This window comes from Halalkalirubrum salinum, from assembly GCF_005543295.1.
Lineage (GTDB): Archaea > Halobacteriota > Halobacteria > Halobacteriales > Haloferacaceae > Halalkalirubrum > Halalkalirubrum salinum.
The window spans coordinates 1-82,507 of sequence record NZ_SRSG01000002.1 but is presented as its reverse complement, the minus strand read 5'-3'; the positions used below and the strand labels follow the sequence as shown (position 1 = coordinate 82,507).

77 protein-coding genes, 1 tRNA gene and 1 pseudogene are annotated in these 82,507 nt (G+C 56.3%); 38 read left to right on the top strand and 41 right to left on the bottom strand.

Annotated elements, in window-relative coordinates; all coding sequences use genetic code 11:
* Positions 1-91: 91 nt before the first annotated feature.
* Together E5K03_RS17460 and E5K03_RS17345 are read left to right on the top strand one after the other, a co-directional pair.
* Positions 92-214, top strand: a pseudogene (locus tag E5K03_RS17460) (HAD family hydrolase); the annotation flags it as partial.
* Between the two features lie 99 nt (positions 215-313).
* Entirely contained in the window at positions 314-484 is a 171-nt protein-coding gene (locus tag E5K03_RS17345; protein ID WP_205742925.1) for a hypothetical protein, read from the top strand.
* 240 nt (positions 485-724) lie between these two features.
* Here the strand turns inward: E5K03_RS17345 and E5K03_RS00400 are convergent, their stop codons facing one another.
* The 4 genes from E5K03_RS00400 to E5K03_RS00385 form a co-directional block, all read right to left on the bottom strand.
* Entirely contained in the window at positions 725-1,453 is a 729-nt protein-coding gene (locus E5K03_RS00400; RefSeq protein ID WP_138004409.1) for a bacteriorhodopsin, read from the bottom strand.
* A complete protein-coding gene (locus tag E5K03_RS00395) occupies positions 1,453-3,138 on the bottom strand; it encodes a methyl-accepting chemotaxis protein (RefSeq protein ID WP_138004408.1) in 1,686 nt (561 codons plus the stop codon). Before E5K03_RS00395 ends, E5K03_RS00400 begins: the two co-directional genes overlap by 1 nt.
* Before the next feature lie 75 nt (positions 3,139-3,213).
* Positions 3,214-3,975 (bottom strand): Nif3-like dinuclear metal center hexameric protein, encoded by a 762-nt coding sequence (locus E5K03_RS00390; RefSeq protein WP_138004407.1) that lies wholly within the window; start codon positions 3,973-3,975, stop codon positions 3,214-3,216.
* Between the two features lie 68 nt (positions 3,976-4,043).
* The gene (locus E5K03_RS00385; RefSeq protein WP_137196423.1) at positions 4,044-4,415 is read right to left on the bottom strand and encodes a 30S ribosomal protein S8e; all 372 of its coding nucleotides are present in this window, start codon (positions 4,413-4,415) and stop codon (positions 4,044-4,046) included.
* A gap of 136 nt (positions 4,416-4,551) precedes the next feature.
* Between E5K03_RS00385 and E5K03_RS00380 the strand changes: the two genes are divergently transcribed.
* Both E5K03_RS00380 and E5K03_RS00375 read left to right on the top strand, forming a co-directional pair.
* Positions 4,552-5,004, top strand: a complete 453-nt coding sequence (locus E5K03_RS00380; RefSeq protein WP_138004406.1) for a DUF2240 family protein — start codon at positions 4,552-4,554, stop codon at positions 5,002-5,004.
* Between the two features lie 7 nt (positions 5,005-5,011).
* Positions 5,012-5,407, top strand: a complete 396-nt coding sequence (locus tag E5K03_RS00375) for a hypothetical protein (protein WP_138004405.1) — start codon at positions 5,012-5,014, stop codon at positions 5,405-5,407.
* On the opposite strand, the gene E5K03_RS00370 is transcribed toward E5K03_RS00375, so the two are convergent.
* Positions 5,390-6,055, bottom strand: a complete 666-nt coding sequence (locus tag E5K03_RS00370; protein ID WP_138004404.1) for an HAD family hydrolase — start codon at positions 6,053-6,055, stop codon at positions 5,390-5,392. The two genes, E5K03_RS00375 and E5K03_RS00370, sit on opposite strands and share 18 nt — an antisense overlap.
* Before the next feature lie 82 nt (positions 6,056-6,137).
* Here E5K03_RS00370 and E5K03_RS00365 point away from each other — a divergent pair, with 82 nt between their 5' ends.
* Entirely contained in the window at positions 6,138-7,391 is a 1,254-nt protein-coding gene (locus E5K03_RS00365; protein WP_138004403.1) for a DNA double-strand break repair nuclease NurA, read from the top strand.
* A gap of 33 nt (positions 7,392-7,424) precedes the next feature.
* Here E5K03_RS00365 and E5K03_RS00360 read toward each other — a convergent pair whose 3' ends face one another.
* On the bottom strand, positions 7,425-7,760 hold the full coding sequence (locus E5K03_RS00360) for a DUF7113 family protein (RefSeq protein WP_138004402.1): 336 nt from the start codon (positions 7,758-7,760) through the stop codon (positions 7,425-7,427).
* A gap of 146 nt (positions 7,761-7,906) precedes the next feature.
* Between E5K03_RS00360 and E5K03_RS00355 the strand changes: the two genes are divergently transcribed.
* Positions 7,907-9,730 (top strand): ATP-binding protein, encoded by a 1,824-nt coding sequence (locus E5K03_RS00355; protein ID WP_138004401.1) that lies wholly within the window; start codon positions 7,907-7,909, stop codon positions 9,728-9,730.
* 17 nt (positions 9,731-9,747) lie between these two features.
* Here E5K03_RS00355 and E5K03_RS00350 read toward each other — a convergent pair whose 3' ends face one another.
* Positions 9,748-11,022, bottom strand: a complete 1,275-nt coding sequence (locus E5K03_RS00350; RefSeq protein WP_138004400.1) for a KaiC domain-containing protein — start codon at positions 11,020-11,022, stop codon at positions 9,748-9,750.
* A 224-nt stretch (positions 11,023-11,246) separates the two neighbouring features.
* Here E5K03_RS00350 and E5K03_RS00345 point away from each other — a divergent pair.
* The 3 genes from E5K03_RS00345 to E5K03_RS00335 all read left to right on the top strand — a co-directional run bounded on the left by E5K03_RS00345 (position 11,247) and on the right by E5K03_RS00335 (position 13,015).
* A tRNA-Glu gene (locus E5K03_RS00345) sits at positions 11,247-11,355 on the top strand.
* Between the two features lie 528 nt (positions 11,356-11,883).
* On the top strand, positions 11,884-12,792 hold the full coding sequence (locus E5K03_RS00340; protein ID WP_138004399.1) for a sugar phosphate isomerase/epimerase family protein: 909 nt from the start codon (positions 11,884-11,886) through the stop codon (positions 12,790-12,792).
* A 4-nt stretch (positions 12,793-12,796) separates the two neighbouring features.
* Positions 12,797-13,015 (top strand): hypothetical protein, encoded by a 219-nt coding sequence (locus E5K03_RS00335; RefSeq protein ID WP_138004398.1) that lies wholly within the window; start codon positions 12,797-12,799, stop codon positions 13,013-13,015.
* Between the two features lie 179 nt (positions 13,016-13,194).
* Here the strand turns inward: E5K03_RS00335 and E5K03_RS00330 are convergent, their stop codons facing one another.
* On the bottom strand, positions 13,195-14,358 hold the full coding sequence (locus tag E5K03_RS00330) for a glycosyltransferase (RefSeq protein ID WP_138004397.1): 1,164 nt from the start codon (positions 14,356-14,358) through the stop codon (positions 13,195-13,197).
* 234 nt (positions 14,359-14,592) lie between these two features.
* Here E5K03_RS00330 and E5K03_RS00325 point away from each other — a divergent pair, with 234 nt between their 5' ends.
* From E5K03_RS00325 to E5K03_RS00290, 9 genes are all read left to right on the top strand, one after another.
* The gene (locus tag E5K03_RS00325) at positions 14,593-16,095 is read left to right on the top strand and encodes a lipopolysaccharide biosynthesis protein (protein WP_138004396.1); all 1,503 of its coding nucleotides are present in this window, start codon (positions 14,593-14,595) and stop codon (positions 16,093-16,095) included.
* 109 nt (positions 16,096-16,204) lie between these two features.
* Positions 16,205-17,401 carry an FG-GAP repeat domain-containing protein gene (locus E5K03_RS00320; protein ID WP_138004395.1) on the top strand — a complete coding sequence of 399 codons (1,197 nt, stop codon included), beginning with the start codon at positions 16,205-16,207 and terminating at the stop codon, positions 17,399-17,401.
* Positions 17,402-17,424: 23 nt separating this feature from the next.
* Entirely contained in the window at positions 17,425-18,387 is a 963-nt protein-coding gene (locus tag E5K03_RS00315) for a glycosyltransferase family 2 protein (protein ID WP_138004394.1), read from the top strand.
* 159 nt (positions 18,388-18,546) lie between these two features.
* Positions 18,547-19,836: a glycosyltransferase family 4 protein gene (locus E5K03_RS00310; protein WP_138004393.1), complete on the top strand. Its 1,290-nt coding sequence runs from the start codon at positions 18,547-18,549 to the stop codon at positions 19,834-19,836.
* Entirely contained in the window at positions 19,833-21,254 is a 1,422-nt protein-coding gene (locus E5K03_RS00305) for a sulfatase (protein WP_171006555.1), read from the top strand. Before E5K03_RS00310 ends, E5K03_RS00305 begins: the two co-directional genes overlap by 4 nt.
* A complete protein-coding gene (locus E5K03_RS00300) occupies positions 21,241-23,295 on the top strand; it encodes an alginate lyase family protein (RefSeq protein WP_138004391.1) in 2,055 nt (684 codons plus the stop codon). Before E5K03_RS00305 ends, E5K03_RS00300 begins: the two co-directional genes overlap by 14 nt.
* Before the next feature lie 134 nt (positions 23,296-23,429).
* The gene (locus E5K03_RS00295) at positions 23,430-24,434 is read left to right on the top strand and encodes a DUF1616 domain-containing protein (protein ID WP_138004390.1); all 1,005 of its coding nucleotides are present in this window, start codon (positions 23,430-23,432) and stop codon (positions 24,432-24,434) included.
* 2 nt (positions 24,435-24,436) lie between these two features.
* Entirely contained in the window at positions 24,437-24,577 is a 141-nt protein-coding gene (locus E5K03_RS17035; RefSeq protein ID WP_171006554.1) for a hypothetical protein, read from the top strand.
* Entirely contained in the window at positions 24,570-24,794 is a 225-nt protein-coding gene (locus tag E5K03_RS00290) for a hypothetical protein (RefSeq protein ID WP_138004389.1), read from the top strand. Before E5K03_RS17035 ends, E5K03_RS00290 begins: the two co-directional genes overlap by 8 nt.
* 93 nt (positions 24,795-24,887) lie before the next feature.
* Here E5K03_RS00290 and E5K03_RS00285 read toward each other — a convergent pair whose 3' ends face one another.
* Positions 24,888-25,148, bottom strand: coding sequence for a hypothetical protein (locus tag E5K03_RS00285; RefSeq protein ID WP_138004388.1), 261 nt, complete (start codon positions 25,146-25,148; stop codon positions 24,888-24,890).
* A gap of 178 nt (positions 25,149-25,326) precedes the next feature.
* Here E5K03_RS00285 and E5K03_RS00280 point away from each other — a divergent pair, with 178 nt between their 5' ends.
* From E5K03_RS00280 to E5K03_RS00255, 6 genes are all read left to right on the top strand, one after another.
* The gene (locus tag E5K03_RS00280) at positions 25,327-27,219 is read left to right on the top strand and encodes a hypothetical protein (protein ID WP_138004387.1); all 1,893 of its coding nucleotides are present in this window, start codon (positions 25,327-25,329) and stop codon (positions 27,217-27,219) included.
* Positions 27,216-28,976: an asparagine synthase-related protein gene (locus E5K03_RS00275; RefSeq protein ID WP_171006553.1), complete on the top strand. Its 1,761-nt coding sequence runs from the start codon at positions 27,216-27,218 to the stop codon at positions 28,974-28,976. The genes E5K03_RS00280 and E5K03_RS00275 overlap by 4 nt, the downstream gene beginning before the upstream one ends.
* A 263-nt stretch (positions 28,977-29,239) precedes the next feature.
* Positions 29,240-30,394 carry a prenyltransferase/squalene oxidase repeat-containing protein gene (locus tag E5K03_RS00270; RefSeq protein WP_138004385.1) on the top strand — a complete coding sequence of 385 codons (1,155 nt, stop codon included), beginning with the start codon at positions 29,240-29,242 and terminating at the stop codon, positions 30,392-30,394.
* A 252-nt stretch (positions 30,395-30,646) separates the two neighbouring features.
* Positions 30,647-32,767, top strand: coding sequence for a hypothetical protein (locus E5K03_RS00265; RefSeq protein ID WP_138004384.1), 2,121 nt, complete (start codon positions 30,647-30,649; stop codon positions 32,765-32,767).
* Between the two features lie 7 nt (positions 32,768-32,774).
* Complete coding sequence (locus tag E5K03_RS00260; RefSeq protein ID WP_138004383.1) at positions 32,775-33,335, top strand: hypothetical protein; 561 nt, start codon at positions 32,775-32,777, stop codon at positions 33,333-33,335.
* A gap of 6 nt (positions 33,336-33,341) precedes the next feature.
* A complete protein-coding gene (locus E5K03_RS00255) occupies positions 33,342-34,583 on the top strand; it encodes a glycosyl hydrolase family 28-related protein (protein WP_138004382.1) in 1,242 nt (413 codons plus the stop codon).
* A gap of 68 nt (positions 34,584-34,651) precedes the next feature.
* On the opposite strand, the gene E5K03_RS00250 is transcribed toward E5K03_RS00255, so the two are convergent.
* Positions 34,652-35,638 carry a hypothetical protein gene (locus E5K03_RS00250; protein ID WP_138004381.1) on the bottom strand — a complete coding sequence of 329 codons (987 nt, stop codon included), beginning with the start codon at positions 35,636-35,638 and terminating at the stop codon, positions 34,652-34,654.
* Between the two features lie 483 nt (positions 35,639-36,121).
* Here E5K03_RS00250 and E5K03_RS00245 point away from each other — a divergent pair, with 483 nt between their 5' ends.
* Positions 36,122-37,438 (top strand): glycosyl hydrolase family 28-related protein, encoded by a 1,317-nt coding sequence (locus E5K03_RS00245; protein ID WP_171006552.1) that lies wholly within the window; start codon positions 36,122-36,124, stop codon positions 37,436-37,438.
* Between the two features lie 86 nt (positions 37,439-37,524).
* On the opposite strand, the gene E5K03_RS00240 is transcribed toward E5K03_RS00245, so the two are convergent.
* The 7 genes from E5K03_RS00240 to E5K03_RS00210 form a co-directional block, all read right to left on the bottom strand.
* Complete coding sequence (locus tag E5K03_RS00240) at positions 37,525-38,628, bottom strand: glycosyltransferase family 4 protein (RefSeq protein ID WP_171006551.1); 1,104 nt, start codon at positions 38,626-38,628, stop codon at positions 37,525-37,527.
* A 37-nt stretch (positions 38,629-38,665) separates the two neighbouring features.
* A complete protein-coding gene (locus E5K03_RS00235) occupies positions 38,666-39,856 on the bottom strand; it encodes a glycosyltransferase (RefSeq protein WP_138004378.1) in 1,191 nt (396 codons plus the stop codon).
* Between the two features lie 51 nt (positions 39,857-39,907).
* Positions 39,908-40,393 (bottom strand): hypothetical protein, encoded by a 486-nt coding sequence (locus E5K03_RS00230; RefSeq protein ID WP_138004377.1) that lies wholly within the window; start codon positions 40,391-40,393, stop codon positions 39,908-39,910.
* Between the two features lie 85 nt (positions 40,394-40,478).
* Entirely contained in the window at positions 40,479-41,639 is a 1,161-nt protein-coding gene (locus E5K03_RS00225) for a Gfo/Idh/MocA family protein (RefSeq protein WP_138004376.1), read from the bottom strand.
* A 40-nt stretch (positions 41,640-41,679) separates the two neighbouring features.
* On the bottom strand, positions 41,680-42,213 hold the full coding sequence (locus E5K03_RS00220) for a DUF7344 domain-containing protein (protein WP_138004375.1): 534 nt from the start codon (positions 42,211-42,213) through the stop codon (positions 41,680-41,682).
* Positions 42,214-42,390: 177 nt separating this feature from the next.
* Positions 42,391-43,395, bottom strand: coding sequence for a glycosyltransferase family 2 protein (locus E5K03_RS00215; RefSeq protein ID WP_138004374.1), 1,005 nt, complete (start codon positions 43,393-43,395; stop codon positions 42,391-42,393).
* Positions 43,395-45,191, bottom strand: coding sequence for an ABC transporter ATP-binding protein (locus E5K03_RS00210; protein ID WP_138004373.1), 1,797 nt, complete (start codon positions 45,189-45,191; stop codon positions 43,395-43,397). The genes E5K03_RS00215 and E5K03_RS00210 overlap by 1 nt, the downstream gene beginning before the upstream one ends.
* Before the next feature lie 441 nt (positions 45,192-45,632).
* On the opposite strand from E5K03_RS00210, the gene E5K03_RS00205 reads away from it, so the two are divergent.
* Positions 45,633-46,823 (top strand): glycosyltransferase family 4 protein, encoded by a 1,191-nt coding sequence (locus E5K03_RS00205; RefSeq protein ID WP_138004372.1) that lies wholly within the window; start codon positions 45,633-45,635, stop codon positions 46,821-46,823.
* 208 nt (positions 46,824-47,031) lie between these two features.
* On the opposite strand, the gene E5K03_RS00200 is transcribed toward E5K03_RS00205, so the two are convergent.
* Both E5K03_RS00200 and E5K03_RS00195 read right to left on the bottom strand, forming a co-directional pair.
* Positions 47,032-48,429, bottom strand: a complete 1,398-nt coding sequence (locus E5K03_RS00200; protein ID WP_138004371.1) for a serine hydrolase — start codon at positions 48,427-48,429, stop codon at positions 47,032-47,034.
* Positions 48,430-48,915: 486 nt separating this feature from the next.
* Positions 48,916-49,872 carry a glycosyltransferase family 2 protein gene (locus E5K03_RS00195; RefSeq protein ID WP_138004370.1) on the bottom strand — a complete coding sequence of 319 codons (957 nt, stop codon included), beginning with the start codon at positions 49,870-49,872 and terminating at the stop codon, positions 48,916-48,918.
* Positions 49,873-50,095: 223 nt separating this feature from the next.
* Here E5K03_RS00195 and E5K03_RS00190 point away from each other — a divergent pair, with 223 nt between their 5' ends.
* Positions 50,096-50,428, top strand: a complete 333-nt coding sequence (locus tag E5K03_RS00190; RefSeq protein WP_138004369.1) for a HalOD1 output domain-containing protein — start codon at positions 50,096-50,098, stop codon at positions 50,426-50,428.
* 189 nt (positions 50,429-50,617) lie between these two features.
* Here E5K03_RS00190 and E5K03_RS00185 read toward each other — a convergent pair whose 3' ends face one another.
* Positions 50,618-50,896 carry a PadR family transcriptional regulator gene (locus tag E5K03_RS00185; RefSeq protein WP_171006550.1) on the bottom strand — a complete coding sequence of 93 codons (279 nt, stop codon included), beginning with the start codon at positions 50,894-50,896 and terminating at the stop codon, positions 50,618-50,620.
* Positions 50,897-51,063: 167 nt separating this feature from the next.
* Here E5K03_RS00185 and E5K03_RS00180 point away from each other — a divergent pair, with 167 nt between their 5' ends.
* The gene (locus E5K03_RS00180; RefSeq protein WP_138004367.1) at positions 51,064-51,966 is read left to right on the top strand and encodes an NAD-dependent epimerase/dehydratase family protein; all 903 of its coding nucleotides are present in this window, start codon (positions 51,064-51,066) and stop codon (positions 51,964-51,966) included.
* A 57-nt stretch (positions 51,967-52,023) separates the two neighbouring features.
* Here E5K03_RS00180 and E5K03_RS00175 read toward each other — a convergent pair whose 3' ends face one another.
* The 3 genes from E5K03_RS00175 to wecB form a co-directional block, all read right to left on the bottom strand.
* Entirely contained in the window at positions 52,024-52,602 is a 579-nt protein-coding gene (locus E5K03_RS00175; protein ID WP_138004366.1) for a DUF7344 domain-containing protein, read from the bottom strand.
* 147 nt (positions 52,603-52,749) lie between these two features.
* Positions 52,750-54,006, bottom strand: a complete 1,257-nt coding sequence (locus E5K03_RS00170; protein ID WP_138004365.1) for a nucleotide sugar dehydrogenase — start codon at positions 54,004-54,006, stop codon at positions 52,750-52,752.
* Positions 54,003-55,100: a non-hydrolyzing UDP-N-acetylglucosamine 2-epimerase gene (gene wecB, locus E5K03_RS00165; protein WP_138004364.1), complete on the bottom strand. Its 1,098-nt coding sequence runs from the start codon at positions 55,098-55,100 to the stop codon at positions 54,003-54,005. Before wecB ends, E5K03_RS00170 begins: the two co-directional genes overlap by 4 nt.
* A 296-nt stretch (positions 55,101-55,396) precedes the next feature.
* Between wecB and E5K03_RS00160 the strand changes: the two genes are divergently transcribed.
* Positions 55,397-56,263: a glycosyltransferase family 2 protein gene (locus tag E5K03_RS00160; protein WP_171006549.1), complete on the top strand. Its 867-nt coding sequence runs from the start codon at positions 55,397-55,399 to the stop codon at positions 56,261-56,263.
* A 52-nt stretch (positions 56,264-56,315) separates the two neighbouring features.
* Positions 56,316-56,717, top strand: coding sequence for a HalOD1 output domain-containing protein (locus tag E5K03_RS00155; protein WP_138004362.1), 402 nt, complete (start codon positions 56,316-56,318; stop codon positions 56,715-56,717).
* Positions 56,718-56,782: 65 nt separating this feature from the next.
* On the opposite strand, the gene E5K03_RS00150 is transcribed toward E5K03_RS00155, so the two are convergent.
* The gene (locus tag E5K03_RS00150) at positions 56,783-57,289 is read right to left on the bottom strand and encodes a DUF7344 domain-containing protein (protein WP_138004361.1); all 507 of its coding nucleotides are present in this window, start codon (positions 57,287-57,289) and stop codon (positions 56,783-56,785) included.
* Between the two features lie 333 nt (positions 57,290-57,622).
* Here E5K03_RS00150 and glmS point away from each other — a divergent pair, with 333 nt between their 5' ends.
* The 3 genes from glmS (at position 57,623) to E5K03_RS00140 (ending at position 61,009) form a co-directional block, all read left to right on the top strand.
* Positions 57,623-59,425, top strand: a complete 1,803-nt coding sequence (glmS, locus tag E5K03_RS00145) for a glutamine--fructose-6-phosphate transaminase (isomerizing) (protein ID WP_138004360.1) — start codon at positions 57,623-57,625, stop codon at positions 59,423-59,425.
* 103 nt (positions 59,426-59,528) lie between these two features.
* Positions 59,529-59,702, top strand: a complete 174-nt coding sequence (locus tag E5K03_RS17030) for a DUF7511 domain-containing protein (RefSeq protein WP_171006548.1) — start codon at positions 59,529-59,531, stop codon at positions 59,700-59,702.
* A gap of 71 nt (positions 59,703-59,773) precedes the next feature.
* Complete coding sequence (locus tag E5K03_RS00140) at positions 59,774-61,009, top strand: alpha-D-ribose 1-methylphosphonate 5-triphosphate diphosphatase (protein ID WP_138004359.1); 1,236 nt, start codon at positions 59,774-59,776, stop codon at positions 61,007-61,009.
* Between the two features lie 23 nt (positions 61,010-61,032).
* Here E5K03_RS00140 and E5K03_RS00135 read toward each other — a convergent pair whose 3' ends face one another.
* From E5K03_RS00135 to E5K03_RS00115, 5 genes are all read right to left on the bottom strand, one after another.
* Entirely contained in the window at positions 61,033-62,493 is a 1,461-nt protein-coding gene (locus E5K03_RS00135) for a DASH family cryptochrome (RefSeq protein ID WP_138004358.1), read from the bottom strand.
* Between the two features lie 73 nt (positions 62,494-62,566).
* Complete coding sequence (locus E5K03_RS00130) at positions 62,567-63,781, bottom strand: ABC transporter ATP-binding protein (RefSeq protein WP_138004357.1); 1,215 nt, start codon at positions 63,779-63,781, stop codon at positions 62,567-62,569.
* 27 nt (positions 63,782-63,808) lie between these two features.
* The gene (locus tag E5K03_RS00125) at positions 63,809-64,708 is read right to left on the bottom strand and encodes a carbohydrate ABC transporter permease (protein WP_138004356.1); all 900 of its coding nucleotides are present in this window, start codon (positions 64,706-64,708) and stop codon (positions 63,809-63,811) included.
* Positions 64,709-64,711: 3 nt separating this feature from the next.
* On the bottom strand, positions 64,712-65,602 hold the full coding sequence (locus E5K03_RS00120; RefSeq protein ID WP_138004355.1) for a carbohydrate ABC transporter permease: 891 nt from the start codon (positions 65,600-65,602) through the stop codon (positions 64,712-64,714).
* Between the two features lie 26 nt (positions 65,603-65,628).
* Positions 65,629-67,065 (bottom strand): extracellular solute-binding protein, encoded by a 1,437-nt coding sequence (locus E5K03_RS00115; RefSeq protein WP_138004354.1) that lies wholly within the window; start codon positions 67,063-67,065, stop codon positions 65,629-65,631.
* Positions 67,066-67,427: 362 nt separating this feature from the next.
* Here E5K03_RS00115 and E5K03_RS00110 point away from each other — a divergent pair, with 362 nt between their 5' ends.
* Genes E5K03_RS00110 through E5K03_RS00100 form a run of 3 tightly spaced genes read left to right on the top strand, consistent with a single transcriptional unit; the run spans position 67,428 to position 70,611 of the window.
* On the top strand, positions 67,428-68,414 hold the full coding sequence (locus tag E5K03_RS00110; protein ID WP_138004353.1) for a metallophosphoesterase family protein: 987 nt from the start codon (positions 67,428-67,430) through the stop codon (positions 68,412-68,414).
* Positions 68,411-69,658: an alkaline phosphatase family protein gene (locus tag E5K03_RS00105; RefSeq protein WP_138004352.1), complete on the top strand. Its 1,248-nt coding sequence runs from the start codon at positions 68,411-68,413 to the stop codon at positions 69,656-69,658. The genes E5K03_RS00110 and E5K03_RS00105 overlap by 4 nt, the downstream gene beginning before the upstream one ends.
* A complete protein-coding gene (locus E5K03_RS00100) occupies positions 69,655-70,611 on the top strand; it encodes an inositol monophosphatase family protein (protein WP_205742924.1) in 957 nt (318 codons plus the stop codon). Before E5K03_RS00105 ends, E5K03_RS00100 begins: the two co-directional genes overlap by 4 nt.
* Positions 70,612-70,656: 45 nt before the next feature.
* Here E5K03_RS00100 and E5K03_RS00095 read toward each other — a convergent pair whose 3' ends face one another.
* From E5K03_RS00095 to E5K03_RS00085, 3 genes are all read right to left on the bottom strand, one after another.
* Positions 70,657-71,673 carry a PhoU domain-containing protein gene (locus E5K03_RS00095; RefSeq protein WP_138004351.1) on the bottom strand — a complete coding sequence of 339 codons (1,017 nt, stop codon included), beginning with the start codon at positions 71,671-71,673 and terminating at the stop codon, positions 70,657-70,659.
* Between the two features lie 121 nt (positions 71,674-71,794).
* The gene (locus tag E5K03_RS00090) at positions 71,795-72,658 is read right to left on the bottom strand and encodes a ZIP family metal transporter (RefSeq protein ID WP_138004350.1); all 864 of its coding nucleotides are present in this window, start codon (positions 72,656-72,658) and stop codon (positions 71,795-71,797) included.
* Between the two features lie 47 nt (positions 72,659-72,705).
* Complete coding sequence (locus tag E5K03_RS00085) at positions 72,706-73,077, bottom strand: hypothetical protein (RefSeq protein WP_138004349.1); 372 nt, start codon at positions 73,075-73,077, stop codon at positions 72,706-72,708.
* A gap of 158 nt (positions 73,078-73,235) precedes the next feature.
* Here E5K03_RS00085 and E5K03_RS00080 point away from each other — a divergent pair, with 158 nt between their 5' ends.
* Positions 73,236-73,652: a universal stress protein gene (locus tag E5K03_RS00080; RefSeq protein WP_138004348.1), complete on the top strand. Its 417-nt coding sequence runs from the start codon at positions 73,236-73,238 to the stop codon at positions 73,650-73,652.
* 90 nt (positions 73,653-73,742) lie between these two features.
* On the opposite strand, the gene E5K03_RS00075 is transcribed toward E5K03_RS00080, so the two are convergent.
* The 7 genes from E5K03_RS00075 to E5K03_RS00045 all read right to left on the bottom strand — a co-directional run bounded on the left by E5K03_RS00075 (position 73,743) and on the right by E5K03_RS00045 (position 79,428).
* On the bottom strand, positions 73,743-74,213 hold the full coding sequence (locus tag E5K03_RS00075) for a DUF3179 domain-containing (seleno)protein (RefSeq protein WP_138004347.1): 471 nt from the start codon (positions 74,211-74,213) through the stop codon (positions 73,743-73,745).
* Between the two features lie 26 nt (positions 74,214-74,239).
* A complete protein-coding gene (locus E5K03_RS00070) occupies positions 74,240-74,566 on the bottom strand; it encodes a hypothetical protein (protein WP_205742923.1) in 327 nt (108 codons plus the stop codon).
* An 82-nt stretch (positions 74,567-74,648) separates the two neighbouring features.
* A complete protein-coding gene (locus E5K03_RS00065) occupies positions 74,649-75,665 on the bottom strand; it encodes an NAD-dependent epimerase/dehydratase family protein (protein WP_138004346.1) in 1,017 nt (338 codons plus the stop codon).
* A gap of 131 nt (positions 75,666-75,796) precedes the next feature.
* Positions 75,797-76,531 (bottom strand): universal stress protein, encoded by a 735-nt coding sequence (locus tag E5K03_RS00060; RefSeq protein ID WP_138004345.1) that lies wholly within the window; start codon positions 76,529-76,531, stop codon positions 75,797-75,799.
* A complete protein-coding gene (locus tag E5K03_RS00055) occupies positions 76,524-77,948 on the bottom strand; it encodes an APC family permease (RefSeq protein WP_138004344.1) in 1,425 nt (474 codons plus the stop codon). The genes E5K03_RS00060 and E5K03_RS00055 overlap by 8 nt, the downstream gene beginning before the upstream one ends.
* Positions 77,949-78,107: 159 nt before the next feature.
* On the bottom strand, positions 78,108-78,818 hold the full coding sequence (locus E5K03_RS00050; RefSeq protein ID WP_240729901.1) for an SCO family protein: 711 nt from the start codon (positions 78,816-78,818) through the stop codon (positions 78,108-78,110).
* A gap of 106 nt (positions 78,819-78,924) precedes the next feature.
* Positions 78,925-79,428, bottom strand: coding sequence for a halocyanin (locus E5K03_RS00045; RefSeq protein ID WP_138004343.1), 504 nt, complete (start codon positions 79,426-79,428; stop codon positions 78,925-78,927).
* Positions 79,429-79,668: 240 nt separating this feature from the next.
* On the opposite strand from E5K03_RS00045, the gene E5K03_RS00040 reads away from it, so the two are divergent.
* On the top strand, positions 79,669-80,934 hold the full coding sequence (locus E5K03_RS00040; protein ID WP_138004342.1) for an RNA-guided endonuclease InsQ/TnpB family protein: 1,266 nt from the start codon (positions 79,669-79,671) through the stop codon (positions 80,932-80,934).
* A gap of 51 nt (positions 80,935-80,985) precedes the next feature.
* Here the strand turns inward: E5K03_RS00040 and E5K03_RS00035 are convergent, their stop codons facing one another.
* Together E5K03_RS00035 and E5K03_RS00030 are read right to left on the bottom strand one after the other, a co-directional pair.
* Positions 80,986-81,636 carry a cytochrome c biogenesis CcdA family protein gene (locus E5K03_RS00035; protein WP_138004341.1) on the bottom strand — a complete coding sequence of 217 codons (651 nt, stop codon included), beginning with the start codon at positions 81,634-81,636 and terminating at the stop codon, positions 80,986-80,988.
* Between the two features lie 3 nt (positions 81,637-81,639).
* Positions 81,640-82,173, bottom strand: coding sequence for a TlpA family protein disulfide reductase (locus E5K03_RS00030; protein WP_138004340.1), 534 nt, complete (start codon positions 82,171-82,173; stop codon positions 81,640-81,642).
* Between the last annotated feature and the right edge of the window lie 334 nt (positions 82,174-82,507).

Genomic DNA, 82,507 nt, shown 5'->3' with positions numbered 1-82,507 from the left:
TCCGTTATTTCTTTAGCAGAACGCGGTATTCCTGATTGAGTTCTGAGAGGAGTCTCTGTGTAGCTTCCACGATCACACTTCATTTGGATAGATCGGCGCAGCGTGGAACGCTGGCCTCGATGGCATCCACATTGAGCGCCACGGTCCTAACAGGCGGGGGCGATGTGTCCTCGGTGATTATCGGCTCGAATCGTTTGATGAACTCTCGCTGTGAGACGCAGGACGCACATCACTATGTGAGACGCAGGACGCACATCACTAGCTGGACGCTGAGTAGCCATCTTTCTTCTCTGTGCTCATCGAATCAGGAGCGATGACTGAGGACTTTGCGATCGTCGATCTTGCGGACGTCGAACAGCAACCGTTCCCGGAATCTGGACTGGCCCACGGAAAACTCACCCAGCGGCTGGGTTGTACTGAACACCGGATAAACGCCATAAGGCTCGCGCCTGGCGAAGCGACAGCACCCCATTCACACGACTGATAAAAAGAGGACTACGTCGCCCTCGATGGCGGCCACGTACAGATCGGGGATTCGGTACACAATGTCGCTCCCGGCGGGCTTGTCCGCATCAGTCCTGATTCGATCCGGAGCATTCGAAACGAGAGCACAGACACACCACAAACCTGGCTCCTGTTTGGAGCGCCACCAGTCGGGACCGTCGAGGATTTTGGCGAGTACACGATTCCAGACGAGTGACGGAGTTCTCCGATAGACGTCCCGCTAGTCCGCGCCGATCGCCGACTCGACGCCATCTGTACCCGCGGTGAGTTCGACCGTTGTGAGATCGTCGAGTGCCGCACGGCCGTTGACCGCGATCGCGACGAACGCGGCTTTCGTGATGAAATCCAGGTAGACGATCGTCATCATCTCCGTGTTGAGCGTCAGCCAGCCGAGCCCGGCGGGTGAGAACACCCACACCACCGGGTACAGCGCCCACAGCACGACGGTGATATTCCGCAACTTAAAAAACTGTGCGTAGACGCGATCGGATGCGAACGACGACTGCTTCGGGAGCCAATAGACGAGTAGGTACGCGATCGCCACGAACGCGACACCGCCGAGGGCAAACAGTCCCCACGAGAGCAGGCCAGTTGTGAAGATCGCGGCTGCGCCCGCAGCGATAACGAGCACGTCCAGGCCGATAAGCACCGCGTAGGTTTGGGACCCCGATTTGCACAACATCGCGAGATACAACAACAAAAGCGGCGTCGTCAACAGCCAATCGACGTACCGCGCGATGTAGAATGTCGTCTCTCCGGGTGCGTCGATCACCCCGATGCCAAGCGACATGACGGCGTACGCGACTGCTGCAATCCCCGTAATTGCTGCCAAAATCACGTAGTAGAGTCGATTGCCTCTGTCAGTAATTGCGTACCACACCGGCGGCACGGTCCCGAGTACAAGTCCGATTGTCCCGAGCACAGTCCAGGTTTCTACTGCGGGCGCCATCAGTTCTCACCTCCGAATTCGAAGCCACTCGTGGGCTCTCTTGGATCTACTGCACCTGTGGCGTCTATTTGTCCATCGGCCCCGCCGTCAGTTGCGGCCATTGACTCGGTTGTCACCGCCTCGACTGCGGTTTCTACCTCATCGACGCCGACGTCTGTCTGATCGGTCTCGAACCGATCGAGTGCGTCCTGGAGCTTGTCGGCCTGCGTGGACAGTTGTGTCGCGGCGGTTTCGACGTTTTCGAGGGTTTTCATCTGCGCTTGCGTTGTTTCTGTGACCCCGTCGGCCGCCTCGGAGGTCTGCTCAGAGATAGATGCAACCTCCTCGACCATCTGAACGACTGTCGTTGCCGACTGTGCTTGGTCTTCTGTGGTCTGGTTGATTTCTTGGATGCTGCCGTCGATCTCGTCGACGTAGTCGATCACGTCGTTCAGTTCGTCGATCGCGCCTTCGACCGTCTCAACGCCGGTTGAGATCCGCTCGGAGGTATCTTCCATGCCGTCGACTGCCTGTTCGGTCTTCGTTTGGATCTGGCTGATCCGGCCCTCAATCTCGCCGGCAGCGTTTTTGGTCTCTTCGGCGAGCGATTTGACCTCTTCGGCAACGACTGCAAAACCAGAGCCCTCCGCGCCGGCACGGGCAGCCTCAATTGAGGCGTTGAGTGCGAGCAGGTTGGTCTGTTCGGCGATCTCAGTGATTACGTCGACAATTTCACCAATCTCGGCCACCTCGTCGTCGAGCGACTGGATGTCGTCCATTGTCTCGGCGGTTTGGGTTTCGACTGCGTCCATCTGCTGAACAGCCTCCTCTGCAGCCTCCTGTCCTTCGGTCCCTGCCTCGTTGGCGCGTTGAGTCGTTCCAGCGACAGTTTCGACGGTCGCGGCGACTTCCTCGGCGCTTGCGGAGAGAGTGCTCATCTCATCGGAGACACCGCGAAGGTTCTCGGTCTGTTTGAACGCTCCGTCAGAGATTTCAGAGACTGATTCTGCTACTGCGGACCCCGCATTTTGGAGTTCCTCGGCTCGATCGTCGACACCATCTGTGGCCTCGCCCACGTGACCGGCGAACTGCTTGACATCACCAACGGCTGCCTCAATTTGATCGAGCATCTCGTTGAATGATCGGCCGACGTTTGCCATCGCCTCAGTATTGGTGTCGACGTCGACACGCCGAGTGAGGTCTCCGTCTGCAACGGCCTGCATTACTGCCTCGTAGGATTTGGCGGTCGATTCGAGTTGTTGGGCACGTGACTCCATCTCATCACGTGCGGCTTCGGCGTCTGCCTCCGATTGTTCGGCTGCCTCGATCTGTTCGGCCAGTGAGAACTGCATTTCGTTGAATGATCGAACCAAATTGCCAAGTTCGTCGCGTCGATCGGTCTCCAACTCGACGTCGAGGTCGCCAGCAGCCATTCGATCGGCCTTCTCGGACAACTGTCGCAAAGAAACGATCGTATTGCTTCCGACGGTGACTCCCAACAACGCGAGACTGATGACGGACACAAGAATCAATCCAAGAATACTCGAGACGATTCCGGTATCGGTTTCGCCGAGTTCCGTAAGCACTTGTGTATACACCATCGCCCCTGATCCAACGAGTAGCGCAATAACCCCAAGCAGCGAAAGCGAGAGCTTTGCCGCATAACTCTCCCGAATCCGCCCTGTCACACCTGCCTCTGTTGTCATCTACATTTAGTATGGAGAGATAGATTATAAATCCCCGATTCAATATATCAATACTGATATTTACGGTGTGCGTGGTCAGATACCGGTCGGATGGCTAACGTACGTCGACTCGATTCCCCACTCAGTTGTTAGCTCCGCGATCGCTCGGACACCGAAGGTCTCTGTCGCGTAATGACCCGCAAGTACCACAGAAATGCCCGCTTCTCGCGCGGCATGATACACCTGTTGTTTTCCTTCGCCAGTAATGAGTACGTCAACCCCACAGGCGATCGCTTCCCCCAGCCAGTCGGTCCCACTACCGGTGACGATCGCAATATCTGAGACGATTTCAGGCCCGAAATCGAGGACCTGGATTGCCTGTTCGCGTTCGAATTCAGCTAGCCTGTCGACGACCGTATCGAGTTCGATTGCGGGTGACGCTCGCCCCCGTTGGCCGATGTGTTCGCCCCCGAGTTCGCCAAACGGCTCACACTCAGTCAGCCCGAGTGCGTCGGCGACCCCTGCCGCGTTCCCGAGGGTTTGATGCCCATCAAGCGGCAGGTGAGTGACGTATAAGGCGACATCGTTGCGAATGAGTCGTTCAATGAGGCGGTACTCGCGGCCGGTGACGCGCTCGAATCCGCCCCACGAGAGGCCGTGGTGGACGACGAGCACGTCCGCGTCGCGGTCGATCGCCTCGTCGATCGTCGCCTCGGCGGCGTCGACCGATACCGAAACGCGATCGACTGTCGCGTGGTCGGGGCCGACCTGGAGGCCGTTCGCACTGGCGTCGATCTCGGCGTACGCGTCGGTTTTAAGCTCCTCGTCGAGCCGATCGACGAACTCGCGTAAGTCCATGGGTAGGGTAAGCGCCGCGAGCGGTATGTAGGTTGCTTCTCACCGTCAAAAACGAGTTACTGGATTCGTTATTCGAGTTTGACCGCGTTGACCTGGCCGGTCTGGCCGGGTCGGGAGGTAACGCGGGCGAGCCCTTCGGATGTTTCGATGATCGCACCCTTCGTGATGATGTTTCGGCGGGCGTAGTTGACGTTCGAGGGGTTCTCTTCGACACCGTCGATTTCGGCCTCGACAGTGCTGTCGCCGTCGGAGACGTTCGCAACGTTCGTCGAGAGCGCGCGGAACTTGGGCTCGGTGCCGCGGGAGTCGATCACCTGCATGCGGGGTTCACCGACAGTCGTCTCAGATGGTTCGCGACCGAGTTGGGAGCGTTTCTTTTTCGCGAACGGCTTGAGTCGGCCACCGGTCCGCTTTCGCGTCGAGCGTCCTTGATCTTTCATACCGCATAGAACAGCCAGGAGCTACTTGAATCGCTCGAAACGCGTCAGTGCGTTCGCCTGCCCGCGAGCAAGAAATCTCGAACCCGAACCGATCGAAGCCACAACGGTTAGGTATCGTTCGATCCCTGTAGAACGCATGAGCCTCGAGGTCGCTGTTGCCGTCCCGTTTCGACAGAAAGGAACACGACAACTCGGGGAGGGCCAGATCGTCGTCGCGCTATCGCTCGATCGTGACTGGTTCTCGCCCGATCAGGCCAAGCGACTCGTCGACATCGCGCTCGCGCGCGGGCTACTTGAAGAGATCGAGGGTGGGGAGTTTCGGCCGACATTCGACCCCGATGAGACCCGCATTCCCGAAGATTTTGCTCCTGACGAATCTATCCTCCGCGAGCAGTCGACATTCGAGCAGGCGCTCGATCGGCTCGTTTCTGCGGGAATGGACAAACAGGCGGCGGTCGCCGAAGCGAACAAACGACAAAAAGCGCTGGGCGTGACGATCGAAACCGCTGCCGTCCTCGTCGCTCGCGAACGGGGTATCGATGTCGACGCGGTCGCAGAGACAGTTGCTGCCGAACTGGAACAAGCGTGATCACCCAATGATACCTGATCGACTCGATGACGGGACACGAATCGCACAGGTTTTGGCCTCAGAGCTTACCGGCGATCGCGACGATCTCGCTCAGCTCTCTGTGACTGATGCCGACCCAGATGTCGAACCGACGCCAGACGGCGCGCTCGCGTATCGCGTTGTTCACGACGCAGGAGACACAAAAACGACGATCGCCGAAGTCTTTGTCCAGCCCGATCGCGTGCGCGTTGAATTCGTCGTTGCGGTCGACGATGCGGCGCAGGCGGCCGACGCGGCTGGTCTCCGTGTCCGTCCCAAGGCAGTTCGGCCGCCACGAACGCTCGTATTTGTCGAAAATGGCGCGCAAGTAAAATGGATCCTTCCGACGTTCGAAACGGTTGCCGGGTTAGTCGATCGACGCTAACAGCCCTGGCAGCTCCAGTGCAAGCCGATCGCGATCGATGTACGCGTCCGCCCGCGGATCTCGATCCGGCCCGTCTTCGAAGCGGACCTGCACGGCAAACAGTCCTGCCTCGGTCGCTCCCTCGATGTCATCAAGCGGTGTGTCACCGACGTATACCGTTTCGTTTGCGTTCGTTCCAAGTGCCGACAAAAGCGCCTCGAACGCGGCCGAGTCGGGCTTTCCAGCCGGCAACTCTCCGGTGACGAGCGCGGCGTGAAACAGCTCTGTCCACCCGAGATGTTCGAGTTTTGCGCGCTGTGCATCGATCGGCCCGTTCGTCAACAATCCAACGCGGTAGTCCGTTTTGAGTTCTTCAATGAGGGCTGCGGATCCGCCGACAGGGGATAGTGATTTGGTGACAACTTGCCGGTACGCGTCAGCGAGCGATTTTGCGTCGGCCTGTGATTCTTCGTACTGCGTGAGGAGGTCCGCGAAGATCGGCTCTCTGGTCTGCTGTGTGAGATTCTTCCGGTGAGCGTCGAGATACTCTTCACGCGTGATTGGTGGCCCCCCCGCCAACGCCACCGCCTCTCCCAAGAGTGTCGTTCGGTCGCGGCTGGGGACCGCGAGCGTCTCGTCGAGGTCGAATGCGACCCCTCGTATAGCCATTGGAGTTCTGTATGTACTCGAAGGCTTTTAGCGTGCCGGGATGACCGCCCTGTTTTTGTTGATCCAGGACGGTAGATCGGCTGTGACGCTCGATCCGATCCACGTCGATACGATCGCCCGGCTGGCGGGTGAAATTGCCGACGAGACCGACGACACCGATCAGGACGATCTCGCGCTTACGGCGTGGTCTGAATGGCTCGATCCGCTCGTCGTCAGCGGCACGCGAGTCATCGAACCACTTGAGCCGCAGGCCTTGCGGCGGGTTCCGATCGACGACATCGCCCTGGCTGAGCGTCCCTACGAGATAACGCACGGGCTCGACTCGGGGACGATCAACCCGACAACGTTTCGAAACGGACTCGTCCTCGACGTGGCCCACGCTGCCATGGCTTCGGACCCATCTGATTTGTCACTGCACCGAAAACGCAGCGTAATTGCGACCGTCCACAGCGGCGACGTGACTGGGAGCTACGATCGCGAGTGGGTCCACTACGATGAGGGAAACAGCCGTCGCCGCGTCTGGCGGGTGCCGAGTCTCGATCGCTTCGCTGAGGCGATCGTTCACGCGCTGTCTCTGTATCTCGCAGAGAGCGAACACGCCCTCGAACACGCCGACTGCGTCGAGGAGCTGCTCGTGTTAGACGGACCGTTGTATCCAAAAGAGCTGCTTTCGTGGGAGGATCACGACGCCGAACTCGGCGCGATCGCCCGCGAAACCAAACCGAAACAGGTCCTCGAAAACTATCTCGAACTCGTCGAGCGATTTGTCGAAACCGACCGAACGCTCGTCGGCTTCGTGAAGAATCCAAGCGCCCGGACGATCGTCAGCGGGCTCTCACGGTCAGGCAAGCAGGTCCCGTGGGGTAACGACACGGCGTTTTTCACTCGGCTCCTTGAACAGCGGCCACAGAATCCCGCGTCGGCGCACGATCGACTGACCGACGAACTCACATTCACCACGTGGCTGTGTTCTCGGGGCGGACCCGATCGGGCAGTGTCCGAACACGGCGACGCACTGGGCTGTGCGCGCTCACTCGACCCGGCCGCCTACACGGTCACGTTCTTCGTGATCTACGATCCCCGATCGGACCTGCTCTACAAAATCGAAGCGCCCGCCGCGCTCACGCAGTCCGCAGAGACCCGCGAGGCGATCACACGCCAGGCGCTTGCGGAAGTTGCTGCGAACGACGGGCCACCGATTGCCGTCAAAAAGGCCGATGAACTCGCACGGATCAGTGCCGGCGCGAAGGCCTCTCTGCGTAGTCGGTTTGAGGACGTCCTCAAAAGTGGGCGTCTTGGGAACTACAACGATCGGCGGTGGACAGACGGCGAGTAGAGATGTGGGGATTTCGGTTGTTGACCGCCCCGGTCAGGCCGGGCTGGCCGATTGCACTTCGAACGTTACCTCGGCAGGATCGACGCCGATTCGGGCAAACTGTGTCCGGATATGATCCTTTGCGGCGTCGATCGCCTGTGCTTTCGTCTCAAACCCTCGCGGCATCGGTGATTCGAACGCGACGCGAATCTGTTCGCCGTCGACAATAATCGGCGAGCCGCCGCTTTCGACCTGATAAAACGAGTCACAAACCCATACGTACGGCGCATCGTCGTCCGGTGCGCCCTTGTACGTCGGCGGCTCCTCGCCGCGCTCGAATACCGTCCCGGTAAGGTTCGTTCCCCCACCCTCTCCGCTGACTAACAACATACCACGTGTACGTCGTGGACGCGGTTATTGATTGTCGTCACCTACTGTCAGGTGCGTCTCCGATCGGCCGGAACCACCATCCGGGGCTGCCTCCAGCGGCCGCGATCTGGGGAAACTGGTAAACCCGTGCCGACAGATGCTATCGTATGACGCTTGAGGATTTCACCGAGTTTGGCTCTGCAGATCAATCCGAGGCCGACAGAGCCGACGGAGCTGGCGGTGACTCGGCCGGTAATGCGATCGGCAATACTGAGACTGACGATCGCTTCGAGTCCTACGACGCAGAACCGATCGGCATGGACTCGGGGATCGGTGCACTGTCGGTTACACACGGGCTTCGGGTCGCAGAAGACGGCGAGGAGACGGCGCTGCGGGCGTTCGTGACGGTCGGCAACCGCGATGCGGTCCGGATCGGCAAATACCTCCTTATTCCATACCCCGACAACGAGACGCTCTTTTGTCGAATCACGTCGCTGGAATACGCCCAGGAGTATCACGCCGATGACGCGACGGAGATCCACGCCCGCCGCGCCATGCGTCGCGACGACTTCGAAGAGCGCGACTACAAGTTCATGGCCGAACTGGAGCCGATCGCGGTGCTGTACGACGACGGCGGCGAACTCAAACGCCGGATGACCGATCGGGTCCCCAAACCCGGCGCGATCGTTCGGCAGGCCCGCGACAGCGCACAGATCAAGACCGGCTTGAAGATCCCCGAGGACGGAATCTTCCTCGGGCACCTCTCTGTTGGCGGCGAGAAGGTCCGGACCGCCGCAGAGCCGCCGACGATCGACTACCGGCTCAAAAACGACTACGACTCAGGGGATCCGCTCGTATTCAGGCACACACTCATCGCCGGCGGCACCGGCTCGGGGAAGACACACGCCTCGAAGAACGTCCTCCGGCAGTATCTTGACGATGACTGTCGGTATCCGATGGCCGACGGTCGGACGGTCCCGCCGGCGGTCGTGTTGTTCGACCCACAGGACGAGTACGCCCAGATGCACGACGACAACCCTGAACTGGACGCTGAGTTTGCTCGCCGGCTCGATCGAGAGGGGGTCGCCTACGGCGGCCACGCGGACACGATCGCACTCGTGCCGAAAGAAGCCGGCGTGACCTACGGCGGGGCTGGCCACGGCGCGGCCCAAAAGGAGTTCACGATCCCGTTTTCGATGGTGGACGACCAGCCGTGGCTCGTCGCCGGAAGCGGGCTCAACGACAACCAATATCCCGCGTTACGGGACCTGCTCAAACGCTTTTTCCGAGAGTACGGCACTGGCGGTACCTACCAGCAGTTCCTGACGTTCCTCGACGACCCGGGGCTCAAAGAAGAACTCGACGAGTCCGGGCGGGTCCACGAGGCTACCTTCGACGCGGTCAAGCGGCGGGTCCGATCGATTCCCGGCGGGATCTTCGATCAGTCAGCGACCCCGATCACCGAACTCGATCGCGAACTCGTCCGCCCCGGCGGGCTCTCTGTGATCCCGACGTACCATCTCAGTACGACCCGCGCGAAGGAGCTGTTCGTGCTCGCGGTCTCGTCGTATCTCATCGACGACAAGCTTTCGAACTCGCCGTCGAGCGATCGGATCAAAGAGACACCGGTCGTTCTCGGCATGGACGAGGCGCACAACTTCCTCGCAGACGCTGACACCGTTCAGGCCCGAAAAGTCGTCTCGAAGTTCACCGAAGCCGCAAAGCAGGGCCGAAAGGAACGGCTCGGCCTCTTTTTGATTACCCAAGATCCCCAGGACATCGCGGAACCGGTGTTCAAACAGTTGAATACCAAACTCGTGTTGAATCTGGGCGACGAGGATGCGATAAAGAGCGTGAATATTCCGACGACGCTCCAACAGAAAGTGCCGTACATGGAGAAGGGACAGATGGTCATCTACTCACCCGATAACTCCGAACCAGTCGAACTCATGGGACTATCGCGGTGTCTCACAAAACACGGGCGAACGTAACAACACGGAGCGCGACGTCAAAAGATGCTTGCCTGCCGGTAGACGCTGATCCCGGTGTCAGTAATTTCGTAGGGTTTTGTCTCCCGAGAGTGATTTGCGTTCCGGATCTTCTGGATCTCAACGGCCAGCCGCGTCTCCTGGTTTGACTGGCGGACGTACTGCAACACAAACACTGCGTCTGTGAGATACTCAACGATCCCGTGTCTGGACGCGTAGGCGTTGTCTTCGCTCGCCTCAGAGGTGAGCATCGTCGTAATGCCCGCCCGTTTGAGCGACCGCGTAAAGTCGAACACTTCACTCCGGCGCTTTGCGGGATGATCGTACATCATTTCGAGAAGTGATACCGAATCTAAGACGAGCCGATCGGCTTCGAAATCATCAATCAAGCGTGTGATATCTCCGCTCAGACTCGACAGACTGTTTGCCAGTTCGATTGGGTCCAAAGACACAATTGCAAGCAGCTCTTTGGACTCATATTCTCGGAATGGCCAGCCCATTTCTTCGGCGGTGGAAAAAATCGCATCACTGCTTTGTTCGAGTGTAATAAACACCGCCCGCTCGCCCTGTTCGAGCCCGTGGTTAAGAAACTGCAACCCGAATGTTGTCTTCCCTGTCCCGGCGCTACCGATCACCACCATCAGCGATCGGTTTGGAACGCCGCCAAGAATCATCTGATCGAGTCCCTCAATACCAAGTTCGATTCGATCGATTGATGATTCGAACTCTTCTTTGTTGAACGCCTCTGGATCGGCAGCAACAGCCTCTGAACCCGATTCACCACTGAATCCCGTGGTAAAGTCCGCAAAACCAAATTCATCGCCCCCGCCCCCACTGTCATCAATATCGAACCCCCCGAATGAATCGTCGGCAGTATCCGATCCCGTCATAGTGGGCTGGTTTTGTTGATTCCTCGGAGAGACCCCAAATGGATCGGTCTCGTCCGGCGTTTGTGTTGATTCGTCCGCACCAGACGATTCGGTGGGTACTGTCCGCTCAGGCCTGTCGTTCGAAGTTTCTCTCTGGGGTGTGATTGCTGTCTCGGTCTCTTCGATTACCGCCGTCTCCTCATCCTCGCTAGCTATTACTTCTATATCATCTATGTTCTCGGAGTTATTCCTTCTCGAGGTATCTTCACCCGCAGTGCCGTCTTTATCAACTGTCTCGCCTTTTTTTGTGGTGTCGTCGTTATCTGTGCGGTTGGTTTTATCAGCAGTGTCGTCCCCAGTGTCAGGTCCGTCGCTGTCTCCCTCAAGTTCACGGAGGGCCTGTTCAAACCAATCGTCGTCACTCATCGATAATCACCCGATTGCCCTTGATTTGACGATCAGCCCGTGCCCCGACGCGAGGATCCATATTTGAGCATCGGAACCGACCGATATGAATGTTGGTACTAATACATACTGCGAGCGTATCCCCGCGACTGCAGGCGTACGAAGTGATCGATTGTGCGAGCCAATATATATCTCGTGAGTGAATTCGATGGTGTTAAATTAGTGGGTCAGGTAGCGTAGAATGCGCTCGGTTGGTGTAGTCCGGCCAATCATATTGGCCTTTCGTCCGGATCGACACGCAAGTGTCACCCGGGAAGACAGCCGATGACCGGGGTTCAAATCCCCGACCGAGCATTTTCACCTCACGTTCACCAATAAGCCGCAGGTTCGCCTTCGCAGGAGACACATTGTGCTCCACCAGTCGTTCGTTATCAGGTAAAAAGGTGCCCGTCGCCCGATACAGCAGCTGTCAAAGGGGGGTAGGAGCGCACTGTTCTTGGGCGATCGGGTATCTCAACCGAAGGCGTGTCGTGGCTTTGTTATCCTCCGATTATTCCACACCTACAATGTTCGTAATTATCTTCTGCCTCTATCCAAGAACTAAAATAGCGTTTGCAATTATTTTCTCACTTCGATTCAGAACTACTGGCTCACGCACTCTCAGACTGCATTTCGAGGTGCTTCTTGCAACGCGTTGCAAACGGTACTATATTGGGTCAAACACTTTTCGACCGAATCTCGTATTTGCTGCCGAAAGTTGTGCACGCGCTTATACGTTACATAGAATAATGACCCATATACGGGTATGCGATTACGGGCAGCAGCTTCCTACCAATTTAACTACTAATTTACTACGCTTCGTGATCTCTTTTGACTGAGGTGATGAACACAACGCTGCGATCGTCCGATTCGGTAGGTACACCCGGACGGGGGCTACAGTTACATACACTCCGTGATAGTCCTGACTCACTTCCGGAAATAATTCACCAGGTCGCTGACGTGGGGTATGACGGCGTCGAATTCGCCGGGCGATTTCTCCAGGCTGATCCTCATGCGGTTCGATCAGTACTGACCGAACACAATATCGAACCAATCGCCGCACACGTTGATTTACACCATCTCGAGTCAAACGCCGAGGCGATTGTCGACCGCTGTCTGGCTGCAGGCTGTTCGCGAGTGATCGTCCCGCATGTGGGAAACGGTTACTTCCGGACAACTGATCGGGCTGCATCGACCGCGAAGCGACTTAATGAGGTTGCCGATCGCCTCGCCGTCGACGGCATCGAATTTGGGTTACACACGACGAGAGGGATGTTCTTGCCCGTACTCGATCGGTTTGGACTCGGCGTGCCCTCTCGAATTCCGTTGCCGATGAACGGGTGGAGCTTTATTGCCGACGCTATCGGAACCGCCACACGGATCGACGAGTTTGCTATCCAGACCCACACTGGATTTGGGACACTTCTGACGGAGATGACTGATCAAATCGAATTTGAGGTCGACATTGGGTGGGTCGCTGCCGCTGGCTTCGATCCGGGTACTGTGTTTGATCTGCTCGGCGATCGGCTCTTTTCGATCCACATCGCTGACGTTGCGCTCACACGTCGATTTCCCCCGGCGTTTCGGTCGGTTGCTCCGGGTGATGGAATTGTTGATCTCCCGGCAGCCCTCCGAGCTGCGAGACAGTCCGATGCGTCGTGGCTCGTGTTCGAAGACGACGATCCGACGGATCTCCAACTCTCTGTCGCCCGAGGGATCGACATACTTTCACAGGACAGCGATCGGTGGTGAAACAATGAGCGAGAGTCCAGAAATCGGCGAGCAGTACACGTATTCCGACGGAACAATTGAGATCGTTTTTGTCGTCGAAGACGGGAGAATCCTGACGGTCAGGGAATATCCTGAAAGAGAACTGTTCGACGCGGCGGTCGCCGATGCCAGACAGGAGGGAATAAACGAAGCGGTCGCGAACCTTCCCGACGTCAAGGAGTTCACGCAGGACGACGACGGCTAATACAATTTCACCGTTGGTTCGCTGAATGTTTCCGCAATTTTAAACCCTTCAAGCACTAATCAGCACCTGGCTCGGGGGAGCAACGCCAGTTTGTGTGCCAACAAATGTGCCAACTGTGAACCCGTGCCACTTTTTGACACAACTACTCCTTGAGCAGCAGCGACGTGGTCTCTCGCGTTTCACGGACCTGGGTTGGGGCCTTCCGTAGACGAAACTGATGAGTAGAGGCTCACGAGCCGATCGCCCGTCGACTCCCAGGTGTTCTCACGAGCCCGTTCGAGGTTCGAACGCCCGATTGCGTCCAGTGACGGTTCCGCACGAACCGCAGCAAGCGCATCTTTGAGCCCATCTGGGTCGTCGGGATCGTAGAGGACGCCGCCGTCAGCCGTAATCGTCGCTGGAAGACACCCAATCGACGGGGCGACGATCGGGCAGCCAAACGAGAGCCCAAGGTGCGCAGACCCAGAGTTGAGGATGGTCCGATACGGCAAGACGAGGACGTCAGCCGCGTTCATGTAGTACTGAATCCGATCCTCCGGGATAAACTCGAACACTGTTTGCACGTCATCGATCTCATCGGTGAGCCGTCGGAGTTCGAGTTCGAGCGCGTCGTCGGTCGGATTCCCAACGATCCAGAGGGTCGAATTCGGCGAATTGAGGGCTCCAAAGGCATGGAGTAGCTCTGTAACCCCTTTGTACGGCCGAATGAGTCCAAAAAAGAGGTACACGAAATCCTCCTCAGCGATCGCGAGTTCCGTCCGCGCGGCCGCTTTCGAGACCTCGTTTTCGTACGCCGAGACGAAGCTCCCGTCGGGCACGACGACGGCGTCATCTGCGTCGAACGCCCAGTACGTTGTCGTGAGCACGTTGGCAGCCCGATCGCACTTGACGATCAAGCGATCTGCGAGGACGAATGTCCACTCGTTGATAATCCGCTCGGTGCGCGGGAGCGATCGATCGTGGTGGTGTTTGTTGTGGACATGCTTGACAACGGCCGGCCCGAAAAGCGAGACCAGAAACAGGTCTACACAGAACATCGCGGCCCGCAGGATCGAAATCACGGCGTCGATCACGTCGATCCCAATGTCTGAGGTAGTGTAGAACTCGTAGAGCCAGTCGAGTTGCAGTACGTCTACGTCTGGGTTTGCGTACGCTGCTCGCGAGAGCGGGAAAAAGAACGGGTTGATCGGCGTCCGAATATCGACGCCCTGGTCCCGAAGCGCCCCGACGAGCAGCTGCATATATGGGTTTTCGGCGTTGCTGTGTCCGGACATGACGAGCACGGTAAGCTGTTCTTTAGGGCCGCCCCGGCGGTTCCGCTGCTGGGTGCGATCGACTGTCACAATCGCAGTGACGTCCCGGTGGTGGGTAAGTATGTACCGACAAATCAGCCGACGCCGCGATTACAGTCCGTGCGATCGCCGTCCAGTGCGTTACCCGTGACATAACAATGTGTTGTATTTCCCTGCATTTCGGTGATGTCGAACGTACGGTTTGTGCGTAAACGCCAAGTGGCCCTCTGGACCGATCGAATCCGTGAGGAGCTGTGGGATCGCGATCGATCTGGTGGTCAATAAATGAAAGATCGCATTACCAAACTCATTCAGGGTGTCGTTCCGACCGGTTCGGTGCTCCAGCGGACGGTCAAAAGTGGTATCTGGGTCTCGGCGACGAAGCTATCGAGCCGACTTATGCAGATCTTGATGCTCATCGTCCTCGCTCGGTTGTTGGCACCGAAAGATTTCGGTATTATGGGAATCGCGCTGTTGACGCTGAGCGGCCTCAATCGGTTCACCGAAATCGGGCTCAATGCGGCGCTTATCCAGCAGAAGGCTACGAACGTCGACGATTATCTCGATACGACCTGGTGTCTCGAAGCAGGTCGAGGAATCCTCATCGTTACCGGGTTGTTCGTCCTTGCACCATATATTGCCTCGTTCTTCGACGAGCCGACCGCAACGGTTCCAATACAGGTCATAGCCCTCTCAACACTGTTTTTCGGGTTTCGGAACCCTGCAGTCGTCTACTTCAAAAAGGATCTTGCGTTTCACAAGCAGTTTGTCTACGAGACCAGTGGTGGATTCATCCAGTTCATTGTCGGGGTATCCTACGCGCTCGTCTCACCAACCGTGTGGGCGCTCGTGTTCGCATCGGTTGCGACCTCAGCCAACAAGTTCGTTCTCTCGTACGTGATGCATGAGTACCGGCCATGGCCGTCATTTGATATTGAGAAGGCCAAGGAACTGATCCACTACGGCAAGTGGATCACGGGGTCGTCGATCGTCGGATTCCTGTATAGTGAGGGCGACGACGCGTTCGTCGGGTGGCTCCTTACGGCAACTGCGCTGGGATACTACCAGTACGCCTACCGCATCGCCGATACCCCTTCTTCGGAGGTGTCGGGTGTTATTTCGCAGATCACCTTTCCAGCCTACTCTCGATTGCAAGACGACATGGACGCGCTCCGGAGCGCGCTATTGGAGACGCTTCGGTTCACGTCGTTTGTCACCTTCCCGATGGCATTTGGAATCGCGCTCGTTGCACCGAGTTTCGTCCCTGCCGTACTCGGTCCCGACTGGACGCCGATGATCACTGCAATGCAGATTCTCGCGTTGTACGGGTTGTTACACTCGATCACGCGAAACTTCGGGGCGGTATGGAAAGCGCTTGGCCGCCCCGACTACGTGACAAAACTTGGTATGTTCCGTGTGCTCTGTATCGCAGCGCTTATTTGGCCAGCGACGGCTCGGTGGGGAATCGAAGGAACCGCGCTCGTTGTCGTCGGGGTCTACGTGTTCCCGATGTTGCCGATCGACGTGTACCTCGCGGCAAAAACTGTCGAGGGGCGTTCGATACAGATCTATCGCGAATACGCGTATCCCTTCGTCGCCGCGAGCGTGATGTTCGCGACCCTCTGGTACGCCCGGACCCTGGTGGAACTATCGCCGCTCGTCGAGTTCCTTGCTCTCGTCCCCGCCGGGGCGGCCATTTATATCGTGACTGCAGTCGTTCTGGAACGCCAGTTTGATTGGGGAATCGAACGTAATATTCGGATGGTTGTCAATGGTATTCGCGGGTGAATGTCACAGACGTCAACCCAATACGTGACCGGTCGACCGGTGTCAGTCGTCTGCAAACGCTGTTATTCACTCCGTACTTTTGTGCCGCATTGCCGTCTGCCCTACCAAGATGCATTTTAGTCACGAACTGATCGACGGCGCTCCACCGTGTGGGCGACTCTTTCTCTGTGAGCCCTGTGACCTAACCGAAAACGATCGACCTGACCTCATTGTGGGGGGGTTCGGCTCCGAAACGCTCCCGATCGTAAACAGATCTGGCCTTCCGATTGTCGGCCGATTCTTCAGACGACTCGAAAAGAACCTTTTTTGGTACGAAAACCCCGGATGGGAGCGGCACGTGATCTCCCCGCGATCGGACCTCAATATCCTCGGAGGAACCATGGCAGACGTTACGGATGACGGCCGACTGGGACTCATCGTGGGAGAGGCGATCGGCGGACACAACATCTACTGGTTCGAACAGCCAGCGGACCCACGGGAGCGGTGGTCCGAACGCGTGATCGCGAGCGATTTTGAGAAGTATCACGATCTCACGTTCGGCGATGTCGACAACGATGGCGACCCAGAGCTCGTCGGAACCTCTCAGCAAAGTGAGGTGCTGTTTTATTATGACGTTCCAGCGGACCCCTACGACGTGCCGTGGCCCGACGAGTGTCTGACTGTGATCGATCGTGACGTCTCACTCGAAGGCCTAGAGGTCGTCGACCTCGACGGAGACGGGAACAACGAGTTGATCGCCGGGACAAACATCTACCGACAAGCGCGCGATAAGGGCGGGACGATTGCGGCAGACGGGGGAAGCGTCGCCGCCGAGCGATGGATCCGCGAGCCGATCGCGACTGGCTGGGACTGGACACGAGTCGCAGTTGGCGATCTTGATGACGATGGCGAACTGGAGGTGGTTTTCGCGGAGGGAGACTCGCCGCTTCTCGGCGATCACATGGGTCGAGTCGCCTGGTTCGACCCCCCAGACTGGGAGCCACACGTGCTCCGCGACGATCTGTACTGTCCGCATACGCTCCAACTCGCTGATCTCGATGGGAACGGATACCTCGACATTTACGTGGCAGAGATGGGACTCGACACCAACGATGCGTCCGCAAAACATCTTGTATTCCGAAATACAGGCGGCGGCGAGTTCCTCGAGCACGTCGTCGAAACTGGCGTTCCGACTCATGAAGCGAAGATCGTTGACATCGATGGCGAGGGAACCTCCGCGGTTCTCGGAAAATCCTACGAGCCGAATGTTCACGTCGATGCGTGGTACATCGACCAAGATACCCCTACCACGAATGGAGGCGACTGATGACAAATAATAATGGATAACACATGACCGTGGGACCCGACCCAACAGCGAAATCACTGGACGATCAGCCGCTCGTGAGCGCGATCATTACCACGCACGATCGGCCAGCGTATCTCACGCAGGCTGCAAAGAGTGTCGCCGATCAGACGTACGACAACCTCGAACTCGTCGTTGTCGACGACTGTTCGAACGAACCGGCGCACGAAACGCTCTCGGATGTTGATCTTGCTGGCCTTGTGGATCACCGCATGGTTCGCCACCAGACGAACAAAGGAGCGAACGCGGCACGAAACACGGGTATTGCCGCTGCATCCGGTGTGTATCTCGCATTCCTCGATGACGACGATCGGTGGCTGTCGGACAAGATCGAAAAACAGGTTGCTGCACTCGAAGCGTCAGAATCGGCGGTCGCCTACACGGGCATTAGGGGCGTCCACGACGACGGGGTTGAGGTCCAGATCCCTCAAAAAATCCACGGTGACATCACCAAAGCGCTCCTGTGTCGAAACGTCGTCGGGACGATGTCGGTGATCATGGTTCGATCGTCTCTCGCCGAGGACGTTCAGTTTGACGAGGCGTTTCCAAGCTGGGCGGATCTGGAGTGGTATATCAGGCTTTCGCGACGAACGACGTTTGAGCGGATTCCAGCACCGCTCGTTGAATACGAGTTCACGTCACATAGCAGGCTGAGCGACGACTTCTCGAAGACGAAAGAGAGCTACGATCGGTTTGTCTCGCAGTTTGACTCGGTCGCAATGGAGTACGGATTGTTGTTCCGACGAAAGATGCGCGGTTGGGCCGCATTCCGGGCGGGACAGTCTGGATTTCAGGCCGGACAATACGGCGTTGCACGCCGCTTTTTCAGCTCGGCAGTTGCCTCCTATCCATTCGAGCCGAGGTTTGTAACCCATCTGTGTGTGTCCATGGGCGGACCCCGGGTCCATCATCTCGTGAGTGCGATCAGGCGACAGGTTGTTTCTGGCTGAGCGACCCGTTATTTGGTGTATAAGTAAGTGTCCGAGCCCAGAACGATCTGGCGACATGCATTCCGTTTACACCGCGATATCTGAATCATATTCACGGTTGCGTTACAGGCGCACTGCGATCGATCACCTCGATCGAACCGAGCCACGCGCTGACCGATCATGAGCGGCAATCGCGGCCACGTAGTGTTCATCTCACAGATGTATCCGCCAGAGAAGGGGGGTAACGCCTCGCGGATCCACGACACTGCGAGGAATCTACAAGAGCACGGCTGGAGCGTAACGGTCGTCACCCCGCCACCGAGCTATCCGCCTGGCGAATTTGCCCCGACCTGGCGGCGGACCGACACCGAGGTGAGGGATGGGGTCATTGTCCACCGCCTCTGGACGTGGCAGCCCCGCACAGAGAACCCCGGGATGGCCCGCAGGCTGCCATATTATTTGCTTTTTGGGATTCACGTGATGTGGTGGCTGCTGTGGAACGCTCGCCGACACGACGTCGTCGTAACCTCAACGCCGCCGATTTCGACGGGTGCACCAGGGTTGGTTGGCTCCATTCTCGGCGTCCCATGGATCGTTGACGTCCGCGACCTCTGGATCGACGCATCGATTTCGCTCGGGTACCTTCGCGCGGGGAGTCGGATCGAACGGCTCAGTCGGAGGTTCCAACAAAAAGTGCTCGAAACCGCCGATCGGATCTCGGTCACCACCCCCGCGACAGCGGCCACAATCCGCGACCGATATGGCGAATCACTCGGGGAGAAAACGCTCGTCCTCCCGAACGGGGTCGACACCGAGCAATTTCAACCGGCCCCCGAAAGCGACGGTGGAACGGCGGTCGTCGATGCGACAGATCCAGCTGACGGCTCGAAGGTGACTGCCACCGGTGAGCGACCTGTGATCGTGTATACAGGGAACCTCGGTGCTGCCCAGGATCTCGAGTCGTGTATTCGAGCGATGGCACACCTCTCGAGAGACGATGCGGTGCTTCGGCTTGTCGGTAGTGGCGATCTGGAGTCCCGACTGCGCGCGCTGACTGACGAGCTTGGCCTGGAAGATTGCGTCGAGTTCGCCGGTACTGTCGATCGTGCAGCGATTCCGCATATCCTCGCCACCGCAACGATCGGGATTGCACCGCTCGCGGACACCGAGGAGCTAGCGTATGCCATGCCCACAAAAGTATACGAATACCTCGCCTGTGGGCTGCCGACAGTGACCACCGGACGCGGAGAACTCAAAGAGTTCATCAAATCGTCAGGTGGCGGCATACACGTCGACAACGACCCAGTGGCAATCGCCCGAGCGTTCGACGACTTGTTGGCCGATGACGCACGTCGCGCACGGATGGGAACCGCCGGGCGACAGCACGTGGTTGAACAATACGATCGCTCCGCCATCGCCGGACAACTGGCTGCTGAATTAGTCGATATCTCGGGGGTGTCGAGCCAGTGAGCCGTCCGAACGTGCTCTACGTGACCATCGACTCGATTCGCGCTGATCACGTCGGTCACCTGGGGTACAATCGTGAGACGACCCCAGCGATCGACCAGTTGGCCAAACAAGGAACTGCGTGTACCCACGCGGTCGCAAACGGCATTCCAACCTTCTATTCGTTCAAATCTCTGTTGGGTGGGGTTCGATCGCTCGGCTGTTCGCACGACATCGGGATGCCAAAAGAGACGACGCCGATCGCCGAAGTCTTCCGCAACGCCGGCTACGAAACCGCGGGATTCAACGCGGGGAACCCCTGGCTCACCCGTGGGTATGGCTACAATCGTGGGTTCGAGACCTTCCGAGACTTTCTCACTGACAAGGTATCCGACGATGGAGCAGACGCTGGGTCAATGGTGATGGCTCTCGCTCGGCGGGCGCAGCCGATCGTCGAACGCAGTGAACTCCTAAAAGATACGGCGGGCTTTGCGGCCCGCGTCGCCTTCGCTGCAGCTGGACACACGCCGCTTGAGACCGCCGAGACCGTGACCGATGAGGCGATCGCGTGGCTTGAGCGCCGCACTAACGAACAGCCGTTCTTTCTGTGGATTCACTATATGGACCCACACTACCCGTGGGTACCGCGAAAGCGCGACATCGAGCCGTTCCGCGAGGAGCCGATCGGGACGTGGTCGATTGGCTCGTTGTGGCACACGGTGGCGTCGCTCAACCACGCCGAGGGGGACGCAGTCACCGTTTCGACACGAGACCACGAGCGGATCACCGACCTGTACGATGCGGAAGTCCGTCGGACTGATGAATCCATCTCGCGGCTGTTGAACGCGGCAGAAACGAATAGCGATCGCGCTGAAACCGCTATTGGGATCGTCGGCGATCACGGCACAGAGCTCGGCGACCACGGCGGATTCAGCCATGGGCCGCGGAAACTGTACGACGAGCTGTTACGCGTTCCGCTCGTCTTCGGCGGATCGACCGCCCCAACCCAACAGATCGATCGTGTAACCTCACTCGTCGACGTACCGCGATCGCTGCTTGCCCTCGCGGAAATCGATCCGCCACCGGTGTATGCGGGTCACTCTGTATTCGACAGTACGGGAGACGCTGCGAGCGCGGAGGTCGTCTACGACTATGAGCCTGCGTCGGGGTCGAATGCGGACAACGATTTGCTTCGAGCCCATGTCGATCCACCGTGGAAACTCATTGTCAACGACGAGCACGGCACGCGAGAGTTGTATCATCTTGCAGATGATCCAGCCGAATCGATTGATCTCGCTGGCGAGCAGCCGGTGGTCGCCGATCGACTGCATGCGGATCTCGATCGCGCCCGAGAGCGCCGAACCCGAAATACGCGAACGATCCACGAAAAACACCGCGTCACGACGAAAATAATGGAGCTGAAGCGCCGTGGCCGGATCTAACCGAGCGACCGACAGCGGCCCGCTCGGGGTCATTTCGCTGTACGCACAAACGATCGGTCGGATGCACACCCAACAACTCGTCGGAATCGCAGAACGGACGCTCCGTGAACGTGTGCTCACACACGTGCCGTTTGATTTTGATCGGCGGTACGAAGCGCGTGTACCCGGAGTACTGCATCCTGAGACCGAGCCATTCGAGTCGGACACTGAAACGCTCCAAGCGTCACTCGGGCCTAAAACCGTCAGCCTGCTCCGGGCTCGTACGATGGATGCTGCCGCAGGCACCCCACAGTTTTTGAATCGATCGCTCGACATCGATAACCACGGCTCGATCGACTGGAACGACGATCAGCTCGATGCGCTCCCGCGGCTGTGGCGGCTCAAACTGTGTGCGTTCGAGCCACTTGGGGAGGCCGCAATCAGCGTCGACCCTGAACACGATCAAATCAAATCTGTTCTATCGGCGTTCGACAACTGGATTCGAAGCTGGATACGCCATGCCGAGATCGCCAGTTCCCACTACCTCAGACGCGATTGGACGCCGTACGCGGTGTCGCTTCGCATCCAACACTGGCTTCGATACCTCACGTGGCGTCAGCAGATCGTTCGTAATTTTGGGCCACTATCCTGGCAGACCAGACGTGTTTCGCCAGGTATCTCGTCGACCATCCGAATCCCGACTCAAAATAGTCACCCATTGCCTTCTCAGTCGGTGGAGCCAGAAGATCGAGAGGGCCCGAGTGCCTTCGAGCGTGAGCTGGCGCGTGAAATATACAAAAACGCGTTATTTCTTCGAAATCACGTCGAGCAAGACGTTGGCGGCAACCACCTGGTTGAAAACGGCGTCGCACTCATTGCTGCAGGCGTTGCCTTCGACGGTGAACCGGATGCCCACGATTGGCTCGACACTGGTCAGTCGATTCTCAAAATGGTCTGCGAGCGGCAGTTCCTTGATGATGGCTGTCACTTCGAGCGGAGCCCGATGTACCACGTACTTGTTTTGACCCGGCTCATCACTGCCTGTAACCTCTGTTCGTTGGCTGGTGAGCCGATCGACGAAAAAATCTCGACCACAACCGCAGCGGGTGCCGCATACCTCCGCGCGCTCCGTCCGCCTGACGGACAGATTCCACTGCTAAACGACTCGGTATACGACGAAGCCATTCCACTTGATGCGTGCCTCCGGTACGCAGACCGCGTTGGGATCGCCCAACTAGATCCGCCCGACCTTTCGACAGTAGGCCCACGACCGCTTGGTACCGGGGGTGGATACCGGTGGATACGCACTGAACTCGGATCGATCTTGGTTGACTGTGGCCCCGTCGGTCCCCCACACCTTCCGGGCCACGCCCATAGCGACTGTCTTTCAATCCTGCTATGGATCGACGGACAGCCAATTGTGACCGATACCGGAACGTTCGATTACGAGGCCGGTCTCCGGCGGATGTACGCACGCGGTGTCCGAGGACATAACACCGTACAGGTTGGCGACGACGAACCGATCGACCTCGGCGGTCGATTCCTGATGGGCAGACAACCCAAACCAACTGCAGGGGCGATCGCAACGGCCAATACCACGCTTTTCGAAGGCCAGTACGACACAAACGGATACACACACCGCCGATCGATCGCTGGTGGAGACCGATGGTGGGTGCTTCGTGACGCCGTTGATAACCACGATGGTCAGTGTATCCGTAGTCGACTGCACCTGCACCCCTCAGTAGAGACGTGTATCCGCCCGGAAACGATCGAGTTATCGGTTGATGATGAGCCCCTGCTCACAATTACGCCGCTCGGCGAGACCACAGTCCACACAAGCCCCGGCGAGTACTTCCCACGTTTTGGAGTCGCGTACGATCGGACTGTGATCACCCTTGAGAATGCTGGCTCTCAAGACGAGCAGGTTGCGCTTGGGTGCCTTCTCTCTCCGCCGGATACTGCAACTTCTCGGTCAACACTGCTGGGAGTCGATGGAACCCAGTGTTGGTCTGATATCCTCCCACCTCTTGGTTCTGCGCTCGATATACACGGAGGCACGTAGCCAATACCATTTACACGGAGGCACGTAGCCAATACTATTCACACAGAGGCACGTAGCCAATATCATTCTTCTAGAACTGATGACTGACTTGTTAGTCGACGGCTACTTTTTTTTCTCCCAACGGACTCGAAGGTATGGAACACGACCCGGGAGCCATAGTCCCGATCGATCTCGTCTCGGTTGTCGCTCTCTGTGGCGTCGTGACGAGTCTTATTATACAACATACCGGACCGGCGGTAATCCGGATACCGCTTGGATTCATCTTTGTGCTTTTTGCCCCTGGATACGCCCTCGCGGCGGTGCTGTTCCCATATAATGGCAACCGGAGCAAGCACGGAGCGGTTTTGACCGAGCAGGAGGGAACATGGGGCCTGATCACATTCGTCGAACGGCTTGTCGTCTCTGTCGGGCTCAGCGTCGCTATCGTCCCACTGGCTGGATTGGTATTGGGGTACTCCCCGTGGGGTTACAATCCAACGGTACTTACCGTCACGATCGCCTCTCTAACGATTATCGCGGCGATCGCTGGCACAATCCGACGGTGGACGGTACCGTCAGATCAGCGATTTATTGTTCCAACTGTGTCAATCCCAACTCACTTTGCAGCATTTATTGGGAAGCCAGCGACATCCCGCGAAGAGACGCTGGTAGTGGTGATTATTTTGGGACTCGTGGTCTCGACTGCTGGGATCGGGTTCGCCGCAACCGTTCCAGGAAACGGTGAACGATTTACCGAGTTCCATATCCAGGCACAGGACGCTGATTCGGGTGCGATTGAGCCAGATGCGTACCCCAATGCGTGGGCGGTTGCTGAGCCGGTTGACGTGGTTGTCGGGCTGACGAATCAAGAAGGAGAGACTGTCGAGTATACCATTGTCGTTCAACAACAGCAACTGGGTCAAACAACCGACGGCTACGAGGTCACCGATCGAACTGAACTCGATCGCCTCGATGTGACTGTTGGCGCTGGCGAGACTTGGAGCGAACAGCTGGAGGTCATCCCCACCGAATCGTCCGATAACGCCCGGATCGCGTACTTACTGTACGTTGGCGAGCCACCGGATGAACCGACAGCCGAAACAGCCTACCGGACCGTCCATCTCTCGGCCGGTGGAGACACAGACGAGACTGGGACGTGACAGTGAGTCCATCTAACATGGCGCTGTACTTTGGCTGCCCGACTTTAGAACGACACGCCGACACAGCGATTGATGACTCAGATCACAATGCAGAGGCGATCGACACCAGACGACGAACGGATGTGACACACGCACATGACTGACAACACTCAAACAATAGAAATCGACATTCCGACCGAACTACAGACGAAACTCGAAGCGCGGATCGACGGTACTGATTTTGAGTCCGTCGAGGCATATCTCCAATTCATTCTTGAGGTGATCCTCGTAGCCGACGAAACCTCCGCTGAGCGCCAAACCGAGCAGACAAACACGAATGCAGACTTAGAAGCGAGACTTGAGGATCTGGGATATCTGTGACGTACAATCAAACGCGTGGCTGTTTCGATATCGAAAATGGGTGTACTGTGAGCCGATCAAGGTAACGCGGTTCGATAGACCGTATTCGTCGTCTTACAATACGGCAGTGATCTGACGGTAGAGAATATACCCAAATACGACAAATCCCGCTGCGGTGGTCATGCGTATATACTGCCACCAAGCCGGACGCTCTTCGACCGGTGCAAAAAGCTGTATCACAATGAGGAGTCCAATAAACGAGAGCACAAAATACGACTCGAATGAGAACGCTCGGAAAAACACCAATACGCCAAAGATCGCACTCATCCAGAGGATTAACGCCCCGAGAATATGGATTCGACAACTCAAAGCCATACCGGAACCTCCGCACGAAGAACGCGTAGTAATGCCATTACTACCATCGTATCCAAAACATTAGGTGGGTGATTACTTCCATACGGGACTGTCTCAGTCAGTAGTACTGTGGAGCATCCAACTGATGAATACTACCCGACATTGGGTACCGGCGGTTGTCGATGATGGCTGAGACACAATGAAAGACGCTACTCAACGAATCGTGCCAGCAATCTGTGCGCTACTTGGCGTGATCGCACTCGTAATTGTGATGGTAATACTTGTGGTGACGCCACCTGCACGAGGGTATGAGCCGTCAGTGTACAGTGCGTTCCCGCGATTCTTTTGGGTTCTGTTGATATTGACGCTGTTTTTTGGAGCCGCGACGATCATCACAAGCGCGTGGAATCTGCACCATAACCCCGACTTCGGTCGCTCCTCTGGCGTGAGGCGGTGGTCGACAGCGGGCAGCGAGATCCGCTGGTGGGTTTTTGGTGTTACATTGATGATTCTTGGGAATGCTGTCGTGGTACTGCTGCCTGTAATCCGTGGATATCCTGTATACGGTAGAGCGGACACGTTGACACACATTGGGTATGTAAAAAATATTGCGCTCACCGGATCGATCGAGGGAAACATCTATCCAAACACACACATCCTCATTTGGATATTTAGCAGTGTGACTGGGGTCGATCCACAGGTAATCATCAACTGGGTCTTCCCCGTTTTTGCCGTCGTGTATTTTGGTGGAACGTGCCTTTTGATGACCGCGTTCTTCGAGAATCGATCGGCCGTGTTGGTTGGGCTTGCAATTGCCTTGTTCCCCATCGCTGGAACCGCACATGTGACTATGGTTCCGTACATATTGAGCATCTTCTACGTCCCGTTCTTTTTGTACCTCTTTGTTACCGAGCGTCGAGCGCCCTCGCTGGCTATCCGGGCAGCGCTCGTAATCTCACTTATCGCATTAATAACGTACCATCCGCTGACTTCACTGTTTTTATTGGTCACATTTGGAATATATAAGGTCCTCAGGTGGGTCTGGACAGCAGATCATATTCACATCCAACCAACGTACGTTATTTCACTCGGGTTTGTCGTGTTTTCGGCGTGGTATACCCAGTTCGTCGGGATCATTCTTCGGTTCCAGTCGGTCCTCGAAACCATCGTGGGAAACGATCCGGGCGAAAATCAGCTGGACACGTACACTGATACCGTCTCTCGAACGTCACCGGGGACACAAGACCTCATTGAGGTAATTGTGTTCAACTACGGATCGGAGGTTGTGGTGTCTGGAGTTGTCGGACTATGCACACTTGTGCTCGTCTTGTTATGGTGGCAAAGACGAGATGAGATGAGGCCGCTCGTACTCTTATTTGTCGTCGTGTTTTGGGTGTTTACGCTCGGTTCGGTCCCGTTTTTAACAATGGACCTGATCATCGGCTGGGGAAGACTTGTCATTTTTGCACAAGTTTTCGGTATCGTTCTCGTTGCTGTATTCTGTTCGCTGTTGATGGGCAGTGATAATTCCTGGAATAAAAACAGCGTCGCGGTTGGCTCGGTGCTTGCGATCGTCCTGGTGCTCTCTGTTATTTCTGTTGGTACGGTATTCCACACGCCGGCAGGATCTGAAATGAGTCACCAAACGACAGAGATGGAAATCGACGGCAGTGAGTGGTTCTTCGAAAACCGCGAGGAAACCCGAGAGATTTCGGAGTTCGGGCTAACCCAGTATCGATTTCACGACCTCCACTACGGCGTCACGAACCGGAGCGGTGCTATCAGAAACGCCGGCTCGCCGCCGCCACCACGGTTCAACTACACCGAGCGATCGACCTTCGGGGCAAGTTACGAGGCTGATCGGTATTTGCTTTTGACCGAGCGAGGCCGAATTCTCTACCCCGTGAACTTCCCGAACTACGAGCAGTACTGGAATTTCAGGCCTGCAGACTTCGATCGAATCGAAACCGATCCAACGGTGATGAAAATGTACGATAACGGAGAATTCACCGCCTACCGAGTCAACGGTATCGCCGAGCCCGGAGCGCTCGAGACAGAACAACAGCGGAGTACATGGGAGCATACACAATGAGTGGACTAATTGGTGGACACATCACCGGACAAGCGCTACGAGTCGCACAGGAAACGATCGATTCCGACGACAGTCGCACAGAGCGGTTCGAGCACGGCACTAATGGCGTCGTTGTGACAAGCGATCCAGGCGATCCACGCAGCATGGCGACGTGGTCGGACGGCAACCGTAGCGGGGTGCTTTATGGCGTTGTCACGAATCTCGACGAACTTCGGATCGATCACCAAGCAATGTTTGAATCACTGTTCGATCGGCCCGTTGAGGTCGCCTCGCGGCTGCAGGGCTGTTTCCTCATCGCGTGTTTCTCTGCGGACCGAACACTCGTTATCACGGACAAACTCGGGACCCGGCCGTGTTATTATTCGCGGTCTGGACAGTTCCTGTTTGGTACAGCGGTGGCCCCGATCCTAACTGAAGATGTTACACCAGTGCTCGATTTACAGGCCGCCAGCGACATGCTTCTCATGGGTCATCTGTGGGGCGACAGAACACTTGTCGAGGGTATCCAGTCGATTCGACCCGCGACTGTCCTCGAAGTGACTAACGGTGAGCGATCGACGGCCCGGTACTGGAAACCACGGTACGACGAGGCCTCTCCGGGTTCTGCATATCTTGACGAACTTGCCGATCGGTACCTCCAGGCAACCGCGCGAATCGGTAAAACGCTGCCTGATCAAAACGGTATCTGGCTGTCAGGGGGGCTTGACAGCCGAACAACGGCGGCCGCGCTTTTGTCGGCAGACGGAAACGATTGGTCACTCGGAGCATATACGTACGATGCCAATCCGCCGACCAGCGATAACCCAAAACTCGCCGCAGCGGTTGCTGAAACGCTCAACATTGAGCTGAGTGAGGTGCCGCTTTCGGCGAGGACATTTGCGGATTGTTTCGGTCGCGTTATTGAATCGACCGATGGGATGATGCGGTGGAGTACGTCGGTAAATCTCTCACCGTCATATCATCTCGAACCAACACCTGGTGTGGTGATGGAGGGGATGCAGGGCGAGTTGATTGGCGACCACTTGCTTCGGCCGCATCTTCGCTCAGGCCGGTCGCCAATCGAGTCCCAGTATGCAAGCGAGGCTGGATCGAGCGCAGGGCTCGTCAGAGAGCTCCTCTCACCACGGGTAGACCCGTACGGATCATTCAGAACCGAACTGCACGAGAGCGACGAGCAAGGTGCCCGCAGACAAATCTTGGATATCCACTTTCAGAACTATTACACAAAACACACAGCGACAAGTAACCGGCTCATGCGTGACCGGTTTGGAACTCGGTTTCCGCACGTCGACGGCTCGTATCTGGAGTGGTGTGCACGACTACCACGGGCGTACCGAAAAGGAACCTTTCCGCTCACCGGTGAATCTGTCCCGTACGGAACCAGCCGGGCAAAACTTGAGTTGATTCGACGGATCGACCCCGAACTCTCGAAGATCACCTACGAACGGACAAAAATGAAGCCATCTTGGCCGTATCTTTTCCATGTTGCTGGATTTGTCGGCAACGTCGTGACCGGACGGCTGCGATCGAAAGCCACCTACGGGAGCGGGCAACTCGCAGACTTCTGGCTCCGCGATCGCGACTCGGAACTACACGACATCGTCAAAGGTCTCGTCGACGACGCCTGCTCACGAGCATTGTTCAATGCTGACGCTGTATCGGAGCTCTACTCTGCACATATGAATGGCGAAAACAATGTCTCGATGATATCACAGATCACGACGCTCGAACGGTGGATCGCTACCCATCTCGATTGATTTCGTCACGGCGGTGTCAATTAGTTCCAATAGATCCTCTGTGCGGTACGCTATAGTCCCAATATCCGCTGTGCTGTACGCTATTGTCGACGGCTGCGGGTGTTAGGCAGTAGATAGTAAATCCGGTATAGTGAGACAGTATTTCAGAACAGAATGTGGCGAAACACCTCACGTTGGACATTGAAATATCGCCGAATGTCTCGTTACCAAATCAGGAATAGCCGAAGACACCGTGGGGTGGGCTGGTGATGGCGGCGGGTCGTATGGTCGGATCAAAACCGTCGCTGTCGGTACGACTTCCAATCCTCGGCAAGGAGTTGTGGTCTGACATCCGTGGACGGGACAGTTTCATTCAGAGCGATCGGCAGCATCTCGATGCGGCGATTAGGTGGCTATATCGAAGCCAGAATGCGACCGGAACCGGTGGCTGTGCATCGAACTACAACCTCGTCCTCGGCTGGGGTGGCCCCTATCCCGAAACGACAGGCTACATCGCACCGACACTGTACGATTATGCCGACAGGTACGGCTCGATTGAGGCCCGCCGTCGCGCCGATCGGATGGCCGAATGGCTGTGTGAAACGCAGTTCGAGACGGGTGCGTTTCCGAAAGGAGATGCCCCGCAGAGCGAGCGCGAGCCCAGCGTGTTTAATACCGGACAGATCCTCTTCGGCCTCGCTAGGGCGTATGAAGTGACCGGCGAGCAGGCGTATCTCGATGCGGCCGAACAGGCGGGGGAGTGGCTGGTTTCGGTCCAACATCCAGACGGGTACTGGGATCGCTACGACTACAACGGCGTCGTCCACAGCTACAGCTCCAGGATCGCATGGGGACTCCTCGCGGCGAACGAACACGTTGGCTCGCCAACGGTTCGATCGACCGCCATGCGAAACCTTCGGTGGGTTGCAGATCAACAGCGCGAAGACGGCTGGTTCCGGCGTGCGGGGTTCGACCGAGGGGACGATCCGTTTTTGCATACGATCGCATACACGATCAGAGGGCTACTGGAAGGCGCTGTCATACTCGACGATGACGAACTCCTCGACGCTGCGATTCGTTCCGCAGCGGCCTTCGTCGACATCCAACAGCGGACCGGCATACTCACCGGTCGGTTCGACAGTTCCTTTCAGGGGTCGAACTTCTACTGTCTGACCGGTAACGCACAGATGGCGATCATATGGTACCGTCTATTTGACATAACTGGGGTACCGAGGTACCGAACCGAAGCCGATCGAACAGTACGGTTTCTGAAACACCGGCAGCCGCTCACGGGCCCCCCTGTGATACGTGGGGGACTCTCAGGCTCCGTACCGGTGTGGGGCCCATACATGTATCTACGATATCCCAACTGGGCCGCAAAATTCCTGGCAGATGCGCTTTTACACGCGGCGGAGGCGGACACTGCTGCATCGACGTAACTATGATTCGATACTCTCGACGAAACACGATCCCCTGCCCGGTGCAACTAACGCAATAATTCCTTATTAATCATAGTAAACATGGCGTTACCTTGTGCCTGTCTAGTGATTTTAGAACAAACCATTTTCTTTGCTAAGAATCTATGAATTTCATAAATTCAGTACAGTCATCAAAACAATAATAAATTCCATAACAAATAGTATCTGAAAATAGGAAGGTTTATGGGCGGTAATATCTGATTACCAGACGCGATGGCACGCAAACTGGCACGCAGATTGACGGCGAGAGCGACGGCTGACCCGCCTGACGACGACGGCGGTGACGACCAGCCGAAGCTCAGTAGGCGATCGTATCTCCTCCTAGCTGGAACGGCGGTGGCAACCGTTGCCGGGCAAACAGGAGATTCCGGAGTGGCGTCCGCGAAGACCGCGGACGCGACAACGGTCAATGCTCCCGACACGTACGGGTACGGTGGCGGATCGGTCCTTTCACAGCCGACCGCACCGGAGATTACTGCAATCAGACCGCTAGAGTCTGATTCGAGCAGAGATTCTACCAATAAGACGATTACAACTGCAGAAGAAATATCGCTTGATACGGCCGTTAATAGTACCTTACCAGCAGATACGTCTCGATGGTACGCCCTTTCGGTAACCGAAGGGCAGACCATACAGGTTGATTTCCAGCGTTCCGATCCCAGCGGTGTTACGGCGTTGGTTCTGTACGACGCAGATGGTGATTTCTGCTCGCTGCGGTACACAGCGACTGACGCGCCTGTACAGCTCCTTGACACAATTGAGACAAGTGAAACAGCATACCTGCAGATCGTTGATGTGCAAAACGGGGACGGCGACTACACATTCACAGCGTCGGTTGGTGAATCGACGCCGGACGCCGAAGAGAGCGACGAATTCACCGACTTCGAGGAAGCCGATACAGACGAATCTACCGAGCGAACGATCCGAATCGTTGCTGTGAGCGAAGAAAGCGCCAACTACGAGTTCACTGTCTCCGGTGAACTCGAAGCAGGCGAGCACTTCCCTGACGGCGACTGGGAAGCGATCGACGGCTCGACGGCGAACGGGTGGGTCTCGAACGACATGGACGTCAACTATGATGACTTCCGGTTCACCGGAGACATCGAAGCGTTCGGACTCCTCGAGGGGGACGCAGATGTCTTTGTCGACGACGAACCCTGGGATCCCGCGGAACTCGACGATTCATCTGCAGAGGCCGATGATTCGTCCGGTGACACAGATGGATCGACAGACGAACTCACCGAGCGGACGATTCGAATCGTTGCTGTGAGCGAAGAAAGCGCCAACTACGAGTTCGCTGTCTCTGGGGAACTCGAGGCGGGCGAACACTTCCCGGACGGAGATTGGGAAGCGATCGACGGCTCGACGGCGAACGGGTGGGTCTCAAATGACATGGACGTCAACTACGACGACTTCCTGTTCACCGGCGACATCGAAGCCTTTGAACTCCTCGAGGGGGAGGCGGACGTTTTCGTAGATGATGACCCCTGGGATCCCGCGGAACTCGACGATTCATCTGCAGAGACCGACGATTCGTCCGGTGACACAGATGGATCGACGAACGAACTCACCGAGCGGACGATCCGAATCGTCGCCGTGGGCGATAAAAGCGCCAATTACGAGTTTACCGTCTCCGGTGAACTCGAGGCGGGCGAACACTTCCCAGACGGAGATTGGGAAGCGATCGACGGCTCGACGGCGAACGGGTGGGTCTCAAATGACATGGACGTCAACTACGACGACTTCCTGTTCACCGGAGACATCGAAGCGTTCGAACTCCTCGAGGGGGACGCAGATGTCTTTGTCGACGACGAACCCTGGGAGTCGGTAGAATCCGACGACGGAGATACGGTAGAATCCGACGACGGAGATACGGTAGAATCCGACGACGGCGATACGGTAGAATCCGACGACGGCGATACGGTAGAATCCGACGGCGGCGACACGACAATAGACGCCGAGCTTCTTGAGCACCGCCTTATCATCATCGCGGTCGGTGAAGACAGCGCCCATTACAACTTTAGCGTGACAGACACGCTTCGGGGCGGCGATCAGTTCCCTGACGGCAACTGGGAATCCATCACAGGCAACACAGCCGACGGGTGGGTCTCGAACGATATGGACGTCAACTACGACAATTTCTACTATCGTGGAGAGATTGAGTCGTTCACAATTCTCGAGGGCGACGCGGAGCTGCGAGTCGACGGCGAATCCGTCGACATCGAATCCGACGGCTCGGTGGAGACGCCGACGCCGACGGATCCCGCAGAAATAGACGAGAACCTCGGCGCGCAGGGGTACGGCATGTACGAATACGGCGGCATTTCGAGCTAATAGAACAATGACAAACCACAGATACAACGTTCCGGAACAAGGCACTCTCGACTGGCACATCCCACTAAACGAAAACTTCGAGCGGCTTGATCGCGACGTCGAGTTTCGCGATCTCGATGCGAACAAATCCGACTACGAGCCGACCCTCGGTGCGAAGTTCCTCGCAACCGACTCAGGCGCGACGTACACGGGCGACGGCGACTCTTGGAACCTCGTCGGATACGTCACCCGCGCGGGTGGCGGTGACTTCGGTCACTACGTGACGTACGAAAGCGGTTTGAATGAAGAAATCAACCGGTTCATCCTCGACACCAACGAACAACTTGAGGTCGTGCGGCTGTCTCTCCCGGTGAAAGGAACGACAGCGGTCGACGACGATATTACACTCGAGGTATCGGCAGATGGTTCGACGATCGCTTCGGTTTCCGGAAACGAACTCAAAGCCGCGGCAACGAGCGATGGCGCCCCTTGGGTCGTGTCTGACTCGCCAGTCTCGGTGACCGTGACGAACCGCAAAGACGAATCCGTCAACGTTGTTCCCAAGGTGTGGGTCAACATTCGGCGGTGACGCACCATGGCTACACAAGATATCCGTGACTTCGGTGCGCGCGTTGACGGCCAATCCGACGACACCGACGCAGTAAATGCCGCGATCGACGCGGCAGCATCCGGTGACACAGTCTTGATACCTGCTGGTACGACACGGGTCGCCGCCAACAGCGGCTCGGCGGTGTCGATCGACGGCTCGATCGCAGATGATGTGGCTATTGCTGGGGTCGGCCCAGACACGCTCGTAGAGATGGGCGACGTCGACGATAGCCGAAACAGTCGGTGTATTGGAATCGATGCGAGCGGCGGAACGATCCGGGGCCTAGAGATACGTGACATGCGTATCTCGGGTAACAAGTCGGTGAACAGTAACAAGTCCTCGTTTGGCCTCGAAGTGTATCCACGAGGTGATGGACACGATATTTACATCCACGACGTTGCGGCCATCGACAGCTCTGGCAAGGGGTTTGCTATCGGCGGCGGCACAGTCCGACTTGAACGCATTACCGCAACTGGGAATACTCGACACGGTGTTGAGTTCCGAGCACCGAGTCGATCCTGGGGTGAGTGGGCAGTGCACGCGAGTGATGTTCTCGCAGAAAATAACGGCGGACTTGGGATCGACCACAACGGTGGCTCAGCGTTTATCGAACGGTTCTGGCTTGAAAACAACGGACAAGGCGGTGCGAAAGTACCGTGGAAAGTCAAAGAATCGTGGTGGAAAGACGGGACCTTCGTGAGAAATCGAACGATGGGATTCAGGTTCAACGGCGACTACAGCAACCAGCGGTACTCGCCGATGCGTATTCACCTGAACAACGTGCGCGCCCGAGAACACCCGTACGGAGGGTTCTGGCTCGCCGGTGACGTCGAATACGATATCGACGACCTCGTCTCTATCGAGAACAACCGCAACGACGAGCAGCACAGCAATATCGATGTGCGTCATAAGGCCAAGCTCAAGGCAGGGTCAATCTACGCTGCAGATGCAGGGTACGGTACCGGAATGTTCTTTGCATCTGACTCGCAATCGACCATTTCTCGGTACCAGCACGCAAATAACCCAGATGGACCAATAAGCGGCCCCGATCAGTCGAACGTCGATATCAAGACGATGGAATCGGGCCGTCCTCCGGCACAGTCACTTCCACAAAAAGACGAACTCGGTGCGTGGAGTAACAATACCAGCCCGAAGAGCTACAGTGCAACGCTATCGCTCGACGGTGGCGGTATACACACCGCAGGAGGGCTCATTCAGACGAGGTAGCAAAACCACTGTTGAGTCTGTATGCTCTCCTCAGCCGCCATCCACGGCGGGTGAGGAAGATCCTATAACTAAATATATCCAAGGTGTTTTAATTGGTCTTCTACTTCAATTTTCGACTTATCCTGCACTGCGATATCGACCTCGGGCTCGCTTTTTCGCTTGTCAGTTCCGGACGTGACCGCCCACGGCACTCTTTTTAATTTCGGGTGGACGACACCCTCTGGGTGACCGTATTGGCTCAACTCACCGAAGAGTTCGCCGTGATCGGCGGTAATAGCGACCTTTTTTGCGTCTACGTTTTCTAACAGCTGTTCGATCGAATCGAGCGCTAGGCGCAAGTTATCGAGATACAGTTCCCAGATCTCGGATTTGGTGGTATCTCCGCTTCGAATACTGTCCCATGGCTGATCCTCAATTGGGGACACTGGTCGCTTCTCAGGATATGCGGCGCCGATGTACGGTCGATGTGGCTGAAAGTAATGTATGATTTTTCGATTGAAATTAGTCTGTCTGCATGCGTGAATTGCATAATCGGTCACGGTTTCGGGATCGATCGTCTCGAAATATTCTTTATAGGGATGTCGATGTATCTGAATGATCCGACCAAAATTGTCCTCGTCAACGACATTCCACTCCGCGGCCATAATCGGAACGGGATATTTTCGAGGCGGGCGCTCGCCGTCTCTGAACGTCGCTGGCGTGTTTGGATTTGTCGAGATATAAAGCGTCTCTTCGATTTCTTCGAGATATTTTTTTGTGAACGTTTTGCACATCCATTCGTGTGAGGAACTACCAACCGACCAGATCGAACCGATCTCATCGAGAAACGCGTACTCGGGCGCGACTGCACGCAGGGCATCAACGCGACAGGCATCGAGGATAATGAGGACATCCCATTCTAAGGAGAAGACGTTGGTTCCGAGTGGGAATCTTGAGGTAAGGGTGAAAAATAGACCGTTGTGCGCGCCACGAATGAAATTTAATATCCCCGAATCGTATTCCGGATCGGAGTGGCCTGTTACTGTTCGTAACCATGCTCCGGGTTGTGATTTCATAGAACTAACTTACTGAATAGAAAGCATAGTTATTTTTTATATAAATCGTAATAGGGAGACGTATCTCATATCTTTTTATTAACGACCAATCAAGAGGCTCTGGTAGCTGTCACAAAATATCAAAGCTCTACTATTCGGTTTGAGCGCATCTGCACCGACAGTTCCTGAACAGCTGTGGCGTTCTTGTAAACGCTACTATTGTTGTCTGGAGTGGTTAGTAACAAAACCCTCTGTGTCCTAAATAGCTTAATAATAGTGATACACGTTCGCATAATTCGTCTCGATATTTCCTTATTTCGAGGTCTTGGATGTGACTAACAATATATCCAGGTATCGAATGTGCCTGTACGCGAATGAGCTCTATTCGAACATAATTTGCTCTTGCAACCAATGTTGGACAATACTAAACAAAACACAAATAGCCAAGCAGAGGGGAAGGATGGGGCTATTTCTCGGCGGAGAGCGCTGCAAATAGGACTTGCTATGACTGTAGGGCTCTCCGGATGTGGATCATACGATGGTGGCAACGGACAATCGCCGCAAGAGACTGAAAATGATCCGACAAAACAAGGGAATGCCGACGAAGACGCTGCCGACAAAGACGCGATTGATATCCGCGAGTATGGCGCTGCGGTTGACGGCCAGACCGACGACACAGTCGCGGTCGCTGAGGCGATCGAAGCGGCCGAGCCTGGAGAGACTGTGTTTTTTCCTGCGGGAACGACGGTTGTCTCCGCACGACACGGAATAGGGCCAGATCCTGAAGACGATTGGGGGCCCGCGGTATATCTCGATAGTTCGAATAGTGGTGTGACACTTCAAGGTGAGGGCCGAAACTCAAAAATACAGATGGCAGGTCAACACCCTGCAGATCATAATAGTTTCGTCATACAGATCGATTGTGAAACTGCGGTTGAGAACGTTGCGGTCCAAGATCTTACCATCGATGGAAACCGGTCTGAAAACCCATCATATACGATTATTGGAATCTCATGTTGGCCTGGCGGTTCCCACAGTGATGTGCTGATTGAAAATATATGGGCACAAGACTGTCCGGAGATCGGAATACAACTAAGGGCTGCTGGAACGCGGATCAACCACTGTACCGCGATGAACAACGGACGACACGGAATAAACCTGAGTAACAGATCGATTATCCAAGACCCGTCAGTAGAAGCGACAAACGTTTTGTCAATCAACAATGGTGGGTTGGGCATAAATCACAATGGCGGAGACGCCCTGCTGGATCGATTTTATTCGGCAGGGAACCACCAAGGAGGTATGAAGTTTTCATGGAATGCTGCCAACACGACAGTAACAAACGGATTTTTTGTCGCAAATCGGACCATGGGATTTCGCTATAACGGATCTGATCCACCAGATGAGACAATTCGTGTGAAATTGGATAACATTGTTGCAAAAAACAACGGGTATGCAGGATTCTGGCTCTCGGGTGATGCACGCTACGATGTTGGCTGTCTCGTCGCTGAAGGCAACAACATCTCTGGGGAACAGGAAGGCAACATCGAGGTCCTTGGACGGGCAGAAGTGTCTGCTGCCGACATTATTTCATCTAATGCAGCCAACGGGTACGGCTTCTATTACCGTAGCGAGAGGCAAACCTCGATCGAGCGATATTCGCACATAAACAATGCCCTCGGCGGATTCGATGGGAGCACGTTACACAACCTAGACATCAAAGAAGCACTCGAACAACGCGGGGCCGAACCAAACGTACCAGATATCTCTATGTTCGGTGCGGGTCGAGGTGCGGTACCAGACGGTCTTGACGGCATCTGAGAAGCTGACGATCGAGATTGCTGGTGGGAAGCGATACAAACGCTACTGTGGGCTGGTTCGTACGAGAGTTCCGTTGAGTCGACCGGTCAGACGAACCGCTCGAGCGCTGCTGCGGTCTGTTTGCTAACGACGAACGGATCGTTTTCTCGACGAACGCGTTCAGCGGCGTTTCGACCGAGACGCTCGCGTTGCTGTGAATCCGAAAGCAACGATTCGACCCGACTACGCAGCGCTCCTGGGACTGTTGGATCAATCAATAATCCGGTTTCTCCGTCCGTTATCTGCTCGCACATTCCGTACGCTTCGTTGGCGACGACTGCAAGCCCGGCTGCTTGTGCTTCGAGGACTGCATTCGGGTAGCCGTCACGATACGAGACGTATATAAATGCGTCCGCGAGGGCATATAGGTCACCAATCTGATCGACGAACCCAGGAGCATATATTCGATTTCTGACTGCCGGGTCGTTCACGCGTCGATCCAGAAACGAGAGTAGCTTATCTCGACGAAGACCGCTCCCAGCGATCACGTATGCGAGGTCTGGATTCTCTGAGAGCAACGGTAGTATCTCATCAATTACTGTTATCGTGCCACTGAGTTTGGCGTCGAACGAGAGGTTTGTCACGGTGAGAAGAACTGATTCTTCTCCGATATTGAATGCAGCTCGTGCCCGCGCTGCCGTGCCCGATTCGAAGGTCTTTTCGGTTGCAGGCACAGGAACGACAGCGATGCGATCGTGGCCGACGCCTGTTCTAGTGTTGACTGTGTGTCGTAATTCATTCGAAACAACAAGAAAACCGGCCGCACGCTTGTAGGTACACGCATTCAAATAGAGCCCTCCATGAGCTCGCAGTTGAGTCACGAAGTCACCACGTCGGCGTCCAGCGCTAATCCCATCTTCTTCGAGCCCACGCCAGTTATCCCCGACGATCCGTGGGACAATCGGGACCGAAAATCTCGCTGCAAGCAGAGCAACGAGGGCACCACTGAGTTCGTGACAGTCGAGCACAACAATATCCGGATCCTGAGTCTCGAACGCGTGACGGACGTCCTTTCTAATTGTTCGAATTCGCCTCCGAATCGAGGCACTGCTCAGCTCGATTATTGTTGTATCGAGGCCGACGAAGGAGCCACGGACCTCTGCGGGCCGGTGGCCGGTGACGACGAGAATCGAGAGTCCCGTTTCCGCCATCGGGGCTGTCCGGGCCGTCGATCTTGATCGGCTCTGACTACGTTCTATCATCGATCGCCTCCATGTGGATTGCCTGCACCCGATCGGCGTGATCGGCCCAGGTCCATCCCTCCGACTGAAGCCGATCGAACCCCCGACGGCCCATCCTTGCGAGTGCCTCGGGATCGGCGACCGTCGATTCGAGTGTCTCAACGAGCGCGCCCACATCTCCCGGTGGGACGAGCGCCCCGGTGATGCCATCGTTGACCTGTTCGGGGACGCCGCCAACTGCGGAGGCGAGGACCGCGGTTTTGCTCGCCATCGCCTCGTATATGACGGTCGGGCGGCCCTCCGCGTGGCTCGGCAACAACAACAGGTCTGCGGCGGCATACCACCGCTGAAGTGTCTCTGAGCTCACGCCCGTGTACAGGTGCTCGGCGGAATATGCGCTCGATTCCAGCGCTTCCTGTAGTTTCTCGCGTTGGGTACCGCCGTGGCCGATAAAGGCGAATTCGATGCTGTCGAACTCTGTCCGTCGAAGCAGTTCACAGATCTCAGGAATCCCCTTTCGATCGGTGAACTGACCGACGAAGAGCACGAGCGTTGTCCCCGGATCGATCCCAAGTGTTCGACGAATCTGTTTGCGCTCGTCGACGGGGAATGATTCTGGATCGGCACCGATCGGGACCGTCCGAACTTTCCGTGGATCAGTGAGTTGTTCAGCTTTTCGTTGCAGCGCGTCGCTGACGCAAAACACGCCGGTCGCGGCTTCCAGGGTTGATTTAATCTTCTTCGAGACTCCTGGTGGAAGGTCATCGAAGTCGTTCAACAGTTTGCCGTGAGAGACAACAAAAAGCGGCACGTCGTGACGCTGGGCGTACGGCAATAACCCGTAGCCGTCTGGATAGATATGGCATGCGTGGACCACTGCTGGGATCTCGAGTGTTCGCTCGATATATTGGGGGATACGTTTTGCATACGAGCGTCCGGATACCGCGTACAGTAGTCGCTTTGGAAGCAGATACCAAAATCGTGGATAATGCGCTGTGTACAGCCCCCACGACTTCGTTTTCGGGATTGAACGGTATTCTGCATACGGGCCGACTGGCGGCGCGTACGGCCGTGGAGAGACGACAGAGACGTTTGTGCCGGCCGCAGATAACGACCGGAGGCTACGGTAATTGAATAGCCCCCGATACGGATGAAGTGGATCGGGGTGGTTTATTGCACCTGCGATGATCGAGTACATTGGACTGGTGTGATCCGGACTCGACCGCGAATGTTGAAAAGTAGCCGCTCGCTACCGCTCGAGTGCGATCGCTGAGAGGCTTCGATGGGATATGCGGTTCTTTTCTGCATCCGTGAACGCAAGTGGTTTGTCGTGACGTGAGACTGAAACGGACGCTGTCCCGTCAACAGTCAAATCGGTTATGTCACCGTCCACCAGATAGCGGCGGTCGTCGTCGACGACGACACCTTCGGCGCTGCTTCCGGACACGTGTTGGGTCCCCATCGAATCAGTTGCTGCCACTGACTCGAGGGTCCCATCGACGGTAATCCGGAATTTCGAGAGGTCGCCGAAGCCCGTGATTGTCAACACGCGTGGGTGTAGATTGGTCGGGCGCTTCGCTGTTGAAACTACGCTGCCGGCCGTCACCGCGACGAGCGAACTAATCGCCGCCGAGACGAGTCGTAGACACGCTCGACGACCGAAATTCCGTGAACTATCGCTGTCAACGTCAGTTCGGTCGGTGTGAGCGCGATCGTGTGCCAGATCGTGTGCCATGCATACGTTAATCTGTTCATACTACCAATAAATATTACGTTTCTTACATATTCTCGGAGCGATGAGTGTTCGTTTCTTAGACAATTTACGCCTGCTCGGGTGTTCGGAGTGACGGCGTGCCTGCGAGCTCGCCGTCTTCGTACATCGATTCAAGGGGGTTGTCGTCGATCGAAAGCGGCAGATGGACTCGACCGCGCTGTCTGGACGATTCCCAACTGGCGAATACAAGCGCTGTCCCTCTGATCGCCGTCCGTCCTGAAATGAGCGGTTCGTCTCCGTTTATGAGGCACGTAACGAGATGTTCGATCGCACGCTCGTAGTGGGTTACTGGGTCGTCGAACGGATCTGGAATAAGGGGAATACGCTCTGAAGCAATATCTGCAATTCGTCGAATACGACCCTCATTCGGTCCGTATACGTTCTCACCACCGCTTCCAATTGCGCTCCACCCACCGTCTGTTCGCATCCGAAGCGGCGGTCCCTCAGTTGGTTGAATCTCAATCTCACCATCGGTCCCGACAAGCCGTAGATACGCATCGACGAGTGATCGGCCCTCCTCGGCCGTGGAGGCGAACCCGAGTGTCCCGTCATTGTAGCGCCACTGGGCGATCGCCCGTGTCTCGTTGAGTGCTCCGAACCACCGATTTTCACGCGCGCAGTCGATGCCAGCCAACACCCATTCGACGCGCTCGCCGTCGGTGAAGAAATCACACAGATCGAACAGGTGTGAGCCCGCATCAAAGAGGTTGACCTCTGACCACTCGAGACGTTGAAGCTCACCAATGTCACCTGCGTTGAGCCGCCGTTTGGCTTCTCGGACCGGCTCTGCGAACCGTCGTTGGTGATCAATTGTTAGCTGTACGGCTTCTTTTTCACAGACGTCGACCATTCGGCGGCAGTCTGCAGGGGTCGTCGCCATCGGTTTCTCACAGTGAACTGCCTGTACCGATGGTGCTCGTGCACAGTCGACGACGATTTTCGCGTGGACCGCTGGCGGGACACAGACGCTGACGATGTCGGGTTCAGCAGATTCGAGCATCGTTTCGTGGTCCTCGTAGACTCCTTCGACACCGTGGTGGTCGGCGAATGCCTCCGCGTTCTCCGGAACGATGTCCGCACACGCGACGAGCGAGCAGTGATTGAGCCGTTCGTATCCGCCGGCGTGTCGATACGCCATTGCGTATCCATCGCGATTTCGGGTCTCCGGATCAGCGCCAGTTCCAACAATCGCAACGTCGTATGTCATACGTGTCCCCACCGGGTATCGGAAAAAAAGTATATGCTCGCTAACGCTCTGACCGATACGAGAACTCTGACAGCACTGTTTTCATCATGAGCCGATATTGGTAGTAGTGGACGATCGACAGCCCAAGCAACGTACAGAGGAGTACAATAGTGAACGGAACAACCGGGACCGCAATGACGCCAAAGAGGTGTAACCCAAAGACGACGAACCCAAGCGCCGATACGGCCAGATAGAATCGGTCCCACCGGGTAGTCGGATGCGTAAACAGTCCCATCACGTGATCGACCTGTTCAGTCGACGAGACCTGTTTGGTGTCCGAATCGTATGTTACAATTTGATGTTCTTCGAGCTTCGGGAGGTGTGATTGGTACAGCGAGATGTATACCCGTTTTTTGTCATCGTCAGACACCGCCGCAGGATCGATGTCCTGTTCCCACGCTGCAATTTCTGCGGCGAGTTCGCGAAGGTCAGCGTCGCCTCCTCGAGAGCGGAGGAAATAAATCAGTGCCCGTCGCCGGTCGCTGCTCAGGACTTCAAATAACTCCGCAGTTTCCAACCGCTCATCCTCACTCATGACGCACGCCACCCCCAGTGACTTGTGGCTGGCCGAATAGTGGCCCCCGATCGATCAGGGAGGACCGCCGTCGCAAGCGCAGCTTGCGACACCTTGACCACTGATTGTGACCGTCTACGACTATGTGTACCCTTTGTTCGTCCAGGAGGGCGATCGAATTTCTCGCTGCGGCCAGCATTATGCAACCCCCGTAATAGTACGTTTCAGTCGACGTATAGGCTGGTATGACCACTGACCGCCGATCGTCGCAGCGACGTATGGATATGACCTCCACTGCAGCGGATTTGCGGCGAGTGATAACAGATAGTACTTTCGTGCCTCCCGATAGCGGCCACAGCGGAGCGCGGTTCCTGCGAGTGCCCGCCGGAGCGATGCGACGAAGGACCGTGCGTAGTACCGGCCGTACTCGCGGGCCATCTGGTAGTGTTTGTCTATGAAAAGGGGATAAGCGATGTCACGCTGTGCTTTGAATCCATATCCAATCCGATTGGTGTGCGTAACCTTCCGGATTGTCAACGGCGCTTCGATCGGTTCAAACTGGCAGTTCTGACTGAGCCGGAAGAACCACTCGCGGTCTTGCCATGCCGGAAACCGCTCGTCTGGAAGCCCCGCGTCGGGGATCACGCGTGCTCGGACTGTCACCGCTGAGAACTGCCCAAAGTTCTTACCGACAAGCAGTTTCTTCGTCACGTCGCCACTCCAGGTCGGCACTGTTATCGACTCGATTCCGTTGCTCCGTTCGGTTTGCTTTCCTGTATATACGACTCCGACGGCCGGATCTGTCGACTCAAATCGTGAAACGACGCGTTCGGCCTTTTGTTTGTTCCACCGGTCATCGTCGTCGAGAAACCCGATGTATTCGCCGGTCGATGCACAAATTCCGGTGTTTCGGGCGACGTTTGCGCCGCGATTTGTTTCGTGTCTTCGTATTTTAACCGAGGTCAGCCGATCGGCAGTAGACGGAAGCATCGATTCAGTGACTGGTACAGACGAGCCGTCGTCGACGACGATCAGTTCGATGTTTGTATACGTTTGTGTACAGACACTCTCGAGAGCCACATTCAACATCTCCGAACGCTCATACGTCGGAACGACAACACTGAGTCGCCCTGGCACTCGGCCGTCGAGCTCAAAGCCGTTTGGTGGGCTATCTCGAGCTCGATTGTCGTTCGGGTCTGTCATCAGTTGGTCTCCGCTTGCAGTGCGTAGAAGTCAGCGTACTGCCCACCAGCCTCAAGGAGCTCTCCATGTCCTCCTACTTCTGTTATGGATCCGTCTTCGACAGTATATATCCGATCTGCGTCGGTTACGGTTGACAGGCGGTGTGCGATCACGACGAGCGCAAAGTCTCGATCCATCTGTTCGATGGCCGTATGTACTCGTTTTTCTAGTGCGGTGTCGAGGTCGCTCGTTGCTTCATCCATCACCAACAGATCTGCGTCTTTTAACAATGCACGCGCAATCGCGACGCGCTGGCGTTGGCCACCGGAGAGTCGAACTCCGTTGTCGCCGAGTGCAGTGTCATACCCGTCTTCGAGGTTGTCGACGAACTCATCGACTTGTGCGACAGCACAGACCTGTTCGACCTCCGCACGAGTCGCATCTGATTGCCCAATCATAACGTTCTCTGCGAGGGTTGCGTTAAATAGATGTGGTTGCTGTCTGACGATTGACACCCGGTCGCGCCACGCAGCCATATCTACCTCGTCTATTGGGACACCGTTTGCGTAGATTCGGCCGCTATCCGGTTCGTAGAGACGAGTCAAAAGCGAGGCGATCGTCGACTTGCCTGCCCCGGAGGGGCCAACAAACGCAATGAACTCTCCTCGACTCACCTCGAAAGAGAGGTTCGACAACACACGCTCGGACGTCGGATACGCAAACGAAACGTCGGACACCGTGACTGTCTCGACCGGCACCGGCAAGTGCCGGGCCCCCGAACTCGGTTCGCGCTCGCGCTCGAGTTCGTCTGTGAACTCCTGTACCCGTATGAGGTGTGGAAGTCGCTGTTCGAGGTCGTAGATGCTCTCATTGATGCTGTTTACCATCGGCGTCAGCCGGAAGATCGCGAACAAAAAGACTCCAAATGACGCGAGCGAAAGGTTCGCAAACGCAAACGCGAGGTAGATGAGCGCAAAAAGTGACACGGCCGCAGCGAGTTGGTAGCCGTCAGTAATCGCCGCCTTGTTCCGCTCGACCCCTATTTTAGCTTCCGTGAATTGATCGGTTGCCGCGGCGAACTCCGATCGGATTCGCGATTTCATTCCGAAGAGCTTGACAGCACCGATCCCCTGTGTTCCGGCCTGTGCAGACCGCTGAATCTGTTCGTTTGCCGTTGCAAGACGATCGCCAACCGAGTAGCCGGATTCGACGATGTAGCGCGAACCAATCACGAGCGTCCCGAACAGGGTGAACACGACCACGGTGAGAACCGGGGCGAAGTACAGCGCGATTGTGAGATACACCGCTGCCAACAGCCCTCGCTGGGTCAGCGACACAAGCGTACTTATTGATTTGCCTGCGTACTTTGCCTCGGTGATGATCGTGTTCAAAATCTCATCAGAGCCTTCCTGATCGAAATAGCTCATCTTCGCGTCGAGCGCTCGATCAAGCGCAATGAGCCGGATATGTGTGACGTAGTGGACGCGGATAGCCGCACGAAGCCAAGCGACAATAAAACTGAGCGAGTATCGAATCCCCATGGCCGTCATTACGCCGGCGACGAGATACCCCATCGTGAACGGGACGCCAGCCGCGGCGTACGCGGATTGAAACAGTCCCAGTAATCCCCCGGAGGGATCAATCGAGCCGCCGCTTTCGAAGCTTTCGACAATTGGCAATAAAAACCCTAGTCCGATCCCCTCAAGTGCCGCCGCGCCGATACTTAACACAACAATTGCGGCGGCATACTTGGGGCGATACCGGGCAACGCGATATAGCGCGATCACCTTCCGACGGAACGTGTATTGGGTCGTCATATACAGAGGTGGTCTGACATACCCAAGCGGTTACAAAAGGTATACACCGCATACCAGTCAGCGACCCACAAGCGTAATACCACAGTAATCGCCGCTCACTTTCCGGAGACACCATCAGTAATCTGTAATATACTCGACCGATCAGTCGTTCCTCCGGCTGAACTGACTGAATCAATTGGCATCCTTGGGACATTCGATTAAACGTATCTTAACTACGTGACACGCAGACACACGTGGACACAAGATGCCGATAGACGGAGGAGGTGTGTCTTGCCGTGATGGACTGTCTGACTCTGCGGAGACCTCTACCGTCGCGTTTGTGCTGATTGTATCGGTTGCAAGTCTGTGCATAGTGCTGTTCAGGAACTGTCGGCGAAAACGCTCTCCAGGTGGGAATTCTACTAGTGGTGCAACGCGATCAAACTGCTCAGATAGACACTAATGAATCTCTTGTATTATCTCCGGGTGTTTCCAAAGCTCTCTGAGAGCTTCGTCCTCAACGAGATCTACGAGCTCAGTCGGGCTGGACACAATGTCGCGGTCTGTTCGGTGTATGAGCCTACCGAAGAGCCAACACACCAAGAGCTCACTGATCTCGACGTACCAGTGCAGTACATTGAACCGCCCACCCCAAAGCGACTTGTGTCGATCCTTACTGGCGACGTGATCTGCCATGAGGTCCTCTCACAGGCGCGATACCGGGCGACACTACGGCAACATCTCGGCAACCTCTATCGGGCCGATCGCTGTATCCGCTTCGTCGACAGTCTTGACTGGGAGATTGACCACCTTCACACCCACTTCGCTGATATAACCCAGTTTCCGGCTGCATACGTTGCAGCACATTACGACACGTCGTTTACGATCACGGTCCACGCCAACGATATTTATCGTGAACCGATCGGCGCATACACCGGTCCGTTGCTCCGCAGTGCCGATCGGATCGTTACGATCTCTTCAGCCAATCAACAGTATCTTAAAGACCGATTCGTCGAAGCAACGCCGATTGATATTGTCCGAGCGGGAATCCGCCCTGAAAAGTTCGATCTACCCGACAAATCAATCAATAACCGTATCCTCTCTGTCGCCCGTCTCGTCGAAAAAAAGGGGATCGCAGACGCACTGGCGGCGTTTCCAACGATCCTCGCACAGTTGCCAGATGCCACGTACCACGTTGTCGGAACTGGCCGACAGCAAGCGACACTGCAACGGCAGGCCAGAGCGCTTGGCGTTGCCGATCGTGTTGAATTCCTCGGGACAGTTGATGACAAGACACTTCGACGAGAACTCGCCGAGGCGCAGTGTTTTTTGCTCCCCTGCGTCATCGCCGAATCCGGGGACCGCGACGGTATTCCAGTCGCGCTCATGGAGGCGATGGCTGCCGGCGTTCCGCCGGTTTCGACGCGCATTTCGGGGATTCCAGAACTTATCACTCATGATGAAAATGGCCTACTCGTCGAGCCGAGGGACCCAGCAGCGATCGCGACGGAAGTCATTCGATTATTGACTCGTACCACAGCGCGACATTCGCTTGCCCGTGGTGCACAAGAAACCGTTGCCACGCGATTCAATATTGCCACTGAAGCCAACGCACTCGAGGGGGTTTTTGCATCAGCACAGAACAAAAGATAGTTATCCTCGAAACCAAGTTAGTATATAAGTTGACGGCTATGTTGAAAACCTTAGAATCTGATATATTATGTGTGCTAAATACAACGCGCGACTCTTGCGAATAATGAGGCTGTAGCTGATGTTCTATTGATACACACGTAGGTAATGATGCCATGGTCACCTGTGGCACCCGTTAGTGGCTGTGAATGCAAAACAACCCGACGAGGTGTTACGCTGCGTGCCGAAGGCGAAGCCGACCAACGAAGAGATCAACGTTCCCGTCACCGAATTCGAAACGAATCTCGCGCTCCATTCCAGCCGCTGTGACTGTTGTACACACGAGGAGGTCGTCCTCAATACGTGTCGGCGTAAGCAATAGTTCTTGCCCACCGACAGCACCATCAACCTCAATTTTGAGTCCGCCACCGACTCGTTCAACTGATGCCCCCATAGTGTTCCGGTACCCTGCGTACTTGCCCGTGACAGCTTCCAGCGTGCTCATCAACCGATAATGAGGTTGGACTGTTTCGGGCGTCTTGTCCTGAAGTAGCCCCATAACAGCCATCCCAGCATCCATTGGACGGGTCTCTGGACTGGTTGTGCAGGCAACAGCAACCCCTACGTCAGCGTCCTCAAGGTAGCCGAACCACGCGGTCGAGACACCGATAGAGCCACCATGGCCGATCCACCGATCGTCAAGGAACTCCTGCATCATAAAGCCGTACCCATATCCAAGATCCTGTCCGTCGAAATACGCACTCAAGCTTCCGACGTGCTTCGTCATCATCTCTAGGCTCTTGGCAGTAACGACCCTGTCTGCGCCGAGTGCTGTCCCTCCAAACACGCCTTGCATATATTTGGCGAGGTCTCGAACCGAGGCAATAAGTCCTCCAGCCGGGTGAATAAGTGGGTCAAACGGGAACCCAGCCTCCGTGGAGGCTCCCTCCTGCTTCATGTATGGCGTCATGCGATTCGAATCCGCCTCAAACGCATCCTGATCGAATGTAGCTCGATCCATCCCTAGTGGCGCAAGGATTTCCTCTTCGACGTATGTGGAGAAGTCTTGACCGGTGATTTGCTCGATAATCTGACCGAGCATGATGTACCCGGAGTTGTAATAAAAGAACGTATCTCGGTCAGTGACCCGGCGATCAGTCGAACCCTGCACGTGTCGGCGGAAATCAGCCTCACTCGACAACGGGATTTCTCCACCGCCGACGCCAAGCCACCGAGTAATAAGCGGGCCTGCTGCACCGTCACTGGGCATCCCCGACGTATGAGTGAGCAATTCTTCGATTGTGATCAAGTCACCGGGCGCGTCCGCCAAATGCGGGAGGTACTCCGAGACAGGATCATCAACTGCGAGATCGCCTGCTTCCACGAGTTGCATAATCGCCGTTGCCGTGAACGGCTTCGTGCACGACCCAACCCCGAACAAAGTATCTGCTGTGACCGGTGTATTGGTCTCAAGTGTTCGAGCACCGAATCCTTCCGCAGACACGGACGGGTCACCGTCAGCATCAACGATAGCGACCGCAGCACCCGGAATCCGGTGTTGAGTCAGCCAGTCCGCAATAAATGTCTCAACTGCCGTACTCCGATTGTTGGAGAGATTGTCGAACGTCACACCACTGCTTATTATTACAACTCAAAAAAGTCGCTGGGTAGTGAGTGTATGCGACCAGTTATTCGAACATACGAGGGTGTATGCCACTACTGTTATAGTTTGAGCCTACTGGTACCGATCTGCCGACTACAACCTCTATATTCAGTAGTCTGAGACATATCAGAAACAAATGATTTCAACAGAGCCAAGTTGACATACTGTACCGTTCGCCATTGCGTTCTCAGTCGCGAGCGTATCGCAGCGGTTGTCAGCCTGTACAACAAATCGTACGGTATCGGGTCCAAGAGCGTTTGCGCCGGTGGTTCATGAACAGCAGTGGCAACACGATTGTGAACGCTAGTATAATTACTGTGGTCCGAAGACCGGTTCTAACTCCGTCAGTTTTGTTCTGTCACAGATCAGAACGCTGCCGTCCCCACGCACAAAACACGTTCCACGTCTCGAACTCGAAGCTGAGTAGTTCATCTGATATCCTGTGTGGCCTATTTACGCGGTACCTTCGTTTTTGAACTGGCGTTCGATAGCCGAGAGCGCATGAATAGCCGATCGGGCTCGATCGGCTGAAAACAATGAAAGGATGAGGTAGGCAATACCGGCTCTACGGTCACCATCAGTAACAAACAGGGTATAGTATAATTCTCTGGCCTGTGCCCTGTTGCCAGCGTTGAGGTGTGTTTCAGCCGCGTCCCTGCGGTGTTTGTTCCATGCACGCGCGGTGGTTCCGTGAGCGTCCAGCGTGTCGGCATGTTTCGCTAGTAACTGTTTTCGGTATCGAAACAATGAGTCGAGATCAGCGATCATCGACTCGTCGTGATATCGCCGATCAATGAGCGGTTCGGCGATGCACGCAATGTCGTACGCAGAAGCAACTCTGAGATAGAAGTCCCAGTCCTCGCAGTACCGCATAGATTCGTCAAACCCACCGACCCAATCGAAGGCCTCTCTCGTCACCATCACGCTGGAGGGTGTGCCGATCACGTTTTCGACGGATAGTTCGAGAATTGTCAACTCATCTGAGCACGGACGGATCGTTCGAAGTCTCGTTCCGCGCTCGTCGATGTGATAGGCTCCAGTATACACCAGTCCAACTGATCCATCACTCGATTCGAACCGCGATAGTTGTTTTTTTGTCTTCTGGGGATGCCACCGATCGTCGTCGTCAAGGAACGCGATGTACGCTGCGTCTGTTTCGGCGATCGCCTGGTTCCGTGCCGCAGGGAGTCCTTTCGGTTCGTCGTTGTGTCGATAGACAATGCGGCGCTCGGGATAGGTTGATCGGAGCTCGGAGACGACAGTTGCTGTTCGTTGATCATCGCTGCCATCAACGACGACGATCTCAATGTGGCCGTAGGTCTGTTCACAGGCGCTCTCGATCGCTTCTCGTACGTATCCCGGCCGATTCATTGTCGCGATTACCGCCGCGACGGTCGCCGTCTCACGCATACTGAAGTATACAACTGATTTCCCATAGATGTTCTAAGATATGTATGTACTAACGTCGGCAGAACCAGACCGTCCTTCGACGCAATATTTGTAGTAGAGATGTCAGAAACGGATATTCTCATTGCAAACCGGAGATTATCCGTGAGCATTTTTTTCACCCTACTGTGGGAGGGTGTATAACAAAGCACACACATTGATATATCCTACTAAGATCCGTGTGATCATGACCAAAGATCCCTCGAACACTGGCCCAGTGGACTACGTCCTAAACATCTATCACCATCAACACGACTGGAGTGCTTCGGAGCCGCTCAGCCACTCAGTTGTACAGGCAATCGCCGAATGCAACCGAACAACCCCCGAACGTGGCCCGCCGTTATCAGAGGCGATCAACACCGACAGCCTAGATCAGCTTTTTACGATCTATCAGTCCGAGGAGTACCGCACTGATCACGTCGTGTTTACCCATCAAGGCTGTACCGTTGTGGTGTACCGCGACGGTCACATACTTGTTTCTCCGATCGATCACCATCATTCGAGGATCACAGACAGATAACAGACTGTTGAGGGCTTCGAGCGCGGTTGCGCCGCAGTTGGGCCACTGCAGTGCGAACACAACCGCAAACGGTACTAGTGACTGTCGTATCGGGGTTATCCGAGGAGTTCCTCGTTTTCTGGTGGTGGATCGAGGTACTGGGTTAGCGGATGGTATCGAATCCTCTGGGTGGCTCCGATAATTTCCTTATCAATCGGTCAAATCAACGTACTGATTTTCCCAGCTTCGACGCTCCTCTAGCGCTGTTTTGCCGGCCTCTGTGAGTTCGTAATAGTTCGTCCGTTTATCCATACGCCCCTGTTCGAGATATCCGAGCTCGACGAGTGTATCCAAATTTGGATATAACCGCCCGTGGGTGATGGTGTCGATCTCTTTTTGTAGCTCGGAACCGATCGTCTGTCCCGATGGGTGATCCAATCCAGCGGCCACATACAACAGGTCTCGTTGAAACCCCGTCAGTTCGAACATGTACGAGGACACGGGAGGGAGTCATTTGGTTAATATGAGTGAAATTCCCGCTAACAGGGGAATACGCCGATTCTGTGGGTCGGAATTCTCCGAATTTGAATCGATTCTGTTGGTGCGTTCCTCATCAGCCAGCCTATAACAAACCCTCCGCTGGCTGAGATTCAGTTGTGCTCACAGAGACTGATATCTTGATCACCGGCGGTTCAGGGTTTATCGGCAGCCATCTGGCAGATTCATTAACGCCGGCAAACCGTGTCACTGTATTGGACGTTGATCGACCGACTGATCCGACATCGGTCCGGGTTATTCAAGGCGACATCCGAGACCAGGAGACGGTCAAACAGGCGGTTGCTGGATGCGACATCGTCTTTCACGAGGCAGCACTGGTAAGCGTCGCTGAATCAGTTGCGAATCCCTGTCGCTCCCACGAAATCAATGCAACAGGTAGTTTGAATGTGTTTGAGGCTGCCCGTGAACACGACACCCGTGTTGTCGTTGCGTCGAGCGCAGCAGTCTACGGCGAGCCCGATCGCGTACCAATCGCCGAAACGGATCCATTGGAACCGACGTCTCCGTACGGACTGGACAAGCTCGCAACCGATCGATACGCCAAACTGTATCACGACCTCTACGGGCTCGAAACGGTTTCGCTCCGGTATTTTAATGTGTACGGTCCGGGTCAGCGGGGCGGGCAGTATGCTGGCGTTATTCGTGCGTTTTTGAGCCAAGCACGACAGGACGACCCGATCACAATTCACGGTGACGGAACCCAGACGCGCGATTTTGTCCACGTTGACGACATCGTCCGCGCAAACATCGCAGCCGCGACCACAGATGCAGTCGGTGGCGCGTACAACGTCGGAACCGGGAATCCGATCACCATCCGCGAGTTGGCCGAACGGATCAAATCAGTCACTGAAAGCCGCTCCGAACTCGTCCACACAGAGCCCCGGGCAGGAGATATCCAGCACAGCTGTGCAGATATCACTCGCGCACGTGAGTCACTTGGCTATCAGCCCACCGTATCTATCGACGAAGGGCTTGCATCACTTCCCTGCGATGGGAGCTAACACGCTACTGCCGTTTGTGAAGTACCTCGGGGTCAAGCCCCGAGGCACTCGCCTTGCTCATCTGTAGATTCCGAGCCCGAGCAACGCAGAAAGGGCAACAAGTGTCCAAGCGATACTCGGAACGGCTGTGAGGGGCCCGATACCAGAGAGTCCGACGAGGACGATCCCAGAGACGCCGACCGCGATTGCAAGTTCGGCTTGCCCGTCATTCGTCGGTTCCGCATCGGTATCGAGGTATCGATCAAACTGAGAGATGTCTTTGAGCTCGATCGTCCCTCGGCTCTTTTCGTAGTCGACGACCCCGTACTCATCCATCTTTGGGAGGTGACACTGATACAATCCAATGTAGACGCGCTTGCGCTGGCTCGAGGATATCTGTGAGACGTCAACGCCGTTTTCGATCGCCGCGATATGCTCGGCTACAACATCTAAGGTTGCGCAGCCGTCTTCTTGATTTTTTAGATACTCAATAACCATTCGACGGCGATCGTTTTTTAGTATCTCGAATACTTCTCCGATCTCGAGGTCTGTCTGCGCATCGCGTTCCGGACCGAGTAAGTCATTTATACTTGGGGCCGTGTCCGTCTCGATGCTCCCCCCCTTGCTTTCGTCTCCCACTGACGCGCTGGAACTCATCGTTATCGGTTAACATGTTGTACGCTTATAAATAATACCTGCATACTTGGATACAGGCCATCCTCGCTGAGAGTAAACAATCTATTAACACCTACTGCCAGCAGCCGTTTGTGTCGCCGACTGCTTCGATAATCCGATCTTTTCGTGTCAGATCCGCCGAACCTCGAAGCCGGCAGTCTGCCACTTATCGGTATCGATTATCGCTTTTGTATCGACGATGACTGGGCGTCGCATCCGGTCGACCATGGCGTTTGGATCAAGTGTTTTGAACGCGTCATGATCTGCTGTCAGCACGATCGCATCTGCGTCGGTCGTTGCCGTTTCGACGTCTGTGAGCGCGAGTGTTGGATCGGATACGAGGGGGTCAGCCACGGCAACAGTCGTTCCTACATCTCCATGGGCGTGGAGTTCGCGGGCGAGTTTCACACCCGGACTGTTTCGCGTGTCATCGACGTTTCCTTTGTACGCTGCCCCAAGAACTGCAATCCGACGGCCGTCGAGTGAGCCAAGCACGTCACACAGTAGCTCAATTGCGTAGCCGGTCATTCCGTCATTGACCGCTCGGGCGGTCGAAATGAGATTGAGGGTGCCCATCCCGTCGTCGAGGAACCACGGATCGATCGGCAGGCAATGACCGCCGACGCCAGGGCCTGGTTGGTGGAGTTCGACCCGTGGGTGTCCGTTCGCAAGCTCGATCGCTGTTCGTGAGTCGATCTCGTGGGTTCCCGCGAGACGTGCAATCTCGTTTGCGAGTGCGATGTTGACGTCCCGATAGGTGTTTTGGATAAGCTTCACGAACTCTGCGACCGTTGGGTCCTCGACAGTGCTTATCTCGCCGGTGACGAAAGGCTCGTACAGTTGCACTGCTGCGTCGATCGACGGTTGGGCGATCCCGCCGATGATTCGATCGTTTGAGCGCAACTCGGCGATGATATCACCCGGGAGCACGGTCTCTGGGCAGTGGACGAGGCCGAAATCTGACCCAGAGACAAGGCCTGATTCCTCAAGAATCGGGGCGAGCACATCTGTCGTCGTTCCCGGTGGGACTGTCGACTCCAAGACGACCGTATCACCCGGCCGAATTAACTCCGACACGGCGCGGCCCGCAGATTCGACATACTCCAGATCCGCTTGTTTGGTTTCGTGGTCGAACGGAGTTGGGACACAAATTACGTGATACGACGCCGGAACTCCTTCATCGACAATCCGAAGATTCCCAGACTCTCGGGCCTGGGTAACGAACGCGCGAAGCCCCGGCTCGTCGAGGTGCACCTCGCCGTCCCGCAGCCGGGATCGGACCGCTGGATTTGCGTCGTACCCAGCCACGCGGTGATCGTAATTGGCGAGCATCGCTGCCGTTGGGAGACCAATATACCCGAGTCCGTGGACGCAAACCTCACTCATGGAATCGGGGTCAGCTGTTTCCCAGTCACGTCTTCGACGATGCGTCGCCCAGCGGTTCCGTCACCGAATGGTGGGTCCCAACTGCGGTCTGTGAAAAGCGCCTCTAGGACCGCCTCCTGGATTTCACCGCCGTCAGGCGGACACAAGCGGTTCGCGCCAACGGAGATCGTTTCGGGTCGTTCGGTGCTGTCGCGGAGGGTCACACACGGTACACCAAGAATACACGCCTCCTCTTGGACGCCCCCTGAGTCGGTTAAGATGAGGGCTGCAGCGGATTCTAATCGAAGGAAGTCGAGATAATCGAGTGGCTCGACTGTTCGAATTCGATCGGGGACTGTGAGTCCAAACGTTTCGAGACGCTTCGCAGATCGAGGATGGATTGGATAGATCACCTCTGTTTCGTGTGCCGCAGCAGCTCGCCCAACACCCTCAAGCAGGCGTTCGAATCGATCGGGATCGTCGACATTCTCGGCTCTGTGGGCGGTCAGAATGAAAAAATCGTCTGTGATATCGAGCTCTGCACAAATGCTACTGCGTTCGGCGGCGATCCCTCGATGCTGAGAGACTGCGTCGACGATCGTGTTGCCTGTGACCGTAATTCGATCGTGCGGGATGCCCTCGTCACGGAGCTGTTGTCGGCTTCGGTCTGTCGGCGCATAGAGGCGATCGGCCACGTGATCGGCGACGACCCGGTTGAGTTCCTCGGGCATATCTCGGTCGAAGCTACGGAGGCCAGCCTCGACGTGCCCAACCGTCACGTCAAGTTTGCCTGCAGCGAGCGCCCCTGCCAGTACGCTATTCGTATCACCTTGAACGAGAACGGTGCTGGGCTGGATTGTTTCGAGGATCTCTTCGAGTTCAATCAACATCTGGCCTGTCTGTCTCCCATGGCCTGCAGACCCAACCGCGAGGTTGTAGTTTGGTGCTGGAAGCTCAAGCTGGTCAAAAAAGACCTCATCCATTGACTTCGAGTAGTGTTGGCCAGTGTGGATGAGTGTGTACTGGATTTCGCCGGCTTCACACGCACGGACAACAGGGGCGAGTTTGATTATTTCCGGACGGGTTCCGAGCACGATTGCAATATGTTCACTCATTCGTCTGCACCGGTTTTCCGACCTCCGATGTTTTTGGCCCAGAATACGATCAATGCGCCTGCTGTGAGCTGTCCACTGCAGACGATACCGTTTCGACAGGTGCTGGAATAGTAGCTTTTTGTCATGATATGCGAACGGATTGGTCTTGTGACCGGGGTAGTGCCGGCTACTTCGACGCAGACAACGTCGGGGCTTCGTTATGTACACCCTCACGGGCCCCAAAATTCGGTGGAAAACGGCCGGTTGAGACCAGTGGTGGTTATTTTGCGTATAACAATACGTCTCAGATCCGTGGTGTGGACACGATCACACAGGCGATCGTCCAACACAATCCACCTATGTCAACTGAAAAGGAACCACTTCGAGCGCCTCCCGGGGCTCCTGAGCTAAGCCAGGCGATAAGCGGCGATCGTGCACAAGTCCAGTCAAACTCACTCACAGAATCATCGGTACAACGCTCTGGTGTGGTCATCGGTATTCCAGCATACAACGAGGGTGACACGATCGAATCCGTCGTGGCTGACGCACTGCAGTACGCCGACGAAGTGGTTGTTGTCGATGATGGGAGTACCGACGAGACTGCACAGCTCGCTCAAGCGGCTGGTGCAACGGTAATTGTCCATCCGCAAAACAAGGGATACGGCGCAACAATACAGACGCTTTTTGCACGAGCTCACGACACTAATGCAAGCTATCTCGTAACTCTCGATGGAGATGGCCAACACGAGATCTCCGACAGTAGTGCCCTTGTTGAGACGTGCCGTAACACCGACGCATCAGTTGTTATCGCCAGCCGGTTTCTCGGTGGATCAACGTCGAATATTCCCCTGTATCGCCGATTTGGATTAGCAGTTATCAATTTGTTGTCAAACCTTGCGATTCGGGTTCGGGGCGGAAACACGACAATTTCAGACACCCAAAGCGGTTTCCGAGCATACGACGCAAGCGCAATCGAGGCTGTCGTTGAGACGGAGAATATCGGTTTTGGGATGGATGCGAGTTTGGATATCCTGTTTCACGTGGTCAACTGTGGACACAACATCACGGAAATTCCCACGACAATCAACTACGATATCGACGGATCGAGCACGCATAATCCATTTGCACACGGATTCAATCTCATTCGAGCAATAGCAGTTGAGTTTGCGCGAATTAGAGACTAATCGATCGACTGGTGTACGACGAACTAATATATGCGTGTCCATACGACTGTGTATGTCCGTGAGTTTATTATACTCAACAAACAAATCATACGCTAATTTAAGAATACTTATATATGAATTCGTTGTACTGTCGAACGGGAAACGTAAAATGGGCAACTGTCAGTCAGATCGCATTACGGAAAATTTCGGGCACGTTTCGGGAACGACTGTATCGTTTGATTTTGATCCAACTGGGGATAATGTCATTGTTGCGATTGTTGAGGCAATCGCAGCGGTGACCGGAGACAACCCAACAACACTGCCACCACTGGCAGAGGTGATTGATCCAGACGCTCTTGAGACGTGTCTTAGCTCGGGCAACGAAACGGTTGAAGTGTCATTTAAATATACAAATCGGTGGGTCAGTCTTGATGCCACAGGTGTCGGAACAATTGACCTGTACGAACAGTCTTGAGACAAAACGGGGCGTTCGGCTTTTCATTATACGAGTATCGCGATCTGCACCAGCAGGTCTAACGGTCACCGATCGGAGTTGGTTTGGACAGTCGTGATTGCAGTGATTGCCGTCGCAGCACCCAGCGCAATCGCTCCGATAATCGCGGCTGTACGAAATGCTCCCAGTAGTATGGCAAAAGTGACAATAACTGTCCCCACGAGCGTAATACCAATGTGAACCCAGACCAACCGGTTTCGATCGTCGGTTTGAGTAAGATACGCTTCAAGCGAGTCAAGTTTGGGTCCCGGATGCACTACACTAGTGTCTGGGTCGTATTGGATAACATCAGCATCTGCGAGTTTCGGAATATGTGTCTGATATAACGAGACGTATATCCGTTTTCGTTGCTGGGCGGTGAGTTCGTCTCGGTCGATATCTGCCTCCTGGGCCGCGAGATCGCCTGCGAGTGTCTGTAGATCGATCCCGGTTGATCTACTCTTGAGTCGACGAATGATAAATCGACGCCGTGAACTGCTCAGCAGATCAAAGACGGTGTCTTGGGACAGCTGGAACGTATCGTTGTATGACATTCGAAATCAGGAGTCTCGCTGTGTGTTCGAGAAAGTCGTTTCACAACAAGACGCTTTGTTAACTGTTCGTTTCTAAAAATAACCAGATAATACCACATGAGTGGCTGACACGTACCAATGTACAGAGACGGTCACCCACTACAGCCAACAGGCCCAGTGAGTGATTATGCTGCCCCTCAGATGGTAGTCTTACGCATAACAAAACCCCAATCGGTGTTTAGGTGTCACACGCCATGAGCCATCCGTACAGGCACGTAGTCTCACCAATGACCGACATCAAAGGAGGAATACTCGGCCGGCCAAATCACAACAAGACAACTATGAGGCGATAATATGTGTGGAATTATCGCACGTGTTGGCGCTACAGACGCCGTCAACGAGCTGATGGTTGGGTTAAAAAACCTCGAATACCGCGGCTACGACTCTGCTGGTATTGCTGTGACCGATGGCGCTCAGATCGATGTGTGTAAAACTCATGGAGAGATCGACGCGCTTCACTCGGCACTCGAAGAGCGATCGCTTGCGGGCTCAGTTGGGATTGGACACACGCGCTGGAGCACGCATGGGCCACCAACTCACGCGAACGCGCACCCACATACAGACGACTCCGGTCGTGTAAGTGTTGTTCACAACGGAATTATAAATAATTACGAGGCGCTCAAAACCGAATTACAGGCGGCCGGACACACCTTCACAAGTGAAACTGATACGGAGGTGATCCCGCATCTCATTGCCGCAGGACTCCGTGAGGGGAAATCTCCTGAAGACGCATTCCGTGGTGCGGTTGAGCAGCTCGACGGAAGCTACGCCATTGCGGCTGTCGTTGAGGGCTCAACTGCGGTCTATGCCACTCGGAACGGCTCTCCACTCGTCCTCGGCCTTGGCGAAAAGGCGCTGTTTCTCGCGAGCGACGTCCCCGCGTTCTTGGAGTTTACCGATCGTGTGGTATACGTGGAAGACGACGATGTCGTGATTGTTCGCCCAGACGGGTTCGAGGTGACAAGCCTCGGTGGCGATTCTGTCGACCACCCTGTCGAGACTGTCGAGTGGGACGCGAATGATACCTCGAAGGCCGGATATAGTCACTTCATGCGAAAAGAGATCGATGAACAGCCGGTTTCATTCAGACAGACGATCGAGGGTCGAACCGCCGACGGGGTAGTCGATTTCGACGCAATTCCTGACGGGATGCTCTCGGGAATCCAAGATGTCGTATTTGTTGCCTGCGGGACATCCTATCACGCGGCACTGTACGGAACACGACTGTTTCGCCGCCGAGGAATTCGGGCGACTGCAGTCCGCGCAAACGAGTTCGCATACGACCCAGTCCCACTTGATGAGCACTCGCTCGTGATTGCGGTGACCCAGAGTGGAGAAACGGCGGATACGCTTGCGTCGCTTCGGGTCGCAAATGATACCGACGCCCACACGCTCGCAATCACAAATGTCGTTGGATCGACCGCTGCACGGGAAGCCGACGATTCGATCTTTATTAGGGCAGGACCAGAGATCGGCGTCGCCGCCACCAAGACGTTCTCTTCGCAGGTGGGTGTTTTGGCGCTTTTGGCCGAGCAGATCGCTGTTGATGCAGATCCTGCTTCCAGCATGCCAGCGGCGATCGAGGAACTAACCCAGGTACCAGAAGCGATCCAGTCTGTTATCGACTCGACCGAAGCCGCCCACCTCGCAGAACGCTATCGCCATGCAGACGCATACTTTTTTGTCGGCCGTGGGGTCGGGTACCCGGTTGCCTGCGAGGGTGCGTTGAAATTCAAAGAGATCACCTACGACCACGCCGAGGGGTTCGCCGCGGGAGAACTCAAACACGGCCCGCTGGCACTCGTGACCCCCAATACAGTCGTTATCGCGTTATTTACCGGACGGAACGACCATCTCACACTACACAACGTCGAAGAGGCACGGAGTCGTGGTGCGTCCGTCATTGGAATTGGACCCGCTGGGACAGAAGTCCAAGCCGCTGTTGATGAGTACCTTTCAATCCCCTCGGTTCACCCAGAACTCGCCGGCCTACTGCTCAACATTCATCTACAACTGTTAGCGTATCATGCAGCAAACCTCCGAAATCGTGCGATCGACAAGCCGCGGAACCTCGCAAAAAGCGTGACTGTCGAGTGATGCACATACTTGTTTGATGCTCTTCACACCCGATCGGATACTGCTTTCGTCTGGCGGTATAATCCCATATTAACAATATCCCTGTTCCTCGTGTCACCAATCAATGTCCCATTCGGAAGCCACAACCGACGATCGGTTCACTGCAACGATCGTTAGATACGAGGACGGTCCTGATGAGTGTACGATCCATCCGAGACGGGCTGACGACGACTGTCGAACGACTGCGTGGATCACTGCACTCGAGGGGTCGTTTGTCCCATTATCAACGTGTCGGTGAGTGGGATATGGATCGACACAGCCGTTGAAGCGGGTGCTTAACTAACTCCATATAGCGGGACGATGTGTTTAATGTCGCACCCTGATTATCCCCAAAATGTGAGCGATCGCCGGCGCGAACCGTCGTCGTCAGCGCCTCCAGTTGAGCTCCGACACGGCCGTGTCGTCACCCCCGAGACGGTTATTTCCGACGGCTGTGTGCTTTTTTCTGGGGGAACGATCGTTGACGTGGGGCCAACTACTGACCCACCACGCTCCGGTGCAGCCTCTGTCGATGTGTCCGGAGCGGTTGTGATGCCGGGTATTGTCGATCTCCATGGTGATGATATCGAAAGCGAACGCAATCCACGATCGTCTGCGCAGGTTTCTATTGACACTGCACTTTTGAGTACTGATCGGATTAACGCCCTCAATGGGATCACGACCAAGTTTCACGCGATCGCCTTCGAAGAAACCCCAGAGGACAACCGGTCGATCTCCGAGGCGACGGAGCTGGCCCGGAGCATCAAACGCACTGACGGACTGCTCGTTGATAACCGGGTGCACGCGCGGTGTGAGCTTTCGTGCCCGAGCGTTGATGCTGTCGCAGCGCTTGTCAATGAGGGCACCGCGGACCTTGTCTCTATTATGCACCACGGTCCTGACGAGGGACAGTTCGATGATGCCTCGTTTCGAGATCACTACATCAACGATCGGAACGTCCCTCGGGAGGCGATCGACGACCTCATTGCCGATCGACGGACAGTCTCTGAAGCGACCCTCACAGCATGCGCTGCCCGCGCAGCCGAGGTTGCCGAATCCGCAGGAGTACCGCTGGCATCACACGACGACAACACCGTCGAAACCGTCGAGTGGATGGACCGCCTCGACGTCGATATCTCAGAGTTTCCCCTGACGTTGGCTGCGGCTGATCGGGCGAAAGCGTGTGGTATGACAACCGCATTGGGTGCGCCGAACCTCATTCGCGGCGGAAGCCTGTGGGACAACCTCAGCGTCCGCGATGCGATCGAGGCCGGCGTGTGCAACGTGCTCTGTTCTGATTATCACCCGCCGTCGATGCTCGCTTCGCCGTTCGTCGAAACCGGTGAACCGCTCTCGACCAGAGTTGCCCGGGTCACCAAGAACCCCGCTGATGCGGTTGGGCTGACCGATCGTGGTCGAATCGAACCTGGTGCACGCGCGGACGTGCTCGTCGTTGATTTGGAACCCGCCCCAACGGTCCAGCGGGCGTACGTGAACGGTATCGAGACGCTGCGAACGGGTGCACAAGCAACCGGCTCCTCGACTGTTCGCGGGCCAGCGAACTGATTCATCGATACACAACTGAGGGCTCACCGATACGGCTCAGGAGGCACAGACGGATCGACTATCGGCTCCGGATAATCACTCCCAAGTTGGACGCCGTAGTCGGTCTGTTCATCTGCGCTCATCGTCCACGGTTCGTGGGCATACCGCGGCGGAAGGACGGCCAATTCGGGGAGCCAGTGGGTAACGTACTTTGCGTCACTGTCGTACTGTTTCGCCTGTTTGCTGCTATTGAAGTACCGATCGCGCGAGTCGTTGCCGACCCCCGCAATGTACGACCAGTTGCCGTAGTTCGACGCTGGATCGTAGTCGACCAGTTGGGTCTCAAAGTACGCCGCGCCCCACCGCCAGTCGATCCGGAGGTGGTTGACTAGAAACGACGCGGCGTTTTGTCTGCCACGGTTCGACATGTATCCCGTCCGATTGAGTTCGCGCATATTTGCGTCGACGAAGGGAATGCCAGTCTCGCCGCGGGTCCAGCGATCGAACGCCGTCTCGTCGTGTCGCCACTCGATATCAGTTCGCTGCTGTAGCCCTCCCGGGGCGAAGAACGATCGGCCGTGTTTTGCGACCTGGAACTGAAAGAAATCTCGCCAGATGAGTTCGAACAACAGCCAGTACGTCGAATCGTTCGAAACGCGTTCGTCCTCGTAGCGGCGCACCTCCCGTTCGACTTGCCGCGGCGACAGACAGCCGGCGTTGAGCCACGCCGACAGCTTCGAGGAGTATCCCTGCCCGAGCATCCCGTTTCGCGTCTGCTTGTACTCACGAAGCCGATCTTCGCCCCAGAGGTACTGATCGAGACGATCGATCCCCGCGGTTTCACCGCCCTCGAATGAGAGGACGGCGCGATCGTCCCGCGCCGGCGGTTCCAGATTCGGATCCAACTCCTCGAGCGATGGAACCGTGCCAGGATCGATCTCGGCGATCGGACCACCGTCGACTTCCGGCGTTTCGATCGGTTCGCGGACGGTGCTCTCGCGCTCGACGGACTTGCGAAAGCTGGTGTATGTGTCGCTGATCGACCGGTAATCCGTCGGCAGATCGTTGAGGTGATACAGCGTGTGGGTCCACACCCGCTCGACAGCGACATCTGCCGCACGAAGAGCCGTCTTCACCTCGGTCTCGACGGCCATCTCCTCGGGGGCGGGGTACGTCGCCATCACGACCCGATCGGCACCGACACGATCGGCCAGTTCGGGAATGACTGTCTCTGGGTGGTTGTGACGGACGATGAGATCCGAACCCTGCTCTCGAAGCGACTCACGGAGATCGCGGACGGATTCTTGGAGAAACCGGGCCCTGTGTGATCCGGTCTTTTGAAACGTAAACGAGTCTGCCCCGCCATATCCCTGCTCGCCGTACGCTCGCGGATCGAACACGTAGACGGGGATAACGGGGCCGACTGTTGCGGCCGCTGATCGGAGTGCCTCGTTGTCGTGGAGTCGACAGTCGCTGCGAACCCACCAGATGGTCGGAGTAGCCATGCACAATGTAGCAGGTGCACAGGTTTGAATGCTGAGTGGACAAGGTCCGTTTTGATTTGTTGCAGTTTGAAGACTACTGGGTTGTTTCCGTGGATTTGCGATCGGATTGACCGCTCCCGACAGTCATCTCTGTGTTCCCTGCCCCGTTTCGGGCAGCTGTTGACGCAGTTCCACGACGATCGCTCCCCGAGTGGTACACTGCCTCGCCGGTTTCTGGATCGAACAGGTGGAGCCGATCGGGATCATACGTGACTGTCAGCATATCGCCCCGTTCGACTGTTCGCCCTGGTTGGTAACTCACGACCTGTAGATCGTCATTGCCAAGGCTCGTATGGAGCAACAATGTGTCTCCAAGTGATTCGACCAGATCGACATGCACATCCAGCTGCTCGTTCTCTGATGTGGTTGGGTTGTCGACGACGGTAAAATCCTCTGGACGGACGCCTAAGAGGTAGTGGCCATCTGAGAGCTGGTCGAGCGCTGACTGCTGCGGTAACGGAATCGAACACGCCTCGTGGACGGCATCGACCGTCGGTCCGGTTGTGCTGACGTGTGCCTCAATAATGTTCATTGCTGGACTGCCAATGAACTCTGCGACAAACCGTGTCTCCGGGAAGTCATACAGCTGCTGTGGCGGGTCAATCTGCTCGATTTTCCCCTTGTTCATCACCGCGACGCGGGTTCCAAGGGTCATTGCCTCGATCTGATCGTGTGTTACGTAGACGGTTGTCGTCCCCAGTTGCTCGTGGAGCGTCGAGAGTTCTGTCCGCATCTGTACGCGAAGCTTCGCGTCTAGGTTCGAAAGCGGTTCATCCATAAGGAACACCTCTGGGTCTCGGACCAGTGATCGACCCATTGCGACGCGTTGTTTTTCGCCTCCCGACAATTCACTCGGCTTTCTGTCGAGCAGCTCCGCAATGTCGAGTACCTCCGCAGCGTGGGATACGAGCTCGTCAATCTCTTCGTCGGTGTATGATCCGGAGTACTGCATCCCAAACGTGATGTTCTTTCGGGCGGTCATATGTGGAAACAGCGCGTAGTTTTGAAATACCATCGCGATGTCTCGTTCCTTCGGCTCGTGGTCGTTAACGACCGTCTCGCCGATCGACAACTCGCCGTTCGTACACGTTTCCAGCCCCGCAATAAGTCGGAGTGTGGTGCTTTTTCCACAGCCAGACGGGCCAACTAACACGAGGAACTCTCCGTCTTCGACTGTGAGGTCGACGTCGTTGACCGCGACTACGTCTTCGTATTCTTTTCGTACGTCTTGTAGCTCAATTGTTGCCATGGTTTGGATTGGTGTTTCAGCAAAGACTCAAAGCTTGAGTCCCATTGTCGTCAGCAGGTTCTTTCGGAGCGCCAAAAGCAGTGCCAGCGCCGGTAGCAGCGAGATAACCGCACCAGCCATCATCAGATTGTACTGCGTTAGCGTTCCCATCTGTGCGCTCTGTAACATCCGAAGGCCGACCTGTATCATCTGTCTGCTCTCGGTGTTGATGACGATGAGCGGCCAAAAGTACGCGTTCCAGGTCCCGATGAACATGATCACCGCGAGCCCCGAAATCATCCCTTTTGTCATCGGAATCAGCACATGTCTCAGGAACCCGATCGGTCCAACCCCGTCCAAGCGACAGGTCTCGACCAACTCAACTGGAATTGATTTGAAGTGTTGTCGCAACAGGAATACCCCGGTTGCGCTCGCGAGGAACGGAATCGTGAGCCCCCAGTAGGTGTTGTGCCAGCCGACCGAGACAACAAGTTCGTACAGCGGAACCACACGGATGACGAACGGCACCATGAGGGTGAGCAAAATAAAGTAGAATGTGACCCGATCGAGTTTGAAGTCGTAGAATACGATCGCAAGCGCTGCCAGAAGCGACAAGCCGATCGCGCCCAGCGTTGATGCGCCGGCAACGAACAGCGTGTTGAGCGTCAGCCGCCAAAAGCCCCAGGTGACGAGTACTTGGTAGTAGTTCTGATACATCGTCTCGAGGCTTCCGGGCCGAACGTAGTTCAGGTCGTACACTTGCGCGGTCGTCTGCGTTGTCAAAAGCAGTGCCATCGCGATTGGCGCGACGAGTACGGTACTTGAGATGAGTAACGCGATGTGTGAGCCCGGATGGGCGAGCACGTCGGATCTCCATCGATCAAGGTTCGTCACGAGTGTGTCGGTGCGATCGGTTTGGGTGATGTCAAATGCGTCTTTGATTGCCATCTGTTAGCCTCCGTAGTGTATCCGCTTGTCTGAGAAGACGATCTGTGCGACGGCCAACACGACGGCGATTGCAAACAGGTACACCGACTGGACGGCGGCTTCGCCGATGTTGAAGTTCCGGAAACCGCTTTCATACAGCTGGTATATCATTAGATTGGTTGCCCCCCGCGGCCCGCCATTAGTTACGAGATCGACCATCGCAAACCCGCCAAAGAAGCCACCGAGTGTATTGATGACAAGCAAGAACAACAGTGTCGGTGAAATAAGCGGCAGGTAGACGCTCACGAGCATGCGCCACTGCGGGACGCCGTCAAGGCGAGTTGTTTCGTTGAGCGATTCTGGGATGCCGTGAAACGCTGCCAGCAGGAAAATAATGTCATAGCCGAGTGTAAACCAGATCGTCCCGAGCGCGACGAGCCAGAACGCCTGGGTACCGTGTACCCGCCAGTCCCACTCCATCCCAGTTAGTGATTCGATCGGGGCGCTTATCATCCCGATTTCGGGGTGCAAGAGGATGAGCAGTACTGTTGCGGCGACTGCACCCGGCATCGCATACGGCCAGATGACGGCGATCATGTAGGCCGTTTTGCCTCGTTCGACGGTGTAGATCCAGTACGCAAGAAGAATTGAGACAATGAGCGTTCCAAAGACGCTCACAACTGCAAACTTGAGCGTGACGATGACGCTGTTTTGATATTTTTCCCACATGAGGATCTCCCAGTACTGTTGGAGACCGACAAACGTCCCCTGTTGTCCGAAAAACTGCGTTTCGTAGAACCCAAGCCAGATCGTTCGAAGCGCGGGCCAGTACAGGAAGATCACAAAGATTGCGATCGTCGGAAGCAGGAGCAACGCGGCCTGCCACGTGCTGTCATACGCTTTTCGGGAAGACATGTATTGGTTAGTCCCTCACTTGCCGTTCAGCGCTGCAGCGCGTCGCCGATCCGCTGTTTGTACTCACTTAGCATCTCGTCGAGATCTTCGCCTTGCCGGAGTGCGGTCCACAGGTCCATCCGCTCGTCACCGACCTCTCCAGTCGTCGCGACCATGTGCATTCTCGTGTACTCTGAGGATTCGCTCTTTTCGAGCTGGTCAAACCCGGCGGTCCAGGCTGGATTCTCTTCAAAAAAGCCATCAGATTCGAGCATATCGCGGGATTCACGATGGAGCGGGAAGTACCCGGTTCGCTTGTGCCACTCTGCTTGTGGTTCCGGACCAGTGATCCACAAGAAGAAGTCGATGAGCGCCTCCTCCTGATCGGGTGACTCAACTGCCTGTTCGGGGACCCAAAGTGAGCCGCCACCGATCTGGCCGCCGTGGAAGTCATCATGTGGGCTGAAAAGCGGCGCGGCACCGAGTTCGAATGGCTCGCTGGCCTCCTCGGCGAGCTCAGCATTCCGTCCGAGTCCGGCGGTCGAACCAAGGTTGATCCCAACCCGCCCGCTTTGTAACGCTGCGCCAGATGCGTCACCCCAGCCTTGTTGGGTTGCCATGTAGAGTTCGTCGTCGTACATCTCTTTCCACCAGCTGTAAATCCGTCGTGCGGTTTCAGTTTCGAGCAGAATCTCGGTCGAATCGCCCTCTCTCCCGTTGGCGTTGTTGAACACGAACTCTTGATCGATCGCTGACCACTGATTGATGAACCACGTCACATTTGCCCACGCACAGCCCTCCTCGGCTTGGGTTTCCTCAACCAGTGTTTCCGAGACCTGTCTGACTTCTGCCATTGTCTCTGGCGGCTCGTCAGGATCAAGGCCTGCCTCTTCGAACATGTCTCGGTTGTAGCTCATGATCGCCGTCGAGTTGTTTATGGGCATCGAGTGCCAGGTCCCGTCGACCGCAAAGTAATCCACGACGACCTCCATGTAATCGCTCCAATTGACGTTATCGCCGAGTAAATCCTCAACCGGAATGAATGCATCTGCATCCAGCGCGGCGGAAGTATCTCCAGATGCGAAAAGCGAGATGTGCGGCGCGTTCCCCGCATTGATTGCCGACATCGTCGCTTCGAAGTTCTCACCATAGCCGCCTTGGGATGTGGTTTCGACGTGGATCCCGTCGGCTCGGTCATTGTACTCTGCAACAAGGTGATCCAGATGTGACCCAAGCTCGCTCCCGAAGATGTGCCAAAACTCGAGGACGATGTCATCCTCGTCGGCCTCGCCAACATCAACGCCGCTTTCATTCTCTCCGTTACCGTTACCGTTGCCGTTTCCGCTCGAAGCTTCGGCCGGTTGGTCGCTGTTGCCAGTACAGCCTGCCAACCCCGCGATCCCGGCTGCTCCCGCGGCTTCGACGAACCGCCGGCGGCTCACGCTTGTTCCCGGCCGATCTCTGAGTGGATTTCTCGACGTCATGCAAGTAGGGCTGGCTAAGAAACAAGTATGAACGTTGCTATGAGCCGAATATACTGGTGTCTGCAAATTGGTCCGTCGCTATAGTCTACGGAGCAATCGATATCATCAATCGGTCCAGTCCCCCCGCTCGTGTTTACCGGCCCGCTTGAGCGATCGGACCACCTCAATCGGGATCATGTGAACTGAATCCTAACGATAGGATGCCTCTGTGGGTACAATTGCTATATATTTATATATAATATGCGGTTTTGTACGGAGAATATAGTCAGTTAATTTCATATAACAATATAAGATAATAGCTTTACTACGTTTGCTTTTGCAAATCGTTATTTTTACTATCTAATCAAATATATAGTGACTCGATGTACCAGCACACAGCTCACAATAATCTCACGCTTTTGGCGCGATTGGACGCGCCACCGGTGGATGATCCGGTCCGTCTCGCCGTCGTCGCGGACCCACACGTTACGGATCGCGAAACAGGGACTGCGAAGCTCTATCACTGTACGGGCGATCGGCTCCGTGCAGCGTTCGACGATATCGCTGATCGGGACGTCGACTACACCATTTCTGTCGGCGATCTCACGAAAGATGGTGCGCCGTGGGAGTACGAACTGTTTGATGAGCTACTCGAAAACTGTCCCACGCCGTTCCTCGCGGTTCCCGGCAACCATGATGTGCCGAAAGCATCCCCGGATGTGTACCGTCATGGCGATGCCCACGACACCCCGCCAGTCTCGCGGTTCGTCGATCGATACACCCCCGGTTCGATCCCGTTTTCGATGTCAGTTGGGGGCCTCGACGTGATCGGAATCAACACCGCCTCAATGCCCGATGGGTCACTTGAGACGACTCACGACGGTGAGGTATCTGCTGAAGAGGTTGCACAACTCGACCAGCTGCTTGAAACTGCGGACACGCCGGTCGTGGTTATGCACCACAATACACCCAAAATGTCCGCACAGTTCGATCAGTATCGCGACGCGGTCCATCCGGGCGTTGGCATTCCGCCGACGCTCCGAAACCCGGAGCCGTTGATCGAAAAGCTTCGAGCTCACGACGTTCGTCTCGTCATGACCGGCCATCTGCACATGCCTGGCGTTGCGACGACAGGGGCGCTCCGAGAAGTTACCGCACCCGCGACGTGCAGCTATCCGCAGGGATACCTCCTTTTTGACTTCGACCACACTGGCGTTGCTGTTCGATACGTTCCAGTGACTGATATTGAAGGAATGACCGAAGCACACGCAGCCCGTCGGACAGCTGGTGAGACCTCAGCGGGACTCACAGCATTTTCTGCAATCCGACTGGCGTCGGCGCCGCTAGTCGACGATCACGCGGGGCCATGAGTACTGCCGCTGCAGCCGATCGGCTGTTCGAGGTAAGCCAAGATCATGACCCTCACACTCCCCCGTACCGCGATCGATGTTTCTCGAACGTCTCTCCTACGCTCGCCTCGTTCCTTGGGTACGATGCGGAGCACACACTTCCTGCCGAGTGTCTGGACCCTGCGATCACTGAGTCACAAAATGTTCTGGTCGTCCTCATTGACGGACTCCGGTACGATCGCTGGCTCGAAACGACTGCACTGTTGTTTTCATGCGCCCGTGAGCACGGGACGACGACCCCACTTTCGGCGGTGTTTCCAACGGAAACCGCTGCGGCGATCGTCTCGTATCACACCGGTCGACAACCGATCGAACACGGCTCACTTGGCTGGGAGCAATACCTTCCACCCCAAGATGTCGTCGTCGAGCCGCTCCGCGGTGCGACTGTTGACGGCACACCGATTTCTCAGCTTGATGACGACCCAGTGGAACTCTTTGATGGGCCGACGATTCACCGTGAACTTGCCGAGATGGACGTTCGATCGACGGTTATACAGCCGAAACACACACTCGTACACGACGGCGCAGCACAGCTGTACGAGGGGGCGACACAGGTCCCATATACCACCCCTGCTGACGGGGCACTTGCGGCAATGGATGCGCTTGCCGAACCAGGTCCCTCGTTTGTTTCGCTGTATCTTCCGGAGGTGGATACGATCTCACACAATGAAGGCACTGAGTCGCCGGACTACGAGGCAACGCTTCAGATGATCGATGGCTGTCTCCGCTACGCGATCGATCGGCTTGCTCCCGAAATTGCTGCTGAGACCGCTGTTGGGTTTGTTTCTGACCATGGGCATATTGACATCCCTGGTTCGGTCGGCACAGTGCTCACTGATGACGAGCGTATAAGTGAGAGACTCCGTCGGCGGCCGAACGGCACACCGATGCCGCCGACTGGCAGCCTCAGGAACGTCCACCTCCACCTCAAAGACAGATCGATCGAGCCGGTTCGGCAGGCCCTCGATTCACTTGCGGTTCATACATGGACTCAGACAGAAGCGATCGACGCTGAACTGTTTGGCACGCACGACTGCAGCGAGACGTTTCGCGAACGCTGCGGCGATCTTATCATCGTGCCACGCGACGCACCAATTTGGCATACAGACACAAAATTCGACATGATCGGCCAGCACGGTGGACTCGATCCGGCTGAACTGCTCGTTCCGTTCACCACGGTTCCAATGAGGGAGCTTTACTCATGACTGACAGCTCAACTAATGATTATCAGATGGACACTAACCAGACATCAGACCAACACCAGATAGACGCTGACAGACCAACTGATGGAAAACAGATGGACACTGACGAGCCACCAAAGGAAGAACAGATAGACAGACACTACGACGACGATCGCCAGTCAGTCGCAGTAGCGGCTGCGTTGGCTGGTGGTTCAGTCGCCCGATCGTTCTTCAGGACGGCAGTTACAGAATCGAATAAAAGGGGCGTCGGTCCGGCAATCAACCCCGGCGACATCGTGACGACAGCCGATCGCCACGCACAGGACGCCGCGGTCGCCACTATCAACGCACGGTTCCCCGATGACACCATCGTCGGTGAAGAAGGCGATCTTCCGAAGCGCGTTCCCGAGCAGGGGTTCGTTTGGGTCATCGATCCGATCGACGGAACGTACAATTTTGCTCGCGGGGCCATTGGGTGGACCTGTAGTGTCGCAGTCCTCCAGGATGGTCGACCCATTCACGCGGTGAATACTGCACCTGCCGTGTCGGATACATACACTGTTAGCGACGGAGTGGTCACACGCAATGGCTCACCGGTCACCGTGAGCGATCGGAACGATCCCAAACTGGCGGCAGTGGCAGCCATGGGGCTTCCTGATTTTGGACACCGTGAAGCCTACGCGAACTCAGTCAGTCAACTCCTCTTGCAGTTTGGCAACCTCCGACGAATCGGCAGCGCTCAGCTAACGTTGTCTCTCGTTGCTAGTGGAGCACTTGACGGCGCGGTAACGGCGTACCCGCTTTCTCCGTGGGATACGATCGCCGGGGTCGAACTTGTTCGCGCGGCTGGTGGCTGTGTTACAGACATTGATGGCTCCGGGTGGTCTTGGGAAACACCGGGTCTCGTTGCGTCGAATGGCCAGATTCACGAGGACTTACTCACATCTGTGAAACTCATGAGTAACCGCGACAGTTGAGCATATCGGCAAAATCAGCTTACTACAGCTGGCCGGTATCTTGGGTTACTCTTGTTCTGAACTCGGGCCCAATAAATCGCTAACTGATCCCTCTGTGCCGATATTGACGATATTAAGTCCGTACTCGGCAGTTCTACGCGCGCTCTCGAGGACGACGACATACAGATGCCCGTGGGCATCGGCCCTTCGCATGATCGCCTCGTTGCCTGCATCGATGTGTCCGAGCAACTCATGGTAGCGTGTTAATGCTCGGGTCCCCTCGTCAGTGGTTGCGTGCTCAACGATCTCACGCGCAAGTGAGACCGCCTGGGTCAGTGCCTGGGAGATATCTTTGCCTGGTGATCTCGGTTGCTGGTTAGCCACGTCGGCGACTCGCTCTGCACGGTCGGCAACCCGCTCGAGCTGTCTTGCGATCTTATAGTAGCGAAATCCTTCCGTCCGATCAATGTTTAGAATCTCGAGTTCTGTGATATCGGTCAGTCCACGGTGAAACTCTCGGGAAATAAATGCAAACTGCCGGTCAGCTTGATCGTCTCGCTCTCGGACCCATTCGGCGAGTGTCTGGTTGTTCGTTTTGACAGCCTCCATCGCGTCTTGTTGCATCCGGAGTGCACACTGACGAAGCTGCGCGAGCGACTGACTTATTGAGAGGGCGCTGGCATCCAAATGATCGCGAATTTCGATTCGTTCTTCTGTCTCTTCGTAGATTTCCATGCCTATCAGGCTCTCAACTGTCGCGTGAATCCTATATCGGAGTCGATCGTCGATCTCAGTTGGATCGGTGACGATGATCTGATTGTAGCCGGCTGTGAACCCTGCTTTGATTCGCTGGAGAACCACGTCGGTGCTGCGTTGTTGTGGTTCAATTTTCAGACAGCTCGGTTCGTCCAAAATTCGCTCAGGGGCGATCACCAGCCGATCGTGATTGTGGTATATCGAAACCGGATCTGAGCGGCAAATCTGGTGGGTTTGTACCCACTCTTTCGGCAGTGACACCGAGTACGTTGAGTTGCCAGTGAACTGGATCTTCCGTTTTGTTCGGTCCCAATTTGTGTTCGACATCTGTGTTACGTTGCTCTCATTTGTTCATTCAGCCGGTTCCTCATCATCGAAATCTACCGAATATGAGGCTAAATGCGATGCTATGATGGATATATACTACAACAGTGTCTATATTGGCTATTCATATGTATGCCAACGGTGTCATAATCATAACACCTGCAGCGAATCCGATCGCCAGCTCAATTCGTCCGCTGTGGGGCAGAGATCGACCAGTTTTCAGCGCCTCTGGAATGAACTCTGTTAGCACTAAATAGATCATTGCGCCGGCCGCAAAGCCGAAGCCAAACGGGAGGAACTCTCGGGCCCACGTGACGAAAACGAACGCAATGACCGCCCCGATCGGCTGCGGGAGACTCGAAAACACGGCTGCGCCCACCATCCGCCAGTTTGACATGCCCATCGCGCGCATCGGAATCGCGATCGCGGTTCCTTCGGGCACGTTGTGGATCGAGATAGCGATCGTCATGAACACTGCCAACACCGGGACAGTAAAGCCGGCGACCGCAACCCCGCCTTCGAGTCCGAGATCCGCAAACGAGACGCCGATCGCGACACCCTCCGGGAAGCTGTGGACCGTCAAAATCCCGAGGATAAGCGTGAGCGTTTTGAGATCGCCCTCTGCGAATGCCTTGGCTTCGAGCGGTCGATCGACGTCATCGCTGTCATCGACGGTGCTGTCGCTGTTGTCGTTGCTGAAATCAACCCGATCGAGGATCCAGTCTGCAATTTCTACGAGCGCGACCCCAGCGAGCGCACCGGCGACCACAAGCGTCGGGAATCCCCCCGCAGAGTTGGCAAGCCCCTCGTCGACGAGTCCAAACAGCGATGCAGCCATCATAATACCTGAAGCGACTCCCCAGAGCACCACGTTCCAGCGATCGCCGAACTCCTCGACAAAAAAGAACGGCACGGCCCCGATGCCAGTCGCTATCGCGGTCACCAATCCAGCGAGAAACACGAGCACGAGATTCTCTGCGAGCACCACATAGGGCTTCGGCTCTCCAGCACTAAAGTGTTATCAATAAATAAACACTATTTCGGCGGTCCTAAATCAATCCCTTCACGGTATCTGTTATCTCCTTGCACATTAAACATTTGTAATTTGGTATATTTCGAGCAGTAGCCGTAGAACGCACCCTCACCGTGGTCGTCTCGCCAGGCGAACGCGTACAGCCGCCGGGTAGGAAGCCTATGGAGCTGTCGGCCGTCAGTACTTTCGGCCGTCGTGGTGTCCCACGTTGTGCTGTTTCCGTGGATCGCTCTTTCCGCGATCGCCAGCCCAAAGCTAGGGTGTTCGAAGGCATACATCCCGTCGTCGGTCGCGAGCACAACGATCCGTATCCCACCAACAACCGTCACCCTCACGCTCGATGTAGGCTGCGTATCCAGATTGTTCGTAGCCATGGCGCTCGGCGGCTGCTGGACTGGGTTGTAAGGCTCTGTTGAAACCTCGGAGATTGATAGGTACAGGTTGCTGAATACAGAGTATGTAGTCAGCAAAGTCGTGTTCTGAAAACAAGTGGGGGAGAGGGATTTATTTTTGCCCAGTGTCGAATGATCGTATGGCAATTCTTGTGGCCTACGACGGATCTAACGCAGCACAAAAAGCGGTAAATCGTGCAGTCAAAGCCGCGGATGGAGAAGAGATCATCCTATTACGAGTCATTGAAGTAGCTGACGGGATGCTCGAGGCGGGGATTGATATCGTTCAGGAGCGGCTCAAAGAGGTGCAAGATGAGAAGACAAACGAGGTGTCCGAGGAGATCAAGCCAATGCTGGAGGCGGAAGGCGTCGAATTCCGGATCGAAACTGTCGTTGGCAAGCCCTCTAAAAAAATAGTTTCCTTCGCAGAGGAAAACGACGTGTCAGAGATTGTTGTCGGAAGTCGCGGGCGGGAGGGAGTCTCCCGCGTGTTATTAGGGAACGTCGCCGAAAGCGTTGTTCGACGTGCCCCGGTTACAGTTATTGTTGTTCGCTGATTCAGGTCCAGTTCAGTTTTCCAGCATACCGTAGTCGAGTGCCGAGTACGCACTCTGTATTCAGCATGGACCCAAGAAAATGTCACCAATTTAATATTTCAACAGAGTCGGCTGTAAAAATACTCTCTCGGGGTAGCGTGCTTCGAACGCGAGAGCGGTCGTCATCGCGGCGGGTATGACAGTCAGGTGTTCGCCCAAGAGATCGCCGGTGATACACTCGCCATTCGTCTGTTTCCAATCCGGTTCGGTCTCGCGATCGTACAACACGTGCACGTCGGCGAGTTTTCCCGACACGCCGAAGGTGAGCGCCGCATCGCCGACAGTCGCCTCGTAGACGACCGCGCTGCCGCAGATCGGACACCAGGTGACCGCGATTGGCTCATCGTCAACGCGGTCGTTGACGATCTCGTGATAATTGAGAATCAAAATCGGATACGCCCGCGCCAGCTCGCGTTCGACGGCGAGAATCGTCTCGTCGAGTGTGCCTTCGAACTGCCGATCGAACCGTGGTTCGTCGATGCTCGCAATCGCATCCTTCGGCAGCACGGAGATGACGTCCATTGGCAGAATGTGTCCGCCGAGAGCGGTTATCGATACCGACAGTGGAACGGCGAGGCCTGCTGATAGAACGACGGCAGCACCTCGGTCCGGAGATCGGCGTCGGGGCGATCACCGAACGCTTCTTTTATCCACGCTGCCGCATCGTCGATCGCTGCAGCGACGCGCTCGGGCAGATCATACTCGTCTGTCGTTGTCAGATACGCTCGCGTGAACGCGTCTTCGATCCGATCGAATCCCGCTGGTGCCGGCTCGAAGGACTCGTATCCCCTGCGGTGAGGCAGTAGTACGTCCGGCGGACGAGTTTGCCGCCGTCGGCAATGCCGTGATCGTCGAAGGAATCTGTCGTTCCGCACACCGATTGATCGTGTGAGTGGTGTGTCAATACAGTCAGTTCGGATGGTTACGATAAGTAACTGCGTTAGTTGTGCGTACTGCTCACACAGCGGACCGGAAGCAATCGGTCGCCGCTCGCCATGCGTCAATCACCGCGTCGTCGTTTGCAGCGTCCCAGGGCTCGATCGCGTCGCGGGATTCCATGTCTGCGATCGTCCGGCGAACGCCGTCGACGAACGGGACCGTGTACTCGAACCCGAGGTCATGTCGTGCCTTCATGTTGTCAAAAATCGTGCTGAACTGGAAGTGATCTTCCAGCATCTCAGTGCGATCGGGCAGTGCTGCCCGAAGTTGGGCGGTCGGAATGTGGATCAGTTCGGGTTCAGGTGCGTCAAGCGCCGTTGCGACCTGTCGGTGGTACTGGTTCCACGTCATCGGTTCTTCGGACGTGACGTGGTAGGCCTCGCCGTACGCCGCCTCGGTTCCGACAGCGCCGACGAACGCCTGCGCGATGTCGTCACGGTGACACGGCCCCCAGAGGCTGGTCCCGTCGCCATGGACGATAATTGGTTTGCCCTGCCGGATCCGATCGACGTAGTACGAGCCGGTCCCGAGCGTGTGCAACACCGGTCCGCTCTCGCCGTAGGTGCTCCAGGGGCGGATAATCGTCGACGCGAAGGCCTCGCCGTCAGCGGCAAAAAACACGTCCTCGGCCTGCGCTTTGTGCAGGCCGTACTCGCTCACCGGCGCGCCGTCGTGTTCCGTCTCTCGAAGCGCATTCTCGTCTGCGAACTGCTCTGCAAGGGGCCGGTGGTAGACATCGACCGTCGAACAGAAGATGTACTGTTCTGCGATATCTGCAAACGCGGATACCGCGGCGTCGGCCTGTTCGGCGTCGAAACAGACCATGTCGATCACAGCGTCTGGATCAACTCGCTCAGCTGTGCGATTCAGTGTTTTGTCGTCGGTTCGATCGCCGTGAACGAACTCGACAGCCGCTGGGAGGTCGGCGTCCGTTCGCCCCCGGGTGAAACACGTCACGTCGTGGTCCGCCTCGACGAGCTGGCGGGTGATCGCCGTACTGATGAGGCCAGTACCGCCGATGACAAGCACGTCCATAGTGTCGGTTCAACCCGCCGGGGTAAAACGACCGTCGGTTCCGGGGGGCGGCTGCGATGATCGCTTGTCGGTCGACCAGCGCAACGACAGCCTCGCGATCGGGAGTTCGTTACTCGCTCTTCGGGAGTTCGTTACTCGCTCTCGGTGTTTTTGTGTTTGCCCGTCCGGACGACCAACACCGGGGACAGCGACGAGTCGGCAACCTTCGTAGACGCCTCCCCGAGAATGATATCGAGGATTGAGGGCTCATGTTCGCCCATGATGACAAAATCAGTTGTGTCTGCCGCGGATTTCAGTGCCTCGATCGGTTGCTCGGCGACCGCGACCTCCGTCGTAAGTCGCTCCTCGTTGACGCCGGCATCGACGAAACTCTGGCGAGCGTCCGCAAGGAGTGTTTCACCCGCCTCGACGCCGTCCTCGTCAGTCACATGGAAGAGTCGGATTTCTAACCCTGCAGTGGCTGCGAGCGCAGCGGTTACGCCGGCCAGCCGATCGACGTTGACGGCTCCTCTAATCGGGACGAGCACGCGTTCGATCTTCGGCGCAGGGTTCAAAAGGAGCACCGTTCCCGTTCGCTCTTCGACCGCGACGCGTTCGATCGTGTCGGCCTTGTCGTGGGTAAAGACCGAGCGGCTTTGGACGGTTCCGCCGTGGCTTTCAAACCGCGCCTCGTACGCTGCTAACTCCGCCGCAACCTTCTCGTGAAACTGATCGTGTGCCTGTTCGGTCGCGGTCTGTTCGGGGAACACGTGGTACCCGAGAAGCGTCACGTCCATTCCCGAGAGGAGTTCAATTACGGGCTCGGGGATTGTCTCCCCGCTGAGCACGTCGATCGGCACGAGCACGTTCACACGCGTGTTACTCATTGTTCACCACCGCATCTATTGTCACGTCTCGTGCATAAAATAGGTACCACCCGCCTGCGCTGACGATGACGAACGCGCCGATAATCTGTGACAGCGGCTGCATGAACGCGATCATCGCGAAGCTTGCGATGCCGCCGACAATCGGCACGATCGGGTAGCCAGGCACGGTGAAGCTGGGTTGATACCACGCTGGCGATCGTCGTCGGAGGACGATGAGCGTGATACAGATCAACCCGTACATGAGCAGGTGCAAAAACGAGGCGACCTCCGCGAGCAGTTCTGTCTGCCCAGTGCCGACGAGCACGACCGTTGGCCCGCCAACGAGCGCCAATGCTAGGTGTGGAGTGCCGTACTTCAGGTTCACGCGGCTGACCGACTGTGGAACGAACGCATCCCGACTTGTCGCGTACAGCGCCCGTGAGGCGCTCAGAATCGAGGCGTTGGCCGACGAGACCGTCGCCAACAGCCCAGCGATCAAGATCGCGATCGCACCTGGCCGTCCGAGGTACGACCGGGCGACCTCGACGATCGCCGTTTCCCCGAACCCGTCCAGTGTCGCACTCGGGAAGGCACTTGTCGCAACGAAAATTGTAATGACGTACAGCGCGCCGACCACGACGACAGAGCCGACCATTGCGAGCGGAAGGTTCCTCCCTGGCTCTTTCATTTCGCCGGCAACTGTCGCGACCTGGGCAAAGCCGAGATACGAGGTAAACACGAGGGCGGCGGTCGACAACACCGGCCCGATACCGAATGGGGCGTACGTCTCCGGCGTCGACTCCGTGCCGAACACTCCGAGGGCGTCTAAAACGCCGAACCCGAGAAAGACTGCCAGGATCCCCAACAGCAACGAGACGATCGCGTTTTGGAGCTTGGTGGTGTTTTCGGTTCCCGCGACGCTGATCCCGGTCAGCAACAGGCCGAAGATGACACCCAACACGGGAACGATTCCGATCGGCCCGGCCCCTGCCGGTGCCGGGACGCCGATCTCAATAAGGACCGCAACTGCGTACTCGCCGAATCCCACGAGGTAGAATGCCGTCGCGAACACGAGTCCGAGCCAGAGGCTGATCCCGACAATCGCCCCGAATGCTGCGCCCATCCCCCGGGAAATGAAGTAGTAGCCGCCACCGCTTTTTGGCATTGCCGTGGCCAACTCTGAGGTCGGCAGCGCGACGAGCAGGGCGACCACTGCACCAATCCCGAACGATGCGGAAGCCGCCGGGCCCGCGTTGCCGGCGGCCAGCCCTGGAAAGACGAAAATACCTGCACCGATCATCGTCCCGATCCCGATCGTGAGTCCGCCGGTGAGTCCGATCGTCCGCTCGAGTTCGCTGCCTTCCGCTGTAACTGTCGTTGAATTGGTTGTTTCACCCAACGACGGCGCTTCAGAGTCGGCAGCGGGTCCATCAGCCATACACGCTCATTGTGAGCGCAGTCCACAAAGAACCAGCGGCGCGACTGACACACCCCTACCCTCGATTGGCCACGGACTCACTGCACCCAGACCTGCTCGTCGATACGACTCCTCTCAGGATCCAGACTGTGCTGTACGAGACTGACCGTACTTCTGGGGCTACCACCGATCGCGAAGGGTCCGAGCATCCTCGACAACGTCGGCTGGATTCGGCGGCTCTCCGGTGTAGGCGCGTTCGACATAGCCGTCAGCGTTTGCGAGCACGATGAGGTTGCTGTGGTCCCATGCCATGTTGTCATTCTCGCGTTCGTCTTCGGGAACGTACTCGTAAAACACTCCAAACGTCTCGTCCACGACGACCGCCGCTCGCGCCTCGGTTTCGGGTCGAAGGAACCACCAGTTGTCTGCCTCCCAGTTGACGCCGCGATCGTCGCCGTATTCGCGGAGCCGCTCTGGCGTGTCGTACTCGGGATCGAACGTGATCGGCATGAACGCGAACTCGTCGGCTGCGTCTTCCTCGATTGTCATTGCCTGTACCTGGCGGAGATTCGCGGTCAACACCGGGCACGCCATCGAACAGCGGGTGAAAATGAACGTGAGCATGACGTGTCTCTCGCCAACGAACTCTGTCGTTGTGACTGTGCGATCGGCGTGTGGCGCCTGGACGGTCCCTTCCGGAAGCTCGTCGCCGTAGATCGGGTACGGAAGCTCAACGTCCTTGATCTGGTCGTAATTCTCTGGTGGGTCTAAGACAACGCCGTCAGGCCCCGAACTGATGAACGGAACCGCATCTGTACACCCCGCAATCGAGAGGCCGATCGCAGCCGCTCCAGTGCGTTTCAACATCGATCGGCGGCTGTGGTTGCCCATTGTCATGGCGGATACAGAATATACGATAGTCGCCGTCAAAGCCGGTGTGGTATGCGTCTCGAACGCCGACTGTTGACGGCGTGCCGATCAAGCCTCGCAGCTACCATCATAGTACCGCCCGGCAGCGGTCGTTGAAATCCCGAGCCACGGCTTCAGCGCGTCCCGGAAGCGCGGCCGGATCGGCCTGCAGCGCCGGTTCGGCGTCCAGATCTGGATCGCCGCCGACGACTCGGCCGATCGCGCCAAAGGACTCGTGGGTCCCACAGAGGACGACAGTGTCTGCGTAGTCGTATACGCCCTCGGTTTCGAGCGTCATCGCGTCCGTCTGCTCCTCATAGAGCATCTCGCTCACCCACGGCTCAGCAGCGTCGGGTATTCGACGCGGCCCATGCGTCTCTGGGTGATACGCTGCAACCGCGTTTCTGATCCCGGTGCCGAACCATTCGACGGTTCCACCGGGCACGATGTGGACGATCGCCGGTTCGATCGTCGGGACTGGTCGAGAGATGAGCTCGACAGTAACCGCCGAGGCGGGATCGCCTATCTCGCCGGTTCCATCGGTTGATTCGAGTGCGTCCCTGGACTCTCCACCGCGTGGCGACGTCGCCAAGACAGCCGGCAACCGCAGTCGAGACTGTCCCGGCGCTGGCAGCGAGGAATTTTAGCCGGATCACCGAGTGGAACATCCCAGAGCCTCCGTTACAGTGGTAGCGAGGCGAAAGCCCACCTGCTTTAGCGGTGGGATGAAGCCGACAAGTGTGAGTCTTTCCCCGCTCACCGCTACGCTTGGATATTCCACGAATAGCGACATTCCGAAATTATTATATAAATAATCCTATTATGGTTATGTATGTCGAATCGAGTCGTCACTCGGACGTTCAAGGCGAGTATCCGCAATCACTCGCAAGTCTGTGACGATCTTGATTCGCATGGCTTTGCTGCATCAAAATTGTGGAATGTCGGGCGGTGGACCGTTCAGCGGGTCTGGGACGCTATCGGACACATCCCTGACGCTGACGAGCTGTGTTCATACCTCAAACGCCACGATCGCTACGGGGATTTGCACTCACAATCCAGTCAACGAGTTCTTCAGGAACTCGGAGAAGCGTTCAAATCGTGGTACAAACAGGACGATCCAGATGCCAACCCCCCCGGCTACCGCAAGTACGGTGACGAACATCCACGCTCAACGGTGACGTGGAAAAACCAAGGCTTCAGACTTGACACGCAGTACAACCGTGTCCGTCTCTCCAAAGGGACGAATATGAAAGTGTCGCGGTACGCTGCGGACTACATCCTCTGTGAATACACGCTGCAGACAGACGACGACCAAACGCTTGCAGATGTTGAAAACGTTCAGACTGTGCGTGCTGTCTGGGGTGGTGAGCACTGGGAGCTACATTTCGTCTGTAAACTGCGAGTTGAGGCACCTGAAACATCCGGGGAGAAAACCGCAGGTGTTGACCTCGGTATCTGTAATACTCTGGCTGTCTCTGTCGGTGATGAGACGCTGTTGTATCCGGGGAATGCGTTGAAAGAGGACGCCCACTACTTCCGGCAGGAAGAATACGAGACAGAAGGTGACAACGGCCCAAGCGACCATGCACTGTGGGCACGACAGAAAAAATCACGGCGGCAAGCGCACTTCTTGCACGCTCTGTCGAAAGATATTGTCGAACAGTGTGCAGAGCGTGATGTTGGAACAATCGCAGTCGGTCATGCTAAGCATATCCGTGAGGATGTAGAGTGGGGGCGACACGGCAACAAACGGCTGCACGACTGGGCGTTTGAGACTCTGCTCAGCCATATTGAGTACAAGGCTGAAGATCGAGGCATCGCGGTGGAACGAGTCGATGAAGCCACGCTAAAAACGTCGAAAACCTGCTGTGTATGTGGACTGGAAGCGAGCACAAACCGTGTCGAGCGTGGGTTGTATGTCTGTGAGGGGTGTGGCTTGGTCGCAAATAGCGATCTAAATGCAGCAGAGAACATGCGAAAGACGGTAACTCCGAATCCCTCTGCGGATAGGAGTAACGGCTGCTTGGCACAGCCATCGGTACGCCTGTTCGACAAATCAACGGGACGAATAGTCCCACAAGAACAGGCGGTACCGTGAACCGTAATATCCCAATGTGGGAATCCCACGGCTTCAGCCGTGTGGAGGGTGTCAAAAAGACACAAAAATCTGTATACTTCCTGCAAGGATCAATAATCCGCCGCCGAGTGTCAACAGGCGATCGGTGTATCGTCCGATCCGTGCGAGCCCAAGATCGTGCCCAACGGCGACGGCCACGGTCACGGCGATCATTAGCACGGCGAAGCTCCCTGCGTACGCGCCGAGTATCCCTGCGGTTCCGACAGGACCCATCGTCACCGATCGGAGCGCAAGCGCGAGAAACAGCGGCAATACGCACGCTGTCGCGGCGACCGCGTACACCGCGCCGAACAGGCCGAAGCCGAGCACAGTCGATCGCCGTGCTGGGAGCGGCACGTGCAGGCTCCCCCAGCCGTTCCACAGGAGGTGCGCCCCAAGCGCGATTAGCCCGAGGCCGATCAACGGCTCGACGATCGGTAGCAGTCGTTCGAGTGTCGAGCCTGCGACGATCGCAATCGCCGACAACCCGGCGAAGGCCGCCAGCGCGCCAGCCGCTGCCGCGGTCCCACGGAGAAGCGAGCCGCCGATCGGCACGCTGTCGGTCCCGGTTGAACTTACATAGTAGCCAACATAGCCGGGCAGCAACGCGTACGAACACGGCGCGAAGAATGCAGACACCCCGGCACCGACAGCAAAGGCTGCGGTTCCGAGTCCAGCGGTCATTGCTTAGCCCTCCACCGCGGCTGTGATTGCCGCCGACAGCTCATCTGCGGATTTGTAGCCCGAGTCGGCCCACTGGACGATCCCCTCGCTGTCGACCACGAAAGTGTACGGTACTTCGGAGGCATCAAGCGCCTCTGTGAGTTCGAGTCCTCGATCGAGCCCGACGGTCCACCGGCCGTCGTGTTTGTCCCACCATGTGGCTACGTCCGCGCGTGTGACGGTGTCGCCGACCGGCTCGTTCGTTACCGACAGAAAGCGGACCGCTTCACCGAGCCGATCGTAGACCTCCCCGGTTGGTTCCATCATCGACTGACAGACGGTACACCAGGTCGCGAAGAATTTCAACACGGTTGGCCGATCTGGATCGGGTATTTGTACGGTTCCGGGGTCGCTGCCGGGTGCGTCGATCGTCTCGACCTCCCGGCGGCGAATCGCCGGATCGGTGCCACCGCCGAGCGCGTTTCGTCTGGCAATCACTGCGCCACCACCAACGACTCCTGCGGCTGCCAGCCCCGCGAGCACCTCACGGCGACGCATCGCCATCACCTCCACGAGGCCTTCGACGTGGCTCGGTTCGTGCGATCGATTCGGTCATTAATCGAGCGTATGCGATCTCGCTACTTAACGCCGCTGTGGTATCCTGTTTCGAGGGAAGACGGTACATGTTTGGGAGGAGATCCATACTCCCGTGAGCGAAACGAGTGAAGTACCACGGGTCGGGTGACCCGTAGCGTCCGTGTCTAGTCCGCGGTGGACGCAACAGTCTTTAATTCCGCTCGCACTCCCTTCTCAGGTCGTGCCGACTCCGTGTCGGTAACACCCGAAGCGAAAACCGCTCCGTGAGCGTCGGCCCCTTCACACAGGCCCGATA

Coding starts and splice junctions, on each gene's coding strand:
- E5K03_RS17345 (WP_205742925.1), top strand. CDS start 314: ATGACTGAGGACTTTGCGATCGTCGATCTTGCGGACGTCGAACAGCAA.
- E5K03_RS00400 (WP_138004409.1), bottom strand. CDS start 1,453: ATGGCGCCCGCAGTAGAAACCTGGACTGTGCTCGGGACAATCGGACTT.
- E5K03_RS00395 (WP_138004408.1), bottom strand. CDS start 3,138: ATGACAACAGAGGCAGGTGTGACAGGGCGGATTCGGGAGAGTTATGCG.
- E5K03_RS00390 (WP_138004407.1), bottom strand. CDS start 3,975: ATGGACTTACGCGAGTTCGTCGATCGGCTCGACGAGGAGCTTAAAACC.
- E5K03_RS00385 (WP_137196423.1), bottom strand. CDS start 4,415: ATGAAAGATCAAGGACGCTCGACGCGAAAGCGGACCGGTGGCCGACTC.
- E5K03_RS00380 (WP_138004406.1), top strand. CDS start 4,552: ATGAGCCTCGAGGTCGCTGTTGCCGTCCCGTTTCGACAGAAAGGAACA.
- E5K03_RS00375 (WP_138004405.1), top strand. CDS start 5,012: ATGATACCTGATCGACTCGATGACGGGACACGAATCGCACAGGTTTTG.
- E5K03_RS00370 (WP_138004404.1), bottom strand. CDS start 6,055: ATGGCTATACGAGGGGTCGCATTCGACCTCGACGAGACGCTCGCGGTC.
- E5K03_RS00360 (WP_138004402.1), bottom strand. CDS start 7,760: ATGTTGTTAGTCAGCGGAGAGGGTGGGGGAACGAACCTTACCGGGACG.
- E5K03_RS00355 (WP_138004401.1), top strand. CDS start 7,907: ATGACGCTTGAGGATTTCACCGAGTTTGGCTCTGCAGATCAATCCGAG.
- E5K03_RS00350 (WP_138004400.1), bottom strand. CDS start 11,022: ATGAGTGACGACGATTGGTTTGAACAGGCCCTCCGTGAACTTGAGGGA.
- E5K03_RS00340 (WP_138004399.1), top strand. CDS start 11,884: ATGAACACAACGCTGCGATCGTCCGATTCGGTAGGTACACCCGGACGG.
- E5K03_RS00335 (WP_138004398.1), top strand. CDS start 12,797: ATGAGCGAGAGTCCAGAAATCGGCGAGCAGTACACGTATTCCGACGGA.
- E5K03_RS00325 (WP_138004396.1), top strand. CDS start 14,593: ATGAAAGATCGCATTACCAAACTCATTCAGGGTGTCGTTCCGACCGGT.
- E5K03_RS00320 (WP_138004395.1), top strand. CDS start 16,205: ATGCATTTTAGTCACGAACTGATCGACGGCGCTCCACCGTGTGGGCGA.
- E5K03_RS00315 (WP_138004394.1), top strand. CDS start 17,425: ATGACCGTGGGACCCGACCCAACAGCGAAATCACTGGACGATCAGCCG.
- E5K03_RS00310 (WP_138004393.1), top strand. CDS start 18,547: ATGAGCGGCAATCGCGGCCACGTAGTGTTCATCTCACAGATGTATCCG.
- E5K03_RS00295 (WP_138004390.1), top strand. CDS start 23,430: ATGGAACACGACCCGGGAGCCATAGTCCCGATCGATCTCGTCTCGGTT.
- E5K03_RS00290 (WP_138004389.1), top strand. CDS start 24,570: ATGACTGACAACACTCAAACAATAGAAATCGACATTCCGACCGAACTA.
- E5K03_RS00285 (WP_138004388.1), bottom strand. CDS start 25,148: ATGGCTTTGAGTTGTCGAATCCATATTCTCGGGGCGTTAATCCTCTGG.
- E5K03_RS00280 (WP_138004387.1), top strand. CDS start 25,327: ATGAAAGACGCTACTCAACGAATCGTGCCAGCAATCTGTGCGCTACTT.
- E5K03_RS00275 (WP_171006553.1), top strand. CDS start 27,216: ATGAGTGGACTAATTGGTGGACACATCACCGGACAAGCGCTACGAGTC.
- E5K03_RS00270 (WP_138004385.1), top strand. CDS start 29,240: ATGGTCGGATCAAAACCGTCGCTGTCGGTACGACTTCCAATCCTCGGC.
- E5K03_RS00265 (WP_138004384.1), top strand. CDS start 30,647: ATGGCACGCAAACTGGCACGCAGATTGACGGCGAGAGCGACGGCTGAC.
- E5K03_RS00260 (WP_138004383.1), top strand. CDS start 32,775: ATGACAAACCACAGATACAACGTTCCGGAACAAGGCACTCTCGACTGG.
- E5K03_RS00255 (WP_138004382.1), top strand. CDS start 33,342: ATGGCTACACAAGATATCCGTGACTTCGGTGCGCGCGTTGACGGCCAA.
- E5K03_RS00250 (WP_138004381.1), bottom strand. CDS start 35,638: ATGAAATCACAACCCGGAGCATGGTTACGAACAGTAACAGGCCACTCC.
- E5K03_RS00245 (WP_171006552.1), top strand. CDS start 36,122: ATGACTGTAGGGCTCTCCGGATGTGGATCATACGATGGTGGCAACGGA.
- E5K03_RS00240 (WP_171006551.1), bottom strand. CDS start 38,628: ATGGCGGAAACGGGACTCTCGATTCTCGTCGTCACCGGCCACCGGCCC.
- E5K03_RS00235 (WP_138004378.1), bottom strand. CDS start 39,856: ATGTACTCGATCATCGCAGGTGCAATAAACCACCCCGATCCACTTCAT.
- E5K03_RS00230 (WP_138004377.1), bottom strand. CDS start 40,393: ATGGCACACGATCTGGCACACGATCGCGCTCACACCGACCGAACTGAC.
- E5K03_RS00225 (WP_138004376.1), bottom strand. CDS start 41,639: ATGACATACGACGTTGCGATTGTTGGAACTGGCGCTGATCCGGAGACC.
- E5K03_RS00220 (WP_138004375.1), bottom strand. CDS start 42,213: ATGAGTGAGGATGAGCGGTTGGAAACTGCGGAGTTATTTGAAGTCCTG.
- E5K03_RS00215 (WP_138004374.1), bottom strand. CDS start 43,395: ATGACAGACCCGAACGACAATCGAGCTCGAGATAGCCCACCAAACGGC.
- E5K03_RS00210 (WP_138004373.1), bottom strand. CDS start 45,191: ATGACGACCCAATACACGTTCCGTCGGAAGGTGATCGCGCTATATCGC.
- E5K03_RS00205 (WP_138004372.1), top strand. CDS start 45,633: ATGAATCTCTTGTATTATCTCCGGGTGTTTCCAAAGCTCTCTGAGAGC.
- E5K03_RS00195 (WP_138004370.1), bottom strand. CDS start 49,872: ATGCGTGAGACGGCGACCGTCGCGGCGGTAATCGCGACAATGAATCGG.
- E5K03_RS00190 (WP_138004369.1), top strand. CDS start 50,096: ATGACCAAAGATCCCTCGAACACTGGCCCAGTGGACTACGTCCTAAAC.
- E5K03_RS00185 (WP_171006550.1), bottom strand. CDS start 50,896: ATGTTCGAACTGACGGGGTTTCAACGAGACCTGTTGTATGTGGCCGCT.
- E5K03_RS00175 (WP_138004366.1), bottom strand. CDS start 52,602: ATGAGTTCCAGCGCGTCAGTGGGAGACGAAAGCAAGGGGGGGAGCATC.
- E5K03_RS00170 (WP_138004365.1), bottom strand. CDS start 54,006: ATGAGTGAGGTTTGCGTCCACGGACTCGGGTATATTGGTCTCCCAACG.
- wecB (WP_138004364.1), bottom strand. CDS start 55,100: ATGAGTGAACATATTGCAATCGTGCTCGGAACCCGTCCGGAAATAATC.
- E5K03_RS00155 (WP_138004362.1), top strand. CDS start 56,316: ATGTCCGTGAGTTTATTATACTCAACAAACAAATCATACGCTAATTTA.
- E5K03_RS00150 (WP_138004361.1), bottom strand. CDS start 57,289: ATGTCATACAACGATACGTTCCAGCTGTCCCAAGACACCGTCTTTGAT.
- glmS (WP_138004360.1), top strand. CDS start 57,623: ATGTGTGGAATTATCGCACGTGTTGGCGCTACAGACGCCGTCAACGAG.
- E5K03_RS17030 (WP_171006548.1), top strand. CDS start 59,529: ATGTCCCATTCGGAAGCCACAACCGACGATCGGTTCACTGCAACGATC.
- E5K03_RS00140 (WP_138004359.1), top strand. CDS start 59,774: ATGTCGCACCCTGATTATCCCCAAAATGTGAGCGATCGCCGGCGCGAA.
- E5K03_RS00135 (WP_138004358.1), bottom strand. CDS start 62,493: ATGGCTACTCCGACCATCTGGTGGGTTCGCAGCGACTGTCGACTCCAC.
- E5K03_RS00130 (WP_138004357.1), bottom strand. CDS start 63,781: ATGGCAACAATTGAGCTACAAGACGTACGAAAAGAATACGAAGACGTA.
- E5K03_RS00125 (WP_138004356.1), bottom strand. CDS start 64,708: ATGGCAATCAAAGACGCATTTGACATCACCCAAACCGATCGCACCGAC.
- E5K03_RS00120 (WP_138004355.1), bottom strand. CDS start 65,602: ATGTCTTCCCGAAAAGCGTATGACAGCACGTGGCAGGCCGCGTTGCTC.
- E5K03_RS00115 (WP_138004354.1), bottom strand. CDS start 67,065: ATGACGTCGAGAAATCCACTCAGAGATCGGCCGGGAACAAGCGTGAGC.
- E5K03_RS00110 (WP_138004353.1), top strand. CDS start 67,428: ATGTACCAGCACACAGCTCACAATAATCTCACGCTTTTGGCGCGATTG.
- E5K03_RS00105 (WP_138004352.1), top strand. CDS start 68,411: ATGAGTACTGCCGCTGCAGCCGATCGGCTGTTCGAGGTAAGCCAAGAT.
- E5K03_RS00100 (WP_205742924.1), top strand. CDS start 69,655: ATGACTGACAGCTCAACTAATGATTATCAGATGGACACTAACCAGACA.
- E5K03_RS00095 (WP_138004351.1), bottom strand. CDS start 71,673: ATGTCGAACACAAATTGGGACCGAACAAAACGGAAGATCCAGTTCACT.
- E5K03_RS00085 (WP_138004349.1), bottom strand. CDS start 73,077: ATGGCTACGAACAATCTGGATACGCAGCCTACATCGAGCGTGAGGGTG.
- E5K03_RS00080 (WP_138004348.1), top strand. CDS start 73,236: ATGGCAATTCTTGTGGCCTACGACGGATCTAACGCAGCACAAAAAGCG.
- E5K03_RS00075 (WP_138004347.1), bottom strand. CDS start 74,213: ATGGACGTCATCTCCGTGCTGCCGAAGGATGCGATTGCGAGCATCGAC.
- E5K03_RS00065 (WP_138004346.1), bottom strand. CDS start 75,665: ATGGACGTGCTTGTCATCGGCGGTACTGGCCTCATCAGTACGGCGATC.
- E5K03_RS00060 (WP_138004345.1), bottom strand. CDS start 76,531: ATGAGTAACACGCGTGTGAACGTGCTCGTGCCGATCGACGTGCTCAGC.
- E5K03_RS00055 (WP_138004344.1), bottom strand. CDS start 77,948: ATGGCTGATGGACCCGCTGCCGACTCTGAAGCGCCGTCGTTGGGTGAA.
- E5K03_RS00050 (WP_240729901.1), bottom strand. CDS start 78,818: ATGGGCAACCACAGCCGCCGATCGATGTTGAAACGCACTGGAGCGGCT.
- E5K03_RS00040 (WP_138004342.1), top strand. CDS start 79,669: ATGTCGAATCGAGTCGTCACTCGGACGTTCAAGGCGAGTATCCGCAAT.
- E5K03_RS00035 (WP_138004341.1), bottom strand. CDS start 81,636: ATGACCGCTGGACTCGGAACCGCAGCCTTTGCTGTCGGTGCCGGGGTG.
- E5K03_RS00030 (WP_138004340.1), bottom strand. CDS start 82,173: ATGCGTCGCCGTGAGGTGCTCGCGGGGCTGGCAGCCGCAGGAGTCGTT.